Here is a 115,343-nt window from a genome sequence, read left to right on the forward strand (position 1 = left end):
GTCTCGCGATTTGGTATTTATTTCCAACGATGGTACCGATGCGCGCCAATGCCTTTTCATTCGGCGACTCGTGCAATAAGATCGGCATTCGCGGTACCTCTGTCGCATGCAAAGTCGAAGTGGGCCCATTGTGTCGAGCGTCATGAAACCGTCGTGCACATCCTATCAACTCTACCGAACACCGCTATCGCGTTCGGAGGCGACGCATTACGCTCATGCTCGAATGACATCGAAATTTCGGAGGCGGCAGTCCGCCCTGGCGGCATCTGGCTCAATTCCGCTGTTATCCAAACATCACCACAACGGTTCTCCCGAGAATGCGCAACGGGCCGCCCATAGCCTATTGCCGATTCCGCGATTCATATCGCAGGTGCGAGCAAAAGACTCGCGCCCTTTCGCGCCACACGCCCCATGCCCGATGCGCATCGCCATGCCGATCCCGTCCGCGACATGCGAAAGCGGTTGCTGAACGGATGCGGTGTCGCCAAGCTCGCGCAAGTTGGGTCGATTTCAACGAAACGGAAGGCGCGCATCGGCCGAATCCATCTACGAGAGGAACGAGACCTTTGCCTTTGGCCCGACCGCGATGGGAGGAGTCGCGATGCGTTTGAAGCATTCTTTAGCCGCCGCTGCCGTGCTCTCTGCCATGGCTTGCAGCGATTCCAATGCGCCCGCGCCCACGCCCACCCCCACACCGCAGCAAGACACCCACACCTTCGCCGACGAGCCATGGCACCCCGGGGTCCGGCTCCGGCGCGTGGGGGATGCGTTTGCGGAGCATGTCCCGCGCGTGGTGGTGACCCCGAGCGGCAACATCGTGGCCCTGCGCGGCTCGCGCGCGGAAAAGGGCGAGCTTCCCGGGGTGGAGGTCGTCGAGATGGTCGATCCCGACGGGCGCATGCTGGGATCGATGGCCGGGCCGCCGGACAGGGCCGGATTGGATCTGGTGGTGCACCCGAGCGGGGAGCTCACGTTGATCGAGCTGCGCCCCAGCGCCAGCAAGAACGAAAAAGAGGTATGGCTCCGCCGTCTTGGCGCCGATCTGCGCACCCTGCGTGAGGCGCCCCTTCGCGATCGCCCCAGCGAGCACGAGCTCCTGACGTATTTCCTCGCGACCCAGCCCGACGGCTCGCCCGTCATCGACAAGGTCGAATCGCGGCCTGCCCCGGCCGATGACATCGTGCGCATCGACTTTGTCAAGTGGGCGCAGGGGCATGTCCGGCTTGCAGCGCGCGGCGAGGAGGTCCTCGTCGGCGCGTGGACGTACGGAACGAAGGTGTATGCTCTGGGGGCGGATCTCGAGGTGCGCTGGTCGCGTCAGGTGATGCCGGAGAGCCCTTCGACGGTGACCGTCTTCTTTCCCGAGGTGCTCACCGTCGATGAAGCAGGGCGCATCGGGATCGCCTTTCCCGTGAGCGCGCCGTTGTTGGAGGCTTACAAGCGCCATTTCGGACGCGAGGACATACCTCCGTACAAGGGGCCGTCGTACTTCCAAACCATGGTCCGGCGCATCACGGCGGATGGCCGAAAGGACACGGGGCGCACCTTCGACTATGGCGATCGTGCGGACATCGATTACCTCGACGTCGTGGGCATGGCCCTGCGCGGCGACGAGGTGACCCTCTGCGGCTCGGTGCGCATCAAGAACAAGCTTCACATACCGAATCAGACCGAGGAGCACGATCTCGGATGGCTCCACGGCAACATCGAGGGCGGCGCCGTGCAAGCCCGCGCCGCCGATCTTCTGCGCCAGGACTATGCACATACCTGCAGGGTCGACGCAAAAGGCGGATTGACATTTGCGGGCACCAACGACTTTCTGCAGGTCGACACCAACAGTTGGATGGAGTTCGGCCAAGCTCTCGTCTACGCCGTCGATGCCGAAGGGAAAGAGACCGCGCGCATCACCTTCCGAGGGCCGCGCCACACGGAAATCACGACCTTCGATTGGACCAAGCGTGGCGCGGTGGTCTTTGGAGGCACATTCGACGGGCCGGTGACCCACACCGAGGACCAAAGGAGCAACGGCATGCTCGGCGTGCTACCACCACCGGAGCCGCGCTGAACGTGCGCATGGAGATCGCATCCACTTTGCCGCTTTGCCGCATCTCCAGGCCCAAGGGCAATTGGATCAATGATTCACCGGCATCAGTAACAAAAAAGGGAAAGGAATTTCATGCCTATCGAGCAGAACAAGATTGAATTGAGGATCGGCCATGTCGGCAGCGCTTGGGGAAACAGTCAGATGATTGTCACGCTCGAGGTTTCCGAAAGTGGCACGGTAGCGCTCCGGCTGCATATGCATGATCCAACGAGCCGCCGCGGGGGTGAATTGCTCATGCTCGGCGAGGAGCAATATCGCGATCTACTCACTGTTCTTCACGCCACACACCAGACGATTGAACGAATGCGGGCTAGCGGACAGCTTCGGGAGTTCAAGGCGCGGCTCCCGTAAGGCAAGCCAGGCGGCTTCGAGAAGAACGTAGTCGGGGCCGGACATACATCTGATGCTCGTCGATGCGACCGCAATGCTGACCGACATTTCAGTCAGCGAAGGGAGGGCTTTCCAACCTCACCGGTTTTCATACAGTATGCGTTTCTTTCGTTTGCGGAGGCCCAACACTTGCCTTTCGCCTCGTTGGTTTTGCGGCCATTGCATGTCTTGCTATCATTTTTCAACTGGATATCGCACTGCTTTCTATCTGCGGTCCTGCCAGCCGTCGAGCTCGACGAATTGCTTGCCATCGAGGTAAGCGAAGACAGGCCGATGAGAATCGCTACGATTGCGGCAAAATTTATCTTCATTTTATGTCTCTATTGCCGGTCGACCCAGCAAGGCTCGTGAAATGGCCGAAAGTTCGATCCCGTGAAAGCGTGACGTGCGACATCAATCTTGGCTCTCTTCCCTTTCCAACGGGAGCGGAAGGGCTCTCATATCGCTTTGCCCCTACCCCATCGATGCGCTCCACCATCTGCGAATTCTTCGTCGTGGCAAGCGACGCCCGACGCTGTAAGTGCATATCCGGTACCAATGGCATACTCGAATCCCGCCGATTCTACGTGCAGATAAATCGTGCAATCCTGTATGCTGCCGCGCCGGCAGCACGCCCTTCGGGCGGTACACCGGTACAATGGCGGTACGCTCGTGGTACAGTGGTACATGCACGGAGCGGGGCCGATATGTCCCGGGAACGAGCCCCGGTGGCGCGCCGTCCTGTCGGAGCTTGCGGTCACGACCCGCGTTCCATCGTCGGGGACGTTCGAGGTCGGCGCATTTGCCGGCAACGACGTGTTTGGCGAACATCCGCGCTCGCGCCACGGGGCTCGACCTCGTAACCTCGCACTCGTTCGATTGTCGCCAGAATTCATAGCGCTCGTGAGGCAAGGGATGGATGTTACTTAGCCATCATTTCTCGGGCTCCGCAGCCCGGGACGGCGACCGCCGGCAACATGGTAAGGTGTACGCTTCCTAGGGAGGGATGACTTATGGGCGCGACCCAAGCTCCGAACACCGGGCGAATATTGGATTACTGGCTCGGCGGTGATCATCATTTTTCGGCCGACGCCGAGGCAGCGACGGCGTTCAGCGCGCTGTTCGATGGTTTTCCCGAGGTCTTCGCGACATTGCGCAGATTTATCGGGCGGGCCGCTCGTGCCGCCGCGGAGGAGGGGGTGGCGCAGTTCCTCGTATTGGGATCCGGCATCCCGGCGCAAGGGAATGTGCACGAGGCGGTGCCGGGCGCCAGGGTGCTCTACACGGATATCGACCCGGCCAACATCGAGCTCGGCAAGGCGATACTCCGGAATACGCCCGACACCGATTATACTTACTGCGACGCCGCCGACCTCGGCTCCCTCGACCGGAGAGTCGCCGCCATGACCCTCGACCTGTCCGAGCGGCTGGCGATCGTCATGGTCGGAGTGTCGGTCTTTCTCGACGATGACACGGTCCGGAAGACGCTCGCGGACTGCTACGATCTGGCGCCCGAGGGCAGCGTCCTGGTGGCGGACTTCGACGGTGAAGCGCTCGAGTCCCACCCCGAGGTGCTGCGCATCCTCGACGAGGGCGGCGAGCCGCTCCACCTGCGTAGACCGGAACGGATCCGGGCGCTTCTGGGGCCGTGGGCGCTGTCCGACGACGGCATCCGGCCAGTTGACGCGTGGCGTGCCACCCCGGCCGGTGCGGGGCCAACCTTCATGTACGGGTGCATGGCGAGGAAGTAGCCGTCCGGCGGCCCCCGTAACCTCCGACGCGGAGGGCGGATCGTTCACGGCGCCCGCGGGTGCGCCAAGCTCGCTCCAGACACCACGGCGTCGGGTCACGCGAGCCCGGTCGCGAGGGCAAGCGGCGGAAATGGTTCAGGAGGGTCGTCCTTGATGGCCCCGCAAGCAAGATGCTATCGATTGGTATGCTCGTCGATGGAGAACGTTCGTGTTTCGCCCCTCGTGAAATGGCTCCCGCGTAACCGAATCGGATGGATCGCGCGCTCGCAGACATCATCGAAGCGATCGACACAGCGCTCGAAGGGCGTGGGCCACGAACGTCGCCGGCGCCGTGGTTTGCCTGGCTAACGGTTGCCCTCCTCCGGCAGCGCGCTCGCCAAGCGTGGCACCGCTACATTGTCGATACCCATTTGCGCGGCCAGGAGCAGGACGAAGAAAGCGGCGACGTACCCGGCCTTCCAGGCTGGACGTACAACTTCCACGGAAGCGGCTGTTGTTTGATCGGCCCGGACGGCGAGGCCATCGACGTCGATCGTCACGACAGCGAGGCGCGCGTCATCGATCCGTATTTCTTCGCGCGGCGCATTCGCACGGTGCGATCCATCGCGCTACCCGAGATTCGGCTCTGGCGATGGATGCCGACGGACGCGATGATCGTCGCGGCGCTCGCGGAGTTACGCGCCATGGGGGCGCTCGTCTACCCTCGAGGCGATCATCTCTTTCTCCTGGCCGAGCCTCTCGAGGCTCGCGTGCAGGCCATGACGAAATGTCGCTTCGATGACGACCTTACGCGCGAAATCTGGTTGGCAGCCTTCCACGATCGAGACGCCGACGACCACGCGCTTGCCCACCGCGCGTGGGTTCGTTCCCGTGCCATGGACACCACGCACGCGTACAACGTCCTCGACGCCGCACGCGACATTCTCGTGCCGAATGAGCTCACCGAAGTCTGCTTGCACCACATCGCAGGTCCGGCGGGACCGGCGATGGGTAAGGCACTCGCGGTGCTGCGAGAGACCATCGCGAGCGAGGGGGTCGCCGCCGTCTCGTCGCTGGTCGACCGCCTCTCGCCAACAGGCGACCCTCCCTATCCCGCTCATGAGGCGTTCGCGTATCTCCTGGAGCGTGGAGCCGCCAACGCCCATGTGGTGGATCGCTTCGGGACCTTTGCAGCCGTCGAGAAGGCCCGCGGCTTCCGAGGGAATCCGTTTCTTGGTCGGTATGCGATCCTTGCGCTCCGGTTTCTGCCCTCGCGCGCGATGATCCTCGTAAGGCGCGCCCTCCGCTGCAATACGCCCATCTGCGTAACGGAGGTCGCCGCGCTTCTCGCGGCCATCGATCGACCGTGGTGCGTGCGTGAGCTGACCTCCGCGCTCGCCGACGTCCCCGGCGCCAGCGCGATCGCCGAAGCCCTGAGGAGGTGCACGGGGGACCTCGCAAAGCGTCATGCCGCGAAACTCTATGCGCCGCCGACGCACGATCCTTCGCGCCTCGGTTTCACGTATGAAGAAGTGGCGGACGCGAATGCGCGCAATTGGTTCGAGGAACCATTGCGCGACGCGAAACGCATCGCGCAAGAGCTCCTTACGCGCTATCCGGCCACATGGGATGGCGGAGAGGTGGAGCCGGAGAGCTCGACCGAGCCGCGCTCGTCGCGCCACTAGCCAATGGACCGGCGACGAACGTCGCGACACCGATGCCTGACATCGCAACCGCTCGCGGGCACCCGGCGGTCCGGAGCTACGACTCGTAGTTCCGAACCTCGGCCCGCTGGCTGAGGGCCGTCAGCCACGAGGGCGACCATCGCGACGCGCTGTCGGCGCCGCGTATGGCTTGCGTTCCCACGCCGCCCGGCTCCGGCAATAGCCGATTGACCTGGGTCAAAAGGCCCGCGGTGATGGCCGGAAAGAGGCCGTGCACCTTGGCGAGGAGCTTGGCCGGCAGCCCGAGCACCAGGCGGGCATCGCCGCGCCGGCACCCTTCCACGATTTTGCGCGCCGCGCGCCGCGCGTTCAGCGTGATACCGGGCAGCGAATCGGAGATGCTGAACCACGCGTACTCCGCTCGGTGCTGGCCCTTGAACCACGCGTTTCGCGGGCTGCCGGTTCGCATGAGCCCCGGAAACACGGTGGTCACCGCGATGCCCTCGCGTGCGAGCTCCGTGCGGAGGCCCGTCGAGAGCCCGGTGAGCGCGAACTTGGTCGCCGAGTAAGGGAGCAAATGCGGCACGCTCACCAGGCCCCCGATGGAGCTGATATTGACGATGCGCCCGCCGCCGCGCGACCGCATCGCGGGCAGCGCCGCGAAGATGGCGTAGAGCGGTCCCCAAAAATGAGTGTCCATGGCGGTGCGAAAATCGGACAAGGTCATGCATTTGGCGGGGCCGGTTTGGATAACCCCGGCATTGTTCACCAGCACATCGATTCCGCCCCATTGGTGGACCACCGCGCGCATGAATTGGTCGAGGTCGAGTTGCCGGCCCACGTCGCACGCGTAGCCCATGGCCTCGTGCCCCGCGCGGCGGAGCTCCTCTTCGGCGCGGCGCACGCTCTGCTCGTCGCGCGCGCAAAAGGCCACCTTGGCGCCTTCGGCTGCCCAGATGCGGGCCATCTCCACCCCCAGCCCCCGCGAGCCGCCGGTAATGACCACCACTTTGTCGCGAAAATCATAGCGAGAGCTCCCGGCGTTGCCGCGCCATCGGATCGCGCGAAGGGCGGCCAATGTCAATGTGGAGCTCGTGCGTGCAATCCATCCCATGGCCATTTCTCCCGAGGTAAAGCATCGATTCGGCGGGTCAGCGCTCCCAGCGACCATCCCCAAACGACGTGCGCTGCAATCATCAGCGCATTCCGTTGCGGTCGATGGAAGGTGGCGGGGGTGAGCAGCCCAGTGGCCGGTAGCAACCCCAAGTAGCTGCCGGTCCATACGGCGAGACCGAATGCGATTCCCGATCCGGGCCCGGGCGGAATGCGGCGGGTGATGCGCCGATAGACCGTCCCCATCGCTCCGCCGTAGGAAAAGTGGGCCGCCAAGGTCATAGCCTTTTGGGCGCCCGTGGATCGAGGTTTGCCTATGCCGAGCCTTTTGGCCACCCTCATGGCGATCTGCCGCGGCGGCAACGGGTGGCGCTGAAGAAGGGGCAGCCTCCGATGAAGCACCTTCATGACCGCCGTCATGGGTATCGTGGCGATCAGCCCGGCAAACCCTCCTTCTAAAAGGCCTTCAGCCCAATGTCGACGTCGCATCGCGTGGACACGTGCATCCCGCGTTCCGGCACAGGGTTGGGCCGCATGGACTCGCACGTGAAGCTGCGGGGCGTCCGCGCCGAGCTGCCCCGCTGACTCCGTATCGCGGCTATGTCGCGTGGCGGCGCACCATGGCCACCTTCGACGGCGTCACCCCTCGTGGCATCGCTCGACTCGCGTCCCACCGGTCACCGGACGCTCGTCCATCCATCACCGGGGTTGGGACTTGGATTGGGGTTGGGACTCGGATTCGGGTTGGTGCGCAATTCCGCCCATGACGGGCATGGGGGGCTCGATCGCATCGGGCGGCGACGTTTTGGTCGGCGGCTCGGGGTTTGCCGCGATGGGCATCGGCTGGATCGCGCTCGGCATTGCGCTCGGAGGTTCGCCCGTGGTGGCCGAAGCGCCCATGCATCCGGCAGCGCTCAACGGGAGCGCGATGGCGAGGGCCGACGCGAGGACGCGTTTTGCGAGCCGCGCCGCGGGGACGATATCCCGTCGAAACACGATTTCGCCGCGGGCGTCGTGGATGTAGCGGACGCAGAGCCCTTCGGTGGGCGGCGATGCGATCAGGGCACGGGCCGCCTGCTCCGTCATGGTGGAGAGCTCGTGAACCACTTTGCGGCACTCTCCGCAAAAACGCCCGCGGTCGGCCAAGGTCATGGTGTTCCAGTCCGCATGGCAAGGCTTGGCGATGGTTATCTCGGTGCGATGCATGCCGGGAAAACGCGCATCGCCGCCTGACCTTACAGTGGCGGTTGCGTTCCTGCTGCCAAACTTTTCCGAGCCCCGAACGGCGTCGGCGCGTTGCGTCGCTAGGGCCGCCACGTGCGAACCACGTCGGTGATGTTGTTCGTGCCCTTGGTCACGAACATCACCAGGTCGAGGATCCCGCCGTTGGGGTAACGGTAGCTGATGGTCGTCTCGACCGTGGTCGCGTTGACGGCCCGCGACGAGGCGGCGATCCGCGTCGCCCCCACGGCCCGCGCCTCGGCTTGCAGCGCGGTCACATGCGCCGTGCCCTCGTTCGCGCCCGTCACTTGCTTTTCGAACTGCTCGGAGATTTCGTGCGTGAGCGCCGCGCCCGCGTTGGTCCCCGAGGTATGGATCCCCAGCGCCCGCACATCGTCCAGGTCGATCTTCGACTGGCGGAAACCACCGATCAAGATGCGCGCGTCGGCGGGGTCGGTGGAGGTCTGGCCGTGGACGAAACGGATGGTGACGGTTTTCGCGTTGCCGATGGCATTGCGGAGCGTACGTACCAGCTCCTGCGCGTCCGCGGTCAGCGGACCGTTCACGTTGCTGCTCACGAGCGTGACCTCGCCATTGGCGGCCACGCGCACCGTGAACTGCGCGGCGATTACGGTATTGGCCAGCGAGGCGAACCCCGCGCCATCGCCGGTGGCGACGAGCTTGCGTTGGACCTTGCCGGCGGGCGCGGAGGAGAGATCGCGCGCCACCGTCTCTGAATGCGCCCTCCCCGCAACCCCGTTCTCGCCCTCCTCGGTGGTGGTGGCGACCGCCGTGGGGCTACGCATGATCGCGTCGGCGACCCGATCGGCCTCGCGCTCGAGCGGATCGTCGACGTTGCCGACGTCGCGCTTCGCTTGCAGGACGCGAGCCTCCGCCGTCGCGCGATGACCGAGCATGGCAGGTGCTTTGACGGCCAAGGGCGCGTGCGGACGAGGCCCCTCGGGACCGTAAATAGGAATCGACCCGAAGTCGAATCGACGAACATTCAGCTCCGGAAAGAGCGCCGGTGGTGCCCTGTCCGCGGAGCGGTTTGGCGCGGGCGTTGGCGACACCAGGAGGCTCCCCGCCGCCTGTGGCTGAGATTTCTGCGCGAACATGCGACCACCGCTCATGAGTCCTCCGTCCTCCGCGAGCCAAATAACGTATTCCCACGTTCCCGAGTTCGAACGATTGACGCAAACTTCGAGCCGCGCGTGCGACCCTACGAAGCACGCGCATAGGCCCCACCGGACGTTGCACGTTGCGTGCTGCAATGTTGCTCGAGAACATCGACGACCCGATGCGTGGGTTCTCGAGCCGCGCATGTCGTGGACGCAGCTCCGGATGAATCGGAACACGCCTCATTCCGCGGGGGCGGGCACCTCTCCGGCCGAAGGTGCGCTCGAGAGGAGCGGCAGGCCTTTGCGAAGGACGAGCTCGAGCCAGAACCCCGTTGCCTGGGAGGTGAGAATGGCGGTGAGCACCAGGGTGGTGAAGAACGCGGGGCTGATGATGCCCGCGTCGAAGGCGACGCTCGCGAGCACGATGCCCGGCCCTCCCCGCGCGTTGGCGGTGATGGCCACATTGGCGATGTCGAGGCCGCGGAGTCGGGCCAATCGCGCGGCCAGGCCCATGGAAAGAAGGCGAATCGCGCTCGAGCCGACCAGAAAGGCCACGAGCATGCCGAGTGAAAACGTCCGGGTGAGATCCAAGCGATAGCCAACGATGGCGAAGTACACGGGGACGAAGGCGCCGAACGAGACCTTCCCCAGCGCGCCGACAGGCTCGGCGAAACGCGCGCGCTCCGTGCCTTTGAAGCCGCCCAGAACGCCGAAACCTGCCAAAAATGCGCCGAACACGACATTGACACCCGCCGCCGCCGCCGCCGCGGTGTACGCGAAGATGACCACGACGATCCACCCCACGGGCGATCCCAGCGCGAGGACATTGCGCCGTGACCGACCCAGCTTCGTGAGCCACTTCGGCGCGAGGGTGAGCCCCAGGCCAATGTAGAGCGTCGAAATCACGAGATGGCGTGTGACGTTCACCATGGGATCGACGCCCGCGGTGCGGACCGCCGCCAGCGAGGTGGCCACGCCGAGAACACCCCAGAGCAGGATGTCCTCGAGCATCGCCATGCCGAGAATCAGCCCCGCGAACCGGGACTCGAGGATCCCCAAGTCGGCGAAGATTTTGCTGATGACGGGGATGGACGTGACGGCCACCGCAATGGCGAGCACGAGGAGCAGGGACGTGCGCTGATGGGCCGCCCCCATCAAGGGATCCAAGGGAAGCCAGGCGCCGAACGCGAGGATGATCGCGAACGGCAGCGACGTGCCAATGCCCAAAAGCCACCAGGTCTGACGCCGGGTTTCGCGACTGCCCAGAACATTTCGAACCTCCGAGCCGGACGCGAAAAGCAGCAGCAGCAGCCCGAGCGAATAGAGGAAGCCGAGCACGACGCGCGCCGGGCTGGTTTTGTCCTCGCCAAAGAGCAGCGCGGACGCCGACGGTGCGATGCGGCCGAAGACCGATGGCCCGAGGAGAATGCCGGCCAAGATTTCGCCGATGACCCGCGGCTGCCGCCATCGCGCGAAGAGATAGCCCAGGCCGTGGGCGCCTCCGAGGATGAGGAGCAGAGCGAGGGTCAACGCTCCGAGTTGACCATCGGGCATGTCAGAGCACCCGCACCGTTCCGAGCCCGCCGTCGAGCTCCAATTCGGCGCCGTCGGCGATGCGCCGGGTCGCGCCCTCGACCGCGACGATGGTCGGAATACCGAGCTCGCGGCCGATGATCGCGGTGTGCGAAAGAATGCTGCCGCGCTCCACCACCAGGCCGCGCGCGGCCACCATGAGAAAGACCCAGCCGGGATCGGTCATGGCGGCGACGAGGATCTCGTCGGGTCGAATGACGGCCCCCTTCGGATCGCGAACGATGCGGGCGCGTCCGCGGACGACGCCGGGCGCGCAGCCTTGACCGCGCAGGAGGGACGCGGGCGCGGCCTCGATGCTCGTGCGCGCGATGCCGGCGGCGCGATGGGCGCTCACGATTCCCTGGGTGACGATGCGTGATTCGGTGTCGCGTTCGGCGAATGCCTGGAATTCGCGGCGGCGTATGGCCACGATTTCCCCGAGGCCGCGGGTGACCGCGCTGCCGCGGATGGCGGCCTCGATCTCCTCCACGGTGAGGTAGAAGATGTCGGATGCATCGCCGAGCAGCCCCTGCTCGTGGAACCTCCGGCCCATCGCGCGGAAGATGCGCTTGACCATGCCGAACATCCGCGAGCGCGCGAGGCGGGTGTTTTCACGGTTTCGCACCGCCCGCCGGGTCTCCTCCAAGAGAAGGGTGAAGGCGAGCCGCGTCCACGGCCTTCGGCGCAGGCGTTCGGCCACCGTGCGCTCGGCGCCGCTGCGGATGCGCGCCTCGCGCTCCTGGAACTGTTCGTACGTCGTGCCGGCGCGCAGGTACCCACGGCAGAGCGCGATGAGCCATGCCGGGTTCTCCGACAGAGGGCTGGTCTCCAGTTTGAGCTCCTCGACGGTGCGGTCACCATAGAGCTCGATGTGGCGTTCGACCTGGGCTCGAAATGCCTCGTGCGCCGGGTCCTCGCAGAGGCTCTGCCACACGCGCCCGTCGTGGCTCTCCGTGTCGAAGAGGCGGCGCAGGGCGTCGCTCTCGCGGATACGCTGCGTGAGCGCCAGCACGGAGCGCACCGGCTCCACGCTTTCCATTCCGCGTTCGCCGCAGAGAAGATCGTTCTGCAGCGATGGGTGGTCCTCGAACCCCGAGCTCGCGATGAACCGGCCGAGCAGGTAGTGGAAGTTGAACGCGAAGAGATCGTTGACCGTCGTCGGTTCCCAATGCCGAATGAGGTCGTCGAGCACCGATTCGTAGAGAACGAGGAGCTCGTCGGCGGAGAGCTCGTCGACATTTCGACCGCGAAAATGCGATTGAAAGTCGGCCATGCGGCGCTGAAAGCTCGCCAGGTCGCGCCGCAGGCCGGCGAAGTTTCTCACGGCGTTGGCCCGCACGCGCAGCTCCTGGAGGAGTCGAGCCGGGCTCCGGGGAACACGGGCCGTGGCATCCTTCAGGCCGAGGGCCTGCTTCCACGCTTCGAGGTTGCGCTCGAGGCCGGGAACCAGCGAATAATAACGATACCAATTTTCGATGTTGTAATAAATGCGGCCCTCGACCAGGGCGACCATGTTGGCGATGGTGGCGCGCTCCCGCGCGAGCGTGCTCTCGGCGATGCCGAACGCGCGCGCGGTCTGGCGGAAGACGATTTCGTAGCCTTTCCGTACGAACGAGAAGGTCAGGGGCGTCGTGGCGCCGGGATAGCTCTCTACGATGTTCGTATTGTCGAAGACCCGGCGCGTCCCCGCCGGCTCGGGAGGCGGAGACGTCTTCACGGACGTCTTCAAGGTGGTGATGGGACGGGCCTGCAAGACGTAGATTTTTCCCTCCGCATCGATGGCCCACTCCACGTCCTGCGGGCATCCGAACAGGTCGAGCGCGCGCTCGCCCATGGACAGCAGCGTGTCGAGCTGCACGTCGTCGAGCGCCGGTAGGTGGGCGCGGGCGTCGGGGACCTCGGCGATGCACGTGCCGTGGCCGGCGCGTTGATCGAAGACGATCCGGGTGCCCTTGTTTCGGATCTGGCGATCGCGTGGTCGCCGGGTGGCGCGATGGATGAAGAAGGTGTCGGCCTCGACGCGGTCGGTCACCACGCCTTCGCCCAGCCCGTACGCGGCGGCAATCACCGCCTCGCCGTGATCTCCGGTGGAGGGGTTCGCGGTGAAGAGCACTCCACTGACCTCGCTCCGTACGATCTCTTGCACGATGACCGCGGCGTAGGGGATCAGCTCCGCCCCCTGTTTGCGCCGGTAGAGCAGCGCGCGGTCCGAGAAGGCGGAGGCGAAGCAGTCCTTGATGCGCGCGATCAGCTCGGCGCGGGTGACGAAGAGGTAACTGTCCATCTGACCCGCGTAGGAAGCTCGCGAACCATCCTCTCCGACGGCCGAAGAGCGGACGGCGACCCACGTTTCGGTCCCGAAGAGAGAATCGAAGCTCTCCAAGATCCGGCGTTCATCGTCCGCCTCGAGGGGGAGCGCACGGGCCGCTCGGCGCAGCTCGCCCGCGAATGCGATGACCTCGTCGTCGGCGGCCCATGCAAGGGCAGCCAGCCGCGCCGCGAAGCGATGCCGAAGATCGGAGACGAGGTGCTCGAACGCGCGCGTGGTGACGCAAAACCAGCGCGGAACGGGGAGCTCTCGGTGAAGAAGGAGGTCCAGGTTGGCGCCCTTCCCGCCCACCAATCGAGCCGGTAAAGGCGCCTTCTTCTCGCCCGTGCCGCCAATGACGATGCGATCACACGTGTCGTTCATGGGATATCTGTCCGTGTAAGATGCAATGATGATTTAGATGTGAAAAACGGTGTACTGCCGGCTCGCGGCCGCGACGCCATCGAGGAACGTCGGCCCCGCGGTATGGAGCGCCGAGACGGCGCGACGAAAGCCGTAGGCCAGGGCGGCCTCGAAGAAGGGCGCCACCGCCATGGGACGGACCAAACTTCGCCCGCGGACGGAGGGGAGGAGACCTATCGCATACAAAACGACGCGATCGCGCTCCAAAGGGTCGACGTACCCCACATAGAACCCCGCGGTCTTGCCCTCGGCGTCGACGATGAAGCTGCCCAAACCGGGGCGCGATGCCTCGCGCGAAAAAAGAAATGTGAATTTTCGCGCGAATGCCTCGCGCGAGATGTCGGAGAAAGCAAAGTTTTGCCGAAAACAAGCGCTGCCGATGATACGCAATCGCTCGAGTTGCTCGCCCCGGGCGCGTTCCTCGAACGGCTCCAGGTGAAACCCGGGCGGCGCGGGCCTCTCTCGCCGGGCGAGGGCGCGCATTTCGCGCTCGCCGAGATCCCAGCTGCGCCAGTGCGCGAGCGCGGCAAAGCCCGCGCGTGCGAGGCACTCCGGCCACCATGACGCATTGCGGGGCTCCCCGCCGAATGGCGTGTGCTCGAAGCCGCGCGTCATCAGCCGATACCCGCCCCAGATGGACGCATTCAGCGGTGCCCAGATGCGGCGAAGTCCGCGCGCGCGCAGCCACGCGACGGCCGTCTCGAGCGAGGCGCGCACGAGTGCATCGCTGTCTTCCGACGCGGCCGTGAGGTCCCCGATGAAGCCGGCGCCCGCGATCCCCGGCGCGCACCCCGCCGTCAGAGCCACGCGTTCACCGCCGTGACCGGCGCCCACCCGGAGGAATCCCATTTCATCGAGGTGCGTCGTCGTCGAAATAGGCATTAGAACACGCGGCTCTTTACGCCAATCAGCACCAGGACCACATTGAAGACGACGACGTGCACGATGGTGAGCACGCCGAAGGCGAGGCCGGCGATCCGAAGGGTCGGCACATAGAACGCACACATGGAGACGAGAATGCCGAATACGCCGTCCACTTGATCGAGGACCAAGAAGGCGCTTCCGAGCACACCGCTCCCTTTGGCACCCTCGGCAATGGCCAGTTGCCGCTTCAGAAAGCTGTTGGGAAGCTCGCCCACGACGTAGCCGGCGCCGTAGATGCTGCCGTGGAGCCACCACGTCGTGTGCCGGTAATCGACGAAGCCGAGATCGCACAGGGCCGCCGATCGGTGGGAGGCCAGCACCTGAAGCCCAAAGAAGAGCGCCGTGCCGCCGATCATGACGACGAACCCGCGAAAGGTCTTGTGGTCGCCGAACAGCCTCGTTCCTCGCACCCGAAGGCCGCGATCGATGGGCCACGCCAGCGACGGGAAGAGCCGGGCGCGAATGACGATGACCTGCAGAACGCCGGCGGCGATGAGGGGCGCGAGCAGCCAGAGAATACGAAGGAGGATCATCGTCAGGGGCTCCGTTCGATGGCGAATAGCAACAGCGAGGAGGCCAAGAGCGATCCGGCCACCGAGAAGATGACCCGCAGACGGACGATCTTCGGGAAGCGAATGCGGCTGACGAACAGCGCGCTCATGATCGCGATTGAGGCGGTCGAAACCAGGCGGAATGCGCCCGGTGGAAGCCAGGCATGGAGCAGAACGGCACCTGCCAGCACGAAGTGGGAATAGAAGCAGGGCATACCCAAGTAGGCCGGGCCGGCGGTCCCCTTCACCTGCCCCATCACGATGAAGCTCGCCAGACGAAGGATCCCGGCAGCGACCATGGCCGCGATGGCCGCGCCGCCGGCCAGTCCCCGGACGCCGAGCACGCGAAAGGCGATCGCCGGCACCACGAGGTACGTGATGACGTCGCACAGGCTGTCGAGCAGCTTTCCGAGCTCGCTCTCGAGACGGAACCGCCGCGCCACGACGCCGTCGACTGCGTCCATAAGCATCCCCAGGAACATGAACGTGAGGCCCAAAAAGAACCAATGCGGCGCCAGGGAGGCCGCGAGGACCTCGAGGAGCAGCAGCGCGCCGATGGACGAGAAGACGCCTCCGGCCAAGGTGACCCAGCACGCCGGGCCGATGGATGTGATCAGCATGCGCGCCCCAGGGAGGTGCCCATTCGGACGCGCGTCTCGTAGCCGCTCGTGCTGGCGGCCACGAGATCGCCGTCGAAGCGTACGCGTCCCGGCGGCAGCACGAGGACCATGCTCGATCCACCCAGACGGAAATAGCCCTTCTCCGATCCGCGGGTGACGGCTCCGGCGCGATACGTTTGCACGATGGCGCCGCAGAAGAGCGCCCCGATCTCGACGAGCAGCATGTCGCCGAAACGGCGGGAGCGAAGGACGGTGACGTGGCGGTGGTTCCGGCAGAGGATGCCCGGCGCTCGGTCCAATGCATAGTGATTGACCGAGTCGTAGCCGCCCGCGATGGCCCGCGCGTCGGACGCGTCGCCGTCATCGGGAAAGTGGAACCGGTGATAGTCCGCAGGCGCGAGGCGCAGGACGGCGGCGGCGCCTTTGGCGAAGCGGGCGGCGAGGCGGGGGTCGTCCACGAGCTCGGCCAAGGTGAAGTGGCCGCCCTTGATGGGGAGTCGCTCGCCGTCGAGCACTGGAACGACGAGCACGCGCGCGTCCGCGGGGGATACGAGCACGTGCGCGTCGGATACCACGGGGCGCGCGCCTCGTTTGAGGCGTCGTGAGAAGAAGCTTGAAAGGGTGCCGTATTCCGAGAGCGGCTCGGCGGCTTCCTCGGCGTCGATCCCCAGAGCTTCGCAGAACGCGCGCAGACGCTCCACGCGCGTGGGGCGTTCCTGAAGCCAGCCGTAGGCTCGGGTCGCTGCGCGACGGGTCAGCGCATAGCGCGTCGTCCGCGCGACGACGCCATCGCTGTAGAGCCACGGGAGGAAGCCGCCGAATGCGAGCGGCTCTTCGCGCCACGCTCGGCTCTCGCGATCGATGTACCTTATCGGCGACGGTCCGGGCATCTCAAGACCGCCCTTCTTCCAATTGGAGGAGGCGGCGCAGGGTGCGCATCGAACGTTCGAGAAACCCGTAGTGGCGAAACGTATGGGCCATCGCATAGAGCGCAAATCGATTGAGCCAGAGATCGCGGAGGCAGAGTCGATAGCCGGTGCGCCACGACGCAGCGCCGATGGCGAAGCCGCTGGCCTGCTCGAGGGCGCGCCGGTGGTATTCCACGAAGCGATCGACCTCCCGGCGATCGGCGTTCGCGTCGAGCACGAAGACCAACAGCTCCGCGAGATCGTGCTGGGGTGGGAGGCACGTGGCGAGCTCCCAGTCGTAGGCGCAGAGGATCGAGCCCTCGCGCCGCAGCGCGATGTTGCGCGGATTGAAATCGTTGTGCACCAGCGCACGCGGAAGCGCGTGCAATTCGCTCCACCACCTCGGCAGATCCGCGATGAGCGCGTCGCTCCGGGCGCGATCGTCGCGGGTGAACCACGCGAACTCGTCGCACGCGTGCGCCGCGAGCGACTCCCAGAGCGGCGCCATGGCCACCATCTCGTTGACCGTGGTGACGGGGCCCAGCCACGGCTCGGCGAGGAGCTCCTGTTCGCGGCGGTACCAGATCGCATGAACCTGCGCGACTCCGCGGAGCGCGGCCTCGACGTGCTCCGGGCGCCACCCGCTCACGTCGTCCGCGCTGTCCATGAGGATGACGTCGTTCAGGCGTTCGAGCACCACGGCGTGGATTTCGCGGGCGTCGTCGCGGACCGTGCCATAGACGCGCGGCGTATGTTTGCGCAGGCGCGGATCGTCGAGCTCGTACAAGGCGATCTCGCGCAGATGGCAGCCGGCAAAGCCGGTGCGGTTCTTGTGCTCGAGGTGGGCCTTCGCCACCCGAGGCCCGCACATGCCGGCGAGGGCATTCACCATCAGGATGACCTCGTGATCCGAAGGTTTGAGCTTCAGGACCACGTCGATGGTCCGCGGGAGACCGGAGCGGGGCGTGAGCCGATATGGGAAGAGCCCCACGAGCTTGTTCGTCTTGCGCGAGCTCAACTCGGTGAGGATGCTGCTGCCGGCGACGGGCGCCGCGAGCGCCTCCGCATGCACCACGTCGATGCGCTCGCGGCCGCGGCTGCGCGGCTGCGCCTCGTCGAAGAACCGCGCGTCGATCTCGTCGCGCGTGAGGAACGCCACCGGCCGATTCCGACCGAGGCGCTCGTGCGCCGACGCGAACTCTCCGCTCGCCATGGCCGAGGCCGTGGAGAGGTCGAGCGCGAGGCAATACCCCGCGATGACCTCGGCGAGGCGGGATGCCCGGCCCGGCCCCGCGCAATCCATGATTTGGAGATATTCGTTCTGTCGCGGCAGGTGCGTACCACCGCCGATGGTTCCGACGATGAGGCTCGGGAATTGGACGTAGGCATACAGGCCTTCGGCCGTCACCTCGGTCTGCAACACGGCGAGGCTCGACTCGTAGACGCACGCGATGTCCTGCCCCGTCGCCGTGAAGAGCCCGGCGATCAGGTTCGATGCGTTGATGCTGAATCCCACGCTGCCGGTGGCGAGGGCTGCATCTTTGGCGGCGGCGCAAAACGCGTGGAGCTCCTCGGGCGTGACCTTGAGGACGCGCTGAAGGATCGAGCGGCGAACGAGGCATTCTGCGCCGACGCGAATGCCGCGCCCGGCGATGAGGGACTGAAAGGTCGCCTTCTTGTCCCCGCTGCCGTTGGCGTCCACGTAGAAGTTGCGGATGCAAAAACCCGCCGCGCGCGCTTGGTCGAGCAGCCACTGGCATGTATGCCAGGTGCACGTGGTGGTCATGTTCTGACCGGCCGCGTCACCCGTTCGGTAAACGAAGTGCACATGCACCTGCTTACCGAGTGTAACTGGCTTGATCGAAACCAGCAGCGCGTAGCGCGATACCTCTCGCGCCCGTTCGCGAAGATCCTGCTCTCGCTCGAGCACCCAATCCGCGAACCGTGCCGCCTCGGCCATGTTCCCGAGGACGAACATCGGCACGCGGATCATTCGCTGATCGTGCACGCGCGTGCTGACGCCGCCGGAGAGCGAAATGGCCTTCGCGCCCCGCGTGGCCGACGCCACCAGCGCCCCTTCGGTGGTGGCGATGGGAGCATAAACGAGCCCGCGCGCCTCCTCACCGGTGAACAGGAGGGGGCCGGCGAGGCCCACCGGGACCTCGACGCCGCCGATGAGATGCTCCACGTTCTTGGTGAGGTGCCGCGCGTCGAGCGAGGTGCTCTGCAGCGCCGGGAGCAGGGTTCGCGTCTCACGCCGCAAGAATTGCAGACGTTTGATACGAGCCTCCTCGCTGTAGTGCCCGCGCAGGGGGATCTTGGGGAGATCTTCACGCTCATTGCGCTCGTTCGAAGAGGCATCTGCGTCTTCGAAAGCCGACGGAATGTACGGTGAGCTAGCCAAGGTGGACCCCTCTCTGGATGCCGAGGGCGATGACCACGCCCAGGTAAACGACTGCGCTGTAGACATCGACATAAGGCCGCAGCCGCGCGTGCTCGCGGCTGGGGGCCAGACGAAAGCGCATACAGGCGAGCACGGGCACTGCCGCAGCCACCGACAGTAGGGCGCACAAGAAGACATTCGCACCTGCAGCTCGCAGCGCAGGCAAAAGGCAGAAGAGGGATATCAGGACCAGCGCCGCGGGCACGAGCGGTGCGCGGCGCCCGAAGACCTTGGAGTACGATTCATAGGCCGTTTCATCCTCTGGAATTCGGATTTTTCGCGACGTCTCCCATGCCGTCCAGGGAAGCCAAACGCCGATGGCCAGCGGCAGCGCCCACCCATTGATGGCGTCGAGGCCGAAGTCTTGGACATAGACACCACCCATGTACGCGACGAGCGCGAGCAGTAGCGGGTTGTGTGTCAGCATCGCGAGCAGGAGGCTCTTCGACACCGCCGGCCAGAAGAACCAACGCGACGAAAGCCATACGAAGAGGAACGTGCCTCCGAAGGCGATGGTCGCATAGGGAAATCCCAGCGGGATATTCAGCGCGAAGAGCGCAGCAATGAGGCCCAAATGGTACGCGCGCAAGTCGTCGAGGGTCACCGTTCCCTTGACGATGGGGCGGTCGACGTAGCGCGGGTCGCCGGCCCGGGCCAGCTCGAGGTCCGACGGCGCATCTTTGATTTCGTCGTAGACGCGCAGGAGAAGCCCGAAAAGATAGACGCTCGCTGCGCCCGCGAGGGCACGCCATGTCAACCGAATGGGTTGCTGCCCTCCGAGGGCCTGCAGCCCGAAGTGAACCGCCAAAGCGAAGGCCATCATGAAGGGAACGGTGGCCAGCGGTGGAAACATTTGCTGCGTATACGCGGCCAAACGCGCCGATCGAGACATTTCACGCGGCCTTTCCAGCAAGAAAGTAAAGTTGCTTGGGAATTAGGATCGGGAGGTCAACGTCCTATGTGCACATGATGCGCGCACACACACGCCACGCAGTCGCGATGCGACAATCGCACGGGCGCGGGCGATCCGGTGCATGGTTTACGACGCGCCCCGAACGAGCTTGGCGCGCGGGCGCGTCTGAAATTCGCGAGCTTTTCTTCATCGAACGCATTGGCGAGCACGGCTGGAAGGGGCGACGATCGCGGAGAAGGGCAGGCACTCGTATGAGTTCATAGATGCCGCAAGTTAAAAACTTAGCAAGTTCGATGTACTATGATTTTCGGAAATGCACCTCGCGCCGCGCACGCGCACAGCCGTAGCTCGGCGTCCTTCGTCGGGTGTGAACTCTTTCATAAATAGCGTATCGATTGGAAAAATACATATTACCGTATCGATAAACATTAATCGCCATCTTGAACGACGTGAAGGACGCTCCTCATCGAGGTACCTGTTCGCGCATGGAGCGAATCCACAACGATATGGCTCGTATGGACAGACCCTATCACCGAGGCTCGAGCCTCCGCAATCGTCCTCACCTCCGCCTCCCGTTCACGCACCTCTTCGACCACCCCACCGTTGCAGCACTGGCCACGTTCCTGGCGTCAAAAGCTGCTCGGCGACCGCGCAGCGCCGCACGTCCCCGTCTCCTCCGTGGGCCGCAGATGCCAAACGAAGGCGCGATCTGTGCCGCCCCCGCGAACCGCCTATCCTATATGCGAGCGCTCCTCTGGCGAACAATGGATCCTCGAGGCAGCGCTCGAGAGTCTCCCCCCTGGCGTTCACCGAAATATCGGGCGCGTGATTCCATTTCGTCGAACATCGAACGATAGGTGCGGGATGCGCCGCGCGCAGGCACTTCGATGTCGAAGTTTACACGCGGATTCCGTGGCGGCCGCCGCACCTTTACCTTGCGAGCTTCTTCGATGTCATGCACACGGGAATCGGAAAGACCGGCGCCGGGCCATATACTGGTTCATGATCTTGCTCGTCACCTCGTCAGCAACGTAGGATCAGCCCACGTAGGGCAACCATGGTGGTGCCGGTCTCGACCCCTCCCCTCCAGGACGCGCCGGCCGGCATTCTCTCCCGCGTGCAGGACGGGCTCCTGAACGCCGCAGAAGCCCATTCTCGCGGCCGACTTCGTGGAATATTGGCCCGAGCGCGATCGCGAACATCGAACGGCGCGGCTGCTCCAGGAGCTCGTCGAGGTGTTCTTGCGCGCGCGGCGCACGAAAACGTAGCCTACGTGGGAGGAGGCGGGTGCATGCGACCGCTCAGAGGACGGCCGGCGCCGTCTTATCGCGACCTCGGCCGAGGATGCTCGAGAGGGCCACCGCGATGACGAGCGCCGCCCCGTTGAACGCCGATTCCACCCAATTGTCGACGCCCAGGAGCGATAGGCCGCTTACGGCGGTAGCCAGAAAGAAGACGGCGAGCAACGTTCCTGGCACGTTGAAGCGACCCGGGTGAACGCTCGTCATTCCCAAAAAGGCTACGGCGAGCACCGGAAGGGTGATGAGCGATCCGATTTGCGGATTGGCGCCACCTTCACGAGCGACTTCGAGCACCCCCGCGAAGCCGACGATGGTGCCCGATGCCACGAAGCTCAGAATGGCGATGCGATCGACGTCGAGCCCGACCAGGCGCGCAGCATTCGAGTTGGAGCCGACTGCTTGCAAATAGCGGCCATAGGGCGTGTGGTCGAGCAGATACCAGACCAGCGAAGCCACCACCGCGAGGTAATAGAGAGGCCGAGGTATACCCAGCCAGAGACCGCCCCCCGCGTCCGTGAGCGCCCGAGGGATCCCCGTGAGGATGCTCGCGCCCCGCGTGTACCAGGAAATGACGCCGGTTAGCGTCGTGGCGACCCCCAAGGTCGTGATCAGCGAATTCAACCCGAATTTGGTGATGAGCACCCCATTGAGCAGCCCGATGGCCGCGCCCAGGGTCGGGCCGACGATCAAAGCGATCCACATGGGAGCCGCGAATCGCGACAACACGGAGGCCGTCGCGATCGACGTCAGCCCCAAGACGGCCCCCACCGATAAGTCGAATTGGCCGCCAATCAATGGAATGATGGCCGCGAGCGCGACGATGGCGAGGACCGATTGGTTCCCGGCGATGTTGCGGAAGTTCAGGACCGTGGCGAACGAGCCCGGGAGCATGACACTGAAGACGATCGCGACCACGACGAAGAGCAGCGCAAGGACGTAGCGTTCCAGCAGCAGGTGCGTCTTGCTCACGCGCCCACCTCGGGGGTGAGCTGGGCCAGCTCCGTCAGGCAGCGACCATCGAGCGATGGGGAGCGAGCTTCGCCGACGATTCGGCCGCGCACCATACCGATGACCCGATCGCATAGCGCAGCCAACTCCTCGAAGTCGGAGCTCACCACGATGATCGAGGTGCTTCGCTGCGCCGCCTCCCGCAGAAGCGCATGGATCTCGGAGCGCGCGTGGATGTCGACCCCTTGCGTCGGCTCGTCGAGCAGCAGCAGCGCCGGCTGTTCGCGGAGACAACGCGCGAGCACGGCCTTTTGCTGGTTCCCGCCCGATAGCGTCGATTGCGGCTGCTCGGTCGACGAGGCCCGGATGATGAATCGCTCGATCGCACCTCGGGCATCGGCGCGCTCGACGTCATGCAACAGACGCAGGCTTCGGAAGTAGCGAGCCACACCACCGCCCGTGAGGTTGCCGCGAAGGCTCATCGTTGGAAACGCCGCCTCGAGCGCCCGATCCGGCGGTACGTAGGCCACCCCGGCAGCCATCGCCGCACGAGGACCTTCCGGACGAAAGCGGCGGGCGTGGAGGATGATCTCACCCGAGGCCATCGGCACGACGCCGAACAGAATTCGCAGGATGTCGGCCGCGCCCGAGCCGAGCAAGCCGGCAATGCCCAGGATCTCCGATCGACGCAGGTCGAAGGAGGCGCGGGAGACCCCGCCTCCCGCCAGATTGTGCACCGAGAGCACGCGGTTCGTGCTCGCTCGCGCTGCCGCGCGCCGTGGGTCCTGCGCGATCGCGCGCCCGACCATGAGCGAAACGAGCTTCGATTTGTCCATCCCCGCCGTCTCGAAGGTGCCCTCGGTCCGACCGTCGCGAAAGACCGTCACGCGATGGCTGGTCCGGAGCACTTCGTCGAGACGATGCGTGACGTAAACGATGGCCTGCCCAAGCGCAGCGCGATGGCGGATCGTCTCCAGAAGCCGCTCGACCTCCGGCCCTGGCAACGACGCGGTCGGCTCGTCGAGAACGAGCACCCCCGTGTGTTCGTCTTCCAGATCCTGGAGCGCGCGCGCGATGACGAGCAGCATCTGATCGGCGGGTCCGAGCTCGCCCGCCGGCATGTCCGGCGTTGCATGGATATGGAAGCGCGCGATGAGCTGCTTGGCGCGCGCGCGCTGCTCGGTCCAGCGAATGCGCCATCCCCGGTGTGTCACGAATCCGCGACCGATGGCGAGGTTCTCGGCCACGCTGAGAGACGGAAAAACGGTCGGAACCTGATGCACGAAATGCAGGCCGGCGGCCCGCGCGCAGGCAGGAGTCCATTCACTCGCCGCGAAGCGAGTCCGTCCGACCCTGATCTCGCCGCCAGGATCCGCCGCGTGGATGCCGGCCAAGATCTTGATCAACGTGGATTTGCCGGATCCGTTGCTGCCGATGAGGGCGTGGATCTCGCCGCGCGAAACCTCCAAGCTCACGCCGTCGAGGGCTCGGGTCCCCGGAAACGTCTTGCCGATCCCATGCAAGCGAAGGGCGTGACCACCATCTTTCGAGAGATTCGTTTGCACCGGATCCGTCACCTCGAAAGCCCCCAGGCTCTCCTGTAGGCCGCGCGAAAGTCTCTCGACGGCTCGTACCCTTTCCCGAGAGCCGGCATGTTGTGCTCGCGATCGAGGAGGCGATAGCCGATTCCAGCGTATTGCGGCTTCTGACCGTGGAAGACGCTGTTGAGCGAGTCGACGGCCGCGTACCCCATCCACTCCGCGGGATACGCATTGGCGGCGTCCTGTCCTTTGTTGTCGCGAATGAGTTGTACATTGGAGGGGAACGCCTCGCCCGCGATGACGGCGAGTTGGTCATTTCGGCCGGAGTCGACGATGGCGCTCGCGATGCCCAGGAGCATGGGGGTGTCGTAGGGCGAATGGATCGCGTTGGCCTCGGGATGCTGGAGGAGCGCGCCCTGAGCCTTCTGCCGGAGCTTCGGACCCCAGTCGCTGATGGTGAAATCGACGGATTTCACCACCTCGCACGATTTGCACTTGGCGAGCTCCTGCTCGAAGCCCTCCCGGATGTACTTCAGGACCAGGAGCTCGTCCTGTCGAAACTGGAGCACCTTGGCGTGGCCCTGGGTTTGTACGATGACCCAGTCCGCCTTGACCGCGGCCCATGCGCGCGTGAGCGTCGCGTAATCTCCGAATTGGGAGCCGAAATTCACCATCCCGCTGTAGAGCGGCTCGCCCTTGACCGATGGATCGTCGCAATCGAGCGCGAGGTACGCGACGGTCTTCACATGGGCCGCCCGCGCCTCGACGAGGGGCTGTTTTACCCATGCACAATCGATGGCATGAAGGATCACCCCGTCTGCCTTGGCGGCGATGGCCTGTCGAAGGCCGTTGGAGAAGTTCGAGGGATCGCCCTTGGCATCGTAAAGTGTCATCTTCCAGCCGACGGCTTCGCCGGCCTGTTTGGCCGCGTTCGTGGCGACCGATGCGCTATCGCCCATTTCGGAGGGCGAGATGATCCAGACGTTCTTGCCCGGCGTCGGCCTCGGGGCGGACGTCGGGGGGTCGCGATCGGTGCCCGCGTAGGCGAGATCGATCTGGTGCTGTGCGTAGGCCAGAATCGCAGGGTCTACGGTGGCCGCGGAGACGCTGGCCGGTGCAGCGATCCCTGCGTCGCCTTGAACCGGCGGGTCGCCGCTCTTGCAGGCAAGCCCGAACAGTACGGAGACGGCCGCAATGGCCTTGGTGACCATCCGGCGGTGTGCCGCCGAATCGAAATCAGTATTCATGGTCGGATTTACCTCAATGCTTGTAGCTGGGGTCGATTCGATCGAGGGCGCGAAGCTCGGCTTTCCAATAGAGATCGAAGTAGCGCGGCAGCTGTTTGGCGAGCTCCTTGTAATACTCGGGCTCGATCTCGCGGCGCACCCGCTGCGGATCCGGTCCCATGCTGGTTGCAAGCACTTGCAGCTTGCATACGAGGATGAGATTTCGCGTATAGACGAACGCCTTCTGCACGGTGTCCACGGCGGTCAGTGAGCCATGATTGCGCATCATCAAGATGGTTTTGTTCCCGAGGGCGCCGAGGAGCTTCTTCGGGTCGATGACGTCTCCGAGCTCGGTGAATTCCAGGTACGCGAGCTGGGTCGCCACCGCGAGACCGTTCTGATCGAGGGGGATGAACCCCTCCGGTCGGGCGCCCACGGCCTGTACGTACTCGTTGTGCGTGTGCACGATGCAGTTCACGTCCGGGCGAGTGTTGTAGATCGGCGTGTGAATCCCCACCGATGCCAGGTTGAGGTCTTCGTACTCGGGCCGCGAGGTGTCACCGTCGAGCGTGACTCGCGCGAGATTGCCGGCCGTAACCTCCTCGAAATAGACCCCGAAGCGATTGACCAACATGTGATTCGGCTCGTCGCGCAGGCGCAGCGAGATGTGCTGGAAGATCCCCTCCGTATAACCGTACCTGGCCATCATTCGGTACAAGGCTGCCAACTCGACCCGCTGCTGCCATTCCGACTCACTCACGCTGGCGCGCTCGATGGTCTTGATTGCTTGCTTTCGTTCCATAACCTTCTCCGTTCGAATGCTTCGGATAATGCCGTCACGGAGGCGCTTCGCTTTCGAAACGCGCTCCGAAGTACTCGTTGGGCAGGCGAAATGTATTCACGACGAACGCGATGAGGTGGTAGTAACCTGCCACCGCGACGATTTCGACGAGCTGCCGAGCGGTGTAGTGGCTCGAGAGCTCCTTCCAGAGCCCGTCGCTCACGCTGGCCGTGTCGTGCAGCTCGTCGCAGAGCAGCAGGAGCGAGCGCTCGGGCCCGCAAAATGCGGTGGTCGCGGGATCCTTCGCGCAGAGCTCGCGCACCTGCTGTGGCGTAAAACCAGCCCGGCTCGAGTAGGTCGCGACATGAACCCCCCACTCGTATTCGGCGCCGCAGCGGAATGTCGTGCGCGCGATGATGATCTCCCTCTCGCGAATGGAGATGGAGCCCCGATCGAGGAGGCCGCCGGCCATGACCCGCGCGAAGACCCGCTCGTTGACGGCGAGCGCACGAAACAACAAGAGCGGCTCGGCGAGGGCTGGAGCCGCCCGATTCATGATGAGGGCGACGGCTTCCGAGTAAGGCGATTCGGCGAGTTGGATACGAGGCTCCTCGGACGGCTCGAGCGTGGTCATTTCAGCCCTTCTTCCAGCCGGAGATGTCGATCATTTCGGGTTCATGCCCGCGACTGCGAAGCCAATCGCGGAGCGCGAATCCCGTCCCTGCAGGCCAGGCGCGGCATTCCGGGAGCGCCACTCTCTTGAAATCCACGAGCTCGTCGCCGAGCACGATCGTCCCATGCGCCTCGACGTGATAGGCGATGATCACCTGATTCATCTCCGGGAATGCATACACACCGATCAGTGTCCCGGAGTCCCCCTTCAGCCCGAGCTCCTCCTCGACCTCCCGCAGGACGGCTCGCTCGGGCGTCTCACCGCGTTCGAGAAAACCGCTAATCAAGCCATAGAACGGAACCGGCCAGGATCGGTTGCGCGCCAGCACGACGCGCCCGTCGTGCTCGACGACGGCGGCGACCACCGGTGTAGGATTGTCATAGAGGACAAATCCACATCGCAGCGAGCAGGCCCGACGTTCCTCGTTTTCGACGCGTTGCTCGCTCAAGGGTGCCGCGCAGGCGGGACAAAATTTGAAAGCGCTCATCGTTGGTGACCTCTTTCCCTGTCTTCCCTGTCTTCCCTGTCTTCTCTGTTTTTCCGATTTTCTCGGCTCGGCACATTGAACGCGCTTGCTATGAGATTTGCCACCTCCGCCGCCTGCTGCTGGAGGAACATGTGCCCGCCCGGAAACGCTTGCAGTCGAAAGCTCCTCGCCGTCTCGTGCTTCCAGGCCTCCACGGAGAGCGCATCCAGCCATGGATCGTGTTCGCCGTAGAGGGCGGTGATGGGGGAAAACAGTTCGGGGCGTGGGCGATGGCGGTAGCTCATGAGCAGCCGTGCATCCGCATCGAGCCGCTCTTGGAGTACCCGCATGAAGACGCCGTCGTCCCGAAGGTTGGCGGGAAGCTCGAGGCCTGCGAGGCGGTCTTCTCCGTTCAGGAGGTCGCGCTTTTCGGCATGGAGACGGGGCCCCCACGAGCCACTGACGATGAGGTGCTGCGGGATCTTCGCCCCCGTGCGTTGCAGCTCGCGCGCGACCTCGAACGCAACATAGCTCCCCAGGCTATGACCGAAGAAGACGGCGAAGCGGTCGAGCCTCGGTGCAATCTGGCCCGCCAATACCGTGACGAGCGCTTCGAAGCTCGAAGGCAGCTCCTCGCGCAGGCGATGCTCCCGCCCAGGCAGTTGCACGGCGACGACCTCGGCGACCCCGGCAAACCTCGCACCCCAGTCGCGATACGCGGCTGCGCTTCCGCCTGCGTGGTGAAAGCAGAACAGACGCGCGGGGGCTCGGTCGTTCGGCATGTAGGTGACACACCACCGATCGGGGTCGGAGCGCCCGATGGGAGAGGGATCGCTCGCCCCGCGATGAAGGCAGATATCCACGAGCGACCGTGAAATGCCACTCAGATCCGTACCGCCGAGCAGCAACTCGAGGGGAACGGGCGCTCCCAGCGTATTCTCGAGATGGCGGCGCAGGGAGGCGACCATCGACGAGTCGACGCCGAGCTCCGAGAGCATGGCCCCGTCGTGGAAGTGATCCGCTTGCCCTCCGGTCACCGTCTCCAGGTGCGCTTTCACGAGGGCGAGCATGTGCGCCGTAGCCACGTCCGGCGGCTGCGCGCCAAGCGATGTCGTGAGCTCAGCCGAAGATGCCGTGGCCATCGGGCTCGGCGAAGGCGCTTCACCGTGGCCTCCGTCCGCGTTGGATTGAAACTGTGGACCGGATTCGAATGGCCAATAGCGTACGCGCTCGAAGGAATACTGCGGGATCGACCGCCAGCGCGCAGAGCCCTCCGGGTAGAGCGCCCGAAAATCGAGCGCGACGCCGCGTTCGTACAGGTCGGCGAGCGCCCGAAGGACGGCTGGCCACTCGCCTTGCCCGCCATGGATGGCGGAGGGGAGCACCGAGCTCACGGCGAGCTCCGGGGCCGCGTCCCGGAGCAGCCCCAAGAGAACCGGCCGCGCCCCAATCTCCAGCAGAATGTCGACCCCCTCGGCGCGCATGCGTTCGACCGCTCGCGCGAAGCGCACCGGCTCGCGCGCCTGCCGCCCCCAGTAGTCCGACGCATCCGACCTCGGATCGAACAGCTCGCCCGTCAGGGTGGAGATGAACGGCACACGAGGGGTGCCGAATCGAACGCCGCGCGCCGCTCCCCGAATGCCTTCGAGGGCCGCATCCATCGACGGCGAATGAAACGCGTGCGCGGCGGACAGCCTCGTGAAGGAGATCCCCTGCGCGGAAGCCTCGACGAGGAGCTCCTCGAGCTGTGTGGCCGCACCGGCGACGACGACGCTGGCGCGCCCGTTCACCGCGGCCACGCACACCGCCCCCCGGCGGGAGCCGGCCAATGCGCGAGCCCGCTCCTCGGAGGTGAAGACGGCGGCCATGGCCCCTTCGGGGCACGCTTGCATGTGCGCCGCGCGCGCATCCACGATGCGCGATGCCTCGAGCTCGGACAAAGCCCCGCAAGCTACCGCGGCCGCGAGCTCGCCGCAGCTATGCCCCAGGACGGCGGCCGGCCGTATACCGAAACGGCCGAGCATCTCTGTGAGCGCCACTTCGAGGACGAACAACGCGGGCTGCGCGTAACGCGTTCGGTGCAGCGCGGAGCTGCAAGATGCCTCGAACATGGCCTGCATCAACGATGGCTCGTTCAGCGTCATTCGGCGCAGCAACCGGTCGACGGCGGCTCGGAACACGGGCTGCGAGCCATAGAGCTCCGCGCCCATCCCGCTCGCCTGCGATCCCTGCCCCGCGTATACGAAAGCAATCTTGGGAGCACGGCGCGGGACGGGGCGTCTCGCTTGCCGGGCAACGTTCGACGCGAGATTCGTCAACGCGCGCACGGCGTCCTCGCCTTCCGTCAGCACCAGCGCCGCGCGTTGATGCAAATGCGCCCGACCCGAGCCGGCCGTAAAGCACATATCGGCCAGATCGTGCGGGCCGCCTTGGCGTTCGAGCAGCTGCCCGTAGCGCAAGGCCAATCGCGACAGGGCCGCGGGCGTCTTGGCGCTGATGCACAAGAGGTGAGCCCGCCGGCCGTGGAGCTCGCACGGGCGTTCGTGCGACGGTGGCGGAGCCTCCAGCACCACATGCGCGTTCGTCCCGCCCACACCAAAGGAGCTCACCGCGCCGATTCGAGGCAGCTCGGGCGGCCATGGCTCCGTACGCGTAGGCACGCGCAAAGGCAGTCGATCGAAGGGGATCAGGGGATTGCTCACGGCAAAGTGGAGGTTGGGCGGAACGATCCCGTGGCGCACCACCAGCGCCGCCTTGATGAGGCCCGCGACGCCGGCCGACGCCTCCAAGTGGCCGAAATTGGACTTGACGCTCCCGACCCAAGCGGGCCGATTGGCCGGCCGTCCCTCGCGCAGAACACTACCCAGGGCGTTCATCTCGATCGGATCGCCCAAGCGCGTTCCCGTGCCATGGGCTTCGACGTACCCCACATCGGAGGGCGCCACACCGGCAACGCGGTATGCGTCCCGGAGAAGCCGGATCTGCGCTGCGGGATTGGGCGCGCTGAGGCCGTTGCTCCGGCCGTCCTGGTTCACGGCGCTGCCGCGGATGACCGCCGCGATGGGATCCCCATCGCGCAGCGCATCTCGAAGGCGTTTGAGGACGACGATGCCCGTGCCTTCTCCGCGAACATAGCCGCTGGCGGCATCCGAGAAGGTCTTGCACCGGCCGTGGGGGGCCAAGAATCCGCCCTTCGACGCCGCAACGGTCACCCAAGGAGCTAACACGGTGTGGGTGCCTCCTGCGATCGCCATCGAGCATTCGCCGAGGCGAAGGCTCTGACACGCAAGATGCGTGGCGACCAAGGATGACGAGCACGCGGTGTCGACCGCGACGCTGGGGCCCGTCCAGTCGAAGAAGTATGCCAGGCGATTCGCCGCCACGCTGTAAGCGTTGCCGGTGATCGTATAACCGTTGAAGAGCTCCATCCGCTCGGCGAGCCGCTCGTAATAGTCGAAGCTCGCGACGCCAATAAACGTGCCCACCGCCTTGCCGGCCAGCGCGTCCGCGGGGATGCACGCGTCCTCGAGCGCGGACCACGTCGCTTCCAGCAGGAGGCGCTGCTGGGGCGCCATCTGGATCGCTTCGTTGGGCGCGATGCCGAAGAACTCGGCGTCGAAGTACTCCACATCGTCCACGAAGCCGCCGAAGCGGGTGCTCATGGTGCCTGGCGTCATCGGGTCGGGATCGTAAAAGGCGTCGATCGACCAGCGCAGCGGTGGCACCTCTTGGATGGCATCGACGCCATCCAAGAGCATCTGCCAATAGTGGGCGATGGACTCTGCTTTGGGAAATCGGCACGCCATGCCGACGATGGCAATGGGGTCGAGCGACGAATCGCGAGCATCGGACATCACGGCACCCGGAGGTTCGGCGCGTTCGCGTTCGCGCTCGTGCTTGGTGCGATGTACTGCGCGGCCGGCGGCAGCGCCAAGCAGAAACGCTCCGCCAGCTCGTGGAAGCACGCGCGGGGGAAGAAATGCCCGCCTGGATACCCCCAGACCGTGAGCGCCCGGGTCGTCTGAGACTGCCACGCACGAATGTCCGACAGACTGCACACGGGATCGTCCGCGCCGTACAGGCCGACGATGGGACAGGTCAATGGCTCCTCCTCGGTATACGCGTAACAGGTATTGGCCTGCAGATCCGCGCGCACCGTGGGAAGAAAGGTGCTCACGACTTTTGCGTCGATACGCGTATCGAGTTGAAGCCCGCCATAGGAGCGAACCGACTCGATGAGCTGCTCGTCGGGCAAGTGGTAGACGGGCGGGTACGGATACGGCAATTGAGGCGCCGGCCGGCACGCCACGAACAGCATCGAGGGGGCGACGCCTACCCTTCGGAGCGCACGTGCCAGCTCGAACGCAATCAGCGCACCGTAGCTATGGCCGTAGAGCGCGACGGGTCTCTCGAAGAGGGGGAGCAGCGCAGGGAGCATCCTCTCGATCAAGGGCCCGACATGACGGAACGGCGCTTCCGCGAAGCGCAGCTCGCGCCCGGGGAGAAGCACACCCATGAACTGCACCACGCGGTGCCGGGGCGCGTTCCACCGCTCGAACGCGATGGCCCCGGCACCCGCGGCATTGAAGCAAAGGACGAGCGTCTCGGCCGAATCGTCCGGCCCGCGGATCAACCATGGGTTTTCGGATGCCGCCGTCACGCGTTCGACCCTCCTGCTCCGATGGAGTAGATCGGCGAAGGCGTGAACCGCACCGGTAGGCTCAGCATGCCTCGCAGCACGGTATGGCTACGCCACGCGATGTCCGCTTCCGGATCGACCAATCGAAGATCCGGCATCCGCTCGAGCAGGATTTTGAAGGCCTCCTGTGCCTCGAGACGCGCCAAGCCGGCTCCCACGCACAAATGGCGGCCGTCCGCGAAGGACATGTGCTGGTTGTTCTCGCGCTCGAGCAGCAGGCTCGTGGGATTCACGAAGCGTTCGGGATCGCGATTGGCCGATCCGAGCGCCACGTACACTTGCTCGCCCGCTTTGATGTGCTTGTCCCCGATGAGATAATCTTTCAGGGCGGTGCGCGAGGTCATTTGCAGCGGGGCGTCGTAACGAAGCAGCTCCTCGACGGCGCTCGGCATGATCTCCGGCCGGCTTCGCAGGTATGCGCGCTCGTCCGGATGACGGATCAGCGCGAGTGAGCCATTGCCAATGAGATTGACGACGGTCTCCTCACCGGCTCCGAAGTTCAGCAGGATGATCGAGACCAGCTCCGCCTCCGTGAGCTTGTCCTGGTCGTCGCGGGCCGCGATGAGCGCGCTGATGAGATCATCTTGGGGATCCTCCCGCCGCAAGGCGATCAGGCCGCGAGCGTACTCCATGAATGCCGCCGAGCAGCGGTTCAGCGCTTCGTACTCCTCCATCGACACCAGCGGATCGAAGATGCGGCCGATGACCTCCGCCCACGCAACGCACTGGGGAAAGTCGCGCGCGGGGATCCCGAGCAGATGCGCGATCACGTTTTGCGGGAGACGTACGGCGAAGTCCTGCATGAGATCCATGCGACCTTCCCGCATGAGCGGATCGAGAAAAGCCGCGGCGCAGCTCTGCACATAGCCGCGCAAGCGTTCCACCGTATGTTTGTGAAAGGCGCCGGTGACGAGGCGGCGAAGGCGCGTGTGATCGGGCGCCTCGAGGAACGCAAACCAATTCTCCGAGTTGGCGATGAGCGCATCGAGGTTTTCGGGCTGGTTGGGGACCAGCTTGCGCGTCTTGAGCAGCTCGTTCTTACGCTTCAGTTGGCCGGGCACGTCCTGCACGCTGAAGCTCGGGTTCCTCAAGACCTCACGCACGTGCTTGTATTTGCCGAGGAACCACACGCCGAACGGGCTCCTGTGGACGGGGTCTTCGTTCCGGAGCCGTTCGTAATGAGGATACGGATTTTGGTTGAAGGCGCGATCTCGCGGGTTGAAGAACAAATTCTTCGGGACCCCGCTCGTGGCAGGAAAACGCGGAACCGCCGGCGGCGGCCGCAATGGTCGGAGCTCGTTCGTCATTGTCCCAACCTCGATGCAGAGGGTTGATGGGTGGCTTCGCGCAGCGGCAACGCCAAGCCGGGCAGCGCTCCCGCGAGAACCGCGATCGTCGGATACTCCCAGAACAGCGTGATCGGCAACTCTCGATCGAGCCAGACGGACAGCTGGTTCGTGACGCTGACCGCGACCGAGGAATCGAGCTGAAAGTCGGCGAAGGGCCGGCCGACGTCCACTTCGTCGCGCGATAGGTTTGCAATCGAGGCCATTTTGTCGACCAACCACTCTTCGATCGCACCGCGGTCGCGTGCCGGAACCACTTCAATTGGATTCTCGTAAGTCGTCATTGCCCCTCTCCATGAATTCTTCGGCCACCGGCGTGCTCCGGTTGACGCTCATTTGGTGTTTGACATCGAGAAGCGTTGCGTCGTCCGAAGCGGGTAGCGTCCAGTGACGCGCGCGCTCGAATGGATAGACGGGCACCTGGTGCGATCGAGTCCTGGTCATGGCGGCGTAATACGCGCGCCAGTCGACGAAGAAGCCGTTCTCGTAGAGTCGTGCAAGTAACGTGGCGGAGCTCGATCCCCCGCCGATGGGGGAGGGCACCAGGTCGAGCATTGGCCCCGCGCCTGCGCGAAGGGACTTGGGGCGCGGGTGCTCGGGGCCCCGAGAGAGCCGATCGGCGAGGTACTTCGCGCGTCGATCGAGCTCGTCGCCATGACCGATCAAGCCGTCGGGGACGACGCCAAGATCCTCGAGCAAGCGCAGCTGGGCCAGATCGGATGCTACGCACTCCGCGACCCGCGGATCGCCCTGCATGCGCCGCTCTTCGGCGTGGTAGGCCTGCCAGCGTGCGTTCCAGGGGCCTGGCCAGTCCGATGGTCGCGGTTCGGCAGCTGTGGAAAGGCGTACCATCAAGCCGGTTCGCCTTGCCGCTGCGCGCGGGGCCTGCTCCCATGAGCCCAGGATCCGGCGGAGCTCATCGATCGCAGAAGCCGGATCTCCGGCCACGATGGCGATGCCATATGGCAGGTGTGCCCGTCCGCCGGCTGCCGTCGCGCAATACGCAACGTATTCGCGGCCCGATGCGACCTCGTTCAGAGCAGCCACGTGCCGCTCCACGAGACGCATCAGCGCGGCGGGACTGTTTGCGGAAATGATCAGCGGACCGTAGAAGCCGGTGGGGAGCATTTGGTCACCAGGAAGAACACCAGGGAGAGCCGGCGCCTGCTCGAGCACCATATGGCAGACCGCGCCGCCGAAACTAAAGCTGCTTACGCCCGCGCGGCGCGGCCCATCTCCGCTCGGCCACACCGCGAGATGGTGCGCCACACGAAATGGAGTCCCCGATAATTTGAGCTGCGCGTTCTCTCGCTCCGCGTGGAGCGATGGTGGCACTTCGCCATGTTCAATCGCCAGGATGCTCTTGATCAGGCTCGCGATCCCCGCCGCGCCCTCGAGGTGCCCCAGGTTCGATTTGACCGATCCGATGTAGCACCGGCGGTCGAGGTCGCGCGCCTCCGACAGCGCGCGCACGGCGGCTCTCACCTCGATCACGTCCCCCAGCATCGTCCCGGCGCTGTGAGCCTCGAGATAGCCTATCGACGCAGCGGGCACCCCGCCCTGCTGCAAGGCGGCCTGCAGCACCCGCTGCTGGGCCTCGCCAAATGGCGCCGACAGCCCATTGCTTGGCCCGTTGTGCTGAACGGCGGACCCCACGATCGTCGCCAGCACGCGGTCGCCGTCGGCCAGCGCGTCGCTCAACCGCTTCAGCACCAGGGCACCCGCACCTTCGCCGCAGACATACCCATCGGCATCTGCGGAAAAGCTCCTGGTCAATCCGTGCTGGGAGAGCAACCGACCGTGGGAGAACGCGACCATATTTGCCGGTGAGAGAATGAGTTGGACGCCGCCCGCGATGGCGAGCTCGCACTCCTCCAGCCAAAGCCCCTGACATGCCAGATGCACCGAGGTGATCGACGATGCACAGGCAGCATCGATCGCGATGCTCGGCCCCGTCAGGCCCAGCGTGTACGAAATTCGGTTGGCGATGACCGCACCGCTCGACCCCGTGCTCGAATCGAAGGTCAAGCCGTTGAAACGGTTGGCAACCCGTCGGTCGAAGTCACGTGTGCTGAATCCAAAGTAGACGCCCGTTGGGGATCGTTCGAGGGACCTGGGATTGATGCCCGCGTGTTCGAGCGCGTGCCACGCAACCTCCAAAGCCATCCCTTGCTGCGGATCCATCGCTGCGGATTCTTCCGAGCCGATGCCGAACAGTCTTCGATCGAAGGCGTCACCGTCCTCGACGAAGCCGCCCACCCGGCAATAGGCTTTACCGGGCTCTATTGCCCCGTTCGAGCAAAACGCCGCCGTATTCCAGCGATCCGCCGGGTGCGAGGAGAGTGCGTGCCGGCCTTCGCGCAGCAACTTCCAGAACGCCGCCGGCCCCTCCGCGCCCGGAAAGCGGCAACCCATGCCGACGATGGCGATGGGTTCCCTCGCCCGGGGGTTGCGTGGTGCGCCGGACGTCACTGCATCACCGAAGCGGCATCCGAATCGACGCGACGGAATGCGACCCGCGCAAGGTTGAGCGCGCCGATGTGAAAAGCGACGACCATCGTCGCAAGGTACCGCTCGTAGCGCTGGAAGCCATCGCGATGGACGATGTCCTCGACCTCCGCCCTCTTGTTGCGCAGATTCGATAACCACGCGCGCAGCGTCCGCGCGTAGTGCGCGCGATCGTTGCGTAGCTCGACGAGCTCGAAGTAGCCCTCCGCCGCGTTCAACAGCTCCGGCAAGTGGGGCAGATCCGACTCTGGAAAGATCTCTTCCGAGAAGAAGCGACCAAACTGGCTTCGATCGGAGCGCTCGTAGGTAATCGACTGAATCGACATCCGGCCACCGGGAACGAGCGCGCGATGGCACGATTGGAAGAACGCCCTATACCCTGCCCGCTTCTCCACGGCGCTCTGGTCGAGCCGGGCGAAATGCTCGAAGGCTCCGATGGAGACGATGGCATCGTATCCGAGGTCCGGAGCATGGGTCTGCCAGCCCTCCAGCCTTACGTTCACATGCGGCATGGGAGACTGCGCGATGTGCCCGAGCTGTGCGCTGCTGAGCGTGAGCCCGGTGGCGGTCAAGCCGGGCGCGCGCTCCTTGGCCCTGCGCAGAAGGCTCCCCCAACCGCAACCGATGTCGAGCAAGCGGCGGCACGACTCCACGTCGACCCGGTCCAAATGCCAGTCCAACTTGTTTCTTTGGGCTTCTCGGAGCGATTCGTCTCCGTGCCAAAGGGCGGCCGAATACGTCATCGTCTCGTCCAGCCACAACTCGTAGAAGGCGTTGCCGACGTCGTAGTGGTGCGCGATGGCGGCCTGCGAAGCCCCCGTGGTCGCAGCTGCGTTTGCCTGCAGATCGGGTTGGGTCATGGTGCACCGGCAGCAGCCTTCGCCTGGCGCTGGCTTCGCTCGAGCGCCGCCTGTACGCGCGGCTGCGCCGCCAGCATCGCGGCGAGCTTCTCGATCGTGGGATGGTCGTAGGGAGCGGCAGGGTCGACTTCGATGCCGAGCCACTCCCCCAGCTCGCCCGTCATCGCCACAGCCACGGACGAATCCAGACCGAGTCGTTTGAAAGGCGCCTGGCGGTCGATGCGTGACTGCTCCACATCCAAAGTTGTCGCGATGTAGCCGACGATCCAGTCGGCAATGACACCGTGCGGGCTCTGATTCTCTGCGGAATTGCTTTGCGTTATCGACATGATTTTCGTATCTCCGAAGGCGCCTCGCGGAGGTCGCGGAGCGGCCGTGAGGTTATGAAAAGAGTTATGAGAAGAAGAGCGCCCTCAAGGGCTCTCGGATTCTGTGTGCTCACCGGGCACCTCCCGCAGGTCTTGCGCGTCGTGCGCGTCGTGCGCGTCGTGCGCGTCGTGCGCGTCACGTGAATCGCATGGCTCGAGCGCGGGCGCGCTCACGGCTCGCTGGGCAAGCACTCGCAAGCTCGCGCGCTTGACATGGGTGACGAGGCCCACGCGCTCGAGAAGGAGGATCAGCAGCCCGCCCAGATCGAGCTGCCACGGCGAGAGCCCAAAGACGGCGGAGCTCGGCGCAACGTGATGGTTGTTGTGCCACGCTTCTCCGAGCGTGGGCAAAGCCAACCACGGGTTGTTCCGACTTCGATCCGGTGTGGCGAATGGCCGGCTTCCGAACAGATGCGCGACGGAGTTGATCGAGTTCGTCACATGGTAGGTCGCGAAGAGCCGCACGCCGGCGCCCCACACCAAGCCTTCCAGCGCGCCCCGAGCGTCCCGCGTGATGATGAAACCCAATGCCGTCGGCAGGATGATGCCAAGGGCGACCCAGGTGAAGTAGCGTCGATTCAGGCTCATCACGAGCGGGTCGCGCAGCAGGCTCTTACAGAAATACGTGGCGTTCGTCATGGCGTGGTCGTACGTCCAACCTGCGTGCGCGTGCCAGAACCCCCGCAGGCCGCCGAGCGGCCGCCCCTCATCGTCGTGTGGAGAATGCGGATCGCCCGCCAAATCCGAGAACCGATGGTGACGCCGATGATTGGCGACCCAATAGAGCGGCGGCCCCTGTGCGGCCATGGATGCAAGAACGACCAGCCCCGTGGCAATCACCGGGTGGGGGCGGAACGATCGATGCGACAGAAAACGGTGAAAGCCCACCGTAATGCCGGTCATCGTGAGCAGGTACGACGCTACGCAAAGGGCTACCGCCCACCCGCTCCAGGCGCCTGCCGCGAGACACCACCCGGCATAGAGGGTCGCGGCGAGCGGCAGTATCAGTATCGCCAGGGCGTGTAGCTTCTGCGCCAACGGCGCGCGGTGGTCTGCAAAGTATGCCCGTTCGGCCCCCGCGCGCCGCGGCGCGACGGGACTCGAAACAGGGGCCGTGCGAGGGGCCATGCGAGCGGCCAACGCCGTCGGCGTAGGCCGTTTCAGGTCGGAGGCAAGGCCCAGGCGCTCCAGCAGCCAAAGCGTGTAGGCACATACGTCTACCTGCCACCAGCGCAGACCGTGCACGGCCGAGGAAGGAAATGCGTGGTGATTGTTGTGCCAGCCGTCCCCGAACGTCGACAGCGCGCAGAATAGGTTGTTGCGACTCCGATCTTTCGTCACGAACGGCCGAGAGCCGAACAAGTGCCCAAGGGAGTTCACGCTCCACGTGGCATTCTGGACGAGACAGATGCGCGCGAGGCCGCCCCAGATCAAGCCGTGCCACGCACCGCCCCACGACATCGTCCATAGCGCGCCGGCCAGCGCGGGGAGCAGGAGGCCCGCCACCAACCATACGAGGTGCATGGCGCTCAACCAAGCCACCCGTCGATCTCGAATGAGGTCGGAGCAATGCACCGTCGAGAGGTAGCGGACTCGGTCACCCTGAAGTTCATCGCCCTGAAACCAGCCCGCGTGCGCGTGCCACCAACGCGTCAGGAGGTTCTTTTCGCCGTTGGCATACGGTGAATGAGGATCGCCCTCTTGATCCGTGTACCGATGATGCCGACGATGGATCGCGGCCCAATAGATGAGCGGTCCTTGCGCGGCCATGGCCCCCGCGATGGCAAGGAAGATCTCGACGGATCGGGATGCACGGAACGCGCGGTGCGAAAAGTAACGGTGAAATCCGAGGTGGACCCCCAGGATCGTGACGCCGTACATCACGAGCAGAAGCGTAAAATCGAAGCGCGTCGCGGTCGCGAGCACGAGATGGGAGACGGCCACCGCAACGCCGGCGAGCGGAAACCAGAACATCGCCCTCGCGATGTAGCGCTCGCGACGAATCGCCTGTCCGTCTCCGTCTCCGTTGATGTTGATGTTGACGCCGATGTCGACGCGGTCCGTCATGGGAATCGAAGCTTCGGGGCGCGAAGGAGTTGCTTGCTTCTCAGCGAGATCCATATCTGTCCTGTCCTATCTGCATGGCCTCGCACGACGCCTGCTGGTAGACCTGCCGGAGATACGTTCGACGAATCGTCCCGTGCGGGTTTCGCGCTCACCAATCAAACCCGGTGCGATTCGCAATGCGGAGCGGAGCCAAACATGAAGCCATTCCTCGCCTTGGTCAAGCTACTCGCCATCTTAAAAATTAATTTGCCATATTTAAATTCAATGCTCGCTTATCGCGATCCGTCGCGACGTCGCAAGCTCGGATCGATGATTCGCCATGGACCTATGCGGGCTCCGCGAATTGCGTTCACCGGGCTGTCTGGCATTGCGTTGATGTCAAATCGCAATCGATCCCGTTATCTCAATCGGCGAACCAAATTCGCCTTTGCGATGAATCCGCACCTGGATCAAAGTGCGCCGTCTCGGCATGGCGCAACGGTTTAGTTCGTGACGTCGCGACTGCGCGCCACGCGCAGACGGACTCGTTCGATCGATGCGAAATCGCGCGCGCGTGAGTCGATATCGTGGATCGGCGCGCTCGTAGAGAAGATGCTTCGGCGGCTTCCCAGCACGCATTTCGCTTTAAGCTTGAAATCAAATTCGACACACACTAAACGGAGAAACTGGTAGCCCCTCTACCTGCGAGGCGAGGAGGCGCGGGGTGAGTCGTCGGGACAAAGAGAATGACGAGGGGGGTGAGTCGAAGGCTTGGTGCTCGGGGGCTACCGTCGAACAACGGTTGCAGGCCCTCGCGCGCTTGGATTCACAGAGTGATCGACCGTGGAGCAACCGCGGGACAACTGGAGATAAAACGTGATGCAATCAATCGTCCGTGGATCCGAGACGCGCGCGCTCGGATCTCGAAAAATGAGCGCGAGGGAAACCGTGCAGGACCCGCAGCTGGACCGTGCGCGGTCGCTCCACGCAGGGGCGGTGCTCGTGCTCGGCCTGGCGGGCTTGGGCGTCGTCGGCGGGCTTGCCGCGACGGGCGCGCGACCCACCTTCGGGGACGTTCACGTCTTCCTGCTCTTCACGATTCCGACGGCGTTGGGCGCAACGATTGGATATCACCGGCACTTCGCGCACCGGAGCTTCACCGCCGGTCCCTGGGTTCGCGGCGTGCTGGCAATCCTTGGCTCCATGTGCATGCAAGGGCCAGTCATCTTCTGGGCCGCGCTGCACCGACGCCACCATCAGAATACGGATACTGCAGGAGACCCTCACTCTCCCCACGTCGACGATCAGGGTCGACCGCATCGAAGCAAACTGCACGGGTTATGGCACTCGTACATTGGATGGACGTTCGTTCATGAAATTCCGAACAGCGCCCACTACGTACCCGACCTGTTGCGCAGCCCATCGCTGATGCTCATCAACCGCCTCTACCCGGTCTGGGTGGTGATGGGTCTTCTTCTTCCAACGTTGTTGGGGGGCGTGCTGACCGCATCGTGGCAAGGCGCGCTGGCGGCTTTTGCTTGGGGCGGGGCGTTGAGGATCATTTTCTGGCATCACATGACGTGGTTCATCACCTCGATTGCGCACGTGCTCGGGAGTCGAGATCTCGCGAGCTCGGATCAGAGCAGGAACAACTTCTTGATGGCGCTCCCGACGTTGGGTGAATCCTGGCACAACAATCACCACACGTTTCCAACGTCCGCCCATGCGGGACTCGCATGGTGGCAGCTCGACCCCAGCGGGTGGGTCATCTCCGCGATGGCCAGCTTGAACCTCATTGCCAACGTGAAACGGCCGACCCAAGAAGCCATTGAGCTCAAGCGCAGAAAGAGGCGCGCGTGAGCGGGCGTGCTTTGCTTGCATCCGTTGACGAGAAAAACCACGAGGATTGGAGCGGTCCGATATGTCATTTACCCCCAAAGAAGTCGTTCAGCTCGTTCGATATCGCGCGCAACGACACCCCGATCGGCTTGCGTTCGCATTTCTCGAACATACGGTGCATGTCGAGCACGTCGAGCATGTTGGGCATATCGGGTCTGCCAGGCAGTTGGAGCGCGGGGAGCCGGCCGCCACATTTGGAGAGCTGTGCGCGCGTGCGGAATTCATGGCGGAGCAGATTGGGACGGTCTTGCGACCGGGCGATCGCGCGTTGCTACTCTACCCGCCGGGGCTCGAATTCATCTATGCGTTTCTTGGTTGCTTATTTGCGCGCGTCATCGCGGTTCCAGCCTATCCGCCCCGGCCGTCGGAGCCCTTGCTCCGCCTCGAACGAATTGCGCGCGATTGCCGGGCGGGCGCGGTGCTGACCTGCGCCGATTGGAGCGAGCCCATTGCGCGCATTTCTAGGGAATCCGCGGCATTTGCGGGCATGCACGTGTTGGCGATGAACGCCATCTCCTGTGAGCACGCGCCGGCCGGGCGCGCGGTCGATGTGGACCCGAGCTCCGTCGCGTTTCTTCAGTACACCTCCGGCTCCACCGGCGATCCGAAAGGGGTCATCGTAACCCATGACAACATCATGGATAATTCGCGGGCCATTCGCGACGCCTTTCAACATACCGAATCGAGCAGCGGTGTCGGCTGGCTTCCGCTGCAGCACGATATGGGGCTGCTTGGCCATGTGATTCAAACGCTGTATGTGGGCATGACATCGCGGATCATGTCGCCGATCCATTTCATTCAGAAGCCAGTGCGCTGGCTGCAAGCCATCTCTCGGTATCATGCGACGACCAGCGGCGGGCCCAACTTCGCGTACGACATGTGCGTTCACCGCGTCCGCGACGAGGATCTCGCGGCCCTGGACCTGAGCAGCTGGGAGGTCGCGTATTGCGGCGCGGAGCCCATTCGGGCCAAGACGCTGCGGAGATTCGCCGAGCGATTCGCGGTTTCGGGGTTCCGAAGCAAGGCGCTGTATCCATGTTATGGGCTGGCCGAAGCGACGCTCTTTGCAACGGGCGCTCCGAAGGGGCAAGGGCTGGTCTGTGACGAGCTCGATCCAAAAGAGCTCGAGAATGACGTGGTGCGCAGCTCACCCGAGGGCGAGGGGCTGACGATGGTGAGCTGCGGCTTCCCCCAGCCTGGTCAGTTCGTGGCCATCGCGGCCCCCACGCGCGACGTTCGGCTCGCGGCGCGCCAAGTGGGTGAAATCTGCATCGCGGGCGAACATGTATCACGGGGCTACTGGGGGGAAGCCCCGGAGCAAGCACGCGCGCGCCGAGTAAGCTTTGGAGACGATCCGAACCGGACCTACCTTCGAACCGGCGACTTGGGGTATCTATCCGAAGCAGGACTGTTCGTAACGGGCCGGATCAAAGATCTCATCATCGTCCGTGGTCGCAACTACTACCCTCAGGACCTCGAGTGGACGGCTCGCCACGCGCATCCTGCGCTCGCAGAACGCATCGGCGCGGCCTTCGCGATCCCGTCGGAGGGCGGCGAGCACCTGGTGCTCGTGCACGAGGTCACGAAATCGTCGCACCTCGACGTGGAGCAGGTGGCGACGGCAATCCGAGAGCGCATTGCCGAGGTGCACGAGCTAAGCGTGCACCGCGTACTCCTGATCCGGCCTGGCGCACTTCCGCGGACGTCGAGTGGCAAGGTCCGACGCGCGCAGTGCCGGGCCGACTTCCAAGCGGGCAAGCTTGCGGTCGGCAGAAACGAATGAACAAAGGCTCGCACACTCGAAACGCCTTGATCGACGCCCGAGAAAGGCGCAAATAGCTCGACCATGCTCAAAATCGATCTGGCTGGGCGAAGAGCGCTCGTGGCGGGTGTGGCAGACGACGGCGGCTTCGGCTTCGCCATAGCAAAGACGCTCGCGGAGGCGGGGGCGAAGGTGTGCGTCGGAACCTGGCCGCCGGCATTCGGTATTCTTCAAACGTTGCTTCGCCGCGGAAAGCTCGACGCGTCACGCAAGCTCTCCGATGGCTCGATGCTCGAGTTCGAGAAGATCTATCCACTGGATGCCGCGTTCGACACGCTCGATGGGGCGCCTGCCGAGGTTCGCGAGAACAAGCGGTATCGGGAGACCGGCGACTTTTCGATCGCGGGCCTCGCCGCGCAATTGAAGATCGATTTCGGCGATCGGCCGCTCGATATCGTGGTGCACGCGCTGGCCAACGGTCCCGAGGTGAAGAAGCCGCTGCTCGAGACCAGTCGTGCGGGCTACCTCGATGCGATCGGCGTGAGCGCCTACTCCATGGTCTCGATGGTGGCGCGCTTCGCGCCGCTCATGAACGAAGGCGGCACGTTTTTGTCGCTCACCTACATGGCCAGCGAACGGGTGATCCCGGGCTACGGCGGCGGCATGTCCTCGGCGAAGGCGGCCCTCGAGAGCGATACGCGCGTGCTCGCCTACGAGGCAGGGCGCAAATACGGGGTACGCGTGAATACGATTTCCGCAGGCCCCTGGGCATCGCGCGCAGCGAGCGCCACGGGAATCATCGACGCCATGGTCGAATATGCCGCACACAACTCTCCGCTCACGGATCCCATGAGCGCCGAGGAAGTTGGAAACGCCGCCGCGTTCCTCGTAAGCCCGCTGGCGAGTGGGATAACGGGAACGACCCTCTACGTGGACAAGGGCTATCACGCGATGGGGAAGGCCACCGCCGCGCGCTTCGGGACGGGAGCCGCCGACCCCGAGTGAGCCAGGAGCTCGCAGGATCGCGACGACCTGTACGCAGGTGCCCGTCCGTCGCGATCCGTGAGAGCGATGCGATTGTCATCGAAATCACCCTCGGAGAGGGCAGGACCATTCAGATGGCTCGGCGCAAAGCGCGCTACTGGGATGGCGTGATGCCGCTCGCCCAGTGTCCAAGCTCGCACCAGGTGAGCCGAATCGAAGAACCCGACGCATGGGCGATGGTGGTCCGAGACTCCCGGCGCGCGCGGATGGCCATAAGCGGCGAGGTTGAGGCGAACGGCGTCCAGTGCGAGCGCGCACGCGGTGAGTGTGACGGCGGGCTCGTCGGAGAGATAGTCGATGGCACCCAGCGGGCTGCTCGCCGGGCCCCAGCGCGCGAAAATTTGCCGCCAGGCGCCGGGGCTCCCGGCGCCGTCATCGCCCGTGACAACCGCGAAATGACCGGCGCCCATGCGTATGTCGACCCCGTGCGCGACCCGGCTCACGCGCATGCCTCGCCGGCCTGCAGCGGCTCCCCGTCGCAGCGAATCTTTCTTGCACCGACGGGACCTCGCAGCGCCCGCTATTGGGATGAAGGCCGCGACGCTCGAATCGTGCGGACGAGGGTCGCGTCGTCCAAATCGACCAACGACCGCCCCGCGAGAAATTGCCCCTCCTGAAAGACGACGGCCACCAAGGGGAACTCGGCATGAACGCGGTCGAGGTACCCGAGAAGGCGTGCATCGTCGATCACCCGGTGTCCCTGATACTCGAGTTGCACATTCCGCGACGGCGCCGTTTGGACGCGCCGCTCCACCCGTTCTTGCAAGGACGGCAGCGGCACGATTCGCGTGGCGTTCCGGCCGAGGTCGACCTTGAATGCCTTGGCGCCTCCGACCTCCGTAAAGCCAACGATGCGACCGCCGAACACATGGTCGCCAATGACCAGCGCGTCCGGATTCACCCACTCGCTCCGGCCATGCTCAGGCCACGCAAGATCGAGCCGAGCGGCCAGCGCCGCCGATGGAGGCTCGTGCGGAGCGTCGCCGACGAAGCGCAGCGTCCACCATAGGGTGTCTCCCGGATAGTCCGCCGGACACCCGGCATACTCGAACGCTCTTTTTGCCATCCCGATGAATCTGATTCAATCCGGCTTCGCGTGCAACAGCTCAACGTGAGATGCACCGGGCTCTTTCGCGCGGCGATTCGGTCGTTCACCACGTCCCCTCGCCTCCCTTCGAACTTCCTTGACGGCCATGCAGCTCGAGCACCGTCATCGACGGCACATGCAACCTTGGCCATCCTCCCGATGCGGACATCGGGCTTCGGCTCGGCATCATCCATCCGCCGTGGGAGGAGGCCAACGTTGAATGACGATATCGACATAACAATATCGCGCTCGATCCAAAACAATATCGTCAATACTTCAATTATTTACCGAACGCCGCACAGCTCATCGCCGGATGGTGGGTCGTCGCGGCGTGCACGCGTTCGACGTCGAGCACGTAACCATGCACCAGGGTCGCCCCCAACGCGACCAGCATGCCCGGGTGGACCGCACCGCCGAAGCGACGACGCATGGCGGCCGGCAGATGGCTACTGCCTCGCCATGCGCCCCGTACATGAAGGTTGGCCCCGCACCAATCGGGGTGACGCGCCATGCGTCGACTGACTCGATGCCGTCGTCGGGCAGCTCCACGACCCCAGGAGCGCCCGGATCTATCCCTGTCGACGCAGGTGCAGCGCGGCTCGCCGCCCTCGTCGAGGGTGTGAAGCACCTCGGGTCGGGCTCGAGCGCTTCACCGTCGAAGTCGGCCGCCTCCGCGGCGCCCCGCCGCGAAGCGCGTCGGAGATCGTTGTTTGAATGACATGGCAACGGGTCAATGCGGTTTCCTCGATGGCGCGGCATGCAAACGAACAGCCTCGTCGGATGAGCTGTTCTAAGCGATGTATAGTATGTGAACGAAGCTCGACATCGAGCGAGAACGACTGCGCGGCGTGCGACGCGCGACGCGCGCGAAACGCGTTACGGAGTAGCCGTCCGAGATAGCAAATAAGGGAAATGGACCGCCGACGGCGTGCAGGGGCAGACAAGCTTGAGTTTCGAGAGGATCCGGCGCTTGAGTCGAGTCCTCCCCGCAAACACGCCCACTCGCGTCGTTTGCACCTTGCGCGCGCAACGCATCGAGCGCAGCGTTCGCGGGGTGGAGCAACAAATCGTTCTGCTCGTCCACGATCTCGTGAACTACCAACAGTTCGCGTACGTGCCGGATTGCCTGCCGGTTGCCATCGGCCGCGACCCCGAGAAAGCTGCGTGCGCGCTCTTGAACGACCTCCACGTCTCGCGGCTGCACGCGAGCGTCAACCTCTGGGGCGACGAGCTGCTCGTGCGCGACGAGAAGAGCAAGAATGGCACCCTCGTCGACGGCGAACGGCTCATGCCCGGCGTCTGGATCATTGTCGGTGCGCTCACCCACGCGCACGAATTACGCATCGGCGGGTGCTCGATCCACGTGATCGAGGGGGCCGTGAATATCATGCGGCAATTGGAGAGGGACGGAAGGTACGAACTGCGAGGACCAGGCTCTCCCCCTCCCTCGCGGATCCGTCGGACTTCGCCGGACCGAGACAACGCGCACGGGAGCGGCTCGCCCGCGACCTAGGCCTCGCCGTGCTTTAGCCAGACGGTCACTCGTTGACCATTCCGGAGGATGCGGGCGGCTCAGGCGAGGCGACGATTGATGCTGTCGTTCCGCAGCGCGCCCCGGTGCGTTCGTTCCAGTGCCTGGCGTGCGCTCTCGCCAGCAAAGGCGTTTCGGTCGCCGGTCGCGGGCACCAGCGCGCGTTCACTTCCTACCCGCGTCATGACCGCGCTCGCGTCCGCGAGCGCTCGTCGCATCTTCGAGGTGCCGGATTTCGTCCTCGTCTCTCGCCTCGCGGGGCAGGCCGCACTCCATCCTCGTCTCTCACCTCGCGGAGCAGGCCGTATTCGATCGAGCGCGGGATTGGCGGCGGCGGCCGCCATCATCCTCGCTGTAAGCTCCGGAGCTTGCGCTCGTGCGAGCACGGAGGAATGCAACTTCGAGAACCGAGTGAGGTCTGAATCCCAACTCGTGGGTTATCAGCAGCCGAGAAATTGCTCGGGAACGGTTTGGAACGCTGCCCGCTCGGTGATGGGACTGCCGGCATAGAAGGTGACTTCGACGGTCGCTACGCCTACCCAGTAGGCAGGAAAACACACTGGGAGTGTGTGATGCAGACCTTGCATAATGCGGGTCGAGCTGTTGCCGCCGTTCAGGGGGATGAATTCGTTTTTCGTGGCGAGCGTCCAACTGTCATTTGCGCTGAATCTATACCAAAGGTACATACTGAGCGAGCCGCGGACCCAGCGGCCGTTGCATTGCATGTCGAAGGTCCAACCGGCCGTCGGTCTTGGTCCCCAGCTCGGGAGAGATGCGCCGACGTAGCAGACGACCTGGTCGTCGGGGACGTCACCGAGCAGCACCAGTCGGTCCCGTGTGGATTGTGCGTCGCCAAAGGCAAGGCGGGTCGATTCGCCACCGATCAGGGCAATGTCGGCGCTGGCCGGCGCGGTCGTCAGGACGGACGCGAGGCCTGCGAGTATGGCGAGCAGCATACCGGCAAATTTGTTACGTTTCATGAAGATCCTCCTTGTTGGTTAACGGAAAGATGTTGGTGAGGCGATGCGCGGCGTGGGGCGAACGTCGCGCTCGGCGTGCAGCGCGGGCGGGTGATTGGCCGCCCATGAAAGCGAAATGGCCATCGGCGACGGGCTCCGCCGATCTCGGACTTGGCATAAGCCCGAAGCCATTTCTTCACCTGTTCGAAGATGTAGCCGGCCCCCATCGTGGGGGAGATCCCACGTCTTCCATGAACGAAACACGACGGCTTCGTTCTCGCAGCTCGTAACCGATTTTCAAATCGCGAATATTTATGTCGTTCCTGCCATGGGTTCAGGTCGGTGGAGACGTATGGATCGGATTCACCGTCGGGTGCCTACACGGACACTCCGGCCGGCGATGCGTCCTGAAGTCGAGACCCCATGCCTCTCATAGAGACAAGAGGCAGTTATTTGGATCGAATCGACGAAAAATTCGTTTCGGATACATAATTTCTACTGCTTCGTTAGATAAAAACGCCTATTCCCTCTAGAGTGCCGATGAAACATCGATGCCTTGGCGAGTCGACATCGTCGTCACATGACTCCTGTGCACGACTTCGGCTCCAAACGAATCGAACGGTCCTCCGGTTCGGATACCTGCTCGCAGGCATGCCACAACGTAGGCGTGGGGCGGACACTTTTTTTCGGCTCCCATATCGCCTGCGTCGCGCAGTGGTGCGCTGGCACGCACGTGGCTCGAAATGACGTGGTGACGGATTCGTCATTGAGCGCGCCGCTCCACCGCGGTTCGCCGTGGCTGCGCGAAAGTCTTCGTCAACCACCCGCGCTCGCGACCTCGTCTTTGGCCGTGCGTCTCGCGGAGGTCGTGCACAAGCACCTTCGTTCGTCGATGGTTCAGGAGCGCGATTTGGACTGGAAGTTTGGGAGGAACCGGAACGCAACCGCGCACGGTAATTGGCGATACCATTGAGCGACACCGAGAGAATTGTCCATATCGAGATTGGTGTTGGTATTCGACATGCATGGCTCATATGCACGACCGCAGTGGCTTGCAAGCAGATCGATCGATCCCCGACCCTGGCGAAAAGTCACCCGCGGAGTCCCTCGACGCCCGCGTGCTGTTCCCCTGGCATGACACGCAGTCATGCGGATGGCGGTGTTGGGGCGGCCGCCACGTGATGTGAGCGCCCGGCGCTCGTCAGGGACATACTGCCGAACGAAAGCACGATTCGAATGATAGCGGGTTTCAGCCGGGCTTGGTCTCGCCCATGTATGGACGCCAGACGTGGCCTGGTCGAAATGTCCGAAACGCGGAAGGCTTGCCCGCCCGTTGCCACAGGTCCGTTGAGACGACCAGGCCTTGGTACGCCGAGTGTGAGGCTCGAATCATCTCCTCGACTTCGATCTCCGTTCTGACGTCATCCACCTCCACGCCGACCATTGCGAAGCGGAACGGCGGTGCAGAACGGAGACGTTCGTAGAGCCGCTTGCCGACCTCGGTGAGCTGCGCCGCGTCGTTCGCGTTGGAGACACCGGAATGACTGAGGTTCGTCGGCGTAATCCAGCAGCACGTGTTCGACAAAAGCGAGACCTCGCAATGGGTCGCGGTCCCATCGCTCAGCGTCCAACTCAGGCCTTCGAAGTGCGCGATGAAGGCGTTTGCATCGTCCCCCGTGCCGCACTGCGCCCATAACGCGAATATCCAAGCCATGGCTCGTTCCTACTACGAAAGAAACAGAAGCACCAACCAGGCCGCGAGGACACACCCACGTGGTTTCTCGGTCCGCGCGCGTCGCCCCGCGTCATGTCGGATTGCTCCCCACGTCACCTTGGAACGGCTCTCCGGTTCCTTTCGGAATGCGCATCCAGCCTGCACCAAGTGGCTTTTGCCTTCCGAGTCTCAGTGCGTTCGCCGAAGCGCGTCCCTTGTTTGAGCGGACCCTCACGGAAAAGCAAGAAAGTGACGTGCACGGGCGCGTACCGCGACAGCCTCGGTACAAGCTCGCACTGCGTCGTCCCGTCCGGGGCTCCACACGAAAACGGTCGTCGTGCTTCAACGAAGCTCGGGACGCTCACCGGGATAGGCTCGATCACTTTTGAGAACGTGCTCGAAACCGCCCGGGACGTCTCGGTCACCCGCGGCGAGCTGTATCCGTCGATCTGTGAAATGCCATTTCAGCTCGCGATCGTCCGGACGCCTGCCGTCATCATGGCTTGAACCGCGGCGAATCCTTGATCGATCAGGCCGAAGAACACGGCGTGCGCCTTCTTCGCGGAGCCTCCGCGTTCGAACACGCGGACGGCTTCTTGGCGGGCCGTGTGCACGGTCAGCACGATCATGCCGCCGGCGAGTCGCGCGAGGCCATCCGGCTTCGGACCGGCGAGCTCGAGTGCGAGGCCTTCTGCGGCTTCGTCGTTGAGCTCACGGAGTCGCGCCTCGAGGGATGGACTCGCCGCGACGAAGCGCCAAAAGTTGGCCGCATGGCGGTCGAAACGGGTGAACGGATGCTTCTCCTCTCGCAATCTGCTCATGAGAACGCGGAGCGCGCCGATCGGCGATTGCCCTTTCGGTCTGGCACGGATCGCCTCGCGAAAGAAGAGCAGCTTCAAGTCATCTTGCCGATCGAGAATGAGGTCCTCCTTGCGTGAGAAGTAGTTGAAGACCGTCATCTTGGAGACCTTTGCCGCGACCGCAATCTCGTCGAGCGTCACCGCATCGAAGCCACGCGCCAAGAAAAGCTCCGTCGCCACATCGGAGATCCGCTGCCTCGTCTCACGCTTCTTGCTCTCACGCCGCTCGCCCATGCCCGAATTTTAGCGAAGCGGACCAGGTATGGGCCATAAAATGCCACAAAATTATACTCGGTCAAAAATTTATTGCATATTTTTAGACCGAGTATAACTATCTCGATGCGAGGGCTGTTCGAGGACGCGGCCATCGCGAGGAGAACCCATGAGCTCGAATGGAAAGAAGGTGCTCATCTCCGGTGCGAGCTTCGCGGGGCTTTCGAGCGCCCATTGGCTGAGCCGTCTCGGTTACGAGGTCACCGTCGTAGAGATCGCGCGCGGCATTCGCGAAGGCGGAACGGCCGTCGACATCAAAGGCAACACCGTCGACATCGTCCGTCGCATGGGGCTCTTCGATCCGATCCGCTCGCAACGATTGAGCCTGCAGCGGTGGGATATGAAGAACGAGCACGATGTCACGGAGCGCTCGCTGGTGATCCGAAACGAGGGTGAGCCGCCTTCGGACGATGAGTTCGAGATCGAACGGACGGTGCTAGTAAACATGCTCTTCGACAGCGTGAAAGATCGCGTCGAAGTTGGTTTCGACGACGGCATCACCGGGTTGACTGAATCGAAAGACCGAATGGAAGCGACCTTCGCCAAGGGCCCACGACGCTCGTTCGACCTGGTGCTCGGCTGCGACGGGGTCCACTCCGCCGTGCGACGGATTTGGTTCGGAGACGAAGCCAAATACGTGCATTTTATCGGCCAGTACTTCGCGATCCTGATCGTGGACAAGCTATTGATCGAGCGCGACACCGCGCAGATGTACAACGAGCCTTGCAGAGCGGCGATGCTCAATGCCTACAAGAACAAGACCGACATCATTTTCGCGTTCGCTTGCGACGACGAGATCGCGTACGACCATCGCGATCAGGAGCAACAACGAAGGATCATCGCGGAGCAGTTCACCGGGAGAGGCTGGCGGATTGCAGAACTGCTCGCGGAAATGCGGGGCTCCAAGAATTTCTACTTCGACAAGTTGTGCCAGGTCCGGATGCCGTCGTGGACGAAAGGCCGAGTTGCGCTGGTCGGCGATGCAGGCTACTGCGCGTCGCCGGCCGCCGGAATGGGTGGATCGTTGGCCATCGATGGGGCTGCAGCGTTGGCCGACGCACTCCGCACACGCGACGGAGATTTCGAGCTCGCGTTTCGTGACTACAACGAGCAGTTTCGCCCGTTCATCGAAGAAGTCCAAGCGGAGGCTGTAAGGGTCGGGCTCGAGACGCTCGTTCCGAGAACCGAAGAAGCCATTCGTACGCGGAACGCGAAGACCGGCGCAGGCTTTTAACCCGCGAGGGTTTACCCATTCGATGCCACGAGCTCGTCAGGTGCTCGCCGACACCGGACGCACCTCTCGCGAGGCTACGGCCACTTTCCTCGGCTCGCTCGGATATTGGGTGCGAACGCTCCGCAAGGACACGACGGCCATTGCGCTGTTGCCGGTGCGGTCGCGGCCGAGCCCCACCAACGCGTTGAGGTGCGTATTCCGACGTGATTCGGGGATCGGTTCCAACGACACCGGGGGGCTCGTTCCAACGTGCCCCGGGGCCAATTCGGGGGCCACCTGGGGGGGTCGGTTCCAATGACACTCGGGGGCTCGTTATAAGGTACCGGATGCACTCTCGAACGTGCCCCGGGCCAAATTCCGGAGCATCCGGGGCGCGTTCCAAAGAGGGCGGTCCCCCCCGGAGCGGCGAGCACGGTCGCATGCGTCATCGAGTTCTCCTCGTACGCGACACGCGACCAGCTCGCAGACGGACACCTCGAACAAGGCGCCATCGCCAAAAGCAGCCATTCCGTCGCACGTCGTCGACTCGACCCGGGTCGCCGCGACGTCGACGGCCGCCAAGAGGATCCGTTTCGTCATCCCCGTAGCGGGGCCTTCGTCCAATCATACACGTCGACAACGGGCTGGGGCTCCCCCAGACGAAGACCGTGGGCGCTCCCGGCCACGTCCCCACGCGCCCGGTTTCTTCACGAGCGACCAGATAACGTGCCGATAATCGATTCGATGCCCTTTTTCACCTCGGATTCGAGGCATGGCTTCCAGCAAATCATCCCCTAGCCAGCTCTCAACGATATCGGCGTAGCGCCTTGCCTCGACCTCGTGATTCATGAGCCGCGATGGAACCGAATAGATGTGCGACCCCACGGTGATGGTGCTCCAGCACGTCACTCGCAGATGGTGCGTCGTGTACTCCGGCAAACGTGTCAACGGAAGCGGTCGAAGATGTTTGCGCTCCTCGATGAGTCGGGACGCGCTGCGCGCGTTTTTCTTCGCGACGACTTGCGTTTGCACAAAGGTGACATATGCTTCGACGCTCTCGAAGTCGCGGCTACCGCGCACGCTGAGAGCCTGATCCAGCGCGCGCTTGAACAGATCAGAAGCTCCCAAATCGGGGGCGGTCAGACGTAGCCGCATGGTGAGGGTCACCGTCCCGAAGAAGCCCGCTCGAGCGAAGCCTCGAGGTCAAGCTCACCGTCGCGAGACTGCGCTCCGTTGCTGACGGCGCGCCGAACGAGGTCTACGAAGCGATCGGGCGCCGGGTAGACACGGCCGAGCGCACGGCCTTCGGCGACGAGCCCCTCTCGAAGATCGTCGGACCCAAGAGCGACGTCACTGCGGCTTTCGCCGCCGCGATCTGCTGCGAGGTCACTTCCGCTAATGCGCAAGCTTGCGCCGGAAGGTCGCGGGACTCTCGCCCTGCCACCGTTTGAATGCGCGGCTGAACGCGGGGAGGCTTTCGTAGCCGACAAGGTTCGCGACCGCTGCCACCTTCTCGTTGGTGTCACGAAGCATTTCGGCGGCGCGCGTGACGCGCCAGCGCGCGAGGTACTGAAGCGGCGGCTCGCCGACCAATTCCGTGAACCGCGCCGCAAAGCCAGAGCGCGACATGTTCACCCGCCGCGCGAGCGTCATTACGGTCCACGGCTCGGCGACATGGACGTGCATGAGATTCAACGCTTCGTAGATGCGCGGCTCGGAAAGTGCGGGGATGCCAGACGCCTTGCGCCGACCCGAAGCTTCGGCCGACCGAAGCGCGAGGACGAACAGCACGTCGGCGAGGCACTGGAGTACCATGCTGCTCGCGGGCCCCGGCGCTGCACTCTCTGCGAGTACAAGCTGTAACGTTGCCTCGATCCACCGGCCGAACGTTGGTTCGCTCGCCGACAGGACGACCAGCGCCGGCATCTTTTGGAGCAGCGGAGGTTCATGGCCGCTGCCAACTTCAAAGAAGCCCGCAACGATGCTGGTCGCGCTGCCCCGCCCACCGATACGTCGTGGTGCGAGACTCGGACAGAGCGCTCCATCGCACACGTCCTGGAGCTTCGAATCGGCAGCATCGCGGAGCGCGTGCGCGGTGCCGTGAGGAATGAACACAACCTCGCCGGGTGAGAGTACATGAACGTTCTCTCCCTCGACCTCGATGCGCGCGCTGCCTCGGGTGACGATGTAGAAGCTCGCGCGCGGTCGGTGAGGAATACGTACGCCCCATGGTGCGTGGGCTTCGAGCGGCTTGTACAGCGCGTGCCGCATGAACGAAACGCCGAGCACGTCCGCGACAGCGTCACCGCGAGGATCTCGAAGATCCATCCCGATTGGCGTTTTGGCTAACTTCTTTGGACCCACGGGCATGGAACGTCCATAGCACGAGCCCCTACTCCTCGCTCATGACCAAGTCCCTCTTCGACACCTATCACCTCGGCAGGCTCGCGCTTTCGAACCGTCTCGTAATGAACCCAATGACGCGTAGTCGGGCCGACGCGGAAGGACGCGAAAGCGAGCTCACGGCGACCTATTTCGCGCAGCGCGCGAGCGCGGGGCTCATCGTCGTCGGCAGCGTTGCTCCTTCGCCCAACGGCAAGGGCTATCCGCGAACGCCGGGATTGTGGAGCGCGGAGCAGGTCGAGAGCTGGAAGGCGACCACGAAGGCCGTCCACGCCGCGGGTGGTCACATCTTCGCGCAGTTGATGCACTCTGGGCGCGTAGCCCACCCCGCGAACATGACGGCAGGCGCGAGAATCGTCGCGCCCAGTGCCCTCGGGCTCGGTGGTCAGACGAGCTTTGGGAGCGCACAGATGTGGACCGACTCGGGTGGCATGCAGCCCTTTCCGGTGCCCGAGCAACTCGACGAGGCAGGTATCGAGCAAGCGAAGAACGAGTTCGTGAGCGCCGCGAAGAACGCGATCGAAGCGGGCTTCGACGGCGTCGAGATACACGCCGCGAACGGCTACCTTCTCGAGCAGTTCTTGAGCCCGGTCACGAACCATCGGCGCGACGGCTACGGCGGCTCGATCGACAGGCGTCTTCGCTTTGTCGTCGAGGTCGCGGAGGCGGTGGCCGAGGCCATCGACAGCGACCGCGTGGGCATCCGCATCTCGCCCTACGCGGAGATCAACAGGATGCAGGAGTATCCGGAGATCGACGAGACGTACCTCGCGCTCAGCAAGCGCCTCGTTTCCCTCAGGCTCGTCTATCTCCACGTCGCCGACCAGTTTGGTGTGAGCAGCGGCGGTCCTGGGCGGCATGCGGGGCTCGATGCGCTGAAGCCGAAGCTCCGAGAAGCTTGGGGCACGCGCACGTTCTTCATCGGCGGCAACTTCAACAAAGAGTCTGCGGCGCGTGCCGTAAAAGAGGGCTTGGTCGATCTCGTCGGCTTCGGCAAGGCCTTCCTCGCAAACCCCGACCTGGTGCGTCGCTTCCGTGAGGGGCTTCCGCTCAATGCACCCGACGAGACGACGTTTTTCACACCGGGCCCCAAGGGATACACTGACTACCCAATGTGGGTAAGGCCCCGCAGTATCTCGTGATCCGTCACCCGGGTCCTCTCTGTCTAATCCTCGTTGGATTTCCTGAGACGGCGGCGGAATCCAAGATTGATGCCCGAAAAGTGTCGTGCGTCTCTTGTCCGTCTCCGCGAGCCTGCGCCTCCGCCAGGAAAGGCAGCGGTCGTGCACACTCGCGAGCCGACGCCTTCCGCGTCGAGCGGCGATATTGGGACGACGTCAGCAAGTTTGTCGCTTCGGCCACATTGGACGCGCGTGCCACGTCCAAGTAGCCCATGATATGTCGCCAGCCGACCACCGAAGGCCACATGCTTCGCGAGCGGCAACGTGGTAGCATAAAGCTGGGAGTCGCTCGCAGCCTCCGATTGTTCTTTGAATCAACAATCAACGCATTGCCCAAGCTCTCCGACACGCGACCTATTGGTTGCGCTGTGGAGCCGCTTGCAAAACGAGGCTGCAAAACATCCATTTCCATTGGTATCCCGCATGCCCCTGTTTCTCCGTCGAGCAACGAAGCCTCGTTGGAGCAGCGCCGAAGTCCTTCATCGTATTCGACCTTGCGCCGCATCTGTTGCTCCGTCGAACGACGGCCCGTTGGAGCGAGAACGTCCAGTTCGTACATCGCGGGACGATCCAGCTGTCTCTCCGTCGAACGACGGAGCCCCGTTGAAGCGGGTCTTTCAACTTCAGATCGCATGCGCTGCCTTGCCCCACCTGTCTCTCCGTCGAACAACGATGACGCGTTGAAGCCCGACCATCGAGCGTCCAAACCCGATCGATGGACCAGCAGTCTCTCGGTCGTCCGACGAAACCTCGTTGAGCATCTGAGGACAATCCGCCGTCGTGGTGCATGCGATAGGCCGCTGTCTCTCCGTCGAACGACGGAGCTTCGTTGAAGCGACGTATCGCTGCCCGTCGTGATGGGCGAGTCCGGCTGTCTCTCCGTCGAACGACGGAGCCTCGTTGAAGCGGCTGTTCCTTGGTGATGCGCTCTCGCCATCGCTCGGTGGCCGATCCGCCGTGATGAACGGCGGCCACGTTGAAGCGCGACGGAGCCGCGCCATCGCGACCTGCGCCAAAGAGCCGCCTGCGCGCAGTGCGCGAAATGAGACTCGCCTCGGTGCTCGCCCTCCGCCTCAACGGGCATGCCTTTACCCGCGGCGGTGATGATCCACGTGATGGTCGCGCGACACGAGCGGCACGACGTGCGGTACCCGGTCTCCGGGCGCGTGCGCTGCCCGAGAGCCCGACGCGCGAATTCACCGACCTGATCGCCGATGTTCTCGGCCCACGCCACCACGCGCTCGGGCGGCCACTTGCCATAGTCGCGGTGCTCGCGTGGCCGGTGTTCGTCGCAGATCATTGCCGTGCCTTTGTATCCCTCCTGCCAACCGCGTCGTGATTCCGTCGAGCAGGCGGCCTAGATTTGGCGGTGCGAATGACGGAGCTATCGAGCGCAGCGCTACTATGGGGACTCGCCGAGCTGCGGGGGGATGGTGATCTTCCCGAGAGGAGCCTCGAGCTCGTGGGGGAGGAGGCGGGCGCGCGTGGCGAGCCAGTTCATGGGGGCAAGTTCGACGACGCGTCGTTTGGGCCAACTCGGCAGGACACGAAACAGGTCGCGCAAGTATTCCTCGGAATCGAGTCCGGCGTGGCGCGCGGATGCGATGAGCGAAAGCCATGTGCAGGCCACTTCCGCGGCGTCGTCGGAGCCCAGGTGCATCCAATTTTTCCGTCCGATCGCCACATGTCGAATTTCGCGTTCAACGTCATTGTTGGAAAGTGGAATGCTCCCGTTCACCAAAAATCGCGTGAGCGCCTCCCAATGATTGTGGCTGTACCGAAGGGCGCGGGAGAAAGGCCCGCGTGGATCCACGCTGGGGTCGTCGAGCAGGCAATCGCGGGCCCTGGCGAAAATCTCGACCAGCGGTGCAGAGCGCTCTTTTCGAATCAAAAGGCGTGCGTCGGGCGAAAGGTGCGCGATGTCCCTCTCGATGGTGAACAGCTCGTCGGCAAGCTCGACGAAACCGCGCGCCCGCGTGTCGGTGGGCAAAGCAAAGAAATACTTGCGCCGGCAGTGTGCCATACAGCCGGCCTCTTTCGGCGCGCCGGGAGCGCGAAACAATTCGTCGTACACACTGGAGGCGTCTGCGACGACGATACCGCCAAATTCTTCGAGCCAGCTTTTCGGCATGTCGCTCGTGTGCAGCGCGGAATAGCGAAAAAAGACCTGCGCCCGATCGGCAAGGAGCACCCAGATGTGAGCTCTTCGATCGTGGGGGCTTGCCATCACGCGCACCCCCGTCGCATCGATGCCGATGACCTGGCACTGAGCCAACGCGTGTTCCCAAGCCGCATCGACGACGAGGCGCGCCACCGGCTCGGCGAGCTTTTCCCACGCGCTCAACGTGGAAACGGGCACACGCACACCATGCCGGGCGATGATCTTCGACAGGCGCGTGTACGGGATCTGATCGCCCCATTTCGAGTGAATCGTGTGGGCGAGCATCGCAGGATCGGGCAACGCGCGCGGAATCATCTCGTCGGGCACGGGCTCGATGTGCACGGCGACCGAGGCATCGTCATTGTCTTGGGCGAACTTTTTCCGGACCACACGCAATCGTGTATACCCGGACTTACGGAACGCCAATCGGTAAGAGACCTCCTCACCGATGTAGCGGGCTCCCTCAGGAGTTTCGCCGGGCGAAATGTCCACGGTTTCCACGGGCAGGTGCTCGGGAAGCTGCCCGCGCCCATGTGGAGTACGGCGCTTTCGGACACCGCTCGGAGGCGACGGGGGCACGCGATCGGGGCCGGCCAGTGGCTGCGCCGCGTTGGGCTTTTCGGGCTCGGCCGGGGCCGGCGATGGCTCACTGCCGAGAATCGTCGCATCGAGCAGCACCTGCAACGTGCTTGCCGGCAAGCGCTCGCGTTTGACGCCGAAAAGCTGCTTCGAGAGCCATGCCACCTGCGCCTCGAGGGCATCGATGCGCACGCGTTGCGATTCACTTTCGGCACGTAACCGTGCGTTTTGCTCGCGAAGCTCTCTATCCTCAGCCACAAGCCTCGACACCGCATCCGAGGACGCTCCTTGGGCCAGCGCCGCAACGAGAGCGGCCGCGATGCTGGCATTGGGGGGCGTGACGGGCGACACGGCTCGATGCATCGAGAACGTCGTGCATATCACGATATCGCATCATGCGATATGTATTCAGTGTACGCTGCTATTCTTTTTCTTACCTTCGACGGCGAGTCCTTCGAGAAATCGGGCAAACGCCTCGGGACTCATTTCCATACGCGAGGCGCCCTCGGTGCGCGGCGGCGCGACGAATACCCCCTGATCGAGGCGCTTGTATAGAAGCGCATATCCGGTGCGGTCGTAGAATAAGACTTTGCACCTGTCGGTCGCCTTGTTGAGAAACACGAAGAGCGAACCTCCTCGCGGATCGTCACCGAAACGCTCGCGCACAATCCCCGCGAGCCGATCGAAACTGATGCGAAGGTCGACCCGCTCGACACTCACAAAGATGCGGACATTCGCCGAGAACATCAGCTCTCCTCCAATACGCCGATCAACGCGCGAAGTACGGTGACGTTGGCCCCCGTCTGCACACGAAGTATCCGACCCGAGCGAAGAACCACTTCGATGCTGTCATAAGGCGAGGATGTCCCGCGCGCTACAGCGGTCGTCGCAATAGGCACCTCGGGTGCGGAGGCCTTGCGCGACGGCACAACCTCGACAAATCCCTTGCCGACTTCGGTGCTCGCTTCGGGCCGCGCGATCTTCCTCTTCCACCACACCAACGTCCGTGGATTCCACCCGTGCTTCTTCGCATATTCGCCCGCGCTCTCCCCGCTGGCCTCCCACGCCGCGATTCGCCTCACCCACTCCGGCCTCTTCGCTCGCTTCCTCATGCATCGCGAGTTTGCTGCCGCTTCGGCCCCTCGTCACGACGCGCTCCGCAGGACGGATACGTGCCTTTCGGGCCGTAACTGCGCACGTGCGACGCCACGCGCTCACTCTTGTGCAGGATCTCGATACTCGTGGCAGTTGCACGGATCTCCACCTCGGCCCCCACCATCGTGTACGGCACGCTGTCCAGTCGGTGCTCGTAGTCGACGCGGTCATCAATGTTGACCTTCACCTCTCTCCACTTCGCGATCTGGTAGCGGTGAGCCGGCAGAGGGCGCATGGCGGGCTTGTCGAGCATCTCGAAGGCCGAGCGTCGACATCCTTCGAGCTTTTTGAAACGGGCGCTTGTTGAGCCGCTCGAGTAGCTCGCGGACCGCGACATCGAGCTCACCGGGTGAGAAGAAAGTCCGATTCCGGAGCGGCGCGAGGATTTACCGCTGCGCGATCAAAACGCCTCCTTCGACCTTCGCTTGTCCCTCGGCTTTCTCGGTCACGCCGGAAACCACCGTCACGCCGTAGTGCTGCGCCATCTCGAGGTAGGTCGGGTTGATGTCCGGCTCGTACCGATCCGGCCCAGAAACGGCGCTGCGAAGTTGATCGGGCACCACGACCTCGGGGACGCAGCCGAAGTACTCGAAGACTCGGATCCGGGGGACCGCCCCCTTTGGAATGCATCCCCGGGGGCCCAGGAATCGGCCCCCGGGTCACGTTGGAACGAGCCCCGGGTGTCGTTGGAATCGATCCCCGAGTCACGTCGGAATATGCACTCACCCCCGCGATGCACGAGCTCTACTCCACCGTGCGAGGAGCGGAGCAGCGCAACGCCCTCGCGAAGGTTATCCGCCTCTTCTCCGCACCGAGCGGGGGAGCATCGACACGCCAGCGGGGAGCAAACGAAAAAAGCCAGCTAGGGCCGAGCCCTAACTGGCTAAAATCACTGCATTTTTCAGAGCGGGAGAAGGGATTCGAACCCTCGACGTCCACCTTGGCAAGACGGAGCGAAACGCCGGAGCCCTACAAAACAAGGGGAACGAAGGGCAGCCCGATTCGCCGGGTTGGTCATCCAAGTGCACCGCGGGTCATGCGAAGTCGTCGCAAGGCTGTGAAAATGGCTGTGAAGAACCCGAGCGGAAACGCCTGCCCCGGCATGAGCGTGGAACGACTTCGGATACCGGATGCGACGCTCTTCCCTCCCCTCGTCGTGGGCCGCCGCATGCTGACAGCCCCGAGGCGGAGGGCCTGCATGACGGCGTCGACGACGCTCTAGCCGAAGCTGTTCGGCTCGCTGCACGAGATGGCAATTGGGACGTCGTTGCGAGCCTGGCTCGCGAGCTCGAGGCGCGCCGCAGGGACCGCAGTGGGGGCGTGGCCGGCGAGCTTCGGTTGGTGCCCGGAAAAGGCGGTCAGCGAGGTGCACCGTGAGCGCGCCGGACAAGATTACCTTTGCGGTCCCTCGAAACGCGCGTGTGAGCACATGCCGGTCGTGCAGCGCCGCGATCATCTGGATCGTGACGGGTGCCGGAAAACGTATGCCGGTCGAGGCCGAGGGTGAGCACCTGGGCGAATCCCACTTCGCGCATTGTGCGCAAGCGGAGATGTGGCGGAGGCCTCGATGACCAGCGTCGAGACATGCCGCAATTGGCGCGCGATCTCGGGCAGCCTCTTCGAGGAGTCGAAACGATTTCCGCACACCGCGCTCACCCGACGGCCCCGATCCCGCTCAGTTCTTCAAAGGGTAGAGCGTCATGCGCTTTGAAAAGCACACGAACCTCGCGATGCTCGTTGCGCTCCTACTGGGGATAGCCACGATGCCCTCCGTCGAGGAGCGAGCCGCGAATGCCTGCAACGAGTACATCTTGCTCTTTCCGGCGATCGATGGAGACCTCGGACGCGAGGAGCGGGCCGTCGACGATGGCCACGGGATCAGCCATAGCCCGCGGAGAGCCATGGCAGCCACGGCCTACCCTCTCGAGAACGATCCGGACGCCTTTGTCGTTTTGATGGAGGCCGTGCGCGGAGCGAGCCGCGAGCCCGGCTTCGACTCGGCGCCGATGCCTTCCGCCAACGTCAATCAAGAGAATTTTTCGCGTGAGCTCGGCGATGTCGGGCTCCTCTTGCGCGTGGACTGCCGCGCTCCGATGGGCGCCGCCAGCACGGGCCTTATGGCCCCCACAAGGGTCCAAAACCACGGCGATTCACGCTGAAGGAGGCAACTATGAACGGTGTCAACAAGGTCATCTTGCTTGGAAACCTCGGAGCGGACCCGGACTTCCGCGAGACCGATACGACGTCGGTGCTCACGTGGAATCTGGCCTGCACGGAGACGTGGCTGGACGCGAGGAAGCAGCGGCAAGAACGGACGGAATGGGTGCGCGTCGTCGCGTTTGGCCGACGTGCGGAAGGTCTCTCACGGGTCCTTCGCAAGGGCGACCGCATCTTCGTCGAAGGCTCCCTGCGCACGACCCGACATGAGCGAAACGGCGAGACGGCTTACACGACAGCGGTCATCGCATCGAACGTCGTGTTGAGCGGCGGCGCACGGCGCCCCAGTGACGAAGAACCGCGTGAGCGAGTGCCGGACCGGACATACCACCGCGATACGCAGCCCCCGGCGGCACCGCCCGCAGCACCCGACCACACCGGCACGCGTGCCGAGAGCGAGGCTCGAGTTCCGGCCGTACCGCCAACTCGACGCGACCTCCCCGACATCCCATTCTGACCGACGAAAGAGCCGAGCTCGACGTGGTGAGCGCGCCCGCTTGAGCTCAGATTGGAACCCAACCACGTCCGAACGACATCCAAGAAAGGCGGAGTCATGAACGACGAGGTTGCTCAAGCGGAGGTCCGAGAACGCATCGTCATGGCGGCCCTGCACGTCTTTGCGACCTATCGTTTCCCGTGGACCACCATGGCGATGGTGGCCGAGCGCGCCGCCGTGGCAGAGAAGGTCGTCCGCACGCATTTCGGCAGCAAAGAGGAGCTCTACGACGAAGTCCTCGCCCGTGCACTGCTCCAAATACCCGCACCAAACGTGCTTCGATCGTGTCGGGCCCAAGCCGACGGCAATCGTGAGCCCGATGCGGACGGTCTCGAGGCGCACTTGCTGACGTATTTCCTTGAGCGTGTCCAGTTCATTCGTGACAACGCCCATCAACTGGAACGCCTTATTCGAGAGGCGATCATCCGCCCGGAACTACTGCGGCGCGTTCTCGAGCGCCAGCAGCAATTCTACGCCTATTTTAGTGACTTTGCTCAGCACTTCGGAGAGCACGGGGAGCTTCGAGATGATGTGGACACCATCACCGTGCTGCGCATCGCGCTCTCGGTCGCCATGGGGTACTGCGTCGCGCGCACGATCCTACTGCCCCAAGCAGAGTGGAATGACGAAGACGACGCTCGGCTAATGGCATGCGTCTTGGCCCACGGCTTTAGGCCGCGACAAGATGTGCCACAATCCCGACCGGCACCGAGAACGAAGCGCACCATCAAGCCCCAAGTATCGAAAGAAAACGGCGCGCGGCTTCTTGACCTTAGTGGAACAAGCGCAAGTTCCGTCACGCCGGATGCCCTTGCAATGCTCCTAATGGCCGTTCCCTCTGCCTTTCGGTCTTTTCTGGAACCCCTCGGATTTCCATGGGAGACGGCGAACGATCGGCTCGAGGCGTGCCTGGACTGGTTCTTCGTCTACCGGGCCAGAATGGCCCGCGACAATCCGACTCGTATCAAACGGACGATTCAGGAGGCGATCCTCCGCCCCGCAACGTTCCGAAGGGCCCTTGCCCGACAGGTGGGTAATTACCCGCGACTCAACCAGCTCATTCATCGTTTTCAGGAGCAGGGCGAGATCCGTCCGGACATCCCTGCCCTCTCCATTGTTCGGATCGTCCTCTCGGCCATCATGGGATACTGCATTGTGAGCACGCTCCTATTCCCCGAAGCCAATTGGGACGACGGTGACGAAGCTTGGATGATGGGGAACGTACTGGTCAACGGGTTCCGACCGCGGCGTAGGGCGACGTCTCAGATTCAGCCGAAAGCAGAGCGCTTCAAGACTTCGTCTTCGGAGGCGAAGATGAAGGCATCACCGCCGTCCGGGAGAGAGGCGAACGTCCGCAAACGCGCATCGCGTACGAAGAAGACGTCCAGATGACGTACGGTATCAACGTTCACTAACGCCGATTGTCGATAGTTGCCACCGGCGTCGTCAACGCCTTCTTTTGGTCGATCGAGGGATCCCCTGCGAGAGCACGGCGAGCCCCACGAGCGGTTCAACCGAGCGGAGGACGTTGCGAGCCTGTCGACTGGGCTTCAACGTGGCCCGCGATGTTCTCCGCGGGAAAGGCCGCGTCCACTGCGTCCGTTCGAAGATGGTTCTCGCTTCAACGTGGCCCGCGATGCTTTCCGCGGGAAAGGAGGACATGCACGTCGTAGCGTTTCTCTAGACATTGGCTTCAACGTGGCCCGCGATTCTCCGCGGGGAAGCCACCTCGGAAGCGCCCACTACACCACCAGTGCCAAGGCTTCAACGTGGCCCGCGATGTTCTCGTATCCGTCCTGCGGAGCGCGTCGTGACGAGGGGCCGAAGCGGCAGCAAACTCGCGATGCATGAGGAAGCGAGCGAAGAGGCCGGAGTGGGTGAGGCGAATCGCGGCGTGGGAGGCCAGCGGGGAGAGCGCGGGCGAATATGCGAAGAAGCACGGGTGGAATCCACGGACGTTGGTGTGGTGGAAGAGGAAGATCGCGCGACCCGAAGCGAGCACCGAAGTCGGCAAGGGATTTGTCGAGGTTGTGCCGTCGCGCAAGGCCCCCGCACCCGAGGTGCCTATTGCGACGACCGCTGCAGCGCGCGGGACATCCTCGCCTTATGACAGCATCGAAGTGGTTCTTCGCTCGGGTCGGATACTTCGTGTGCAGACGGGGGCCAACGTCACCGTACTTCGCGCGTTGATCGGCGTATTGGAGGAGAGCTGATGTTCTCGGCGAATGTCCGCATCTTTGTGAGCGTCGAGCGGGTCGACCTTCGCATCAGTTTCGATCGGCTCGCGGGGATTGTGCGCGAGCGTTTCGGTGACGATCCGCGAGGAGGTTCGCTCTTCGTGTTTCTCAACAAGGCGACCGACAGGTGCAAAGTCTTATTCTACGACCGCACCGGATATGCGCTTCTATACAAGCGCCTTGATCAGGGGGTATTCGTCGCGCCGCCGCGCACCGAGGGCGCCTCGCGTATGGAAATGAGTCCCGAGGCGTTTTCCCGATTTCTCGAAGGACTCGCCGTCGAAGGTAAGAAAAAGAATAGCAGCGTACACTGAATACATATCGCATGATGCGATATCGTGATATGCACGACGTTCTCGATGCATCGAGCCGTGTCGCCCGTCACGCCCCCCAATGCCAGCATCGCGGCCGCTCTCGTTGCGGCGCTGGCCCAAGGAGCGTCCTCGGATGCGGTGTCGAGGCTTGTGGCTGAGGATAGAGAGCTTCGCGAGCAAAACGCACGGTTACGTGCCGAAAGTGAATCGCAACGCGTGCGCATCGATGCCCTCGAGGCGCAGGTGGCATGGCTCTCGAAGCAGCTTTTCGGCGTCAAACGCGAGCGCTTGCCGGCAAGCACGTTGCAGGTGCTGCTCGATGCGACGATTCTCGCATCGAGTGGCAGTGAGCCATCGCCGGCCCCGGCCGAGCCCGAAAAGCCCAACGCGGCGCAGCCACTGGCCGGCCCCGATCGCGTGACCCCGTCGCCTCCGAGCGGTGTCCGAAAGCGCCGTACTCCACATGGGCGCGGGCAGCTTCCCGAGCACCTGCCCGTGGAAACCGTGGACATTTCGCCCGGCGAAACTCCTGAGGGAGCCCGCTACATCGGTGAGGAGGTCTCTTACCGATTGGCGTTCCGTAAGTCCGGGTATACACGATTGCGTGTGGTCCGGAAAAAGTTCGCCCAAGACAATGACGATGCCTCGGTCGCCGTGCACATCGAGCCCGTGCCCGACGAGATGATTCCGCGCGCGTTGCCCGATCCTGCGATGCTCGCCCACACGATTCACTCGAAATGGGGCGATCAGATCCCGTACACGCGCCTGTCGAAGATCATCGCCCGGCATGGTGTGCGTGTGCCCGTTTCCACGTTGAGCGCGTGGGAAAAGCTCGCCGAGCCGGTGGCGCGCCTCGTCGTCGATGCGGCTTGGGAACACGCGTTGGCTCAGTGCCAGGTCATCGGCATCGATGCGACGGGGGTGCGCGTGATGGCAAGCCCCCACGATCGAAGAGCTCACATCTGGGTGCTCCTTGCCGATCGGGCGCAGGTCTTTTTTCGCTATTCCGCGCTGCACACGAGCGACATGCCGAAAAGCTGGCTCGAAGAATTTGGCGGTATCGTCGTCGCAGACGCCTCCAGTGTGTACGACGAATTGTTTCGCGCTCCCGGCGCGCCGAAAGAGGCCGGCTGTATGGCACACTGCCGGCGCAAGTATTTCTTTGCTTTGCCCACCGACACGCGGGCGCGCGGTTTCGTCGAGCTTGCCGACGAGCTGTTCACCATCGAGAGGGACATCGCGCACCTTTCGCCCGACGCACGCCTTTTGATTCGAAAAGAGCGCTCTGCACCGCTGGTCGAGATTTTCGCCAGGGCCCGCGATTGCCTGCTCGACGACCCCAGCGTGGATCCACGCGGGCCTTTCTCCCGCGCCCTTCGGTACAGCCACAATCATTGGGAGGCGCTCACGCGATTTTTGGTGAACGGGAGCATTCCACTTTCCAACAATGACGTTGAACGCGAAATTCGACATGTGGCGATCGGACGGAAAAATTGGATGCACCTGGGCTCCGACGACGCCGCGGAAGTGGCCTGCACATGGCTTTCGCTCATCGCATCCGCGCGCCACGCCGGACTCGATTCCGAGGAATACTTGCGCGACCTGTTTCGTGTCCTGCCGAGTTGGCCCAAACGACGCGTCGTCGAACTTGCCCCCATGAACTGGCTCGCCACGCGCGCCCGCCTCCTCCCCCACGAGCTCGAGGCTCCTCTCGGGAAGATCACCATCCCCCCGCAGCTCGGCGAGTCCCCATAGTAGCGCTGCGCTCGATAGCTCCGTCATTCGCACCGCCAAATCTAGGCCGCCTGCTCGACGGAATCACGACGCGGTTGGCAGGAGGGATACATGTTCTCCGCGGGAAAGGCGGCGGTGAGGAGCGCGACAAGCGATGGGCGCGCGCCGAGCTTCAACGTGGCCCGCGATGTTCTCCGCGGGAAAGCGGCGTCCGGCCCTCGACCAGCCGACGCACCCGATGGCTTCAACGTGGCCCGCGATGTTCTCCGCGGGAAAGATGCTTGCGATCATCCGACAAATGCAAGATCACGCCGAGGCTTCAACGTGGCCCGCGATGTTCTCCGCGGGAAAGGCCGCCCAGCAAGCTGCAGCCCAACAAGTTCCGGCGCCGGCTTCAACGTGGCCCGCGATGTTCTCCGCGGGAAAGCTCCCGGCCCTCGTAGGTCTTGATGGTCGTGATCTCACTGCTTCAACGTGGCCCGCGATGTTCTCCGCGGGAAAGGAGAGCTTGCGCGGCCGCTTCGCTGCCGAAGCATGCTTCAACGTGGCCCGCGATGTTCTCCGCGGGAAAGGAGAGCTTGCGCGGCCGCTTCGCCGCCGAAGCATGCTTCAACGTGGCCCGCGATGTTCTCCGCGGGAAAGGTTTCCGCTCTTCACGCGCAAGATCGGGCTTCGCTTCAAGCTTCAACGTGGCCCGCGATGTTCTCCGCGGGAAAGCGAAGATGACGGACCAAGACGTTCATGATTACGTATTTCCGCTTCAACGTGGCCCGCGATGTTCTCCGCGGGAAAGTGGTAGGGAACCGCTCGTATTTACCGCGCGTATCCCCTTGCTTCAACGTGGCCCGCGATGTTCTCCGCGGGAAAGGAGCCTCCTTCGCTTTCGGCTGGGCACCGTTGCCGCCCAATCGCTTCAACGTGGCCCGCGATGTTCTCCGCGGGAAAGAAGTGCAGGTTGCACCGACCACCAACGCTCGGCATCAGAGGCTTCAACGTGGCCCGCGATGTTCTCCGCGGGAAAGCCACCGCGGCCGCCAGCTCCACCGTCACCGCCAACCGCACCGCTTCAACGTGGCCCGCGATGTTCTCCGCGGGAAAGAGGGCACTTTCTGGGCCTACTTTGGCCACTATTGTCAGCTTCAACGTGGCCCGCGATGTTCTCCGCGGGAAAGCACATCCCCCATTACGATGCGAATGCTGCTCGACAGCTACGGCTTCAACGTGGCCCGCGATGTTCTCCGCGGGAAAGGCGTAGGGCGATTGTGCTCGAGGGAGGGCCCGCGATGTTCTCCGCGGGAAAGAGAAGAACCAGCTGTCTTTCGCGAAAGCGGAGGAGCAAGCCTCGAGGGAGGGCCCGCGATGTTCTCCGCGGGAAAGCGTGCTTACTTACCGTGTGGAGAAGTGGAAAAGTTGTGACTCGAGGGAGGGCCCGCGATGTTCTCCGCGGGAAAGCATCTTCGATGCTGCGTGGCTCTCCGGGAAGAAGGTAACTCGAGGGAGGGCCCGCGATGTTCTCCGCGGGAAAGGGGTCACGCAGAATTCGAACAAATTCGCAGCCTTGTAAAGGGCTTTGCGAGCGACCCTCGGGATTTCGTCATCGTGGTTCTGCGCACCTCCAAAAAACCGCACGCTTGCCAGCCTTAAACATCTGTTTTCAAACAACAAACCCGCTTCGCGAGCGACCCTCGGGATTTCGCCACCACGTTACCGCTCGCAAGCGTCCCGTACAAGGCTTTATACGTTGCGATCGCGAACCGAGCACGCCCTCGGTCGATGAGGCGCATACGTGCGAGAGCGCACGGGCGGGCACCCGCGTCAAAGGCAAAGATGAAGGCGACGCCGAATCGAACCGGGCGAGACGCGCCCCCCGCGCATGGGCGCGTCGTTTGCCAAAGATGTCGCCCCGATAGGCAACGCCGACGTGCGATAGCTTGCGCGTCCATGGCATACGCAACTCGCACGTGCAGTTGCGCTCTTGCGCGTGTGCCCGAACGACCGCATTGGACATTCGTCTGACCAAATGCGATTTATTTCGGAACAGATCAAACATTTATCCTTGCGCGTCACGAATACATGGTTACGCAATCGGCATGTCAAAAGAATTTCACGCAGCCGTCCGTAAGCGTGCCGATGTCTTTGCCAACGGCGTCGTCAAAGCCTTCTCGTCGTCGATCGAGGACTTCCTCCGCGATCACGTCGAACCCCACAAGCCGGGTCGGCCGAGCGACGGACGCCGCGGGCCTGGTCGCCCGCGCAAGTCCGACGTAAACGCGATCGGGTAACCCCACGTCCCGATCACGGCTCCGCAGCCTACAGTTTGGTCGGGCATTTCAATATGAAGTACGTTTCGGCCCCGGGGACGCCCGGTCGAAACCGACCACCGCTTTGCAAGCGGAGTTCGCGGTCCACAGGCGTGGGCTCGAGCCCATCTATCTGCATCGGGGTGCGCTCTCTCGGATTGCGCTCGATGTGGATCGCACCGGCCTGGCCACCGCACTCCGAGAAATGTTCCGGGAAAGTCGTCCACATTCACGCCTATGCTCGCAAGGTCGATGCGATCGTGACTGCAAAGTTGGCCGGAGCGGAAGGGCGCCCGATAAGATCGGCCATGCCAATCGACTCGGGCGGGCTTCTCTACTACGGCGACAACTTGGAGGTGCTCCGCCGCTACGTGGATGACGAGTCCGTCGACCTCGTCTACCTCGATCCGCCGTTCAACTCGGCCAAGGACTACAACGTGTTGTTCCTCGAGCACGACGGGGCGCGTTCTGCGGCACAGGTCAAGGCGTTCAAGGATACGTGGGAATGGGACGAATCCGCCGTGCGCGCCTACCACGACCTCGTCGAAGCCGGCGGCAAGATATCGGAGGCCATGCAGGCGTTCCGGCTGGTGGTCGGCGAGAGCGACATGCTCGCATACCTCTCGATGATGGCGCCCAGGCTTGTCGAGCTGCATCGGGTCATGAAGCCGACGGCGAGCATCTACCTGCACTGCGATCCGGTCGCGAGCCATTACCTCAAGATCCTGATGGACGCGGTGTTTCGTCCTGTCAACTTCCGCAACGAGGTGATCTGGCGGTATCGGCGATGGCCTACGACGGCGCGGCAATTCCAGAAGATGCACGACGTGCTTCTCTTCTACGGGAAGACCCACACGGCCGCGCGCACGTTCAATGTGCTGTACGGCTACGAGCAGCTTGCAGATCGACCCTTCGAACCTACGGGACGAAGAAGCAAAAGGCCGACTTCTCCTCGGGGCACAGAAAGCCGAGCGTCGAAGAAGAAGAGTCGAAGGGCCTGCCGCTGTCGGACGTCTGGGAGGTGAGCATCATCCCTCCGAGCGGAAAGGAACGCCTCGGGTACCCCACGCAGAAGCCGGAGAAGCTCCTCGAACGCGTCATCTTGGCGAGCAGCCATCCCGGGGAGGTCGTTCTCGATCCGTTCTGCGGCTGCGGAACGGCCGTGGCTGTCGCCCATCGCTTGAAGCGGAACTGGATTGGAATCGACATTACGCACCTCGCGATCAACTTGATCAAGCGTCGCATGAAGGACTCCTTCGGAGTCGACGTCGGAGATGCCGTCGGAGAGCCCGTGTCGTTGCCCGATGCCGCAGCGCTGGCCGAATTGAACCCTTACCAATTTCAGTGGTGGGCCCTTGGGCTCGTCGGCGCCCGCCCGGTCGTGGAGAAGAAGGGGCCGGACCAAGGCATCGATGGCCGCTTGTATTTTCACGACGAGCCGGGACCGTCCCCGAGGACGAAACAGGTCGTGTTCTCGGTGAAGAGCGGCAGCACCGGCGTGAAGGACGTGCGCGATCTGCGCGGTGTTCTCGAGCGTGAAAAGGCGGCCATCGGGGTGCTCATCACGCTGCACCGTCCAACGCAACCATGCGTGCAGAGGCCGCGGCGGCCGGATTTTACCGATCGCCGGGCTGGAAGAAGGAATACCCGCGGTTGCAGGTCGTCACCGTCGAAAGCCTGCTCGATGGCCGGGGCATCGACTATCCGCCGACCGAACAAGTCAATGTCACGTACAAGAGAGCCCCACTAGCAAAGGCGACGCGAGCCGAGCAGATGTCGCTCTTTCATCCCAAACCAACCATGGCGAAAACGAATTCGAAGGCAGATCCCGACTCGGAAAAGAAGCCCGCCCCCCGGCGAGCTTCCTCTCGCCGTAGAGCTCGATCCCTTCCTACCCGCGACATGTAAACCGTTACGGGTGAGCTATTACGACCAGCGTCGGTGCGCGTTTCAACACGCACTCGAGCGCTTTCGTCTGCGTTTCTGGGTCCAGCGACGCGAAGCTCTCATCGAGGATGACGACGTCGGCGCGCTGAAGGAGCGCGCGCGCCATGTAGAGTCGACTTCGCTCTCCGTGGGAGATGTCAACGGCCACCGAAAACTGACCCATCTCGGCCATCAAAAACTGACCCACCCCGCCGCGATGGGGGGCACTCACCGCGTGAGCGCCGGCACCTCCTGGGTCGCTTTGGGTTTGCTCTCGTCAGATCTTGAATCTGTCTTTTTGGTGGCCGCGGCCGGGACACGGTCTCCCGGACCGCGAGTGACGAGGACCTCCGCATGCTGGGCCAGACGGTCCAGGAGTGCGGCCGTCAGCTTGTCGTCGACGAAGACCCGGTTCCATTCACTAAAAGCCAGATTCGATGTGATCACCGTTGCGCACCGTTCGTGCCGGGTGGACAAGACGTCGAAGAGCAGCTCTCCGCCGGCTTTTTCAAACGGTACAAAGCCAAGTTCGTCCACCACCAAGAGTGAAACCCTTCGCAGTCGCTCTTGCAGGCGAGAAAGAGCGCGTGCATCCCGGGCCTCGGTCAGTGCCCGGACCAAGTCGGAGGCGCGGTAAAAGAGCACGTGGTGGCCGCGCTTGATGGCCTCGATGGCGAGCGCGATGGCCAAGTGCGTTTTTCCGGTGCCCACGGGGCCCAAGATCACGATGTTGCGCGCCGTCGGAATCCAGGCACCACGAGCCAAGTCTTCGACGCGGGCGCGTTCGAGACCGTGTGGCCTCCGCCAATCGAATTGCGACATCGTTTTGTGCACGGGCAGACGAGCCGCTCGCATGCGGCGCCCAATCGCGTGCTCGGCGCGGACTGCGAGCTCGGCGTCGAGCAACGCCCGCAAGTACTGCAACGGTGACCAGCCTTCGGCCAGCGATTGACGTCCCAGCGTTTCGCACTCTCGTGCGACGGTCGGCAGCTTGAGTACGCGCGTATGGGCGCGTACGGCGGCCAAGAGCACGTTGTCGGTGCTCATGCCGATGCCCTCTCGAGAAGCACGTCGTAGCGCGATAGGTCGGGCGTCTCGACCGCGTATTCCGATAATGCCAGCGGGACAGCGGCGAGGGTTTCGGTGCGCCTTGTGCGTTGCAGAAAGGGCACCAGCGTACCGCACGCAAGGGCGGTGATGATGGCTCGCTTGACCCGACCGACTCCCTCGCGGTCAGCGCGCTCCAACCACGGAGCCAGTCTTCGTGCAGCTTCGATCAGGTCGGGCGAATACCGATTGCAAAGCGTCTCCCAGAGCTCGGGCCATGGTGAGCCGAATTGTGCCACCAACTCGTGAGCGACCTGGCGCAGAGCTTGTGGCTTGCGCGATAGTGGCAGTAACAAATGCCGATAGTCGATACTTCGGCCACCGAAGGCCACGCGAGGATGGCAGATGGTCTCGTCGCCTTTGGCGAAGGTGACGGTGTCGATGCCTAGGAATAGGTCGACCATCTGACCGCACCACCGACTGGGCACCGAGTAGTGAGCGCCCGCGACGAGGTAGCTGGCGTGGTGGCGAAGCTGCACGGTGCGCACCTGGCGGCCGTCAAAAGGCGCTGGGAGAGGCCGCAGCGCGCTGCGCTCGCGGGCCCAGGCCTCGACGTACATCGGATTGCGCGAATGCTGAGCATCGAGGCGTGCTTGCAAAGCCGTGGTCATGGCGGCAAGTGATTCACCGCGCGGAATGGGCACCAAATGCTGGCGACGTACGTGTCCTCCGCGGCGCTCGACTCCTCCCTTGTCGTGGCCTTCGCCGGGGCGGCAAAAACGTGGCTCGAAGGCGTAGTGGGCGCAAAGCGCGGCAAATCGGGGCCGAAGCAGCCGTGGCGCCCCAACGAGGATCTTGGCCACGGCAGCGCTCAAGTTGTCATAGGCCACGGCGGCCACCACCCCCGCGAAGTAGGTAAACGCCGCAACGTGAGCCGCTAAGAACCAAGTGGCGTCTTGTTGCGCGCAGAGCATGGCGAAGTCGCGCCCTGAGTGCATCAAGCGCATCACGAACATCCACGCCTTCTGGCGAATCCCCGAGGGCTCGACCCACACCTCGAAAAAATCCACCTGTGCGAGCTCGCCCGGCGTGTACACCAGGGGAACAGTCACCTCACGCTCACCGCTCCGGAATTCGGCCACCAATCGCCGCACGGTGCGCTCGCTCGCCGTGTGCCCGTTTTCACGCAATAGCTCCCACAGCCGCTTGGCCGTCAGCCGCTGTTTGCCCGCCGTAAAGGATCGGCGCGCTCGCCAGATAGCCGCGGCCGCCGTGGCCACCTCGTCGCGCACCGGGCTTGGTCGGACCTGTTTTTCTGGCCTTGGAACCGGAATCTTGTTGGCCCTCACGTATCGCCGAATCGTGTTTCGCGACAATCCGAGCTCCCGCGCCACTTCTCGAATCGGAACCCCTTCGCTCGCCACCTTGTGTCGAATCACTGCCACCACGTCCATCGGCACCATCCCCGGACGACGACTCCATCGCCCGCTCGCCTGTCCACCCCTTTCAGGGGTGGGTCAATTTTCCCTGGCCGAAACTGCTCCCCCCCGCGCTTCGCTCCGCCGGGTGGGTCAATTTCTGGTGGCCGTCGTGGGTCAATTTAACGTGGCCGCGTACAGGAGAGCTGCCATCCGGTTTCGCCAACCCGTTGCATCAAACCGCCCGGCATGCGGTCGAGAAGGGCACCGAGTCCGAGCTCACGGCAGATCGTTTCGGCTTCGACGAGATCCTCGGGTCGGGGCGGCCAGCACCGGCCCATGAGCAAATTGAACGCGAACGTGTCGGATAGGACATGGTTCTCGTGAAACTGAGGCGCAGCCGCGATGCGACGTCGCCAAGCATCGGCGCCGAGGGATGCTCGATCCAAGCCGTCCAAGAGCACGAGTCCGGATTCGGGCTCACGCAGCCCGGCGAGCACCGACCCGAACGTCGATTTGCCACCACCCGAGGGCCCTTCGACGAGCAGACGGTCACCCCGATGAATACGAAGCGTGATGTCGTGAAGGGTCGGTTTGCCCTTAAGTCGATGGCGGAAGACAACATTGCGGAGGTCGAGCAGACCGGTGGAGCCCCTCTCATTCCGCTCTTCGCCCGAACGGGGTGAATGGCGCGATGGAACCGGGCAAGGACGACCTCCCGCATGAAAAAGAGGCGCGGCTTGCCGCCACGCGGCCAGCGCCGCCACAAGGGACATGACCCCGCTCGTGAGTCGGACGATCGCACCACGTGCAAGGAGGACGCCTCCAATTCCAAGGGCGATCGCCTCGGGAGACGTCGTCTCGGCAATGAGTGCGGGCCCCAGTGCAACCACGCCGAGGAGGAGCCATACTCGCGGAGGTAGTCCGGTGATCAGCGTGCCGCTCCGATCGAGGTTTCGACCGTCTTCGCAATACGCCGCGAGTGCATGATCTTCGGCGACGTGCCACCCCCTGGGAGGTTCCTGGGCGATTCTCGTACGGTGGCCCAGCATCCCTTCGATCATCTGATTCGTCATCGCAATCCGGCCGCTCGACCAGGTAAGCCACTGTTTGGCGACACGCCGAAGGAACAGGGCGAGGAACGCGATACAGACGAACAAGAGCAGCACCGAAGCGGTGCTCCCCGGCCCGAACCCGAGCACAGGAATCGTGATGGCGAGCTCCACAAACGCCACGAGGCTCACGAATCCTCCATGCATCGCGAGCTCCTCGAGCGCGTCCACCTCGATGACCCGACCAAGTATCGCGCCCATACCCTGATGTCGAATATCTTCCGGATCGAGCTTCAATGTGCCGAGAAGCATGCGCTGCTTGAGCAAGAAGCCCGTTGCGATGTTTGCGGCGCCCTGCCACCACGTCGTCATGACGCGAACAGGGATCAATGTGGCAAGTAGGAGAGCCCACGCGACGAGCCAGCCACGATCCAAATGTCCCCCGAGGATGCCAACGCCAATGACTCGCCACGCAAGGAGCGAAAGAACGAAGCCGACCACGTGCGCGAACGTCATCGTGCGCAGCGTGCGCAAGACTCCGGCTCGCCGGAGCTGGGCATGAAACGGCGCCGAGCGCGAAAGTCGCAGCGACCAGCCAGCATCGAGCGGAAGCTCCCCCACCCGTTCACGTAGCAGTGCACTGCGCACGAGGGGGCGTCGCCGTGCCGAGAGAGGTACATGTTCCAGGAGCGCTTCGACCGCTGGGCCGTGCTCTCGCTCGGCAGCGAAATAGAGCGCCTTGCGGACATCTTCGAGCGGAACGCTTCGCACCGTAGGATCGGGAGTTACGACGCGAGCTCGTTTGCGCGTCGACTCGATGATCGCGATGACATAGGTAGCCTCCTCGGCGTGTACCAGGAGCAGGGCGGGAGCCGCCTGACGCACGAGAAAGTCGATGTCCGCGTGGGTCGCGGAAAGGCTTTCCACCTCCAACCCGAGAACGGATGCCGCATACTCCACACGCGAGGTGGTTGGCCCGCCATCGACGCCCCCAACGGGAATTGAACCCGTGGGATCAGTGTTAGCGGACGTCCGAACCGCTAGACAGTGCAACGCCGGAGGAAAACCGGCGGACTGCGCCAGCGATTCGAGCGCTTCCCCCACGCGCGCCATAGGCCAGCCGAACGCGGCGATCGCCCGCGTCATCCGCCAACCTCTTCCCGAGGAGCGAAATCAGCTTCCGAGAGGCGGCCATCCTGAATCGTGACGCGCCTCCAACTGCACCCGTTCCAGAGCGCGTGTTGCACGTCCTGCGCCGTGCGGAACATGGCGGCGTACCGTGATGTTTCACGAGCCAAGAGCTCGTCCGGCGCACCATCCTCGACCACACGACCATCTTCGACGACGAGCACCCGGTCGAAACTTCGCGTATCCAGTATGTCGTGGGTGATGCACAAGAGCGTCGCGCCCTGCCATCGCGCGCGCCCGCGCGCCAGCAGCTTCTGCCGATGCTCGCGAGCAAGACCTCGGAACGCCTCGTCCAGAATGACGAGCCGGCTGTTCGCACGCATCATTCCGCGACCAAGGCGCACCCGCTGTCCTTCGCCCCCCGAGACGAGCGTCCCGCCCTCCCCCAGCTCCGTCTGCAGCCCATTGGGCAATCGTTCGACCAGATCCAATAGCGCCGCGTCTTCGAGGATCGTTCCCACCCTCCCATTCGTGTCGACCGAAGCCCCATATTCGAGGTTTTCGAGCATCGAACGATTCCAGAGGTGCACCGAAGGATCGACCCATGCCGTTTCGGCGCGTATCCGCGTCCGGTGCTCTCCGCGCAGAGGGACGCCATCGACGAGCACCTCTCCCGCCGCCGGACGATGCCATCCGAGCAGGAGCCCCACAAGGCTCGACTTTCCCGCCCCCGATGGCCCCGCGATCGCCACGTGGCTTCCCTTTGCGATGGCCAGGTCGACGTTGTGAAGGATCGTGTGCCCTGCGGCTCGAATCGAAACATCATGAAGCTCGATTTGCATTCCGGGACCGCCGGAAAGCGGAACAACATCGCGCCATGATTCGCCCGTGGGGCTCACCGGGGTGTCGTCGTCCTCGAGGGCGCCGAGAGGTTCGGTCAAGCGGAGGAGCCGATTGCGCATCGACGGATAAAGAAGGGCCGTGCGTGCAATCTCTTGACCAAGCACCGGAACGTTCAACACCCAGTACACCAAGAGGAGCATCGCCACGGGTTCGGGCGAATGGGCCAGGTACGTGAACACGAGAAGAACGCCAAGCCCAGAACCCGCGAGCTGCAGAATCGCATCGATGACGACCGCAGCGCGCAACCGATCGAAGGCTGCCCGCGTCCATTCGAGTGCCGTTCTCCCGTGCTCGCGACGGAGCGCTCGCTCCGCTCCGTGCGCGCGCACGGGGATGAGCCCCTGGAGGGCGTCGAGGTAATAGCGTGAGAGCGCACCGTCGAATGAACGAACGCGCAGGTCGCGCTCCGACATCGCGCGTTGGGCCAGCCAGGGCACTGCCGTAGACGCAACCACCAGCAGTCCTACGAGCGGCCAACCTCGAGGATGCACCCAGAGCAGCCCTGCGGCGGCCACGCAGAGATCCATTCCGCTGCGCAACAGGCGCCCTCCCAGCAATGGGACCTCACGCACCGGGTGAATCGCATGGCAGCGATGGACCATGTCGGACGTAGGGCGACTCTGGAAGTAGCGATCGTGCAGCCGTGGAATCTTGCTGAGGAACGCCACGCGGAGACGCGTTTCGAGACGTGCCCCCATCCGAAGTACCCCCTTTGCGAAGGTCAGATCGAGCACGAGGAGAATGATGAAAAGGATCACGAGCAACCCGAGCCCGGCCAAGCGCTGTTCGATGACACCGAGATAACGCCCGATGTCGATCACGCCGCGAAGAAGCACCGCCTCGAAGGCACCGCCAACGCTTGCCGCAGCAGCCGACGCGACGAGCACCGCAGGCGCAAAGACACCATCCTTCCGCAGCATCGAACCAAGTTGGCGCAGCGGACGCGCCGGCCGTTCGCGAACCGCCGCTTCGAGCTCGGAAGGAAGTGCCGACAGCGCCGCCCGATCGGCATGCTCACCAAAGATGCGGACGAGTACGGCGCCCGCGACCATGACGTGCTCGATGCCTTCGTCGGCGACGGGCATCGGAGTGACGGACCAGTAGGCCGACGGGATCACCGATTGCGCCACATCGCTCGCGCCGGGCGAATCCAACCACTCCCGTGCCCGTTCGAAGAGCGATGCGCAAAGCGACGCGGCCGCCGCCCCCCTTTCGATGGCGCGCTCGCTCACCAGCGACAGGGTCATTCGCAACGCAGCATCCAATGCAGCAAACGAACGCCATGTTGGGTCACGCTGCGCAAGGTCCGTGAGCCGTGCCCCCATGGTTTGTGCACGGAGCCGCACGAGCCGAGCTCGAAGGGCTTCATGAAACTCCTCCGACTCGGCCCATGCGCGCCACGTCGTTGCCGGCATCGGTGTTCGGTGTACGAACGCCAGCTTTCGCAACGCGGGCAGACCGATCCAAATCCGACCGCGCCCAGGATCCATAAGCTGGACGAGATCTCCCATGCGCCGCCACGCCACGACGAAATGGAGCGCCCCCGCCGGATCACTCGTCAGAAGGAGCGCCGGAAACGGGTCCGCGAGCATCAATTGGTCCACCGGCAGCATCACCTGCCGCGCATCGAGTCCAAAGCGTTGGGCGAGATCCTCGAGGGCGTCGATGGAAGTCCCGTCGACCTCCGTTTGGCAAGCCTCGCGGAGTCGCCCGTAGCTCACGCGCACGCCGAGGCCCTCGAGAAGAGACTTCAGCGATGCCGGACCACAATCCATCATCGACGTTTGAATGACTTCGGGGGCAAAAAAGGGGCGTCTCATCGTCGGGTGATGCGTTCGCGCCGGTCGCCGGCGGGCTCCTGCGGAGGACGGCTTCGACGAAGAATGTCTCCGGCCGCCCGTAATGCGAGCTCCGCCGGGGTCGCGCTCTCCACCTCGACCTCGGCACATCCTGGCAGGCCGTGCTGCATAGGGATTCCTTCGTGAGCCTTCAAAATGACGAATTCGACCCGCGCGCGTCCGCCCCGCACTTCACTCGCAACGTCGGCGACCTGCGCTCGCGTTTCACCGAACTGCGTCCACGGGAATCCGTCGAACCGAACACGTGCGAGTTGCCCCGTGCGGATCCGCCCGAACGCCGACGCCGGTTTGAACTCCGCGACCACGCGCAAATCGCCCCGTGCGACAATGGTACCGACGTGTTCTCCCTCGTCGACGAACGATCCGGGGCGCACGGCGCCAATCTCTCCGATGCGACCGCTCGCGGGAGCACGGATTCTGCGTCGCTCAATCTCGTGCTCGAGCGACTCGATCTTCGCGTGAAGCGGAACGAGCTCCGATTCCAGACGAACGACGTCGAGTTGCAAAGATGCGATGCGCGCGCTTCGGTCGGATTGCCCGGTCATCCACCCACGTTCGAGCTTGCTCTGCTGAGACCGAAGCGCGGCTTCGGCCGCTGCTTTACTCTGAGCTTCTGCTTTGCCGCGAACGGCGTCGATTTCGGCGATTGCTCCGCTTTTTTGGAGGCGCTCGATGCGATCGAACTCGTCGCGAGCCAAGGTGGCGGCAATTCGCGCCTCCTCGCTGCGGCTGGCGGATTCGTCGATAGCGGCCTTTCCTTGATTGCGAAAGTGCGCGAGTGCTTGTTTTTCGGCATCGAGCTCCGCGCGCGTGGCCGCGAGCTTCGGAGCGACGCTCGCGACCCTCGCCCGCACTTCGCTGAGCTCGAGTCGCTGAGGTTCCGCGTCAAGCACCATGATGATATCCCCTTCTTGGACCTCACGGTCGAGCACGAGGTCCACCTTCACGGCTCGACCGGCGATTGGAGCGTCTACGGGATGCGTCGCGTGTAGAACTTCGAGACGGGCCGTTTCGCTCGTTTCGTAAATGGAGACCTTTGCGACGAAGAGCCACACGCTCCACGCCGCAAGAAGCACGGCCGCGACAAGTGCCATGACGTGGCAGCCCTGCAGCGAATCTCTCTCGATCGAACGGAGCGTGCGGCGAAACATGTCAGCCATTGGTGGATTTCGGGCACCAGATTAATCCTACTTTCCGCACGCAGTCTACGAGGCTCTGGGCGTGTTGGCACGAGCTGACATCAAAACACAATCGCGGCGAACGTCAGGCCAGTGGTTCGCAATTCGCTCAAGTGCCGCGACGTTGAGAAAATGTCGCGTTTAGCCGAAGCGCGTGCAAGCCACTGAATCGCACGGGAGTACACCCGAACCAAAGCGATGATGCTCGAAGTCTCCGGAACCTATTGCGCAGCACTTGCTCGACGTGATTGAACAAGCGGTCGCCGATTCCACGTACCGTTTCATTTCCAAAGCGGCTATTGGATCACGCGGTGTCGGTGAATTGTTTATCTTGGAGGTAAATATGACTACAAGAGACGGCAAGGAAACCTTGCCCGTGAAGGAGGAACCCGTGCTGGTGAATCCACGCACGGTGGCCCAGCTCCGAGTTCGCACGCACCTCAAGGGTGGTGTTCCGCCGCCCGTGCCAACGTCCTCCCCGCCCAGGCCGCGAGAGCCCTACGAAGGATAAAGCTTTACCCGCGCCACCAGGGAGCCACCGCGAACGGGGCTCCCTGGTGCGTGGTTCGTTCTACCTAGGAGATCCTCCATGCCGAACTTTTTTGATGAACTCGGAGCACTCGTCGAGGCCACGTGGGTTCGCGCGAATGCAAAAGAGGCTGACTTCCCAAAAATTTGCACCGACATCCTCGCGCGCCGGCCACCGAGCGAGGATGTGGGCATCGACGACGTGATCCGACTGGGCTTCGGCTCCGAACGGCTCGTTCGACAGATTGACGCCGATTCCGATTTCGGCCAGCCCGCCATCACACTCTTCGCCAACGGCCTGTTCTACATCTCCGTTTTGTTCTGGATGGATGCCACGACGGGCATTCACGAGCATGGCTTCAACGGCGCTTTCCACGTCCTCCACGGCCACAGTCTTCACACCACGTTCTCATTCGAAGACCAGCACATCGTGAACGAGCACATGAAGCTCGGGCGCCTTCGAGAGAACACACCGGAAGTGCTGAATCGAGGGGCCACCCGCGAGATCCTTCCACTCGGCGGGACGATCCATTCGCTCTTCCATCTGGGCCATCCGTCGGCAACGGTGGTCGTGCGCACCTATCGGTCCAGCGTCGCGAGGCCGCAGTACACCTACTGGCGACCAGGAATCGCATGCCACGAGGACTACGACCGAAAGGAACTGACGCTGCGCCGCGCGATGATGACGCTCATCTATCGAACGTCACCCGGGAACTTGTTCGACTACGTGCAGCGATGGATGGCGGGGACCGACTTCGTATCGGCGTTCCTCGGCCTTCAGCACTGCTTGTCTCTCGTCTCGGCCGAGGAAGGCGATGAGCTCATCGAACGCGTTCGCCGGAACCACGAGCAGATTGCAACGCTGGCACGAGACGTGACCGAAAATTTTCGGCGTGAGCTCTTCATCACACGCCGTCGCCAAGTCGTGACCGATCCGGAGCTGCGATTCTTTCTCGCCGTACTCCTCAACGTGCGAGGGTCGAAGGATGCCAAACGCATCGTCTCGCAGCAATTTCCCGGAGCGGAGCCCGTGGACCGAATGATCGAGTGGACGCGAGCTTTGGGGAAGCTTCCCCCGATGGATGCCGGTGAAGACTCCGCGCTCGGAGTTCAAGTCGACGACCTGTTGCTCGGCGTGCTGCGAGGGCTCTTGACCGGCGCTCCCGATGGCGACGTCATCGGGAACGCGGAGCGGTCCCTCGGCAGGAGGATCTCCGAACGAGACCGATCCGATCTCCGCGCCCTCTGCGGGGCGCTGAGGGGGTCGGAGCTGTTTCGCTATGTTCTTTCATGACGTGAAGGGCTGGATGCTCGTCCGGCGGCGTGTCGGTCGCCGGACGACCCCGTCATGCACCTCACCGGGTGGATTGTGCGGGCCGAACCATCTCCGAGAGCGCGAAGGCTTCCATCTCCGCGGTGCGTTCGATGGCTGCACGCATCAAGTCGGCACCGAGGTGCCCGGAATTTCGCTCGACGCGCAAAAGCACCGGACCTCCGGTGGAACGAGCTTGCAACATGGCCACGAATTTTCTTGCGTGCATCGGGTCGACGCGGTCATCGCTATCGGCCGACAGCACGAGAACCGCGGGGTACTTCTTGCCCATCACGACATGATGATAGGGCGAATAGGCAAAGAGCGCCGGAAAGTCATCCGCCTTCTTGGGGGAGCCGTACTCATCGACCGCCGTTTGTCCCACAGCCGAAAGGTCGAATCGCAGCATATCCAGAATGGGTACTTCGCAGACGGCCACCCGGAAGAGGTCAGGCCGTTGCGTAATCCCGGCGCCCACGAGAAGCCCTCCGTTGGAGCCGCCGTGCGCCATGATCTTCTCCGGACGGGTGTATCCCTCCCGCACCAAGTATTCCGCCGCCGCGTAGAAATCGTCGAAGACGTTTTGCTTGTTGTGAAGCATCCCGGCGCGATGCCATGGCTCGCCAAACTCGCCTCCCCCACGCAAGCTCGGTACCGCAAAGACCCCACCGCGTTCCAGCCATGGAAATACCGAAGCCTCGAACAACGGGGTCACCGACTTCTGGAACCCACCATACCCATAGAGATAGGCGGGCGCATTCCCGTCTTGGTTCAAACCCTTCGCGTGCACCAAGAACATGGGCACCCGCGTTCCGTCCTTCGATGAATACCAAACCTGCCGGACGACGAAGCGCTCAGAATCCACGGGAACTTTGCTCCGGTACCAAGACTGCATCTCACCCGTCACGACGGAAAGTTCGAAAATCTCCGGAGGATGCGTGAACGACGCGAATTGGACATACGCCGTGGCATCCTCGGAATGACCACTGACGGTGGCATAGCCGAGCCCAGGAAGTCGCACCTCGTGCACGAGCTTTCCTTCGGCATCGTGGATTTCGACATGGCTCGTTGCGTCCTTGAGGTACCCCAGCACCATCTTTTCCCCGATGACGGCCAGGCTCTCCAGTGTCGCATCCGCTCGTTCAGGCACAATCTCTTTCCAAGCGGCGCGCGCGGGCCGCGTGGGGTCGACGGCGAAAACCCGCCCTCGAGGCGCACCTTCGTTCGTCTTGACGTAAAATCGGTCGCGGTACTCTGCAACCTCGTACTGCGCGTTCGTGCCGACGGCCAGCGGAAGCCATCCCCGAGCTTTGCGAAGGTCCTGGTAGTAGACCTCGTTGAATGACCACCCATGCCAAATTTCGGCAAGGAGCCAATGCCCGTTCTGGGTCGCAGAACCGCTCAGGAAGGCTCGAGAATCCCCCGTTCGTGGATGCACGACGCGGTCATTTTTCGGGCTATCGCCGAGCTTGTGGAAGCGCACCTCGCCAAGCCCCATGCGCTCGGAGGGTGGAACCGTCGAAGTGGTCGGCGTGAACCGATAGTAGACCCCGTCACTTTTCGCATTCCACGAGATGGGAGCGTATTGGGTCCCCTCAACCGTATCGACTTCCGATGATTTGCCGCTCGACACGTCTACGATTCGAAGCGTCGTTTCGTCGGAGTTGTTCTTCGACGTGTTGTAAGCGACGTATCGGCCGTCCCAGGAGACGAACACGTCGACCAGCGCAAGGCTGCCGTCCGCGGACCAGGCGTTCGGGTCGAGCAGGAGCCGTTCCGTCCCATTCCTGCCGTCCTTCCACCAGAACGCTCTCTTTTCTTGCTTGGGTTCCTGCTTCCACCAGAAGTACCGATTGCCACGCTTCTGCAGCCCTTCGACTCGTTCTACGGACAGCAACTCCCGCATGCGCGCGGCGATTGAGGCTCTCTCCGGCAACACGGAGAGCGTTGTACGCGTCAGCTCGTCTTGCTGCGATATCCAGCGCACGACCTCGGGCGAGGTTGCATCCTCGAGCCATCGGTAGGGATCTTCGACGACATTTCCGAACAGCAATTCGCGAGCCCCCTCGACACGTGTCGCGGGGTAACGGATGGCGCTCGATCCACTCGACGAAGCGGACGACACTCGGAGAGGCGGCGTCGACCGCACGCGCGTTCCACAGCCGTAGGCCAATAGGGCGCACAGTAGAATGCAACCGGCAAAACGCATCGGATCTCCTTGCGGATTCAATGGTCTGGTAACAGTGGGCCGCACAAGGACCTCCTACGCTGTGAGGCACGAGCCGCCGAGACGCTTCCCGAGTGAGCCGGCCATCGACCAAGCACGCGATCGTACATCTCACATGCGCGCTTCGAATCGCCGGTGCGTTCGAGCAACGAGGCAAAATCGAGCAAAGCGTGCGTGTGCTGCACGAGATCCTCGAGCGCGTTGCACGAGGCCGCCGCTCGTTCGAAGTAAGGTCGTGCCTCCACGTGGCGGCCCATAAGCATGTACACGCGACCGATCGCCCCATCGTGCCAGAACCACCGACCGATTCGGTGCAGAATCGGCAAGTACTGCGGGAGCACGTCGAGGGCTTCTTTTGCGCTCGCTTCGGTCGCCGCAGGCATGGCGAAGTATTCGAGCCACTTTCGAGAATGGCTATCCAGCATGCCGTCTCGATCCGTCACGACGGCCAAGCGGGCGTTGCGCTGTTCGAGCCATTTGGGCCAAGGGACGAGGCCAAGGCGCGCACCTACGGACACGAGGTAGAGAACGTTGTCACCACCGTAACTGCTGCGCATCAGACCGTGCCGCCGGGCGATGTAGGCGTCGAGCGCCTTCGTTGCATCGGCACGCTGCCCGACTTCCGCCTTGAGCAGCATGCTGTAAAGCGTGTAGTCGAACTGCTCTTCGTCGTCATCGACGTCAGCCATCAACTTACCGAGTTTGGCGTCGAGCTTGACCGCCTCGCGCAGGCGACCTTCGAGCAACGCCATGCGAATCTCGGTCCGCACGAGATTCCGTTCCATCGCAGCTCCATCCGAGAATCGCGCCCATCGTTCCAGAACCGGGCGAATCTCGCTCGGGCTCACAGCCATACCCTGCAAGTCGTACGCGAGGCTGAGATACGTCCCCGCGCTGTTCGGGAAAAGAGAGAGTGATCGGCGCAGCACGCGTTCCGCGCCCGCGCATCGCCCTTCGTTTTGTTCGAGCTGCGCCAGCAGCGTCGCGCACCCCGTTGCGGCCGGGTAGCCCTCGAGGCAGCGTGAAAATGTTGCACGCGCGCTCTCCACGTCGTCGCGGAAGCTCTGAGCGGTGCCGAGCTCCGAGAGGACCACGGCTGGCGCGTTCGCATCCTTGCCGAGGGGTGCCAGGAGATCATGAGCTTTTTCGATCTCTTCGGTACGCATCAGCATTTCCGCGAGACCCAGATGAATCGGGAGATCGTCGGGCGCGTTCTGATGGAGCGTCGCGAGCCGCTCGGCGGACAGCCGAAAGTTCGGCGGCACCGTCATCGCCGGCGCGACCGCCTCCAGATATGCAGATTCCAACTGGGACAACCGGTCGCGCCCCTCCTGTGCGTGAACGAAATGTGAACGCGCCTCGTTGTCCGGCCAAAAGGGTGTGGCGACCACAATCGCCAGATGAGCCGCTGCATCATTCTCGTTGCTGCGCAGCGCGGCGCGAGCTTCCTCGCGCGCCCGATCGACGTTTGCGTCGAGCCATGCGCGACGCGAGACCTCGACGTGAGACGAGACTTCGGGCGTGCGCGCCCGCGCCGCTTGATGGGCGTTCCCCGCGTCCGAGGGGCCGGAAGCAGGAGCTGGGCGCATGAACCTGGACGTGGCGCCCGCGACGGCCAAAGTCAGTGCGAGTACCCCTGCCCCGATCCACACGAACGGCATCCGCTTTCGCTGGCGTTCTCCGCGAGCGCCCAAGACGGCGAACTGCGACCCGCGCGGCGAGTGAAGTATCGTGGATTCGATGCCGCCCGTGGTGCGTGGTGGCGGCGCGGGGTGTTGCGTGGTCGCAAAGTGAAGATTGTCGTCCGTCTCGGGTTTCTCCGAGACGGACAACCGCGGCAGGTTCGTCGGTGGAAGCCCCAATTCCGCCTCGCACGCGGCGGCAAGTGCAGTCTGCATCGATGCCGCATCGGGAAAGCGCGCGCTCTTGTCGAGCGAGAGCGCACGGTCCACGACGGCGCAGATTGAAGCGTGGACCCACGGTGCGACGGTTCCAAGCGGCGACGGGCTTCGCGTTGCGGCGAGGACGACCAGTTCGCCCGCGGACTCGGCCTCGTGGACCGGCCTCCCGGCAAGCAGCGTAAACAGAGTCGCACCGACGCTCCAGAGATCCGTTCGACCGTCAATCTCTCGAATTCGCCCCAGTGCTTGCTCGGGTGCCATGAATGCGGGTGTTCCCATCGCGCGTCCCGAACGCGTGATGGACGTAGATTCGTTGGTCTCGAAGAAGCGCCCAATGCCGAAATCGAGAACGCGCACCGTGCCATCGCGCATGACGAAGAGATTTTCGGGCTTGATATCGCGATGGACGATCTTCGCCGCGTGGGCCGCGCGGAGCACGTCGAGAAGGTCATGGCCAATGATGGCCACCTCTTGGGCAGGGAGCTTGTTGCCGCTCCGTCGTCGGGCTCGAGCGCGCACCGTCTCACCAAGGAGAAGCGGCATGACCAAGAAGATGCAGCCGTCCTCCGCCACGTCGTCGTCGGTCACCGGGACGACCCCTGGATGCCGAATCGTATTCGCAAGAAGCGCCTCGCGTCGGAAGAGTCGTTCGACCTCGGGATCCGCGGAAAGGCGCTCGTGGAGGACCTTGATCGCGACCTCGTGACCGTTTCGATGCACGCCCGCGTAGACGGCGGCCATTCCGCCGATCCCGATCAGCCGGTTAATGCGATAGCGACCACAAACGTTGGAGCCGATGCGTTGCAGCGCGCGAGAACTGATTGAATCGTCGGGCAACGACGCCATCATCCGCTCGTGAGAATGCCGAGGACGCCCCACACCGTCAAGGGAGCGGTTGGCGTGCATCGCCCTAGCAGTATGCGAAGGAAATGGCAACACTCTGAGCAGATGTCGATCGGGCCCGTTCGCGAGCGCTGAATCGTCACGCCTCGGTAAGCGCCGTGCATGCATGAGCTTCAGCGCAATATCGCGACGAAGCGACTTTGTTCAATGCGCGAAGCTGGTGAGGTGACGACAAGACAGTCATTCCAAAAGAGGAGATCGTCGTACGCGCGTGAGGCAATTCCCATATCGTCCTAGTCTGCTGACTGCGATGTCTGGCTCAACGGCTCGTCTGATTGTCGTCCAAGGCCCAAATCTGGGCGCAGAGCTCATGGTCGATCACACCGTAAAAACGGTGGGACGGGCGCTCGAAGCCGATCTGACGTTGAGCGACCGCACGGTCTCCCGGCATCATTTCCACGTGTTTGCGACGGACGAGGGAGTCCAGGTCCGGGTCTGCGACACCGCGGCTGCCGTCCTGCGCTCAGGGCGCGAGGTTCGCGATGCCGTCGTGGGCATCGGTGATTCGATCGTCGTGGGCAACACCGTCTTGTTCGTCGACGCCGCGACTCGACGGGGCGAAGCTTCCCCGGCGCCCTCACAGGGCGACGGCGCCACGACCACCGTCGGCTCGCTTTTGACGGGCGTGGCGACCGACGTTCGAGGGCTTGCGGCGGTATTCGCGCTGAACGCGGCATTGATGGCAGCGTCGGACGTGCAGGCCATTGCGGCCGTTCTCGGGTCCTGGGCCGCGACGAACGCCGAGTGCGAAGCCTTCGAGATGGTCACCGTACCGGGTGAACAGCCCACGCTGACCGAGCAGAGCCCCGTCTTCGAGAACGCGAGCGCGCACGGAGGTACACGGCTCCTCGTGCCCGCGCACGGGACGCCCATGGGTTGGATTGCTTTTACAACGAGGCTGCCGCCCGCGCGCGTGACCGATTCGCTCCGTCGACTCCTCGTCATCGCGGCAGCCCTCTACGCGTCACGGCACACCCAATTGTCCGCACTGCTCGCCGTCGCGGAGGACCGTGAAACCTTTCGGAGGCAAGCAGTCGGTAGCGCCCATGCGTTCCTGGGATCGTCGCCCGCGACGGAACGCCTCGCGCGGATCATTCCGCGGCTTGCTACCTCGGACGCCACGGTGCTCTTGCTCGGGGAGACGGGGGTCGGAAAATCCTTCGTTGCACGATTGATCCACGAGTCGGGACCTCGCAAACACGAGCCCATGCGCATCGTCAACTGCGCATCGATTCCGGAGAATCTCATCGAGAGCGAGCTGTTTGGGCACGAACGCGGCGCCTTCACGGGCGCCGTTGCCGCACAACCTGGTGCGTTCGAGGCCGCGGGGCGTGGGACCGTGTTCCTCGACGAGATTGGCGAGCTTCCGCTCGTGAGCCAGGCGAAGTTGCTGCACGTGCTTTCGGACAAGCGCTTCACGCGGCTAGGGACCCACCAACCTCTAGCGTTGCAAGCGCGCATCCTTGTCGCGACGAATCGGGATCTCGAATCGATGGTGGCCGCGGGAACGTTCCGCAGCGACCTCTTTTTCCGCATCTCGGTCGCGAAAGCCATCGTTCCCCCGCTTCGCGAACGCGGCGAAGATCTCGCGCTCCTGGCGAAGAGTATTCTTTCGGACCTCCTGCCAAACGCGGGTCGTCGAATCGACGGCTTTTCGCCGGAAGCGCTGGAGGCCATTCGCCGCAATCCTTGGCCCGGCAACGTGCGGGAGCTGCGAAACGCCATCGAGCACGCCGTCGTCCTTGGTGATGGCCCCAGGATCACTCCCTCCGACCTTCAGCTCAATGTGGCAGGGAAACAGCCGGGGCGAAGCCCCCATCTGGATGCCTTCGTGGTGCAGCTTCCTGCAAATCTCGAGTGGCTCGAGCGCCAAGCGATTGAGGCCGCGTTGCAACAAACGGGCGGGAACCAGACAAAGGCGGCCGCGTTGCTGGGGATCAATCGGCATACGTTGGCGAACAAGCGGCGTGAAACATCGGGCAAGTAGTTCCCCGCTCTGAAGCGGGTAGATGCTCCCGGTTGGGCGCGAGCCAACATCGCGCACGCTTGCGAGCACGTGAAAGATGTTCATCCCGTATCGGTCAAGAAAGTGCCATTTGGTCAAATCGTGACCAATGTGGCGTGTCCGCCAACCGACAGTGTATTTTCCGTAGGAGAGACGATCGTGGAGGAATTGGAGTGGCCGAATCTTGGCCATACGACATCGCGGGCATGGTCCCCGCCCCTTCTGCATTCCGCGAAATCTAGAGATGGCTTGACCCTTGCTTTTCAGGAGCGTCGAGCGCCCCTCAGCGAACCGCTTGACCCTTCCTCCATCCACCACCCAAAGAGGGGCGCTCTTTTTTGTCATGGTTCGAGCAACCACGAAACCTTGGCGCATCCGGAGGCGCCGACCTCTGGCTCCGCAGAACACGACGAGGAGCTCATGAACGTGAACGAGAGTGGTGTGTATCTCGCGCCCAACCCAGGATTCGTGCCCCATTCGTCCAAGGACCCGTGGCCGATCCCCGTGCTGCGCGCGACCGCCCCCGGAGAAGGTGCGGGCTATCGAACCCATGAACTCGAGCTTGCCCTCGAAGACCTCGCCTTCTGCGTCTTTGGAGCACGAGAATCGGCTGTACCTGGCAGGTATGTTCACGGAAGCGAAGGTTCTCGCGGAATGGCGACGTGAGGTACGGCTCGCGGCGGAGACCGTGTCCTGCTGGAACAAGCGACAGCGCCCCGAGGCTCGGACGTGACGTATCTCGTCCGCGCTTTCTCGGACGTTGACGAAGGATTCCGAACGATTCCATTTGTCGGACCTGATGGGGGCCCGCCATAGCGTCGATCGATACGTAGCTTGTGCGCGAGCTTCGCGACGAATCACTGCTGCCAAAAAGAGGGCGGTGGTGACAATCCCAGTTCGGCCGAAACGCCGAATTGTTTCCTACGTAAAGCTCGCGAGCCAAGAATGAATTTCACCTTGCAGACGGAATCCGTGGTCAAAGTGAAGACCGATCGAGCTGCCGATTGAGTGATTTAATTCATTGTACAGCGTCCCCATTTAACATATATCAATCTTGGGTCACTCACATCGTGTGGGCGCGCCAGAGTTTCGTCTACGATCCGCTCGGTTCTGCGACGCCGCTGAACCTTGGCTGCCTTTATGGCGTCTGCTTTTTAGCTCAATCGTCACATAGATAGCTTGTAACCCAGTTTCGTCGCACCGATCCCGGTGGACGGAGGGGGAATAGGTCATGAATGAAGCCCGGTGGAAACGAGGCATCGTTGCGCGCACGTTGTGCATCGTCCTGAGCGTTCTGCTCATTTTCACGGGGCCTCTCGAGGAATGGGCGCGCGCTGCAGCGATTCAAGAAAGTGCGCGGGCGCGCGCCTCCGGAAGGGCCACCGAAGCTTCCGAATCGTCTCCGAGTCCGCGGATTGCTCCGAGCTCGGACGGCGTGCCCATGCGGGAGCAACGGAGCGCACCACATGCGGCCGCCGTGTTGCCCGTGCCGCTTCTTCCCACATCGGTATCGCAATCGGGAGCAAGCGCGGGCACAGATCCGTGGACGCTGTTCGATGGCCGAGCAAGCACGGCCATCGAGGCGCAGCCGGGCGAAGGTATCCGGTTCGAGGTCGTCCTCGAGGGGCCGACCAAGCTCGCCGCGCTTTCGTTCCTTGGGCCCACCGAGGGCACCGTAAGCGTTTTTTCGCAGGGTGATGGGTTCGAGCTTCGCCCGATTGCCGGGTGGACCAATATCGCGATCCGGGCGGCTGCGGGGACGTGGAAGAGGCTCGACACCCGCGACGAGATCCCGGCGAAGCGTTTGGTCGTCCAGTGGACAGGAAAGACGCCGCGCGGGCCGAGCGAAATGGGCCTTTGGGGGTTCACATTACCCCGGCATGGGGTGCCCGACGCGGAGCTGGCCGACCGCATTCTATCGGACGCAGCGCCGGGCGCCGTCGCGGTTCGGGCGACGCCGAACGAGGGGCACATCGCCCGTGTCGCGCTCCACTCCAGCGAGGTCAATCGGCCTGCGCGCTTTCGCGCCATGCTCCCAGGTGAGCCGCGTTCTTGGTCGCGAGCGTTCCTCGTGTACGAGCTGGCCGGCCTGCGGCACTGGCGTGAAGTCGTGCGTCAGATCAACGGGCTCTCCATTCGCGGCGAAGCATGGTCGCCCAGCGCCAACGGCTCGAGCACGATGGGAGGAGGCCTCCAGGTCGAGGAGGTTGACCCGTCATGGCTCCATTCAGGCGACAACGAGATCCAATTTTTACCACTACCCGGTCTGAACGCGCCCGAGTACGCCGTGCGGCATGTGCGCATCGTGGGCGTGCCCCTGGCGCGCGTCGTGGAGAATCCACCCGTGCACGCGGGTGAGAAGGATCGACGCATCGTGCTGGAGTCTCCTTCCCAAGTGCACGATCTGGTGTTCGAGCTCGGCAAGGCCACGGACGGGCACATGCTCGTCCGGGCCCCCGGAGCCAAGATGGTGCCGGTGCAGATCGACCTGAAGGGGCTCGAAGCGGGTTGGCACCGGGTAGACATCGGGCGCTTGCCGGTGACGCATACCATTGCGATCACGCTCGACGGCACGAAGACGCCTTCTCGACGCTCGCTCGAGAGCATCGCGCATGTTGTGTCCGACGTTGCCGTCACGGCCAGCGCCATTCCGCGCGAGAGCGATGAGCAACGTATCGCCGTGAGCTATCCACTGCATGGTGAGTGTGTCGACCACTACGCCGATGTTCGCGGGTTCGTGAAGACGTTGGCGCCGTCGGACGGTATCGTTGCGTTGGCGGCGAATGGGCGCGAGGTCAAAACCGCCCTCCGCGAGGACAAGAGCTTCGCCCTGGTGGTGCCCGAGCCCGACTTTTTCGTCGGTCGTGCCTGGGACGTCACCTTGCAGGCGACCCTCTCGAGCGGAAAGCGACTCCAGCGCTCCGTGCGCGTCGGACCGTGCCTCGATCCTGCGGTGAAGAGCGATGCGAGCATGCTCGAAGACGACGGCGCGCCGTTCGGCGAGGTCGTCCGCGCGGGAGAGGCCAAGGCCATCACTTTTGGCGGCGCCAAGCTCGAAATTCCCGCGGGCGCGGTCGACAAGGACGTGCGCATCACCGTGCGCCCGTTGGTTGCCGGTCAGATTCCGCGGATGTCGCACGGCATGGCCAATGTCACGCCCGAAGGGCGCGCATTTCGCTTTGGTCCGCACGGGTTGAAGTTCAAGAAGCCGATTGCGATCACGCTGCCCTACGACCGAGCGTCGCTCGGCGAAGGGATGCACGAGCGCCACATTTTCGCGTTCTATTACGACGAGCCTCTCGGCAAGTGGCAGCGCATCGGACGCGTTGGCGGCGCGGGAAATGGCGAGCTCACGAGCCTCACGGAGCACTTTACCGACTTCGTCAACGCCACCTTGGCGATGCCCGATTCGCCCGGTCCCGTCTCCTTCGACCCAAACGAGATGAAAGGGATCAAGCTCGCCAGCCCCTCCGCAGGCGTCGACTTAATCGCGCCCCCGCAGGCCAATGCATCCGGCTCGGCGGCGCTCGCCTACCCCATTGAAGTGCCGCCCGGACGCAACGGCGTCGCACCACAACTGGCGTTCACGTACAACAGCGCGCGAACCAACGGATGGCTTGGCGTCGGTTGGGACGTGTCGCTATCGAGCATCGAAATCGATACGCGATTCGGCGTGCCCACCTACGGAGCCCCCGAGCTCGCGGCGCTCACGAAGGCGGATACCTACCTGCTCGACGGAGAGCAACTCCGCGCCACCGGCGAGGACTCGTTCGTGCGACGCACGGAAGGACGCTTCGATCGCATCATCCGAAAGCGCGATGGGCAGGGTTGCGTGACCGGCTGGGAGGTCACGGATAAGAGCGGAACCATCTCCACCTACGGTGGCCAAGACCGTGCCGCCGTGCTCGCGGATCCCGACAACCCGTGCCGCGCATTTCGTTGGGCACTTCGCTCGGTCCGAGACACCTTTGGCAACGTCATGAGCGTCACGTACGCGAAGGATTCCGGCTCGCTTGGGGACCCATTCGTCGCCCTCTACCCCGAGTGGATCGATTACGCGTCGAACGCGTCAGGTCTTTCCGCCCCGTACCACGTGCATTTCGTACGCGACGTGGCCGACGCGCGGCCCGATCGAATTTCCTCGGGCCGTCCTGGCTTTCTCGAACGCATACGCCATCGTCTCGATCGCATCGAAGTGCTCTACCAAGCGACGGTCATCCGGCAGTACCAACTTGGCTACCTCCCCGATTCGGTCGAGCACTTTCACAAAAGCCTCCTTGGCTCGATTGCCGTCCTCGGGCTCAAAGGCCCCCAGGGCGCGAGCGAGCTCGATCGGCACTCCTTCGAGTACAAGGCCGCACCCCAAATGTCGCCCGGGGGGAGCATCGACGGCTTCGATCCGAAGATTCCTTGGGGGAGCGTCCCGACCGATGATCCGCTCACGCGCGGCAACGATTCGCTCGGCGGGCTCCGTGGCGAGGTCGGAATTGGCTTCGGGCCGTTTGCCGCCACCGTGAGCGCGGGCGGGACGAGCGGCGGCCAAACGACGCACCGAAGCCTGATCGACTACAACGCCGATGGTCTCCCGGACTTCGCCGTCGACACGGGTGCAGCCGCATTCAACTTCCTGCGACCGGGGCTCAGCGTGCGCAATCCCAACCCCAATCGCATCCATCTTCAAGAGGCAGAGCTCAAAGGACTCGAAAGCCTCGGCCATGCGGGAAGCTCCGGGTGGATGGTCGGAGGGCAGATCGGCATCCAGGGCGGTCCTGGCGTGGGCGCCTCCTACAGCCGAACGAGCACGGAAGACGACAAGATCTTCGCGGACATGGATGCCGATGGCCTCGTGGACTTCGTCACACTCGAGGACGGCTTCGTCTCGTGGCACCAAAACCTCGGCAAGGGTCAATTTGCGGGCGGCGCGCGATTGGGCGGTGCGCTCAACCCCAGTGGGAACAAGCCCGACGGGGCCATCGCAAAACAAGCTGCGCGAGCAGGGTTTCGGCGGGTTTCCCCGCTCCTTCGCTGGACGGCCCCGTTCACGGGGACCATCGTCTTCGCGGGGGAGATCCACAAGCTTCGGGCGGGTGGGAATGGCGTGGTCACCGCCGTCTACCACGGCAAAGGAGGGACACCTCCAACCACGCCCCGAACCCTCACGCGCGTCTGGGAACGGTACTTCGCTCCGGACGATCTGAGAACGTGCGTGCCTTACAACTCGACCCAGGGATGCGTCCCGGGTGCGCAAGGGTTCTCGCTCGACGTCGAGCGCGGGGATCGCATTTACACCACCTTGACCCCGTTTCACGATCCCAATGGTTCGGACCAACAGTTCACGCTCGAAACACAGTTCAACGACACCGAGTGGAACCCAACCATCCGCTACGAAACGTGTGACCCCACCCTGATCGAGCCGTACGGCGCGCCCGTTTGCGTCTTTTCGCAGAAGAACGATCACCGGGTTGCGGGGCAACCGAAGATGACCTGGACATCGGCTTTCGGGGACGCCGAGAGCGGACCGATTCCCGTCCACATCGAGGGGCTTCTTGCCAAGGCGACCACGTCCGACGACGTCTACTACTCCATCATCAAAACGAACCAAAACGGGGACCGCATCGAGGACGTCGTGGAGCCCACGCTCCTGGCCGGTGGCAGCGCGTTCAACCTGCCCATTTCGGTCGATACCCCGATGCTCGAGGGGCAAGGGCTCGAGTTTCACATCGTCTCGCAGACGCCCATCGATCCAGCACGCATCCAATGGGTGCCCAAGGTCACGTATAAAAAGTACTGCAAGGTCGACCCCGAACAGAAGAAACGCGTCTGCGGAGACGTTACCTGCACGACGAGCGCCGAGAACCAGACCGTTTGCACGATGGCGGGCGATCCGGTGCCGGGCGCGGTGATCCCGCCCGATCTCGTCTCGCAAGCCATCACGGTCTTTCAGACCATTCCCCAGATGGACACGCCGAGCGCCACGAAAACGTACATCGTACCAACGGGCGGAACGCTGAAGGTCCATGCCAGCGTCGCGCTGCAGGACGAGAACGGACCTTCGGCCACCTTGTTGATTCAAGGTGTCCACCGCCTCTACGCCAAGAAGTACTTCGATCCCGGAAGTACCGGCAGCTTCGATGTCATCGTGAACGCCGCGGCGGGTGACCGGCTGTTTGCCACGTTGGTGATGGATGAACCGACCACGAAGTTCCAAGCCGGCGCGTACCTGCCCGACAGTGGCACCTTCATCCCCATCACGGTTCAATATCCGGACCACACCTTCGATGGGAAGGAGCCGGACGGTAAGCGCCCGCTCGACCCGATGGCGGGAGGATTCCACCGTTGGTTCACGGGCTTCTACAACGGCGACACCGATTTTGCGGAGAGCGGGATCCTCTTTCCGTTCAACGCCGACGGCACCTTCCGTTCCAACCCGCCGAGCTTCCAACTTGCGGCGCCACGCCGATTGGCCCCGGAACCCGCGTGGGAAGGCCCCGGCAACGCGTACATCCTTGCCGGGCAGCAAAGCTGCTCACGTGCCAATCTGGGTGGTGGTTTTGGGAGCTCGGGCAAGCTCAAGTCCCTGCGCGCTTCCACGACGTGGAACGTCGGTTACGACGCGAACATCGTGGTCGCCGGCGCAGGTGCCAGCCACGGCCAATCCAACGGCGATCACGATTTCTTCGACTTCAACGGCGATCGCTACCCCGATGCCGTTTCGCTCGATGGCGTGGTGCAGTTCAACGACGGTCAAATCAAGAACGGCCTCGGCGGAGGGTTTCTCGCTCCGGTGGGGGTGCCCAATTTGGGGAGTCTCGACACGCTTCGGCGCGTCAACCACGGCTCCGCCAATGTACGCACGGATGCCGTGGGGAAATTGCTCGCGCACGTGGTCGGGGGTGACGGCGGGCTCTTGAAGTCGATGTTGCAAGGGTTTGCCGTGGGCGCCGACTACGGGCAGTCGGCCACATCACACGAGTGGACGGACATCAACGGAGACGCGCTCCCGGATTTCGTGTTTCGCGATCCAAGCTCTCCGAACCACTTCACGGTTCGGCTCAATTATGGCTACCGACTCGGAAATGCGATCCCCTGGACCGCGGAAGGCTGGCAAAACGGCAAGATCGTGCCAGCCGCATTCGACGAGGTCTCGGGCAGCATCCTGGAAAGCGTCGCGGAGACATTTGGAGCCATTCGCGGCGCCAATGGAGTGCGCCTCCAAGACAGCGGCTCGGTGAGCGCAGGGATCAATGCGGTGGTCGCGGGCGGAGGCGTGACCTACAACGTTTCTCGTACCCTGGTCGACATGACAGACGTCACCGGCGACGGCTTGCCCGACCAAGTAATGCTACGGCCGGGTGAAAACGCGCTGAGGGTTCGCCAGAACCTGGGGGATCGCTTCGACGGCAACGAAGTGATCTGGAACGTCCCGAGCTGGGGCATCAGCGACAGCGGCAAGTTCAGCTTCTTGGGCGGGATCGACGATGGGATTCACGTGCGTCGCTCGACAACGTATTCGGCAGACTTTCACTTCCGGATTTGTTTCTTCATCTGCATCGGAATCTCCGGCTTTTGGTCCCACGGGACAAGCGAGGCTTTTGCTACGTTCGAAGACGTCGACGGCGATTCCCTTCCCGACTTCGTCTACAAGGGCAATGGGCACGCCGTTTTTGCAAAACGCAACAAGGCGGGTGGCGTCAACCTCCTGACCACTGTGCACAGGCCTCTTGGTGGCACCATCGCGCTCGACTACACGACCGAAGGGAACCTCGTTGGGCGCGCGGATCTTCCGGCGGGCTCCCCCAAGGTCGACGAGCCGTGGAACAAGTACGTCCTGTCCAAGGTGGACGTCGACGATGGCCGTGGAAACCACTACGTGCGCGACTTCTCCTACGAGCCGAGCGGCTTCTTCGATCGCGTCGAACGGGAGGACTATGGGTTCGCGAAGGTAACGACGAAGCTCGAGGACGCGTCGACCACGGAGAGCCACTACTTGAACCAAGATTTCTATCGCCGTGGCCTCGCGGCACAAACCGCCATGCGTGATGCCACCGGCGCGCTCTTCACGTCGGAGCGGGTCGTCTATGCCCAACCTTCGAGCTCGAGCCCGTCCGAGCCTCTCACCGGCACATTCTTTCCCAAGGAGATCTCCCGAACCTCGAATTGGTACGAGGGGACCACGAGCGATTTGTCCAATCCGGGCAAGAGCACGACGGAAAACCGCTTCTGGGACGACAAGGGCAATCTGACGGACCGCGAAGTGTTCGCCGACGATGGCCCAGCGGACGACGTGCTTTACCACGTCACCTACGATCCGTCGCTCGCCCAGGGTGGCATTTTCCGCCCAAGCCAGGTCACGGCAAAGGGTCGCGACGGTGCGTTGCTGCGCGATCGCAAAGCGACCTACCACGCCAATGGCGCGCTGAAGACGCTCACCAACGTCGTCATCGGCGGCCGCGATCCCCTGACGAACCAGCCCTACACGGGCGATCCCGCGAAAAACCCGACCTGGCAATTCACGTACGATCCCTACGGGAACCTGCAGGAGACGATTGACCCTGGAGGCTATACGCTGACGTACGCCTACGATGACGTTGCGCGCTCGTACCGCACGAGCACATTGGACAGCTTCGGATACATCTCGACGTCGGTGCCGAACTACCTTTTCGGCACGGTCGACGCGACGAACGATGTCAACCAGCAGACGACACTCTTCCGCTACGACGATTTTGGGCGCCTGGTCAAAGTGTTTGGGCCGAACGACGTGGGTGCGAACGAGCCGACCATCGCGTTCTCGTACAGCTTGCAGGGCGCCGGCAGCCCTCTCCCCGCGTACGCGACGACCGCGCACAAGGACGTCCGCCATCCGGGCGATCCGATCGTCACGGCGACGTTCGCCGACGGGCTCGAGCGAACCATTCAGACGAAGAAGGAGCTCGAGAAAGATACGGGGGCCGGAACGGCGCTTGGCATGAGCGTGAGCGGGTTGATCCAATTCGACGTACGCGGTCGGGCCGAGAAGCAAGGGCAGCCCATTTTCGACACCGGCGCTCCCGGGACCTTCGTGCTCGCTCCGATGAAGAACCCAACGTCGTTCACCTACGACGTCATGGACCGCACGCGATCCATGCAGATGCCCGATGGTGCGCTCACCACGACCACCTACGGTATCGAGCCTTTCGAGGGCATCGCGCGCTTCACGACGACGGTGCGCGATCCGAATGTCAACGCGGGCGGCGGCCTCCCCGGCGCTGCGCAGAAGAGCTTCAGCGATGTGCGCGGGCTCGTGCTCGCCTTACAGGAATCGAACCGGCTCACGGCGGGCGGTCCCCGTACGACGCTCGTCACGCGCTACGCGTACAACCCCATCGAAGAGCTCGCGCAGGTGACGGACGCGAAAGGGAACGTCACCAAGGCGGGTTACGACACCGTGGGCCGCATGGTGTCGCTCACGAGCCCGGACGCGGGGCGCACAGACTGGATGTACGATCGCTCCGGGAACCTCGGCGCAAAGGAGACACCGCGGCTGCGAAGCATCCAGAAAGCCATCCGCTACACCTACGATTTCAATCGTCTGCGGAAGGTGGACTACGGCGCAAGCACGCCCTCCGTGACCTACGCCTATGGCGATGCCTCGCAAGCCGGCGATGCCGCGCACAACCTGGCCGGTCGGATCGCCCTGGAGACGAGCGAGGCAGGAACCAAGGCGTACAAATACGATCGTCTCGGCAACGTGTCCGAAGAGCGCTGGATCTTGAACCCGCTGCGCTCGACCGAGGACGAGAAGTACGATCGGACCATGTCGTGGAGCTACGACTCGTTCGGGAGGCTCTTGGCGATGCAGTTCCCGGGCGAGGAGATCGAGACGGTCACCTATGGATACGACCGCGGAGGTCACGTCACCAGCGCCACGGGCGTCACGCCGTCGAGCGGGCCGTCGGGCGGCGAGACGGTCACGCCGTACTTGACGTTCGTCGGGTACGACGAATTCGAGCAACGCACGAGGCTCACCTCGGGCAACGGGATCACCACGAAATACGTCTATGAGCCGCGCACACGGCGGCTGACCGAGATCAACGCCGATTACCGCGATCCGTACCTGGTCTTTCACGACCTTCCTGCCCGGCCAATGCAGAAGCTGCGGTATACCTACGATCCCGCCGGCAACATCACCCAGATCCGCAACGATGCTCCGTTCGACACGGACCGTGCGCGCACGGTGGCCGTCGGCACCGTGGCCGAGAACTTTGCGTACGACGATCTGTACCAGCTCAAGAACGCGAACGGCATCCACCAGGAGGACGAACCCTGGCGAACGACCTTCGGACTCGGTTTCACCTACGACGCCGCCGGCAACATCCTTCAAAAGGCGCAGCGCGCGGACCACGAGTCGTTCTTCGCGGGAGAGTGGACGAAGGACTACCCCATCGACGAGGTGACCTACAAGGCGGACTACACCTATGCGGGGCCACGCGCGCACGCCCCCACCGTCATTGTCGACACGCTCGAGGGCGCGGAGAGCACGAAGAAGCGGTTTCTCGAGTACGACCTCGACGGCAATCAAATCGAATCGCGCTATGGGCTGACCCGACGCACGCTCACGTGGGACGAGGAAGATCGTCTCAAGGCGGTGAACGAGGGCACCACGAAGCTCTCGAAAGCGCTCTACGACGGCTCGGGTGAGCGCGCGATGAGCCTACAGTGGGTGGAAGAGGAAACCGCCCACTTCGGGCAGAATCTGACCTTGCGCGATGGAAAGGTGCCGACCAAGCACATTTTCGCGGGTGGGACGCGCATCGCGAGCAAGACGGGCGAAGGGCCGGAGTGGGTGAACCCCTCGACGACGGTCTATCTTCACGACGACCATCTCGGGAGCGCCCACTACATCACGAGCAACGAGCAGGAGATCGTGACGCACGAGGAATACTTCCCGACGGGCGAGCTGTGGGTGGATGAACGCGATCCCACGACCGAGATCGGGCCGAGGTACCTGTTCACGGGGAAGGAGCTCGACGCCGAGACGGGGCTCTACTACTTCGGGGCGCGCTATTACGATTCAAGACTGAGCCAGTGGAACAGCCCCGATCCAGCCATGAGGTCCTACATGCAGAACGACCGGGGAGCCGGGATGCGTATGCCGCGGAACCTCGGTACGTACACGTACGCGTGGAACCGCCCTACCCTGTTGCGCGATCCAACGGGCCGCTCGGTGGCACCTCGTGCCTACGATGCGTTCACGGTCTTCGCGCGCGCCACGTCGAACGCGTTGATCCCGGCCGCCACGGCCGCCGTGTTGGGATTTCTCGCGGGCGGACCTGCGGGGGCGCTCGCGGGATTCGCGGGTGGTCTAGGGTGGCAGACCGCCGGCGTGCTGGGTGTGTCCACCACGATTGGGCTTGGCGCCCTTGGCGCGATCCACGGGTACCGGCTGGCGCAGGCGAAGTCGTACCACAGCGCCCAGGGCTTCGCGGCGTTCCTTCTCGACAACACGTGGGCGGTGCATAATTCGCTCGTGGGATCGATCTACGCCACCGCACTGCTAGGGAATCCTATCGCCCAGAACGCGAGCGAGGGATCAGGCGGCTTGTATCTGCAGCACCAGCTCGTTCCCCCCTACGACACCACATTTGGTAACGTTACCGCCGGCACGAAGGTCTCGCGTCACGAGGCGATCCACGCCTGGCAGGCACGCGTCTTCGGCCCGACCTTCTATCCCATCTATGGTGCATCCTATGCGCTCAACACGGCAGTGCCCTGGTGGCTCATACCGAAGGCACTCGGTGCATGGTCAAACAAGCCGATTGACTCCGCCAAACACTACTTTACCCACGGAGTGTATCCATTCGTGCCGTTCGAGATGATGAGTTATGCCTTCGAAGGCTCGCCGCCTTGAAGCGGTCCTTCGCGCCGCAGCCGGTGGGCCCTTCGAGCCCGAACGCCATCTGCGCTCCCTTCTACGTCGTCCTCAGGAAGCCGGAAAACCGCTGGAAAGCCAATCGCGGAGGCAAGGTACCATGCAGCCTGCCTCGGAGGGTGGGAGGTCAGCGATGATTCAACGATCAGCTCAAGCGCGAGCCTGGATTCGAGAGACAACGTCGAGGCCAATACGCGCATGGCGGCAAGCGATCTACTTCGCGATCGTCAGCGTCTTGGCTTCGGGCTGTGATCCCGTCGCCACACTCCACGGAGTCGTTCGAACGGCTCATCCTGCTCCAGATGGTTTGGTCCAGGGCGCGAAGGTCGATGTGATTTGTCCTCACCCTCGAGAAATGCTTGTCGTTGGTGAGCCGAGCCCCGCGTTCACCGACGAGAAAGGCGAGGTCAACGTCCACACCGTGGGCTTCGATCATTGGGATGACCGGTGCGTCGTTCGCGTGCAGAAGGAGGGGTGGGTGCCACTCAAGGAGCCCCTCCTGAAGCTCGAGACGCGAAAAGGGCCGGAAGCTCTGACCACTCACGTGACGATACGGCTGCGCCCACTCTCTGCGCGCTGATGTGCGCTTGGAGCTTTACAATCTGAGGTGCTTGGCGAAGGCGGGCGCAACTCTTGAAATCCGAGCTCAAGCGCTATGGGATTGTCGCAAATGAACTATCTCTACATCCGATGCAATGGCGGGCATTACTATCGGTCGCTCGTCAACTGCCCCTTCGATGGGTGGTCCGACGACGGTCTCGAACGAGCGATTGCGGCCTTCGATGAACTCATCGTAAGTGCAAACGAGGTGACCATCGAGGGGCTCCGAGCGAAGGGCGTCTCGGCCCCCATTCTCGCGCGGCTGCTCATCATCGAATTCGGTAATCCGGCATCGGCCTTCGAGGCGCTGGTTCCCGAGCGGTACCTGCACAAAGGGAGCGAAGTGCTGGCGCACGAAGTTGGCCTGGAGCTCTACTAACCAGGTGCGCCGCGTCACGGGAACAAGATGAAACGGCTCTATATTCGTTGCAACGGGGGTCACTATTTTCTCGCCGGAGCGGGCTGCCCGTTCGATGGTTGGACAATGACCGGCGTAGCTAGCGCTGCTGCTTACTTTATGGTTCTGCTCCACCGCCGTGGCGAAATAAGTCTCGAAGCAATGAAGGAGGCGCTTCCGAGCGACGAACTTTTGAAGCGTATGCTCATCATCGACTTTGGCGACGAGAATGCCATCTTCGAGGCATTGGCACCAGAACTCTACCTCTACCATGGCAAGACGCTTCACGCTGATGACGTAGACTTGAATTTACTGTGATTACGGTGTGCGCGGCGGCGGCTCCAAATCGAGCGCGAGGGGCTCCTGCGGACGGATGAGATTATGCAGATGCGGCATGCGGGGTCGCACCTGACGCGGAGTCCCTTTTTCTGCATGGCACGGGTGCGGGGGTCTCGACACGGCTCGAACACGAGGCGGGCATTGCGGAAGAGGCGCACACTGGAGGCGATGCCGTGGCCGGTGATTCACAACACGATCGGGCGTGAGGTCATTGAAGAGCTCTTTGGTTTCGGCTTCGCGGAGGAAGGCGTCAATGCCGTCCTTCTGTGGCCAAATGGCATCGACAAGACGATGATTCTTCGAAACCTCGCTCATCAAGCCGCGCTCCGCGGGCCACACCGTCTGATTCATCACCGCCAGCGATATGGCTCGCTGCGTATTCCGACGTGACTCGGGGATCGATTCCAACGACACCCGGGGGCTCGTTCCAACGTGACCCGGGGACCGATTCCTGGGCACCCGGGGGTCGATTCCAACGACACCCGGGGGGTCGATCCTGGGCACTCGGGGGGCTCGTTCCAACGTGACCCGGGGCCGATTCCTGGGCACCCGGGGGCGCATTCCAACGGGGGCGGTCCCCCCCGAAGCGGCGAGCATGGTCACAGCGTCATCGCGTAGACAGACGCGATGTCGGAGCGAGTGTCCATGGTATCCGTCCTGCGGAGCGCGTCGTGACGAGGAGCCGAAGCGGCAGCAAACTCGCGATGCATGAGGAAGCGAGCGAAGAGGCCGGAGTGGGTGAGGCGCATCGCGGCGTGGGATGCCAGCGGGGAGAGCGCGGGCGAATATGCGTACCCGCTGGGTGAAGAGCCGTTCTTCCGCACGAACGTAGGAGCGCTCACGATGGCGGCATGACCGAGACGGAGAAGAAGTGGCAAGAGCGGGTGCTCGCCTGGAAGGCCAGTGGTAAGAGCTCCGAAGAATTCGCGCAAGGCCAGGGCTATGCGGCGATAACGCTGCAGCAATGGGGATTCCGGCTTCGCAAGAAGGAGCGTGAGGCAAAGACCGAAACGGTGGCCTTGGCGCGGGTGCTCCGGTCCGATGCAACGCCCAGCTTTGCGTCGCCAACCATGGCGGTTGACATTGGGGGGGCACGCATCGAAGTTCGTGCGGGCTTTGATCGCGCGCTGCTGCTCGAGCGTAAGCGTCCGACGCCGACCGCATGGTGCTGACATCTCGCCTGTCGGATAGTGGGCGGCGGAGGGCAAGCAAGAATGAGCAAAGGGAAACTGGACGAGATCGGCGCTGACGGTCGTGGAAGGCGGACACGCTGGACCGCGGCGGTGGCGCGAACGATGCTCGAGGAGTGCGCCGCCAGCGGCGAGTCGATTGCCGCGTTCGCGAAGCGCAGAGGGTTCGACCCACAGCGACTACGGCTATGGAAGCAGAGGTTGGGGAACAAGTCATCGACACCGGCTCCTGCAGCCGAATTTCTGCCCGTTCGCGTTGCAGATACGAAGCCAAAAGAAACGCCTCGCGCACGGATATCTGAATTCGAGGTCGTACTTGCAAAAGGCCGCACCATCCGCATCGGCAAAGACTTCGACTCGCACTCGCTTTGTCGTCTCGTCGAAGCGCTCGAAGGTGGCGCGCGATGATCCCGCTTCCGCCGTCGGTTCGCATCTACGTCGCGACCTCTCCTGCCGACATGCGCAAGTCGTTCGATGGCCTCTCGAATCTCGCTCGCAATGTCGTGGGGCACGACCCGATGAGCGGCCACCTGTTCGTTTGGTTCAACCGCCGAGCCGATCAAGTTCGCGTCTTGTTCTGGGATCGCACCGGTTTTGCGATCCTTGCGAAAAAGCTCGAGCGCGGCACATTCCGTTTGGCTCAAACGCCGCCCGAAGGCGCTACGCATGTCACGGTCGACGCGGCCGAGCTTTCGCTCCTTCTCGAAGGGATCGACTTGCGGAATGCGAAGCGACGGCGACGATGGAAGCAAATTCCGCAGGCCGAATCCGAAGCGGCCTGACGATTGTTCACGAAGGGGCTTGTTCCTTCGGATCGAGAGCGTTACTGACGCACTCGCCCGATGAGCGAGCCCGACCTTCGACCCAAGATGCTCGACGACGTTGCCGACGTCGAAACGAAGCTTTTTGCAATGCTCGACGAGGGGCGTGGACGCGAAGCCATTCGCGTGCTGCTCTCGCTGCTCGTCGATCTCCGCGAGCGCAATCTGTCGACGGAGGCACGCTTGCATGGGCTGCTCCGCAAAGTCTACGGTCGCAGCAGCGAGCGCATTGCCCAAACGCAGCTCGACTTGTTTCTCGCGATGCTCGATGCCGGCAAGAAAGCCGACGCATCTACGGACGCTCCGAATCTCCCGGAGCCCGGCACGAAGCCTGTGTCGACAAAACGAGGTGGCGGACGTAAACCCTTGCCTGACAATCTCCCCATCGAAGTGATCGAGATCCGTGTTCCCGAGGCCGATCGACCATGCCCTTATTGCAGCAAAGAGCGCACGAGTTGCGGGCATGAAGTCTCTCGGATGCTCGAATACATTCCGCCGAGCTTCAAGATTCTCGAGGAGCGGCGCGAGAAGTTGGTGTGCCGCCCTTGCGGTGAAATCACCACGGCTCCGTTGGGCGATCGAGTGCTCGAAGGCGCACGGCCGGGACCGCAGCTCGTCGCCACGCTCATCGTCGACAAGTGGCAAGATGCCACTCCGCATAACCGCAATGTCGATTTCTTCTCGCGCCTCGGCGTGCATATCGCACGACAGCGGCTGACCGACTGGGCCGCCGCAGGCCTCGATGCGCTGGCCCCCATCGCGTGGCGTATCACGCAGCGTGCTCTCGGGGCGAGCTACTTGAATATCGACGACACGGGCCTGCGCGTACTCGATCGCGACCATCCTTCGGGCGTCAAGCGGGGGCACATGTGGTCGATCGTGGCGAGCGAAGAAAAGCTCGTTAGCTACTTGTTGCCGCGCAGGCTGGGTGATGGGATCGTCACCGGGCTGAATGATCGGGATCAGCATGCCTTAAATGGAACATCGCCCGCACGGAGTAGGAGCGGGCGATGTAGGTAAGAAAAGGCGTTCAGAAAGGGAGCGAGTCGTCGTCCGGCTCAAGGTTGTCGCGGGCGACGGAGGCTGCGTAGTCGGACAGGAGTTCGGCCAGCTCGTTGCCGGCGTCGAGGACGAGCGTGGCCAGGTGCTCGGTGTCGGTGAGGGCCGATGGCGGCCAGTCTGGTCGTGACGTTGCGGCAAGAATGGGGTGAGCGCTGTCGAGGGCGCGATGGGTGGCGGCGAGCGCGGCCTGGGAGAGAGCAACGGCGATGAGCTGGGGTGCAAGATCGACGTCGTGCGGGAAGGGCAGCGAGATGGCCGCGCGAGCCGTGACGTAGGAGGCGTCGACAAGGAGGCGTGTCCTGGAGATAGGGATCATGCTCTGTCCTCCGATTGTGATTCGGATTGAAGGATGCGGGTGAGCACGTCGCGCTCGACGATCTTCTTTTTGCGTCGAGCGGCGGTGCGCAGGGCTGCAGTGGCAATGCGATCGGTGTCGCGGAGGGAGCTACCCGCTGCCTCGTGAAGAATGGAGAGGGCATCGGCGGAAAACAGGTCCTTGGTCGCGCCGACACGGGCAAGCCTCGAGCGAATGTAGTCGCTGGTGTCGTCGGGAACGAGGTTTCCGATGGCGAAGCGATGGTGAAGTCTGGAGTAGAGGGAGCGGTTCCGCCGTAGCCGGAGGCGGTCTTCGAGTTCTGGCAGACCAATCAGGACAATGGAGAGTAACGGTTTCGAATCCCATTGGTAATTGAGCAGGATATGCAAATGGTCGAGGGGGTCCTGATGGAGGAGATGGGCTTCGTCGACGAGGAAGACGGGATAGACGCGCTCCTTGGCGAGATCTTCGACGTGGGTGCTGACGGCGAGGAACAAGTCGCCGGCGGTCTGCGCCTTCTGGAGGCCGAGTGCAAGGCAGAGGAATCGATAAAAGTCTCGCCGGCCGACGGTGGTATTTTGGCAGTAGACGAGCCGGAAGTTGGCTGGAGTGAGGGCATGACGGAGCGCGCGCAGGACACATGTCTTGCCGACGCCTGGCTCGCCGGTGAGCAGGGCGCTGGCGCGAGCGTGCATGGCGTCGGTGAGCTCCTCGACGAGTGATTGTTTGGATGGAGGCATCCAGAGCTCAGTGTCGTCGACATCCTTGCAGAACGGCTGCGCCGAAAGGCCGAAGTGGGAGAGGTAGTCGAGACTCATGTGGTGCCCTTTCTTCGGCCAAGAGTCTTGTCGAGTAGGACGCTTGGTGGATCGAACGGCGTGCGTGACTCGTGAGGTATGTCGAAGCAGACAGGCGAGCGCGGACGCGTCGCGTTCTTGCGAGGGTCGACGGGACGAAGGACGTGGAGCGTACCTTCGTGCTCAATCCAGGGTGGCTCGCTCGAATCGACCATGCATCGCGAGACGGTGACGAGCTTGCGTGCGAGAAATCCAAGGTCGGTCTCCCAATCATCGCCGTCCATCGGGACGGTGCAGTCGCCGCGAACGCGACGCCGGACATGGATTGTAAGCGCGTTACGAAGCTTCTTCTCGTCGAAGCCATCGGGATGGCGAGGGGCCGCTGCGAAGACGACTTCGGGCGTTTTGCCCATGAGCCCACCGTGAGGCGTGCGGTGATAGTGCTCGTCGAGGAACGCGTAGAGACGGACATTGAGATCGTGGAGCGACGAAAGCACCCCGGTAAAGTCGAGGCATCGCTCGCGGAGGGTGCGCCAAAAGCGCTCCATTTTTCCACGCGCAGGCGCGTCATAGGGTTTTGCATGCACGAGGGTCGTTCCCATTCGGGCGCACGCGAGGGCGAGCGTTTGGCCGCGATAGGTCGCCCCGTTGTCGAGGTAGATCGCATCGGGCGGACCTTGTCTGCGAATCGCACGCACGAGCAGACCGAGCATGTCGATCTCCCGCTCCTGATGCATAGCCTCGATCGCGACAACGTAGCGGGAGGCGTCGTCGAGCAAAGCATGGATGCGTACCGGCTTCTTGTCGCCATCGATGACAATGTACGAGCCGTGGCAGACATCGCCGTGCCAGAGAGCGCCGGGCCGCTCGGCCTCCCAGCGCAGACGCTGTTTGCCATCGCTACCACATCGGAGTGTGCGACGATCGAGGCCGCGAGCCGCGAACAGCCGGCGCATCGCCGATGGTGAGATCGCCCCACGCTCGATGCGCCCCTCGAGCACGAGGGTGTCGAGGATCAACTCGGCCGATGCACTCGGATTTTCACCCCGCACCTCGCAGACAAGCTCTTGCTGCTCGGGGGTAAGCGCACGAGCCGCTCCCTTATCCGCGCGCGGCTCGGGGCGCAGTGCCGCGAGCCCACCTTTCTTGTAGAGCCGATACCAGCGCTCGAGTGTCGGCACGGCGAAGGTGCGCGTCGCGCCCGCGCCCGGCGGCCGAAAGCGCTGTTGGCTGAGCGACTCGAGGCGAGCTGCGAGCTCGCCTCGGGGCAGCTCGAGGCGGGTGAGTGCACCCACGACCTCACTGCGAAACAGGGCCACGGCTTCGCCATGGTCCTTCGGTTTGAGGACATCCATGTAGATCGCAACCTTTCTGCGCCTCCCCGCGGAACGCGCACGCTGGTGGTAAGCGCGCGCCGCTTTTTTGCCGTGGGATCACGATCGGCGGGAATCACCGTCTTGCGAGATTGGAATCACGGAGGCCGATGAAGAGCGCCGCCACAGAAGGCGGCGTCGGCCGCGCAAAGGCCCCCCGGTGCGAGCGCTCGCAAGGCCGATGCTGTGCGCTCGGCATGCTGTCGCAGGGTGAAATCCTGCGGCGAAGCGCGCGAACTTGCAAACAGGCGCCCGTGGGCAGTATCCGTTGCCCATCGCCGCAGGGTGATCCAGACTCCTGCCGCGGCGGCCCCCACGACCGCGAACGGGCTGATACGCTCACGTACGGACGCTTCGGTGAAGCCGAGCAGCCCCCACATCAGCAGGGCCAAACCGATCGCGCACGCGGTGTACAGTCGTCGCGGCAAAAGCTCCCGCGGCACAACCAACATGCAGGCCCCACATCGCTGGCATTCGTAGCGTCGCACAAGCACGGTGGTCATCGTCGGCCGGCCGTCGGCCGTCTCCGGCCCCCGAACCTGCCGCTCCCGTGTCCCATCCCCGTGGATCACCAGATTCCCACCTGTCGGCCGACTGGCCGCTCCGCATCCGTCGCACCGTGCAGGTCGAACCAGCGACACGGACGGCATTTCGGCCCGCCAGGCCTTGACGTCCAGCGAACTTCGGCAAATCCTCTCTCGGCTCCGCACCTCGTTGCTCGGAGCTCGACGCGAAGGGAGTCCCGCCAAAGATCTGCCTTCGCGTCGCCTTTTGTGGCCCGCTTGTTACGGGCGCTCCGCCTCCTTGATGCCTCCTTACGCCATCGCCGCTCCGCGTGGCACCCACCACGTCCGCCGATCGGGATCTCCATCGTGCGCGATCCTCACCATCACCAAACACGCGCGAAACTTGGCGGAGATCGATCAGAGAGAGCTCTCGTTAACACCCATCGTGGATGACTTCTTCGTCCGCGAAGAAGGCGGCGGAGACGGGGCGCACGTGCGGTCAGATCGGTCGCTATGTGTGGAATGAGGACAAGCTCGTGAAGATCGATTGACCTCTCGCGTGATACTCCACGAGAAGTCGACACGACATCGGTTACTCGAGCGCCGGGGGCCGACAACCCGGCTCCTCAAGGGCGGGCGTAGAGTACGTCCGCTGCGCGCAGGTGGTCGTTCCGGCGGCGCTCAAACATCCACGGGCTGCGGTGCGGCTAGTACGTTCTGCCCATGCGTGACGACGGCGGCGCTAACTACCTTCGAGGGTTGCCTGCTGTCGGCCCCTTCGTAAGAGCGTGCGCCGTGAACCTCGACGCTCGCCTCGAGGAAGCGCGTCTGGGCGACATCTACATCCTTCCGATTGCGCTCCAGACCAGCACGCGACGCGGAGCTCCTCGAGGTGACCACGCTACGCGAACGGGCCGCGGCGCGGCTCAATACGCAACTACCAAAGCGGTGGCCCGGCCCCCCTTGCGATACCCTCCTACGGTGGTGGCGTGTGGTAGTCAAATTGCACGCTGCTCGAGTAACATCCCGATGCTCGGCAGAGGCACCCCAATTAAGATTTCAGGAGCATATAATGCCTGGCAGTTCGCGTATTATCGGCTACGACTGGCCTATGCCATCCAGATCTAAGCGTTATCAAAATGCCGAGTATCGGCCGTCGCAGCTCACGGAGGTGTCCACGGAAGAAATCGAGCTGAATTACATCGGAGTAAATGTGCGCCACACGCGCACACATTTTTATTTTAGCCCAAAACACGAATGCGATTCGCAGTCCGCAATGCGCTCACGGCGCGTTTTGACTATTTTTTAGCGACTGAAGTTCTCCCAGGAAAGCTCAGATCGATCTTTGAAAATTTATGTAATGCAATGTAATTGGTCGATCTCGGCCGACCAACTCCCGACAATTGCTGACTGCCATAATGGCATTGCCATTCAGGCGCAATCAGACGTCTGTCTGCTGCACGCAGCGGTGGCCCCGCCGTGAGCGAACCGTCGCTGCGTGCAGCAGAGCGCTACCGTACTCTGCTGCACGCAGAACAACGGCCACGCTGAACTCGGAGCGCATCGCTCATCCACCATAATGTCGACGCCCACCGGCCGATCTACCGTGATGAACGGCGGCCACGTTGAAGCGATGTGGACGAGGCTGAGAGGCTCGCGCGCGCCCACCCTGCCGATCCGCCGTGATGAACGGCGGCCACGTTGAAGCAGGAGGATATATTGCCTGCCGGATGGGACGTTTGAGGCTCATGCCGCCGCGCCATGGCGGCGGCCACGTTCAAGCCCGGCTGCTCGGACGCCTTCATGTGGCTATCTGACCATCCGATCCGCCGTGATGAACGGCGGCCACGTTGAAGCGATGTGGACGAGAGAACCGGCAACGCACTCGAGATCGCCGATCCGCCGTGATGAACGGCGGCCACGTTGAAGCATCGCCTTGCTCGAGACCGCCGCACACGCCGCCCTCTCCAAAACCTTGCGCGCATCGACGAGCCAACCGGTAAAGCCGAGCGCCGCACGCCGGGGTGCGCTCATATTGCTCACGAGGCATTCCCCCCATCAGCACCATCCGGCGCAATTGGGGAGCCCACTGCGCTTTCGGACGCCGACAGGTGGAAGGTCAAGGATTTCACCGATCTCGTTGCATAGGGCGGCGCACTTCTGTGCGCCTTCACTCAGAACGTGTGCTTCGGACAGCTCTCCGGAGTCGAGATGCCGCCGCACGACCCGTCACCACGTCATGCAGTGTTTTCCCAACGGACAACCATCGCCTTAAGAAAGTCAGTGACCTCTGCTTCCGTTTCGACCCACACGTCGAACGTACCCTTTGGTTCCTTCGTGACGATGATGTATCCACTGGGCTTGCTGTGATCAATGCGTACTTTTTCGATCTGTGCGTTCTCGGGGTCTGCCTTCGATACAATACCCCATACACCTGTAGGAAAATCGCTATTCATGGGTCCTTCAACGGAACATGGTTGTTCGACCGTATCGCATCTCGTCCCCGACGTGCGGGATCAACGTTCTCGAAGTGCACGTGAGGATCAATATCCCCCGTGCGCCCGTGATCGAGGGTTCATCGATGCGGAATTGTCGCGTATCATCGGCGCTTCGGAAAACGCCCGTTCCGGATCCGCCCATTTCTTTATACTGAGGACCGACCCAACGCTCGCCAGCCGTGAGGGCCTCATCCGTGGTGAGCTTGTGCGCGCTTTCAAAGTTCCCGCTCCCTTTCGCGGACTCGCCAAGCACGGATTCAATTGCACAGATATTGTGTACGAGAACCTGTGCATCCGCGACGAAGTACGTGTGATTTGCCGCCACTGATCCTCCCCCGCCACGGTGGACACGCTACTATATTCGCAAGAGCGGCGACTTGGGACTTCAATTCGAACGCCATCGGACTGACATAGCCGACGTACGAATGCCGGCGCACGGTGTTGTAGAAGTGCTCGATGTAGTCACCGATGGACGCGGTCACGTCGTCGCGCGTGGCATAGCGTTGGTGGTCGACGTGCTCAGCCTTCAGCGTCGCGAAGAAGCTTTCAGCAACGGCACTATCGTAGCAGTCGGCCGTGCGACTCATGCTCACGACGACCCCGGCAGCGGCGAGCGCCTGGCGATAATCCTCGCTCGCATACGGGCTTCCGCGGTCCGTGTGATGAATGAGCCCTGGGGCAGGTCGACGCGTTCGCAGAGCGCCGCGGAGCGTGGCGAGGACGAGGGAGCGGTCGTTGATGGCGGGTTGTTGACGGCGAGACGACGCCGAAAGGTCTTTCCGGTTGGAAGGCGAGGCCGCACCGGGCCGCTCATGTGGAGGCGAGCGGATTTGGATGCTTATCTATGTGGACGAGGACACGACGATGCTCTGGAAGATGCAATGGCGTTACGAGATCGCAGCCAAACCGAGCGCACCAGGGGATCTGGCGGATGAAAGCGGGCGGATACTTGATCGCCCTTCGCGTGAACAACCCCAAAAAAACGGGGAAACGCGAATGGGCCGTGGAGGTACTCCCAGACGCGATGCTGGACGAGGCTCGGCTCCAACGCCTGCGACTTCGGGAGAAGAAGCGCGCTTCCGTGCACGGCAAGACGCGACGGCGGAGGCTCTGGAGCGAATGCGCCTCGTCCGTCTACGAGCGCAAAGTCGAAGTCGGGGATCTCAAGAGCGATAAGTCCATCGAGCGCTGGGACGACACGTTGACGCATCATCTGATCCCTGAACTCGGGGACTTTTGGTGCGACGAACTTCGCTTCGCCCACCTTCAGGCGATGAAGGATACGATCGCCAAGCGCACGAAGCTCCCGAAGACGATCGTCGACGAAAAAGGAAAAGAGCGGCGGAATCCCGAGTGCATCGCGAAGTCAACCGTGAACGGGTGGTTCTCGATCCTGCGCGTAAATGACCGCCGAGCTCGAGCTCCCAAAGAATCCGGCGATCGGCCTGAAGGATTTCGACACCTCCGACGAGCCGACCTACACCGACGAAGAGCCGAACGCCTTGCCGCCGGAGCTCGTGCCCGAGTTTCTCCGCATGATGAAGAAGCGGTGGCCCCAGCACTACGCGATGACCTTCTTGGGGATTGTCACCGGCTGGCGGCCGTCCACGATGCGATCCCTCCGGCGCAAGGGTGACAAGCCCGACGTGCTCTGGAAGGTGAACCGAATCCTCGCCCGACGCTCGAACCCCATCGGGCAGAGCGTGATGAACAAGACCAAGACGGGGAAGCGGCACCGGGCGGAGCTTCCGAAAGAAGCGATGGACGTGCTTGCGGAGCACGTCCGGCAGCTCGAGAGCCGCCCCTGAGCAAGTGGAACAAGCCGCCCCTCTGGTGGCGGTCCAAGATGGCGGAGAGCGACCTACTGTTCCCCGCGAGGCACGGCGGTTATCGCGCGCGTGCAGTGCTCGACAAGCCGTTTCAAGACGTCTCGAGGCGCATCGGCCTGACCTTCACGTTCACGCCGCGCGGCTTGCGGCGCACCTTCCAGGACCTCGGCCGCGCCGCCGCCATCCCGTCCATCGTCAAGCGCGCCATCAGCGGCCATGCGACGGAGACGATGGAGGAACTCTATTCCACCGTCGGATTCAACGAGATGCGCCAAGGGCTCAACCGTGTGGTCGAGATAGCCCAAGGCCCCTCGTCATCAACCGATGGGCAGGGTTGTGAAAGAGGTTGTGAAGAGAGGGCTGCGAAAACAGCAAACCCTCAGAAAACGCAGAGCGGGAGAAGGGATTCGAACCCTCGACGTCCACCTTGGCAAGGTGGCACTCTACCACTGAGTTACTCCCGCGTCTCGAAGGGCGCCTAACTTGCCTTCATCGACCCCCCTCTGTCAACACGTCTGATCCATTTTTTTTCAAACCCCTCCCCGCCCCCACGATCGCGCGCAGAAATGCCCTCGACCGAGCCGGGCTCGGCGTGTTGCCTATCCCCGCCACCGCGAGCCGCAACGGTACATAGCTCCGCACCGCGCCCCCGCGACTCACTGCGCGTGCCCCTCAACACGCCCCGGTCCCGTCACAACGCCGAGCCACGAGCTCGACACCACCCCCGCAGGGTGCGTCGTACGCGACAACGGCGCCCAACGATGGCCCGCGGTCGAATCATGAGCTCGCCCGCCCGAATCCGACCATAGCGTCGCCCCCAAGACCGCCGATGCCGAGGCGGACGCCAACGCCAACACCGCGCCCAGACATCCACATCGGCGACCCCGCACGCGCGCCGCTTCGCCCCTGAGCCGTGCGCTTCAACGATTCGTCGAGAGCGCGCACGGCGCATCGAAAAGGCGCCCGGAGACCATCCGAACGTTCGCGCCGTAACGTGCAACCGCGCTTCCTAAATTCGAATGAATAAACGGCACGATCGGGCAGCGGGCCGACGACCATTCGCGCGGCAATGCCTCTCCGCGTAGAAGCCACGCGGCTTGCCCGTACGAGGCGAAGCCGTTCGCCGTAGAACGCACATTCGCAATCGCGCAGTCACCAACGAGCCCACAATCGCGAAACCTCGTCTCCGCAATTCAATAATTTGCACGCGCTCGCCTCACCCATCATGGGTCATCGCGGGCGAAGAGGGAGGCCCGCTTCGAAGAAGGCTACGACATGACCATCGCTGCACGAACCGTCGAACGAATATCGCACTCCCGTCCCATTTTCCGCACTCGTGCTCACGGCGTACCTCGTCTCCAGTCGCGAACGCTCCGCGGAGGCTCCGAACCACGACGGGACGCGAGCGGGGAAAGTGCTCCCTCGCGCACGTCGATTGCGAAGACGAAGCGGAGGATACGTAAGGTGCTACTCACGCTGCGCAACTTCGTCCGCAAAGTTCCTCCATCCGTGAGACCGGACTCGAACTTGCCGCCGAACGCTCCGCAGCTGACAACCACGAGACGCAACTTGGTTACTACAATGGATATGCAATATGCCAATTGCCGCGCCAAGATGAATGCGCATTGCTAGCGGCGCAACAATGAAGCAGTGCAAACGGCAAAACGGACGACCGGTCCTCCGGCGATTCGGGTGCGCCTCCGCCTTTCGACCCGCGCGCCGCCCGTACCAGACACCTGCGTGCCCCGAGCCCCTCGACGGGAACGAGGGCGACATCGACCGCCGATGCCGACGGGGGCACGCGCTCCTGCGACAGCCATTGCCCATGCACCGAGCCCACGCAGCCCCCGCACACGGAGGGCACCCCAGAACAGGAGCGTGCCCGCACGATGTTCTTCGATGCCCAAACAACGAGCGCCCATTCCCCAAGGAACATTCGTAGACATTCGAAACGGCGACGCATGTGCAATACCGGCGACGATCCGCGCCGAATTGCGGCCGCTGCGGCCATGATCGGATGATGACCATGAAGAAACCCACGGCCCCTTCGATGGGAGCCATCGCTACCCGGCGGGTTACGCGCCATCCGAACCTGTCGCCCGCGCGCCCCGCCATGGATGGACCATGTAGGCCCCACCCGGCCTCGGTGCGCTCGTACGCAGAGCTCTTTCGGCTTCGGAGCTCGACCTTCGATTTCCCGCGACGCATCGTCACCGAGAGCCTCGGGGACGTGATGCAGGTGCGGCGCGCCATCGAGCGCACATTTCGCTCGGTTCGCTGGTTCGAGAGACGGGGCCATATCGAGGACGTTTCGGGCACGAGCGCCGGCATCACCCTGTGGTGCGACGACATTGGCGCAATCGGCCGGGGAGCCGTCGACCGCGTCATCCTGGCGATCTACGGCGAGCACCGCATGGCGATCATCGCCCCCTTGTGTCGAATGAACGGTTGGACCGCATGCGACGGCACGCTCACCTTGCTCGAGGTGGAAAACGATGCGCGCCGCACGCGAGCGCCGGAGGAGGTCCAGCGGATATCATGGCCGTACGAAGGGTGATAGGTCCAGACGCCCTACGCTCACTCGCCCTACGCTCAGAACACCCCTTACGCTCACACGCCCTACGCTCAGACGCCTTACGCTCAGACGCCCTACGCTCACTCGCCCTACGCTCAGAACACCCCTTACGCTCACACGCCCTACGCTCAGACACCCCCATCGCTCACACGCCCTACACTCACACGCCAAACACACAGACCCTCTACGCTCAGACGCTCCCCCTTCCGCACAAACCGACAGCGACCAGCAACAACGCGCCGTCGATAATTCGAAAGCGGCCGACGCCGATCACCGCGCGCCCCAGCGGACCTTTACCCCTTTCGCGAGCGCCCATCGCTCGCCAACAGCCCACCCCCCGCCTTGCGGAGCAGTGAGTCCAGCATCTCACGCTCGGCCCGCGTGAGCTTGGCGAAGGGCTCGCGCACGAGGGTGAAGTATTCGTCAGCACACGCATGCAACCGCTCGAGCCCGAAGGCCGTGATGTGGATGCGTAAGCTGCGACGATCGGAGGCATCGACCTCGCGTCGGATCAGGCCGGCGCGCTCCATCAGGTTGAGACGGTGGGTCACCGTGCCGCTCGGGCAGTTCATCTGGTCCATGAGCTGACTCGGGGTGAGCCCCCCCTCCCCCGCGGAGGCCACGATGGCCAAGGCCGGAAACCCCGACGGCCCCAGGCCGTAGCGCTCCATCATCTCCTCGTAGCGGGCTAGCTGCTCGCGGGCGATGTGGCCCAATCGCATGGAGAGCGTCAGCCCCGAGACATCCCACTCGGGGAATCGCTCCTTCCAACTCGCAGCCACGGCGGCCACGAGATCCTTGCGTGGGTGCTTGACGTCCTTCGACATGCCGGATTTGTAGCGCGGTTCGGTTACTTCGACACCGAGATAAATAGCTCGATGCCGAAGTAAATAGCTCGACGTCGAAGTAAATGCCTCGACGTCGAGGCAAATGCCTTGACGTCGAGACAAACGGCGACAAATATCTCGACATCGAGACAAATGGAGGTGCCTTGGTGAAGAAAATTCGTGTAGGGATCGTTGGGGCGAACGCGGAGCGAGGGTGGGCCAAGGTGGCGCACGTGCCTGCGTTGAGAGCGCTCCCGCAGTTCGAGATCACGGCGGTCAGCACGCGCAATCGGGCGAGCGCGGAGCAGGCGGCGGCGCTGTTTGGGGCGGCGCATGCGTTCGATCGGGTGGAGGCGTTGGTGGCGCATCCCGAGGTGGATGTGGTGACGGTGTCCGTCAAGACGCCGGATCATGCGGCGGTCGTGCGGGCGGCGATTGAGGCGGGGAAGCATGTGTTCTGCGAGTGGCCGCTGGGGGCCTCCACGATCGAGGCCGAGGAGCTCGCGGGGCTCGCCAAGGCGCGCGGGGTTCGTACGGCGATTGGGTTACAACGGCGCTATTTGCCCAGCATCCTCCATGTGCGCGAGCTGATCGCGGAGGGGTACGTGGGGCGGCTGCGGTCGTGCAATTTCAGTTATCCCATTCCCATGATGGGGACGCGGACGCCGATCCAGAATGCGTATTCGACGGATGCCAAGAACGGCGCCACCTTGCTCAGTATCATGGGGGGACACTTCTTCGATCTGGTGTGCTTTGCGCTGGGCGACCTGCGGGAGGTGGCCGCGGTGGTGGCGAGGCAGTTCGAAACGACGACCTTGCTCGAAACCGGAGAGGTGATCCCCGTGAACACACCGCATCAAGTCCTGGTGAGCGGCACGTTCGCGAGCAACGCGGTGCTATCGGCCCACCTCGAGGCGGGAAGGCAGCAAGGTCCTTCCCACTTGACCATGCACATCACGGGGACGGAGGGCTCCCTCGAGCTTCGGAGTGATACGCACGATCCCACCGATCTCCTCCTCTTCGGAGCCCGCGGCGACGAGCCGCACCTCGAA

84 protein-coding genes, 1 tRNA gene, 1 pseudogene and 3 CRISPR repeat arrays (1 of these 89 only partly in view) are annotated in these 115,343 nt (G+C 63.5%); of the genes and pseudogenes, 34 read left to right on the forward strand and 52 right to left on the reverse strand.

What is annotated here, in order from left to right; translation table 11 throughout:
- Positions 1 to 646: 646 nt before the first annotated feature.
- The 4 genes from LZC94_28570 (at position 647) to LZC94_28585 (ending at position 5,888) form a co-directional block, all read left to right on the forward strand.
- Positions 647 to 2,065, forward strand: a complete 1,419-nt coding sequence (locus LZC94_28570; protein WXB11801.1) for a hypothetical protein — start codon at positions 647 to 649, stop codon at positions 2,063 to 2,065.
- A 111-nt stretch (positions 2,066 to 2,176) separates the two neighbouring features.
- On the forward strand, positions 2,177 to 2,455 hold the full coding sequence (locus LZC94_28575; GenBank protein WXB11802.1) for a hypothetical protein: 279 nt from the start codon (positions 2,177 to 2,179) through the stop codon (positions 2,453 to 2,455).
- A 1,031-nt stretch (positions 2,456 to 3,486) separates the two neighbouring features.
- Positions 3,487 to 4,224, forward strand: coding sequence for an SAM-dependent methyltransferase (locus tag LZC94_28580; protein ID WXB11803.1), 738 nt, complete (start codon positions 3,487 to 3,489; stop codon positions 4,222 to 4,224).
- Positions 4,225 to 4,475: 251 nt separating this feature from the next.
- A complete protein-coding gene (locus LZC94_28585; protein WXB11804.1) occupies positions 4,476 to 5,888 on the forward strand; it encodes a hypothetical protein in 1,413 nt (470 codons plus the stop codon).
- A 76-nt stretch (positions 5,889 to 5,964) separates the two neighbouring features.
- Here the strand turns inward: LZC94_28585 and LZC94_28590 are convergent, their stop codons facing one another.
- The 26 genes from LZC94_28590 to LZC94_28715 all read right to left on the reverse strand — a co-directional run bounded on the left by LZC94_28590 (position 5,965) and on the right by LZC94_28715 (position 38,768).
- On the reverse strand, positions 5,965 to 6,981 hold the full coding sequence (locus tag LZC94_28590; GenBank protein ID WXB11805.1) for an SDR family oxidoreductase: 1,017 nt from the start codon (positions 6,979 to 6,981) through the stop codon (positions 5,965 to 5,967).
- Complete coding sequence (locus tag LZC94_28595; protein ID WXB11806.1) at positions 6,948 to 7,400, reverse strand: DUF1440 domain-containing protein; 453 nt, start codon at positions 7,398 to 7,400, stop codon at positions 6,948 to 6,950. Before LZC94_28595 ends, LZC94_28590 begins: the two co-directional genes overlap by 34 nt.
- Before the next feature lie 279 nt (positions 7,401 to 7,679).
- Positions 7,680 to 8,186, reverse strand: coding sequence for a hypothetical protein (locus LZC94_28600; GenBank protein WXB11807.1), 507 nt, complete (start codon positions 8,184 to 8,186; stop codon positions 7,680 to 7,682).
- Between the two features lie 98 nt (positions 8,187 to 8,284).
- Positions 8,285 to 9,319 (reverse strand): hypothetical protein, encoded by a 1,035-nt coding sequence (locus tag LZC94_28605; GenBank protein WXB11808.1) that lies wholly within the window; start codon positions 9,317 to 9,319, stop codon positions 8,285 to 8,287.
- Between the two features lie 243 nt (positions 9,320 to 9,562).
- The gene (locus LZC94_28610) at positions 9,563 to 10,876 is read right to left on the reverse strand and encodes a cation:proton antiporter (GenBank protein ID WXB11809.1); all 1,314 of its coding nucleotides are present in this window, start codon (positions 10,874 to 10,876) and stop codon (positions 9,563 to 9,565) included.
- Position 10,877: 1 nt separating this feature from the next.
- Entirely contained in the window at positions 10,878 to 13,586 is a 2,709-nt protein-coding gene (locus tag LZC94_28615; protein ID WXB11810.1) for a hypothetical protein, read from the reverse strand.
- Positions 13,587 to 13,619: 33 nt separating this feature from the next.
- On the reverse strand, positions 13,620 to 14,507 hold the full coding sequence (locus tag LZC94_28620) for a hypothetical protein (protein WXB11811.1): 888 nt from the start codon (positions 14,505 to 14,507) through the stop codon (positions 13,620 to 13,622).
- The gene (locus LZC94_28625) at positions 14,507 to 15,082 is read right to left on the reverse strand and encodes a CDP-archaeol synthase (protein ID WXB11812.1); all 576 of its coding nucleotides are present in this window, start codon (positions 15,080 to 15,082) and stop codon (positions 14,507 to 14,509) included. The genes LZC94_28620 and LZC94_28625 overlap by 1 nt, the downstream gene beginning before the upstream one ends.
- A 2-nt stretch (positions 15,083 to 15,084) precedes the next feature.
- On the reverse strand, positions 15,085 to 15,720 hold the full coding sequence (locus LZC94_28630; protein ID WXB11813.1) for a CDP-alcohol phosphatidyltransferase family protein: 636 nt from the start codon (positions 15,718 to 15,720) through the stop codon (positions 15,085 to 15,087).
- Positions 15,714 to 16,610: an archaetidylserine decarboxylase gene (gene asd, locus LZC94_28635; protein WXB11814.1), complete on the reverse strand. Its 897-nt coding sequence runs from the start codon at positions 16,608 to 16,610 to the stop codon at positions 15,714 to 15,716. Before asd ends, LZC94_28630 begins: the two co-directional genes overlap by 7 nt.
- A gap of 1 nt (position 16,611) precedes the next feature.
- On the reverse strand, positions 16,612 to 19,032 hold the full coding sequence (locus tag LZC94_28640) for a phosphotransferase (protein ID WXB11815.1): 2,421 nt from the start codon (positions 19,030 to 19,032) through the stop codon (positions 16,612 to 16,614).
- Positions 19,025 to 19,963 carry a hypothetical protein gene (locus tag LZC94_28645; GenBank protein ID WXB11816.1) on the reverse strand — a complete coding sequence of 313 codons (939 nt, stop codon included), beginning with the start codon at positions 19,961 to 19,963 and terminating at the stop codon, positions 19,025 to 19,027. The genes LZC94_28640 and LZC94_28645 overlap by 8 nt, the downstream gene beginning before the upstream one ends.
- Positions 19,964 to 21,285: 1,322 nt before the next feature.
- On the reverse strand, positions 21,286 to 22,254 hold the full coding sequence (locus tag LZC94_28650; GenBank protein ID WXB11817.1) for an ABC transporter permease: 969 nt from the start codon (positions 22,252 to 22,254) through the stop codon (positions 21,286 to 21,288).
- A complete protein-coding gene (locus tag LZC94_28655) occupies positions 22,251 to 23,798 on the reverse strand; it encodes a sugar ABC transporter ATP-binding protein (GenBank protein ID WXB11818.1) in 1,548 nt (515 codons plus the stop codon). The genes LZC94_28650 and LZC94_28655 overlap by 4 nt, the downstream gene beginning before the upstream one ends.
- Positions 23,799 to 23,806: 8 nt before the next feature.
- Positions 23,807 to 25,021: a substrate-binding domain-containing protein gene (locus LZC94_28660; protein ID WXB11819.1), complete on the reverse strand. Its 1,215-nt coding sequence runs from the start codon at positions 25,019 to 25,021 to the stop codon at positions 23,807 to 23,809.
- 13 nt (positions 25,022 to 25,034) lie between these two features.
- Positions 25,035 to 25,802, reverse strand: a complete 768-nt coding sequence (locus LZC94_28665) for a class II aldolase/adducin family protein (protein WXB11820.1) — start codon at positions 25,800 to 25,802, stop codon at positions 25,035 to 25,037.
- A 34-nt stretch (positions 25,803 to 25,836) separates the two neighbouring features.
- Positions 25,837 to 26,415: a carboxymuconolactone decarboxylase family protein gene (locus tag LZC94_28670; protein ID WXB11821.1), complete on the reverse strand. Its 579-nt coding sequence runs from the start codon at positions 26,413 to 26,415 to the stop codon at positions 25,837 to 25,839.
- Position 26,416: 1 nt separating this feature from the next.
- Positions 26,417 to 26,941 carry an NUDIX hydrolase gene (locus tag LZC94_28675; GenBank protein ID WXB11822.1) on the reverse strand — a complete coding sequence of 175 codons (525 nt, stop codon included), beginning with the start codon at positions 26,939 to 26,941 and terminating at the stop codon, positions 26,417 to 26,419.
- A complete protein-coding gene (locus LZC94_28680; GenBank protein WXB11823.1) occupies positions 26,938 to 30,774 on the reverse strand; it encodes an acyltransferase domain-containing protein in 3,837 nt (1,278 codons plus the stop codon). Before LZC94_28680 ends, LZC94_28675 begins: the two co-directional genes overlap by 4 nt.
- Positions 30,774 to 31,580 (reverse strand): alpha/beta fold hydrolase, encoded by an 807-nt coding sequence (locus LZC94_28685; protein ID WXB11824.1) that lies wholly within the window; start codon positions 31,578 to 31,580, stop codon positions 30,774 to 30,776. Before LZC94_28685 ends, LZC94_28680 begins: the two co-directional genes overlap by 1 nt.
- Complete coding sequence (locus LZC94_28690; GenBank protein ID WXB11825.1) at positions 31,577 to 32,926, reverse strand: cytochrome P450; 1,350 nt, start codon at positions 32,924 to 32,926, stop codon at positions 31,577 to 31,579. Before LZC94_28690 ends, LZC94_28685 begins: the two co-directional genes overlap by 4 nt.
- On the reverse strand, positions 32,923 to 33,249 hold the full coding sequence (locus tag LZC94_28695; GenBank protein ID WXB11826.1) for an acyl carrier protein: 327 nt from the start codon (positions 33,247 to 33,249) through the stop codon (positions 32,923 to 32,925). The genes LZC94_28690 and LZC94_28695 overlap by 4 nt, the downstream gene beginning before the upstream one ends.
- On the reverse strand, positions 33,224 to 35,380 hold the full coding sequence (locus LZC94_28700) for a polyketide synthase (protein WXB11827.1): 2,157 nt from the start codon (positions 35,378 to 35,380) through the stop codon (positions 33,224 to 33,226). The genes LZC94_28695 and LZC94_28700 overlap by 26 nt, the downstream gene beginning before the upstream one ends.
- A gap of 53 nt (positions 35,381 to 35,433) precedes the next feature.
- Positions 35,434 to 36,333 carry a cyclopropane-fatty-acyl-phospholipid synthase family protein gene (locus LZC94_28705; protein WXB11828.1) on the reverse strand — a complete coding sequence of 300 codons (900 nt, stop codon included), beginning with the start codon at positions 36,331 to 36,333 and terminating at the stop codon, positions 35,434 to 35,436.
- Positions 36,330 to 36,662: an acyl carrier protein gene (locus LZC94_28710; protein ID WXB11829.1), complete on the reverse strand. Its 333-nt coding sequence runs from the start codon at positions 36,660 to 36,662 to the stop codon at positions 36,330 to 36,332. Before LZC94_28710 ends, LZC94_28705 begins: the two co-directional genes overlap by 4 nt.
- Positions 36,663 to 36,746: 84 nt before the next feature.
- On the reverse strand, positions 36,747 to 38,768 hold the full coding sequence (locus LZC94_28715; GenBank protein WXB11830.1) for an acyl-CoA desaturase: 2,022 nt from the start codon (positions 38,766 to 38,768) through the stop codon (positions 36,747 to 36,749).
- A gap of 195 nt (positions 38,769 to 38,963) precedes the next feature.
- Here LZC94_28715 and LZC94_28720 point away from each other — a divergent pair, with 195 nt between their 5' ends.
- The 4 genes from LZC94_28720 (at position 38,964) to LZC94_28735 (ending at position 43,413) form a co-directional block, all read left to right on the forward strand.
- Positions 38,964 to 39,254, forward strand: a complete 291-nt coding sequence (locus tag LZC94_28720) for a hypothetical protein (protein ID WXB11831.1) — start codon at positions 38,964 to 38,966, stop codon at positions 39,252 to 39,254.
- Positions 39,255 to 39,677: 423 nt separating this feature from the next.
- Complete coding sequence (locus LZC94_28725; GenBank protein ID WXB11832.1) at positions 39,678 to 40,607, forward strand: acyl-CoA desaturase; 930 nt, start codon at positions 39,678 to 39,680, stop codon at positions 40,605 to 40,607.
- Between the two features lie 154 nt (positions 40,608 to 40,761).
- Positions 40,762 to 42,429 carry a fatty acyl-AMP ligase gene (locus tag LZC94_28730; protein ID WXB20259.1) on the forward strand — a complete coding sequence of 556 codons (1,668 nt, stop codon included), beginning with the start codon at positions 40,762 to 40,764 and terminating at the stop codon, positions 42,427 to 42,429.
- A gap of 63 nt (positions 42,430 to 42,492) precedes the next feature.
- Entirely contained in the window at positions 42,493 to 43,413 is a 921-nt protein-coding gene (locus LZC94_28735) for an enoyl-[acyl-carrier-protein] reductase (GenBank protein ID WXB11833.1), read from the forward strand.
- 559 nt (positions 43,414 to 43,972) lie between these two features.
- On the opposite strand, the gene LZC94_28740 is transcribed toward LZC94_28735, so the two are convergent.
- Both LZC94_28740 and LZC94_28745 read right to left on the reverse strand, forming a co-directional pair.
- Positions 43,973 to 44,518, reverse strand: coding sequence for a hypothetical protein (locus LZC94_28740; GenBank protein ID WXB11834.1), 546 nt, complete (start codon positions 44,516 to 44,518; stop codon positions 43,973 to 43,975).
- A 301-nt stretch (positions 44,519 to 44,819) separates the two neighbouring features.
- On the reverse strand, positions 44,820 to 44,969 hold the full coding sequence (locus LZC94_28745) for a hypothetical protein (GenBank protein WXB11835.1): 150 nt from the start codon (positions 44,967 to 44,969) through the stop codon (positions 44,820 to 44,822).
- A 540-nt stretch (positions 44,970 to 45,509) separates the two neighbouring features.
- Between LZC94_28745 and LZC94_28750 the strand changes: the two genes are divergently transcribed.
- Positions 45,510 to 46,052 (forward strand): FHA domain-containing protein, encoded by a 543-nt coding sequence (locus LZC94_28750; GenBank protein WXB11836.1) that lies wholly within the window; start codon positions 45,510 to 45,512, stop codon positions 46,050 to 46,052.
- A gap of 458 nt (positions 46,053 to 46,510) precedes the next feature.
- On the opposite strand, the gene LZC94_28755 is transcribed toward LZC94_28750, so the two are convergent.
- From LZC94_28755 to LZC94_28765, 3 genes are all read right to left on the reverse strand, one after another.
- On the reverse strand, positions 46,511 to 47,050 hold the full coding sequence (locus tag LZC94_28755; GenBank protein WXB11837.1) for a hypothetical protein: 540 nt from the start codon (positions 47,048 to 47,050) through the stop codon (positions 46,511 to 46,513).
- 1,228 nt (positions 47,051 to 48,278) lie between these two features.
- Positions 48,279 to 48,743, reverse strand: coding sequence for a hypothetical protein (locus LZC94_28760; GenBank protein WXB11838.1), 465 nt, complete (start codon positions 48,741 to 48,743; stop codon positions 48,279 to 48,281).
- Between the two features lie 464 nt (positions 48,744 to 49,207).
- Complete coding sequence (locus tag LZC94_28765; GenBank protein ID WXB11839.1) at positions 49,208 to 49,837, reverse strand: TetR/AcrR family transcriptional regulator; 630 nt, start codon at positions 49,835 to 49,837, stop codon at positions 49,208 to 49,210.
- A 148-nt stretch (positions 49,838 to 49,985) separates the two neighbouring features.
- On the opposite strand from LZC94_28765, the gene LZC94_28770 reads away from it, so the two are divergent.
- Positions 49,986 to 51,110 (forward strand): FAD-dependent monooxygenase, encoded by a 1,125-nt coding sequence (locus LZC94_28770; GenBank protein ID WXB11840.1) that lies wholly within the window; start codon positions 49,986 to 49,988, stop codon positions 51,108 to 51,110.
- A gap of 603 nt (positions 51,111 to 51,713) precedes the next feature.
- Here LZC94_28770 and LZC94_28775 read toward each other — a convergent pair.
- Both LZC94_28775 and LZC94_28780 read right to left on the reverse strand, forming a co-directional pair.
- A complete protein-coding gene (locus LZC94_28775; GenBank protein WXB11841.1) occupies positions 51,714 to 52,256 on the reverse strand; it encodes a hypothetical protein in 543 nt (180 codons plus the stop codon).
- Positions 52,257 to 52,484: 228 nt separating this feature from the next.
- A complete protein-coding gene (locus LZC94_28780; GenBank protein WXB11842.1) occupies positions 52,485 to 53,417 on the reverse strand; it encodes an AraC family transcriptional regulator in 933 nt (310 codons plus the stop codon).
- 149 nt (positions 53,418 to 53,566) lie between these two features.
- Between LZC94_28780 and LZC94_28785 the strand changes: the two genes are divergently transcribed.
- Positions 53,567 to 54,634 carry an alkene reductase gene (locus tag LZC94_28785; protein WXB11843.1) on the forward strand — a complete coding sequence of 356 codons (1,068 nt, stop codon included), beginning with the start codon at positions 53,567 to 53,569 and terminating at the stop codon, positions 54,632 to 54,634.
- 1,441 nt (positions 54,635 to 56,075) lie between these two features.
- Here LZC94_28785 and LZC94_28790 read toward each other — a convergent pair.
- The 5 genes from LZC94_28790 to LZC94_28810 all read right to left on the reverse strand — a co-directional run bounded on the left by LZC94_28790 (position 56,076) and on the right by LZC94_28810 (position 59,128).
- Positions 56,076 to 57,605: an IS66 family transposase gene (locus tag LZC94_28790; GenBank protein WXB11844.1), complete on the reverse strand. Its 1,530-nt coding sequence runs from the start codon at positions 57,603 to 57,605 to the stop codon at positions 56,076 to 56,078.
- A gap of 216 nt (positions 57,606 to 57,821) precedes the next feature.
- Complete coding sequence (gene tnpB / locus LZC94_28795) at positions 57,822 to 58,160, reverse strand: IS66 family insertion sequence element accessory protein TnpB (protein ID WXB11845.1); 339 nt, start codon at positions 58,158 to 58,160, stop codon at positions 57,822 to 57,824.
- Positions 58,160 to 58,495 (reverse strand): hypothetical protein, encoded by a 336-nt coding sequence (locus tag LZC94_28800; protein WXB11846.1) that lies wholly within the window; start codon positions 58,493 to 58,495, stop codon positions 58,160 to 58,162. Before LZC94_28800 ends, tnpB (LZC94_28795) begins: the two co-directional genes overlap by 1 nt.
- A gap of 26 nt (positions 58,496 to 58,521) precedes the next feature.
- Positions 58,522 to 58,914 carry a hypothetical protein gene (locus LZC94_28805; protein WXB11847.1) on the reverse strand — a complete coding sequence of 131 codons (393 nt, stop codon included), beginning with the start codon at positions 58,912 to 58,914 and terminating at the stop codon, positions 58,522 to 58,524.
- Positions 58,915 to 58,954: 40 nt separating this feature from the next.
- Positions 58,955 to 59,128, reverse strand: a complete 174-nt coding sequence (locus tag LZC94_28810; GenBank protein ID WXB11848.1) for a hypothetical protein — start codon at positions 59,126 to 59,128, stop codon at positions 58,955 to 58,957.
- Between the two features lie 1,140 nt (positions 59,129 to 60,268).
- Here LZC94_28810 and LZC94_28815 point away from each other — a divergent pair.
- From LZC94_28815 to LZC94_28850, 8 genes and pseudogenes are all read left to right on the forward strand, one after another.
- Complete coding sequence (locus LZC94_28815) at positions 60,269 to 60,727, forward strand: hypothetical protein (GenBank protein ID WXB11849.1); 459 nt, start codon at positions 60,269 to 60,271, stop codon at positions 60,725 to 60,727.
- Between the two features lie 11 nt (positions 60,728 to 60,738).
- Positions 60,739 to 61,242, forward strand: coding sequence for a single-stranded DNA-binding protein (gene ssb / locus LZC94_28820; GenBank protein ID WXB11850.1), 504 nt, complete (start codon positions 60,739 to 60,741; stop codon positions 61,240 to 61,242).
- Positions 61,243 to 61,338: 96 nt separating this feature from the next.
- On the forward strand, positions 61,339 to 62,673 hold the full coding sequence (locus tag LZC94_28825) for a TetR/AcrR family transcriptional regulator (protein WXB11851.1): 1,335 nt from the start codon (positions 61,339 to 61,341) through the stop codon (positions 62,671 to 62,673).
- Between the two features lie 485 nt (positions 62,674 to 63,158).
- On the forward strand, positions 63,159 to 63,494 hold the full coding sequence (locus LZC94_28830) for a hypothetical protein (GenBank protein ID WXB11852.1): 336 nt from the start codon (positions 63,159 to 63,161) through the stop codon (positions 63,492 to 63,494).
- Positions 63,494 to 63,832, forward strand: coding sequence for an IS66 family insertion sequence element accessory protein TnpB (tnpB, locus tag LZC94_28835; GenBank protein WXB11853.1), 339 nt, complete (start codon positions 63,494 to 63,496; stop codon positions 63,830 to 63,832). Before LZC94_28830 ends, tnpB (LZC94_28835) begins: the two co-directional genes overlap by 1 nt.
- 216 nt (positions 63,833 to 64,048) lie before the next feature.
- Positions 64,049 to 65,587 (forward strand): IS66 family transposase, encoded by a 1,539-nt coding sequence (locus tag LZC94_28840; protein WXB11854.1) that lies wholly within the window; start codon positions 64,049 to 64,051, stop codon positions 65,585 to 65,587.
- A 72-nt stretch (positions 65,588 to 65,659) separates the two neighbouring features.
- A CRISPR array of direct repeats spans positions 65,660 to 66,815; the repeat unit is 36 nt; unit sequence GCTTCAACGTGGCCCGCGATGTTCTCCGCGGGAAAG.
- 16 nt (positions 66,816 to 66,831) lie between these two features.
- Positions 66,832 to 67,092: direct repeats of the CRISPR family, unit length 36 nt; unit sequence CTCGAGGGAGGGCCCGCGATGTTCTCCGCGGGAAAG.
- 1,082 nt (positions 67,093 to 68,174) lie between these two features.
- Positions 68,175 to 69,073: pseudogene (locus LZC94_28845) on the forward strand (site-specific DNA-methyltransferase).
- Between the two features lie 36 nt (positions 69,074 to 69,109).
- Complete coding sequence (locus tag LZC94_28850) at positions 69,110 to 69,616, forward strand: restriction endonuclease (protein ID WXB20260.1); 507 nt, start codon at positions 69,110 to 69,112, stop codon at positions 69,614 to 69,616.
- 162 nt (positions 69,617 to 69,778) lie between these two features.
- Here LZC94_28850 and LZC94_28855 read toward each other — a convergent pair whose 3' ends face one another.
- The 5 genes from LZC94_28855 to LZC94_28875 all read right to left on the reverse strand — a co-directional run bounded on the left by LZC94_28855 (position 69,779) and on the right by LZC94_28875 (position 77,160).
- Complete coding sequence (locus tag LZC94_28855; protein WXB11855.1) at positions 69,779 to 70,024, reverse strand: hypothetical protein; 246 nt, start codon at positions 70,022 to 70,024, stop codon at positions 69,779 to 69,781.
- Positions 70,021 to 70,839 (reverse strand): IS21-like element helper ATPase IstB, encoded by an 819-nt coding sequence (istB, locus tag LZC94_28860; protein WXB11856.1) that lies wholly within the window; start codon positions 70,837 to 70,839, stop codon positions 70,021 to 70,023. The genes LZC94_28855 and istB overlap by 4 nt, the downstream gene beginning before the upstream one ends.
- A complete protein-coding gene (istA, locus tag LZC94_28865; protein WXB11857.1) occupies positions 70,836 to 72,302 on the reverse strand; it encodes an IS21 family transposase in 1,467 nt (488 codons plus the stop codon). The genes istB and istA overlap by 4 nt, the downstream gene beginning before the upstream one ends.
- Before the next feature lie 137 nt (positions 72,303 to 72,439).
- Positions 72,440 to 74,455: an ABC transporter ATP-binding protein/permease gene (locus LZC94_28870; GenBank protein ID WXB11858.1), complete on the reverse strand. Its 2,016-nt coding sequence runs from the start codon at positions 74,453 to 74,455 to the stop codon at positions 72,440 to 72,442.
- Positions 74,452 to 77,160 (reverse strand): ATP-binding cassette domain-containing protein, encoded by a 2,709-nt coding sequence (locus LZC94_28875; GenBank protein ID WXB11859.1) that lies wholly within the window; start codon positions 77,158 to 77,160, stop codon positions 74,452 to 74,454. Before LZC94_28875 ends, LZC94_28870 begins: the two co-directional genes overlap by 4 nt.
- A 161-nt stretch (positions 77,161 to 77,321) precedes the next feature.
- Between LZC94_28875 and LZC94_28880 the strand changes: the two genes are divergently transcribed.
- Positions 77,322 to 78,191 carry a hypothetical protein gene (locus tag LZC94_28880; GenBank protein ID WXB11860.1) on the forward strand — a complete coding sequence of 290 codons (870 nt, stop codon included), beginning with the start codon at positions 77,322 to 77,324 and terminating at the stop codon, positions 78,189 to 78,191.
- Positions 78,192 to 78,966: 775 nt separating this feature from the next.
- Positions 78,967 to 80,199 (forward strand): hypothetical protein, encoded by a 1,233-nt coding sequence (locus tag LZC94_28885; GenBank protein WXB11861.1) that lies wholly within the window; start codon positions 78,967 to 78,969, stop codon positions 80,197 to 80,199.
- Positions 80,200 to 80,260: 61 nt separating this feature from the next.
- On the opposite strand, the gene LZC94_28890 is transcribed toward LZC94_28885, so the two are convergent.
- Both LZC94_28890 and LZC94_28895 read right to left on the reverse strand, forming a co-directional pair.
- Positions 80,261 to 82,366: a prolyl oligopeptidase family serine peptidase gene (locus LZC94_28890; protein WXB20261.1), complete on the reverse strand. Its 2,106-nt coding sequence runs from the start codon at positions 82,364 to 82,366 to the stop codon at positions 80,261 to 80,263.
- A gap of 77 nt (positions 82,367 to 82,443) precedes the next feature.
- Positions 82,444 to 84,105, reverse strand: a complete 1,662-nt coding sequence (locus LZC94_28895; protein ID WXB11862.1) for a tetratricopeptide repeat protein — start codon at positions 84,103 to 84,105, stop codon at positions 82,444 to 82,446.
- A gap of 393 nt (positions 84,106 to 84,498) precedes the next feature.
- Between LZC94_28895 and LZC94_28900 the strand changes: the two genes are divergently transcribed.
- The 10 genes from LZC94_28900 to LZC94_28945 all read left to right on the forward strand — a co-directional run bounded on the left by LZC94_28900 (position 84,499) and on the right by LZC94_28945 (position 103,528).
- Positions 84,499 to 85,170, forward strand: a complete 672-nt coding sequence (locus LZC94_28900) for a hypothetical protein (protein ID WXB11863.1) — start codon at positions 84,499 to 84,501, stop codon at positions 85,168 to 85,170.
- A 328-nt stretch (positions 85,171 to 85,498) separates the two neighbouring features.
- Positions 85,499 to 87,235 (forward strand): sigma 54-interacting transcriptional regulator, encoded by a 1,737-nt coding sequence (locus LZC94_28905; GenBank protein WXB11864.1) that lies wholly within the window; start codon positions 85,499 to 85,501, stop codon positions 87,233 to 87,235.
- 1,459 nt (positions 87,236 to 88,694) lie between these two features.
- Positions 88,695 to 99,140, forward strand: a complete 10,446-nt coding sequence (locus tag LZC94_28910) for a Rhs family carbohydrate-binding protein (protein WXB11865.1) — start codon at positions 88,695 to 88,697, stop codon at positions 99,138 to 99,140.
- A gap of 691 nt (positions 99,141 to 99,831) precedes the next feature.
- Positions 99,832 to 100,140, forward strand: a complete 309-nt coding sequence (locus tag LZC94_28915) for a hypothetical protein (GenBank protein WXB11866.1) — start codon at positions 99,832 to 99,834, stop codon at positions 100,138 to 100,140.
- A 27-nt stretch (positions 100,141 to 100,167) separates the two neighbouring features.
- The gene (locus LZC94_28920; GenBank protein ID WXB11867.1) at positions 100,168 to 100,476 is read left to right on the forward strand and encodes a hypothetical protein; all 309 of its coding nucleotides are present in this window, start codon (positions 100,168 to 100,170) and stop codon (positions 100,474 to 100,476) included.
- 201 nt (positions 100,477 to 100,677) lie between these two features.
- Positions 100,678 to 100,887: a hypothetical protein gene (locus LZC94_28925; GenBank protein ID WXB11868.1), complete on the forward strand. Its 210-nt coding sequence runs from the start codon at positions 100,678 to 100,680 to the stop codon at positions 100,885 to 100,887.
- Positions 100,888 to 101,205: 318 nt separating this feature from the next.
- A complete protein-coding gene (locus LZC94_28930) occupies positions 101,206 to 101,352 on the forward strand; it encodes a hypothetical protein (GenBank protein ID WXB11869.1) in 147 nt (48 codons plus the stop codon).
- Positions 101,349 to 101,669 (forward strand): hypothetical protein, encoded by a 321-nt coding sequence (locus tag LZC94_28935; protein ID WXB11870.1) that lies wholly within the window; start codon positions 101,349 to 101,351, stop codon positions 101,667 to 101,669. The genes LZC94_28930 and LZC94_28935 overlap by 4 nt, the downstream gene beginning before the upstream one ends.
- Before the next feature lie 422 nt (positions 101,670 to 102,091).
- The gene (gene tnpB, locus LZC94_28940) at positions 102,092 to 102,469 is read left to right on the forward strand and encodes an IS66 family insertion sequence element accessory protein TnpB (GenBank protein WXB11871.1); all 378 of its coding nucleotides are present in this window, start codon (positions 102,092 to 102,094) and stop codon (positions 102,467 to 102,469) included.
- Positions 102,470 to 102,529: 60 nt separating this feature from the next.
- A complete protein-coding gene (locus LZC94_28945) occupies positions 102,530 to 103,528 on the forward strand; it encodes a transposase (protein WXB11872.1) in 999 nt (332 codons plus the stop codon).
- A gap of 10 nt (positions 103,529 to 103,538) precedes the next feature.
- Here the strand turns inward: LZC94_28945 and LZC94_28950 are convergent, their stop codons facing one another.
- The 4 genes from LZC94_28950 to LZC94_28965 all read right to left on the reverse strand — a co-directional run bounded on the left by LZC94_28950 (position 103,539) and on the right by LZC94_28965 (position 109,018).
- The gene (locus tag LZC94_28950; GenBank protein WXB11873.1) at positions 103,539 to 103,886 is read right to left on the reverse strand and encodes a hypothetical protein; all 348 of its coding nucleotides are present in this window, start codon (positions 103,884 to 103,886) and stop codon (positions 103,539 to 103,541) included.
- Entirely contained in the window at positions 103,883 to 104,704 is an 822-nt protein-coding gene (locus tag LZC94_28955; protein WXB11874.1) for an AAA family ATPase, read from the reverse strand. The genes LZC94_28950 and LZC94_28955 overlap by 4 nt, the downstream gene beginning before the upstream one ends.
- Positions 104,701 to 106,038, reverse strand: a complete 1,338-nt coding sequence (locus LZC94_28960) for a DDE-type integrase/transposase/recombinase (GenBank protein WXB11875.1) — start codon at positions 106,036 to 106,038, stop codon at positions 104,701 to 104,703. Before LZC94_28960 ends, LZC94_28955 begins: the two co-directional genes overlap by 4 nt.
- A 2,128-nt stretch (positions 106,039 to 108,166) precedes the next feature.
- A CRISPR array of direct repeats spans positions 108,167 to 108,492; the repeat unit is 28 nt; unit sequence CCGTGATGAACGGCGGCCACGTTGAAGC.
- A gap of 307 nt (positions 108,493 to 108,799) precedes the next feature.
- On the reverse strand, positions 108,800 to 109,018 hold the full coding sequence (locus LZC94_28965) for a hypothetical protein (protein ID WXB11876.1): 219 nt from the start codon (positions 109,016 to 109,018) through the stop codon (positions 108,800 to 108,802).
- A 1,445-nt stretch (positions 109,019 to 110,463) separates the two neighbouring features.
- Here LZC94_28965 and LZC94_28970 point away from each other — a divergent pair.
- Positions 110,464 to 110,868, forward strand: a complete 405-nt coding sequence (locus tag LZC94_28970) for a hypothetical protein (protein WXB11877.1) — start codon at positions 110,464 to 110,466, stop codon at positions 110,866 to 110,868.
- Positions 110,869 to 110,921: 53 nt separating this feature from the next.
- Here LZC94_28970 and LZC94_28975 read toward each other — a convergent pair whose 3' ends face one another.
- Positions 110,922 to 111,194: a hypothetical protein gene (locus tag LZC94_28975; GenBank protein ID WXB11878.1), complete on the reverse strand. Its 273-nt coding sequence runs from the start codon at positions 111,192 to 111,194 to the stop codon at positions 110,922 to 110,924.
- Between the two features lie 87 nt (positions 111,195 to 111,281).
- Positions 111,282 to 111,353 (reverse strand) — tRNA-Gly (locus tag LZC94_28980).
- 1,562 nt (positions 111,354 to 112,915) lie between these two features.
- Between LZC94_28980 and LZC94_28985 the strand changes: the two genes are divergently transcribed.
- A complete protein-coding gene (locus LZC94_28985; GenBank protein ID WXB11879.1) occupies positions 112,916 to 113,446 on the forward strand; it encodes a hypothetical protein in 531 nt (176 codons plus the stop codon).
- Positions 113,447 to 113,757: 311 nt separating this feature from the next.
- On the opposite strand, the gene LZC94_28990 is transcribed toward LZC94_28985, so the two are convergent.
- Positions 113,758 to 114,291 (reverse strand): MarR family transcriptional regulator, encoded by a 534-nt coding sequence (locus tag LZC94_28990; GenBank protein ID WXB11880.1) that lies wholly within the window; start codon positions 114,289 to 114,291, stop codon positions 113,758 to 113,760.
- 167 nt (positions 114,292 to 114,458) lie between these two features.
- Here LZC94_28990 and LZC94_28995 point away from each other — a divergent pair, with 167 nt between their 5' ends.
- Positions 114,459 to 115,343 carry the 5' portion of a Gfo/Idh/MocA family oxidoreductase gene (locus LZC94_28995; GenBank protein WXB11881.1) on the forward strand. The gene runs 216 nt beyond the window's last position, so only the first 885 of its 1,101 coding nucleotides appear in the window; its start codon is at positions 114,459 to 114,461; the stop codon falls past the right edge of the window.

It is taken from the genome of Sorangiineae bacterium MSr11954 (assembly GCA_037157815.1).
Lineage (GTDB): Bacteria > Myxococcota_A > Polyangia > Polyangiales > Polyangiaceae > Pendulispora > Pendulispora albinea.

Excerpts from the sequence above, each read along its gene's own strand:
- LZC94_28905 (WXB11864.1), top strand. The coding sequence starts at position 85,499 with ATGTCTGGCTCAACGGCTCGTCTGATTGTCGTCCAAGGCCCAAATCTG.
- LZC94_28745 (WXB11835.1), bottom strand. The coding sequence starts at position 44,969 with ATGCGTCGTCGCTTCGGCGGTGCGGTCCACCCGGGCATGCTGGTCGCG.
- LZC94_28620 (WXB11811.1), bottom strand. The coding sequence starts at position 14,507 with ATGCCTATTTCGACGACGACGCACCTCGATGAAATGGGATTCCTCCGG.
- tnpB (WXB11845.1), bottom strand. The coding sequence starts at position 58,160 with ATGTTCTCGGCGAATGTCCGCATCTTTGTGAGTGTCGAGCGGGTCGAC.
- LZC94_28755 (WXB11837.1), bottom strand. The coding sequence starts at position 47,050 with ATGAAACGTAACAAATTTGCCGGTATGCTGCTCGCCATACTCGCAGGC.
- tnpB (WXB11853.1), top strand. The coding sequence starts at position 63,494 with ATGTTCTCGGCGAATGTCCGCATCTTTGTGAGCGTCGAGCGGGTCGAC.
- LZC94_28690 (WXB11825.1), bottom strand. The coding sequence starts at position 32,926 with ATGACGAACGAGCTCCGACCATTGCGGCCGCCGCCGGCGGTTCCGCGT.
- LZC94_28665 (WXB11820.1), bottom strand. The coding sequence starts at position 25,802 with ATGGAACGAAAGCAAGCAATCAAGACCATCGAGCGCGCCAGCGTGAGT.
- LZC94_28720 (WXB11831.1), top strand. The coding sequence starts at position 38,964 with ATGAAGCCATTCCTCGCCTTGGTCAAGCTACTCGCCATCTTAAAAATT.
- LZC94_28570 (WXB11801.1), top strand. The coding sequence starts at position 647 with ATGGCTTGCAGCGATTCCAATGCGCCCGCGCCCACGCCCACCCCCACA.
- LZC94_28680 (WXB11823.1), bottom strand. The coding sequence starts at position 30,774 with ATGTCCGATGCTCGCGATTCGTCGCTCGACCCCATTGCCATCGTCGGC.
- LZC94_28785 (WXB11843.1), top strand. The coding sequence starts at position 53,567 with ATGACGCGTAGTCGGGCCGACGCGGAAGGACGCGAAAGCGAGCTCACG.
- istB (WXB11856.1), bottom strand. The coding sequence starts at position 70,839 with ATGAGCACCGACAACGTGCTCTTGGCCGCCGTACGCGCCCATACGCGC.
- LZC94_28970 (WXB11877.1), top strand. The coding sequence starts at position 110,464 with ATGACCGCCGAGCTCGAGCTCCCAAAGAATCCGGCGATCGGCCTGAAG.
- LZC94_28760 (WXB11838.1), bottom strand. The coding sequence starts at position 48,743 with ATGGCTTGGATATTCGCGTTATGGGCGCAGTGCGGCACGGGGGACGAT.
- LZC94_28885 (WXB11861.1), top strand. The coding sequence starts at position 78,967 with ATGCCGAACTTTTTTGATGAACTCGGAGCACTCGTCGAGGCCACGTGG.
- LZC94_28765 (WXB11839.1), bottom strand. The coding sequence starts at position 49,837 with ATGGGCGAGCGGCGTGAGAGCAAGAAGCGTGAGACGAGGCAGCGGATC.
- istA (WXB11857.1), bottom strand. The coding sequence starts at position 72,302 with ATGGTGCCGATGGACGTGGTGGCAGTGATTCGACACAAGGTGGCGAGC.
- LZC94_28895 (WXB11862.1), bottom strand. The coding sequence starts at position 84,105 with ATGCCGTTCGTGTGGATCGGGGCAGGGGTACTCGCACTGACTTTGGCC.
- LZC94_28670 (WXB11821.1), bottom strand. The coding sequence starts at position 26,415 with ATGACCACGCTCGAGCCGTCCGAGGAGCCTCGTATCCAACTCGCCGAA.
- tnpB (WXB11871.1), top strand. The coding sequence starts at position 102,092 with ATGATCCCGCTTCCGCCGTCGGTTCGCATCTACGTCGCGACCTCTCCT.
- LZC94_28780 (WXB11842.1), bottom strand. The coding sequence starts at position 53,417 with ATGGATCTTCGAGATCCTCGCGGTGACGCTGTCGCGGACGTGCTCGGC.
- LZC94_28910 (WXB11865.1), top strand. The coding sequence starts at position 88,695 with ATGCGGGAGCAACGGAGCGCACCACATGCGGCCGCCGTGTTGCCCGTG.
- LZC94_28920 (WXB11867.1), top strand. The coding sequence starts at position 100,168 with ATGAAACGGCTCTATATTCGTTGCAACGGGGGTCACTATTTTCTCGCC.
- LZC94_28645 (WXB11816.1), bottom strand. The coding sequence starts at position 19,963 with ATGTCTCGATCGGCGCGTTTGGCCGCGTATACGCAGCAAATGTTTCCA.
- LZC94_28815 (WXB11849.1), top strand. The coding sequence starts at position 60,269 with ATGCGCTTTGAAAAGCACACGAACCTCGCGATGCTCGTTGCGCTCCTA.
- asd (WXB11814.1), bottom strand. The coding sequence starts at position 16,610 with ATGCCCGGACCGTCGCCGATAAGGTACATCGATCGCGAGAGCCGAGCG.
- LZC94_28630 (WXB11813.1), bottom strand. The coding sequence starts at position 15,720 with ATGCTGATCACATCCATCGGCCCGGCGTGCTGGGTCACCTTGGCCGGA.
- LZC94_28705 (WXB11828.1), bottom strand. The coding sequence starts at position 36,333 with ATGACCCAACCCGATCTGCAGGCAAACGCAGCTGCGACCACGGGGGCT.
- LZC94_28660 (WXB11819.1), bottom strand. The coding sequence starts at position 25,021 with ATGAATACTGATTTCGATTCGGCGGCACACCGCCGGATGGTCACCAAG.
- LZC94_28605 (WXB11808.1), bottom strand. The coding sequence starts at position 9,319 with ATGTTCGCGCAGAAATCTCAGCCACAGGCGGCGGGGAGCCTCCTGGTG.
- LZC94_28600 (WXB11807.1), bottom strand. The coding sequence starts at position 8,186 with ATGCATCGCACCGAGATAACCATCGCCAAGCCTTGCCATGCGGACTGG.
- LZC94_28610 (WXB11809.1), bottom strand. The coding sequence starts at position 10,876 with ATGCCCGATGGTCAACTCGGAGCGTTGACCCTCGCTCTGCTCCTCATC.
- LZC94_28735 (WXB11833.1), top strand. The coding sequence starts at position 42,493 with ATGCTCAAAATCGATCTGGCTGGGCGAAGAGCGCTCGTGGCGGGTGTG.
- ssb (WXB11850.1), top strand. The coding sequence starts at position 60,739 with ATGAACGGTGTCAACAAGGTCATCTTGCTTGGAAACCTCGGAGCGGAC.
- LZC94_28985 (WXB11879.1), top strand. The coding sequence starts at position 112,916 with ATGAAGAAACCCACGGCCCCTTCGATGGGAGCCATCGCTACCCGGCGG.
- LZC94_28615 (WXB11810.1), bottom strand. The coding sequence starts at position 13,586 with ATGAACGACACGTGTGATCGCATCGTCATTGGCGGCACGGGCGAGAAG.
- LZC94_28590 (WXB11805.1), bottom strand. The coding sequence starts at position 6,981 with ATGGGATGGATTGCACGCACGAGCTCCACATTGACATTGGCCGCCCTT.
- LZC94_28945 (WXB11872.1), top strand. The coding sequence starts at position 102,530 with ATGAGCGAGCCCGACCTTCGACCCAAGATGCTCGACGACGTTGCCGAC.
- LZC94_28950 (WXB11873.1), bottom strand. The coding sequence starts at position 103,886 with ATGATCCCTATCTCCAGGACACGCCTCCTTGTCGACGCCTCCTACGTC.
- LZC94_28725 (WXB11832.1), top strand. The coding sequence starts at position 39,678 with ATGAGCGCGAGGGAAACCGTGCAGGACCCGCAGCTGGACCGTGCGCGG.
- LZC94_28740 (WXB11834.1), bottom strand. The coding sequence starts at position 44,518 with ATGGCAAAAAGAGCGTTCGAGTATGCCGGGTGTCCGGCGGACTATCCG.
- LZC94_28930 (WXB11869.1), top strand. The coding sequence starts at position 101,206 with ATGAGGAAGCGAGCGAAGAGGCCGGAGTGGGTGAGGCGCATCGCGGCG.
- LZC94_28935 (WXB11870.1), top strand. The coding sequence starts at position 101,349 with ATGACCGAGACGGAGAAGAAGTGGCAAGAGCGGGTGCTCGCCTGGAAG.
- LZC94_28850 (WXB20260.1), top strand. The coding sequence starts at position 69,110 with ATGAAGGACTCCTTCGGAGTCGACGTCGGAGATGCCGTCGGAGAGCCC.
- LZC94_28990 (WXB11880.1), bottom strand. The coding sequence starts at position 114,291 with ATGTCGAAGGACGTCAAGCACCCACGCAAGGATCTCGTGGCCGCCGTG.
- LZC94_28915 (WXB11866.1), top strand. The coding sequence starts at position 99,832 with ATGAACTATCTCTACATCCGATGCAATGGCGGGCATTACTATCGGTCG.
- LZC94_28715 (WXB11830.1), bottom strand. The coding sequence starts at position 38,768 with ATGACGGACCGCGTCGACATCGGCGTCAACATCAACATCAACGGAGAC.
- LZC94_28585 (WXB11804.1), top strand. The coding sequence starts at position 4,476 with ATGGATCGCGCGCTCGCAGACATCATCGAAGCGATCGACACAGCGCTC.
- LZC94_28770 (WXB11840.1), top strand. The coding sequence starts at position 49,986 with ATGAGCTCGAATGGAAAGAAGGTGCTCATCTCCGGTGCGAGCTTCGCG.
- LZC94_28695 (WXB11826.1), bottom strand. The coding sequence starts at position 33,249 with ATGACGACTTACGAGAATCCAATTGAAGTGGTTCCGGCACGCGACCGC.
- LZC94_28875 (WXB11859.1), bottom strand. The coding sequence starts at position 77,160 with ATGAGACGCCCCTTTTTTGCCCCCGAAGTCATTCAAACGTCGATGATG.
- LZC94_28870 (WXB11858.1), bottom strand. The coding sequence starts at position 74,455 with ATGACGCGGGCGATCGCCGCGTTCGGCTGGCCTATGGCGCGCGTGGGG.
- LZC94_28700 (WXB11827.1), bottom strand. The coding sequence starts at position 35,380 with ATGGGTTGCCGCTTTCCGGGCGCGGAGGGGCCGGCGGCGTTCTGGAAG.
- LZC94_28575 (WXB11802.1), top strand. The coding sequence starts at position 2,177 with ATGCCTATCGAGCAGAACAAGATTGAATTGAGGATCGGCCATGTCGGC.
- LZC94_28625 (WXB11812.1), bottom strand. The coding sequence starts at position 15,082 with ATGATCCTCCTTCGTATTCTCTGGCTGCTCGCGCCCCTCATCGCCGCC.
- LZC94_28955 (WXB11874.1), bottom strand. The coding sequence starts at position 104,704 with ATGAGTCTCGACTACCTCTCCCACTTCGGCCTTTCGGCGCAGCCGTTC.
- LZC94_28580 (WXB11803.1), top strand. The coding sequence starts at position 3,487 with ATGGGCGCGACCCAAGCTCCGAACACCGGGCGAATATTGGATTACTGG.
- LZC94_28825 (WXB11851.1), top strand. The coding sequence starts at position 61,339 with ATGAACGACGAGGTTGCTCAAGCGGAGGTCCGAGAACGCATCGTCATG.
- LZC94_28675 (WXB11822.1), bottom strand. The coding sequence starts at position 26,941 with ATGAGCGCTTTCAAATTTTGTCCCGCCTGCGCGGCACCCTTGAGCGAG.
- LZC94_28960 (WXB11875.1), bottom strand. The coding sequence starts at position 106,038 with ATGGATGTCCTCAAACCGAAGGACCATGGCGAAGCCGTGGCCCTGTTT.
- LZC94_28710 (WXB11829.1), bottom strand. The coding sequence starts at position 36,662 with ATGTCGATAACGCAAAGCAATTCCGCAGAGAATCAGAGCCCGCACGGT.
- LZC94_28965 (WXB11876.1), bottom strand. The coding sequence starts at position 109,018 with ATGAATAGCGATTTTCCTACAGGTGTATGGGGTATTGTATCGAAGGCA.
- LZC94_28595 (WXB11806.1), bottom strand. The coding sequence starts at position 7,400 with ATGACGGCGGTCATGAAGGTGCTTCATCGGAGGCTGCCCCTTCTTCAG.